Origin of the sequence: Bacillus sp. B1-WWTP-T-0.5-Post-4 (genome assembly GCF_009183795.1) — a bacterium.
In the GTDB taxonomy this organism is placed as follows: Bacteria; Bacillota; Bacilli; order Bacillales; family Bacillaceae_G; genus Bacillus_A; species Bacillus_A cereus.
The window spans coordinates 115,344-230,686 of sequence record NZ_WEIJ01000003.1 but is presented as its reverse complement, the minus strand read 5'-3'; the positions used below and the strand labels follow the sequence as shown (position 1 = coordinate 230,686).

Genomic DNA, 115,343 nt, shown 5'->3' with positions numbered 1-115,343 from the left:
TATTTATTGCCATGGTGGCTTATGCATCATACGAAACTTTTTGATCATGGTATTTTAATTAATAAAGGTTCAACAGATCGTTCCGTTGAGATTTGTAAAAAATTCGCACCGCATTGGGAGGTGCGAGATTCTGTAAATCCAGAGTTTGATGCATATGCGACAGATCATGAAGTGATGAGGATAGAACAAGAAGTACAAGGATGGAAAATGATTTTAAATACGACTGAGTTTCTTTGCGTGCAAGATAAAAATCAGTTTTGGAAATCGCTAAATGAATTGGGGGGGAGGATGTATTGGCTGGACGGGCTTATTATGGTTGATGATCCTAACTACAACTATCCGGACCTTAACTTTGGAATACCTTTAATGAAACAGCGATTTCATGGTTATTTACCAGAAGATTGGCCGTTATGGAGAAGAGGTAGATTTATTCATAATCATGAGCATGGAAGTTATACGGTTGGAAGACATTTATCTGCGCATGAATCGATGATTTATCCACCTCTTGCCTGTATATTATGGTTTGGGTTTAGTCCGTGGAACGATGCGATGAGAAAGAGAAAGTTACAAATTGGTCCGACTCTTTCTGAAGCTAGTAAGCATGGGGGAATGGGGACGCATCATATTATTACGTCGGAAAGATTAGGAGAATGGTATAAGGAATTAGCGAGAGGAACGAAGGATTTACGTTTTAATGATGCATATCGTTATGTTTTTGTATAAATGATTTCCACCATAAAATTGTTTCTTCAATTCCTGTATTTAGATCGTATGTTGGTTTCCAGTTTACTTCAGTTTTTAAACGTTCTACATTAACCCCGACAAATAAAGGTTCATCTTTAGAGAAAGGGATTGCACCTAGTTTAATTAAATGTTCTTTTCCTATCTTTTTAGCAATGATAGAAGCTAACTTTTTAATTTGTACAGATTGACCAGAAGCGATATTGATGGTGCCTGTAACGCTGTGTTCTAATATTGTTACGAGAGCGTCAGCGACGTCACTCACATGGAGGAAATCTCTCGATTGTTTTCCATGTGTACATAGTGCTTCCTCGTTTTTTAATAAGGAAGTGATAATGTTAGAAACGAGCCGATTACCTTGTTCGTGAGGTCCATACATATGAAAAATGCGGCCCCAACACATGCTGAGGCCTGTTTGTTGTGCATACGTTTCTAGCCAGGAGTGCAGTGCATTTTTACATAAAGAATACGGGGTTTTATAGGAAAGGAGCGGTGAATCTTCAAATAATACGCCGTTAAACCATTCGTACTCTGCGCCAGTACCTGCAACGACAACACGCTTTCCGCCGCATGTTGTGAAGTGTTGAATCAATGAAATACTAGACTTTAGCCAATAGTAATTATTAATAGATACATAGCATGCTGGTGGCACCGCTTCCCAAGCAAGGTGAATGAGATGGCTAGGCTGAACATCCGAAATGAATTGTTTTACTTCGTCATCGCGAAGCAAGTTTACTTTATGCCAATGGCAAGGGAGGTGAGAGGGGTTATTTTTATTATACGTGGCGTGCACTTCATATCCCTTTTGTATAAGTGAATGTACAACATATTTACCTATCCAGCCACTACCACCTGTTACAACAACTTTCTTCATGGCTCGATCACCTCAATTTCTGGAACCGTCACTAAAAATTTACCGCCCCATTCACGAATGAAAGAGCATTCTTTCATAATTTCGTCTTTCAAATTCCAAGGAAGTATAAGAATGTAATCCGGTTTTGTACGTTTAATTTCTGCTGGAGATTTTACTGGAATACGAGTTCCTGGTAAAAGGAGATTTTGTTTGTGAGGATTTTTATCTACTGTATAAGCTAGAAATTCTTTACCTATCCCGCAATAATTCAAAAGGGTGTTTCCTTTAGCTGGAGCACCGTAACCGATAATTTGTTTGTTTAAAACTTTCGCTTCAATAAAAAACTTTAAAATATTTATTTTCAATTGTTCGATGCGTTTAGAAAAAAGGAGATAGTAATCTAAAGTATCTAACCCATGATCGACTTCTTTTTGAATTAATTTTGTAACATTGGAATGGATAGTTGATTGGGCACTTAGATGGTTTACAAAAATCCGTAAGGAACCACCATGCGTTGAAAGTTCTTCTACATCAATAATTTTTAAATGATGATAACTTAAAACTTTTTGAAGGCTTATAAGTGAGAAGTAGGAGAAGTGTTCATGGTAGATGGTATCAAATTGGTTAAAGGATATAAGGTTTAATAAGTGTGGGAATTCAATTGTTATCGTGCCATCACGTTTTAATAGTGTTTTTAAACCAGCGACAAAATCATGCAAGTTCGGAACGTGTGCTAATACGTTATTTGCGACGATTAAATCAGCTTGTGGCAATTTTTTTGCTAAGTCATTACTGAAAAAATTTACATGAGTAGGAATTCCTTTTTTGATAGCAATTTCTGCTACGTTTTTCGCGGGTTCAATTCCCAATGTCTCGATATTTTCTTTTTTAAAGTATTGTAATAAGTACCCATCGTTACTTGCGATTTCAATCACTTTTGAATGTTTCGTTAAGTTGAAACGCTTAATCGCCATTTCTACGTATTGTTTAGCGTGTAGTAGCCAACTTGAGGAGTAAGAGCTGAAGTATAAATAGTTATGAAAAATATTTTGTGGGGATTCAAATTCATCTAGCTGTACGAGTAAACAAGAGTTACAAACAAATGTGTGCAGCGGATAAAAAGGTTCCATTTTATATGAGCTTTCAGGAGCTACAAATGAATTAGCAAGAGGGGAAACGCCCAAATCTAAAAAAGTGTTGGTTAGTAATGAGTGGCAAAAACGGCATTTTTTCTGTTCCATTTTATAGCCCCCTTATAAATTTTTGAATGCATCGATTTGTTGTCGTGTGAAAGATTCTATATTTTCACCAGATGCATATTTTTTGTACCAATCAACAGTCCAAGCGATAGCATCATCTGTTGATAACTTAGGAGTCCAGCCGAGTTTATTTACTGCTTTTGTACTGTCGAGTGTTAAAACAGGTGATTCATAAGGAGTATTTGTAGAGGAGGAAATGATTGTTAGTGGGTTATTCCATAATTTTATTACAGATTCAATGACATCATGAACGGTTCTGTTAGGTTCATTCATTGGGCCGAAATTCCACGCTTCTGCATATTTATCATCATTCCAAAGTTTCTCAGCTAAAAGGATATAGCCATGTAGAGGATCTAAAACATGTTGCCACGGACGGACGGCATATTTGTTTCGAATACACAAAGTATGATTGTGCAAATATGCCCGAATGATATCAGGGAATAATCGATCTTCTGCCCAATCACCACCACCAATAACGTTACCTGCTCTTACAGAGGCAAGCGAAGTAGTATTCGTGTGAAAAAAAGATTTGTGATAAGATGTTGCGACTAATTCAGCGCAAGCTTTACTAGCGCTATAAGGGTCGAAACCTCCTAGTCGGTCATTTTCCACGAACGCTCGGTCGCCACTACCGTCATTCTCATAACATTTATCGCTTGTCACATTAATAATGGCACGTACGCTTTCGACGGACTTTGCTGCTTCTAGCACGTGGACAGTACCTAAAACATTCGTTTTGAATGTATCGATAGGATTTTTGTATGAAGCGGTTACGATTGGCTGAGCTGCTAAATGGAATATTATGTCAGGTTTATGCTGCTTCATGGCATGAAATAAAGAATGGTAATCTGTAATATCGCCTTTCATTGTCGTGCACTCTTTTGCTACGTTACTTTGTTCAAAAATGTTAGGAATGGATGGGGGATGAGAAGAAAAGCCTACTACTTCTGCACCTAAAGAAGTTAAGAAAAGGGTGAGCCATGAGCCTTTAAATCCAGTATGTCCCGTAATAAATACTTTTTTCTTATTCCAAAAAGATGATGAAGCCATATTACCAAACCTTCCATGGAGCGTTATTACTTTCCCATAGCTCGACTAATTTATTTTTATCGCGCAATGTATCCATCGGATGCCAAAAACCAGAATGTTGATATGCGGCCAATTCATTTTTGTTTACTAACTGAATTAAAGTGTCTGTTTCAAAAACAGACTTATCTCCACTAATGTAATTGAAAACTTCAGGATTTAAAACGAAAAATCCACCGTTAACCCATCCGCCATCACCTAATGGTTTTTCTTGAAAAGATGTTACAGACTGTTTATCTAATATGAGAGAACCAAATCTACCAGGAGGTTGTATGGCAGTAACAGTAGCCATTTTTCCATGTTTTTTATGGAATGTAATAAGTTCTTTTATATTTACATTACTTAATCCATCACCATAAGTGAGGCAGAAAGGTTCGTCTCCGACATAATTTTGAATCTTTTTCACTCGGCCACCCGTTTCGGTATTTACACCAGTATCGATTAGTGTAACTTTCCATGGTTCTACACGATGAGAATGGCTAGTAATTGTATTATCGTTTAACTGTATTGTGAAATCAGACATGTGTAAGTTGTAATTTAGAAAGAACTCTTTAATTGCATATCCTTTATAGCCTAAGCAAATAATAAACTCAGTAATCCCGTAATGACTATACAAACTCATAATGTGCCATAGAATGGGCTTTGTTCCAATTTCAATCATAGGTTTCGGTTTTAAATGTGTTTCTTCCCCAATTCTTGTACCGTACCCACCAGCAAGAATAACAGCTTTCATTTTTTCCTCCTAAAATAAAAATTTATTATTTATACAGTATTCATGTTTTATGCAAATGAGATTGTTTTTGATTAAGTGAATGAAAATGTTTGAGGTGATGACGATGCAGAAAATATTACGGTTTGAATTTGGGAAATAATTCTTGATATTCAGGGTTATGACGGAGGTCTTGTGTTAGGTTACTAAGCTCTAAAAAACGTATGTCCAGTACTTCAGGAGATTGACCGTAATGTGTTTGAAGTCCCATTTGAACACCCCTTTTTGAAAGGGTAGGTGTAATTTGTAATTTTCTTGCCTTTGATTGTTCATTCCAAGGGCTAAAATAAAATTTTAAAATAAATGAAGGATAGTCATAAATTATATATCCGTGCCGCGAATGATGTCTACCAGGTAAATATGCACCGTCTAGATGATTGTGAATAAATCTCCAAGCACATCCGAGATTTGGGTTATAAGGGAAGACACCGTGGTATCGCTGTTCTACTAAGGGGATAGAATATCTAGGCTTTGAATAATTATAATTATGATTATCTATCATTAAAATCATTCTAATCGCATACATGTTTTGGCCTAGTGTATGAAGAGATGAAAAAAATTCTTCAGTATTATTACAACAAAAGAATTCAGTAGTATTTAAAACGATTTTCCAACCTGAAACTTCTCTTTCAATTTCCATCACTTCAATATCAGTATTAGTTGGATCAAACTCAAGAAATCTTGAATTTCGTACTTCCCAGTGGGGTGCTAATAGTTTACAAATCTCTACGGAACGATCTGTAGACCCTCTATTAATTAAAATGCCGTGATCGAATATTTTCGTGTGATGCATAAGCCACCATGGAAGTAGGTATTCTTCATTATAAAAATGAGAAATGATTGTCTTTTTCATATTAATTCCCTCCTATACAAGCAATCATTATTAGTAGGATATGCTTTTAAATAAGAAAGGTTAAAAGTGGCAGACAATGTAGTGATTAGGTAGTAGTTTAGTAATTTTATTGTATAAGTGTAGATTAATCGTATTGAATCATCATAGGAGGAGATTGGAATTTTGTATAAATTGTGAATAATAAACCGTCACGTTTGACTGTACAGTTTATGTGTTGTATGATGTAAGTAATATAAACAAGGGGGGAAGATCGTTGGGAAGGTGTATCGAATCGGACAGTTGGCTCTCATGGCTCACGTGTCGAAACGAACGATTGATTATTATACGAATCTAGGTATCTTAAAAGCGGAGCGATCTCAATCTAATTATCGCTATTACGACGAAACAGCATTTGAGACATTACAATTTATTGAGAAGTGCAAAGAAATGCATATGCCGCTTTGTGAGATTAAAGAGAAAATCGAGGAGAAGAAGAAGCTGCTCGGTATCAATGAACACGTTTCGAAACAAGTGAATGAAGTGACAGACCATATTCATCAATTAGAAGTGGAGCTTACTGAGTTAAAGCCGCTTTTAGATGGATTGACTGATTCACAACGTGAAAAAATATCGAAATCTTTATCTGGTCAAACGACAGCTTTAATACAGACACTTGCTCTATTATTATAGAATAAGTGAAATCCGACCTCTTTAATTTTTGTATCGGGCTATGTTTTCTAACAAACAAATAAGAAAACATTATAGTATACAGGAGGTGGACACCTTAGTTTTTTAACTAAGGGGATTCATTGGAAATATTTAATTTAGTCATGGTTGCGATTTTAATCGCATTTACTGGATTTTTCGTAGCAGCAGAGTTTGCGATTGTAAAGATACGTTCAAGCCGTATCGATCAGCTTGTTGCGGAAGGAAAACGCGGTGCTTTAGCAGCGAAAAAGGTAACAACAAATTTAGATGAATATTTATCTGCTTGTCAATTAGGTATTACAGTTACAGCTATGGGATTAGGTTGGTTAGGTGAACCGACAATTGAAAAGTTATTACACCCGTTATTTGAGAAATGGAACTTAAATCCTTCTATTTCATCAGTATTAACATTTGGTCTTGCTTTTATGATTATGACGTATTTACACGTTGTAGTAGGGGAATTAGCTCCGAAAACGATGGCAATTCAAAAGGCTGAAAGGGTAACGTTATTATTGGCAGGTCCATTAATGATGTTCTATAAAGTAATGTATCCATTTATTTGGGTATTGAACGGTTCAGCTCGTGTGATAACTGGTTTATTCGGTTTAAAGCCAGCTTCAGAACATGAAGTAGCTCATACAGAAGAAGAATTACGTCTTATCCTTTCAGATAGCTATGAAAGTGGCGAAATTAATCAAGCTGAATACAAGTATGTAAATAACATTTTTGAATTTGATAATCGTATTGCAAAAGAGATTATGGTACCGCGAACAGAAATCGTTGGTTTCTACCTGGAAGATTCAGTAGAAGAACACATGAAAGTGATCCAAAATGAGCGATACACACGTTATCCGATTTTTGGAGAAGATAAAGATGATATTATCGGTATGGTCAACGTAAAAGATTTCTTTATTCGATATATGACCGAGGATCAAAAAGATTTATCATCTATTCGCTCGTATATGCGTCCGATTATTGAAGTGATGGAAACGACTCCAATTCACGATTTATTACTTCAAATGCAGAAGAAGCGAATTCCGATGGCTGTTTTATATGATGAGTACGGAGGAACAGCCGGAATTGTAACGCTTGAAGATATCTTGGAGGAAATCGTCGGCGAAATTCGTGACGAATATGATGAAGATGAAGCACCGCCAATTCAACATGTGAACGAGCAACATATCATTGTTGATGGAAAAGTGCTTATCTCAGAAGTGAAAGATTTATTTGGATTACACATCGAAGAAGATGATGTGGATACAATCGGTGGATGGATTATGATGCAAAATCATGAAATCGAAGAAGGACAACACGTTGAGGCGGAAGGTTATGAATTTAAAGTGTTAGAAAAAGACGCTTACCAAATTAAACGTGTTGAAATTCGTAAGATGGAACAAGAACAAGAAGAAGAGAAAGCAGCAACTGTGTAAGTTGCTGCTTTTCTTCTAAAGTACAAAAAATGAGAACTTAGGAGCGGATATTTTGATTCAAGAAGCCTTACGTGTATATCGATTACAATTGTATGTGATCTTTAGTGGTTTACTACTTATGTGGACGATTACTCCGTTTGGAAAACAAGTGACAGGGTTCGGTATTGGATTAGCAGTAAGCGCCTATTGTCTTTGGTTATTAGCTCGCAGAGTGGAGAAACTCGGAAAAAGTATCGTAATGAAGGAAAAGGCTCCTGGATTAGGAGTTTTAAACCGATTTGCAGCTGCTATTTTAGGAGCTATCATCATGTATGAAATTGAGCATGAAATGGAAATGTGGGCATTCGGTACAGGTATTTTAGGTGGTCACTTTTTAATGATTGCAAATTTAGCGTATGCAAATATGCAGTTAGTGAAAGAAGAAGAGAAGCAAAGAGAACATGCTTCGAAAAACATAGAGCTATGATGAAAGGGACCTAATCAGGTTCCTTTTTTAGTTTAGCGATATGATACAAGTAATCAAATTAACGACAAATATAATACGCTTCTTTTTTGTGTTTTTCAATAGTATGAAAAATAATAAAAAAATTTTAAAAAACCCATCGATTTCTAAAGGTTATGTATGTTATTATGACAAAAGACTTTTTGAAAGAGGTGGATACCAATGTTACAAGCGCTACTTATTTTTGTGCTTCAAATTATTTACGTTCCAATATTAACAATCCGTACGATTTTGCTTGTAAAGAATCAAACAAGATCCGCTGCTGGTGTTGGATTGTTAGAAGGAGCTATTTACATTGTCAGTTTAGGTATTGTGTTTCAAGATTTATCAAATTGGATGAACATCGTTGCCTATGTCATTGGCTTTAGTGCGGGACTGTTATTAGGCGGTTATATAGAGAATAAATTAGCAATTGGTTATATTACGTATCAAGTTAGTTTACTAGACCGTTGTAATGAATTAGTAGATGAATTACGTCACTCTGGATTTGGCGTTACAGTATTTGAGGGCGAAGGTATTAATTCTATACGTTATCGCTTAGATATCGTCGCAAAGCGTTCTAGGGAGAAAGAGCTTTTAGAAATCATTAATGAAATTGCACCGAAAGCGTTTATGTCTTCGTATGAAATTCGCTCGTTTAAGGGTGGATATTTAACGAAGGCGATGAAGAAAAGAGCGTTAATGAAAAAGAAAGATGAACATGCATCGTAAAAAAGAGGAGTAGTGCTGCATTAAAAGTGCAGTATAAGTCCAAATGTAAAAGGGAGGAATCTATTTTGATGTAGATTCCTCTCTTTTTATTGTTAATTGAAAAACTAAATCGTATAATTATTTTTTCTACTCATCCTCAAATTAATGATTAGCCATATAACTTGAAAAAATACCGGTATGATAAACGCGATTAATATAACGATAAGTGATATGGATTTAATTTCAGGTGTTTGAATAACACCAGCACCATCAACCTCTCGTAACCAAATAATAGCGGCCCATATTCCAAAAACGATAATCCAAAATAGGTTACCAATCCACCAAGAAATCCATCGTTGTTTCATGTTAGCACCCCTTACATTTATCTACTGTTAAAAGTATATTTTCGTTCGTTACATTTATAATGAAACAACTTTAAAATTAGTTTTTAACTGTATATCTAACTTGTTTGAAGGTTACTATTTCTCCATCATCATTATCATCTTTCGTTTGCAAAAGTTGAACTTTTGGTTTGTAGTCTGTCCGATGAGCGTGTTCGATATCTTTAATGTTAAGCTTGTAGGATTCACCATTCTTTAGCTTTTGTTCTAACACTTTTTTATTAGCAACATAAATAAAAGTTACTTTATTTTCATCAATTCCCTCGGTCTTAATTTCTAACTCATTATCTTTTGCTGTGATCGTTGGTGTTAATAATTCCATACTGCCTTTCCCGCTTTCTAAAGAATTCTCTGCTATAGTTGAACATCCTGATAATATGATTCCAGTGAATAGAAGAACAGCTAATTTCTGTTTCATAACATCCCCTCCGATTCTATGTGATTTTTGATTTTGGCATTGTTAGACTGCTAGTGTGGAGCGTAAATGTTTAGCTAGTACTCTTTTTATTGTACCATAATATGTAAAATAAAAAAGGCTGTATATCCAATGTAAGAGAGACTGAAAAATTTACTTATTGTTGTAAATTCGTGTGTTTTAGCTTCTAGTTCAATCGAAATGTAGACAGGAGAAAGAAATTTTTTGTGGGAATTACAATTTTTACATTTTACAATAATGATAGGGAATAGATGAATTCATTCACTTCGGAGGTAGTTATTTGAACATTAACGAGAGGGCAATTGAAATGTTTGAACAAAATAAATATGAGGAAGCAATGGAACTGTTTCAACAAGCAGTACATAAATCTAGAGGTGTACAATCTCTCAATAATCTTGCTTGGATGTACTTTTATGAGGAAGAGAATGATGATAAAGCTCTTGAATTAATAAGAGAAGTTGTTAAGTTGAATCCTTCTTCATACTTTCCTTATAACATCTTAGGGGACATTTACATGAAACAAGAAAAATGGACAGAAGCGAAAGAAGCATTACAAAAGTCTATTTCGATTCAACCATCAGATGAAGCATATCATAATGTAGCTGTAGCGCATTATAACCTTGGAGAGCTGGAAAAAGCTTCAGAATTTTTCTTGCGAGTTGCAGGGGATTCGGACTATATCATGTATAGCTATGTAAAATGTTTAATTGATTTAGAACGAATGACAGAAGCAAAAGAGAAGTTAGATACTTTTAACAGGGAATCTGATAATTTTTTAGGGGAAATTAATGTAGCAGATTTATATGTTGAGTTGAATTGCTATAAAGAAGCAATTGAATGGTTCGAAAAGGGATATAAAGAATGCTGGAAAAGTCCTAATTGGATTGGTAGATTTGTGTATGCTCTATATAAAACGAATAATTTCTCCCGTATAAATGAAGTTATACGGGAATCTATCGAAGCGAAAACAGCAGAAATAGAAGATGTTCAGAATGAAGAAGTAGAAGAAAACTGGACAGAAAATGATAAGAAAGAGTTAATTGAGGAATATACAGAAGAGAATAATTGTTATAAAACAATGGTAGAACGTATCAAATCTGGATACGTTCCAGGATTAGAGTTTGAAACTGATTATATAGGGGCTTGCTATTTATTTGGTTGTAAAAGACATAATCACCTTGAATATGAAAAATAAAAAGATTCGACTGTCACATATGATGGTCGAATCTTTTTCGTTATAGGTCGCTTGTATTACATAGGTGTATATCCTCTTTAGAGGCCACTTTTTTTATATTTAAAATATGTAGTGATATAAAACCAATAAGTCCTATTCCGCCAAAAATAAGCCATGGTGTATACATTCCGCTTAAGTTGGATGTAAAAGATGTACCGGTATAATTACCAATGATAAAACCAAATGCGAGTGATAGTTGATAAAATCCGAAGAAAGTGGCTGTATATGATTCATTACTGTAATTTGCAATAGCGATATCAGCGTTAGGTAATACGAGTGTTTCACCGATTGTAAATAAAATTATACAAATAAAGAGCCAATATGGATGTTCGAATAATGGTATGAGTAAAAAGGAAATACCCATGAATAAAACACCGTATTTAATAAATGAAAGTGTGTTGTATTTATGAAAGAGTTTTTGGAATAACACCATAAATATGACGCCAGTTATTGCATTTATCGTAATAACTAATGTAGCAAGCTGATTGCTATTACTAATGTTTTTCATATGAAGTGGAAGGGCGACAGTAAGCTGAGTAAACATAATATAGAAGAAAATCATGATAAAGGAAAACAGAAGGAAAAACTTGTTTTGTAAGATGGCCTGTATTCCTAATGTAATAGACGTGTTTTCAGTAGTGACTTGGAAGTGATTTTTAAGTAAGTAAAAGATAAAAGCAAATAACAGCATAAGAGATCCTGTTAGAGAGAAGGCATAGATTGGATCAAGTAAGAGTAAGAACCCTCCTGCAATTGGTCCGATTATTGCACCGCAATTAAAGCTAAGGTTTAAATATGTAAATAAATTTTTTCTCAAATGAGCTGGTTGTGAGCCAAATATAGCGCGAGCGGCAGGTTCGTAAAATGCAGTTCCGAAGCCAATAAGTGCAGAAGAAATAGAAATTGTATAGAAATCAGAGCATATTCCTAAAGCGATAAATCCGATTCCTCTCAAAAATAAACCGGCTATCATCATAATGATATAGCCTATTTTGTCAGCAATTAACCCTGAGAATAATGGGATAACTCGTGATGTAATTGTCATAACCGTCAACACTGTTCCTACTTGGACAGCAGAAAAATGAAGAAAGGTTAATAGATAAATAGCTAAAAATGCGTATACTGCAAAATACCCAAAAGACATAAAAAATGAAGAAATAAGCATGAAACGTATCGGTGTTGAGAAACTTTTCATAGAAATCCTCCTAATTATGTAACCAGTAAAATTATTTGATGGTTAACTATTTTATACTATAATTATACATAAAGTCAGAAAAAAGTAAATTTTAAGAAGAAGGTGGATCGAATTGAATCAAAACGCTCCAAATGAACTAGAATATATTCGGGAATTTTTAAATACATGGAGAATACCAAACGATACGAGAGAGCCAATTGATTTGCTGCAAACAAAAGAAGATATAAAGCTCTTTATGAAAGAATATTTTGATGAAGAGTTTCCATTTCATACGATAGAGGAATTAAGAGGTTTTCGAGAAGATATTCGGATGACAATTGAAGGCAAAGGATCATTGCAAAAATGGTTAGAGAAATACCCATTTCATGTACATATAAAGGATGATATGAAAGGTATTACATATGAACCAGTATATGAAGAGAATGTGTATACAAAAGTGTTAAGCATTGTATTAATGTCAATTCAAGAAAATGTGTGGGGAAGGTTAAAAGCATGTCCAGATTGTCGCTGGGTATTTTATGATCATTCGCGAAATGGAAGTAAAAGATGGTGCGGTATGTATGCTGGAGAAGAAGGAGGAAGAGCATGCGGTACGATTGCGAAAGTGAAAAACTACCGGGCGAAGAGAAAAGGGCGATCTGGTTATGATATGTAATTAATATTAGAGAAAGAAAAATGGATGGGGGGAATGTAAAATATGAAAGGTACGCAAATGTTAGCTTTAAATAAAAAGTGTTGGGATACAGTTGCACCTTATTTTTTCAAGTGGATTGTTTACCGAAATACGGACCGTATACGGCATCTGAAGATGAGATTCATTTGTTCGATTCAATTAAAGATAAAAAGGTACTTGATATTGGGTGTGGAAGTGGACATTCGTTGCAGTATATGGCGGAACATGGCGCAGAAAAATTGTGGGGACTTGATCTTTCGAGAACACAAATTGAAACGGCACATGAAACGTTACAGTCGTGGAATCCAAAGTTAATATGTGGAGCAATGGAAGAGGAAGGAGATATTCCGAAAGGGTATTTTGATATTGTATATTCCATTTATGCATTAGGTTGGACTTCAGATTTAAGAAAAACGTTGGAACTGATTTATTCATATGTAAAGCCAGGAGGAAGTTTTATTTTTAGTTGGGAGCACCCAGTATGTTCAAGTTTACAGTATGGTACAGAAGAAGTTGTTATAAAGTCTTCTTATCATGAGGAAACGCCCATTACGTTTGAAACATTTAAAGGAGAAAATGTACAAGCGACATTATATAAGAGAAAAATAAGTACATACATAAATGAGTTAAATAGAGCGGGATTTAAAATTGAGAGAATAGAAGAGCCTGAACCATCAAGCTCGTTTGATGGAGAACTAACTGAGCCGTCTACGAAGTATTATTCTTTATATAAAGCTAGAATGGTGCCGACTACTTTTATTATTAAAGATAGAAAATAAACTGTTTTTATAAAAGAAGCCTATCATTTCAAACAAATGATAGGCTTCTTTATTTTAATAAAATTCAGGTTAAATGTGTACTTTTGTTATAAAAATGCATTTCATATAAAAGGTGTAATTATTTTGGGGAAGGGGGATTGTTGTGCGTCATCATAGAAAGTGCAAAAAATTTGGAGTGGCACTGCCTCTTCCGCTTATAGGAGCAACGGGTCCGACAGGTAATAGTGGTCCAATCGGTCCAACTGGAGGGCATGAAGGTCCTGTTGGTCCTACAGGGGTGACTGGACCGACGGGAGCAACTGGGCCCCAAGGTCCTCAAGGTATCAGGGGAATACAAGGTCCCCGAGGGACAACAGGAGCACAAGGAATACAAGGGGTTATTGGTGATACAGGAGAGCAAGGTATAACTGGCCCGACTGGTCTCCAAGGTGCTCAAGGATTAATCGGTAACCAAGGTCTAATTGGTGATATTGGAGTACAAGGATTAGAAGGAATACAAGGAGCTACGGGTCCTGCTGGTAGTCAAGGTATACAAGGCACACAAGGAATACAAGGGGAAATAGGCGAGCGAGGACAAACAGGGGCACAAGGAATGCAAGGAGAGAGAGGCATAACTGGAGTCTCGGGTGTAACTGGTCCACAAGGCCCTCAAGGTGTTCAAGGAATACAAGGAGAGCAAGGGGCTATTGGTATACAAGGAGAAGACGGCTTCCAAGGTATACAAGGAATTACTGGAGAGGAAGGCCCGCAAGGAGCTCAAGGAATACAAGGGGAAGTGGGTCCAACTGGTTCTACTGGAATGCAAGGTGCCCAAGGTATAAGTGGAATAAAGGGGATAACAGGTGCAATAGGTTTACAAGGACCACAAGGTGTGCAAGGAATACAAGGTATAACGGGAGCAACAGGTTTTCAAGGGATAAAAGGAATAAGAGGTATAACGGGAGCGACAGGTAGCATTGGTATTCAAGGCTCAGAAGGACCACCGGGCGGTCCGACGGGAACAACTGGTCCAATTGGTCCATCTAGTGGGGTGACTGGACCAGCTGGACCACCCGGTCCACCAGGAGGTCCAACAGGTCCAACGGGTGCGACTGGTTCAACAGGTGTAAGCGGTGGGATAGGACCAATTGGAGCGCAAGGAGTGCAAGGTATAACCGGTCCAACAGGTCCTCAAGGTGTAAGAGGAGCGCAAGGTTCCCAAGGTGTAGTTGGAGCAGTTGGAGTACAAGGGGCACAAGGTCCTCAAGGTAACCAAGGTATAACCGGTCCAACAGGTGCAGAAGGTTCTCAAGGAATACAAGGTCCGCTGGGAGTAATCGGTCCAACAGGTGCAGAAGGCCCTAAAGGTATTCAAGGTATTCAAGGTGTAATCGGTCCAACAGGTGCACAAGGAATGGTGGGAATACAAGGTGTAGCTGGTCCAGCTGGTGTTACAGGAGCGGAAGGAGCTCAAGGTGCACAAGGAATCCGAGGAATAACCGGTCCTGCTGGATCACAAGGTATACAAGGAGTTCAAGGGATACAAGGAGAAACAGGAGCAGCTGGAATACAAGGTCCTCAAGGTGTTCAAGGGATACAAGGGACTACCGGATTGACAGGCACACAAGGTGCACAAGGTCCTCAAGGAGTGCGAGGAATAATAGGACCGACTGGAGCTATTGGCTTGCAAGGTTCTCAAGGATTACAAGGAATAACGGGTCCAACAGGAGCGCAAGGAGTGCAAGGAATACAAGGAGTGCAAGGAATTATCGGTCCAACAGGTGCACAAGGAATTAGAGGTCCCCAAGGAAGTGCAGGGGAAGTCGGTATAACAGGCCCACAAGGAGTCCAAGGAGCGCAAGGTAGTCAAGGCCCACAAGGCCCACAAGGAAATGTTGGAATTACAGGTGCAACGGGTGAAACTGGGGCTACTGGAGCAACCGGGGCAACTGGACCACAAGGTGTGCAAGGAGTGCAAGGGATTACGGGAATACAAGGAATAACGGGAACGACAGGTAATACAGGTGCAACGGGTCCACAAGGAATACAAGGTATACAAGGGATTCAAGGGTTGCAAGGCCCAATTGGAGCAAGTGGGGTGACAGGTGCTAGTGGTAGTATAGGCCCAGTTGGAGCACAAGGTAGTCAGGGCCCAAGTGGTGTGGTGGGACCGACAGGAGCAACTGGTAGTGCAGGTTCAATAGGTTTCTTGGGAATAGCGGGAGCGACAGGAGCGACTGGCTTACCTAGCGGGGGTGGTTATTTCTTTTCTACTTCAACGAGTACAATTGCAGCGAATGCGTTAATACCAATTAATTCTGGATCTACAGTTTTTGGTTCTGATGTCAGTTTAACAAATGCAACAACTGTAACGTTAAGTACGCCGGGAATTTATTTAGTAAGCTATTATTTTCAAGGCGATCCAACTGCCGGAAATGAAACAATTTCAGTGAGGCTTACTTTAAATGGAACACAAGTCGCAGGGAGTTTTATTTTTTATGTTACAGGAGGTACTTTTATATTAGAACCAGCAGTTTCGAATACGATGGTCATTGAAGTTACTTCTTCAAATGCAACTTTGTCTTTACAAAATGGTCCGTTAGCTATCGGGCATGTAACGACATTATCTGGTGTGATAACAGCTAGTTTAAATGTATTAAAAATAGTTTGATACGTTAGTTATAACGGGGGAGATGCTTGTGAAGAATCAAGATAAGTGTAGTAAGTTTCAAGCACCTATTCCTTTTCCACCGCCAGGTATTACGGGGCCCACTGGTCCAACCGGTCCAACTGGTGCTTTAGGTGGACCAACTGGACCGCAAGGAATACAAGGCGTACAAGGTCCAATCGGTCCAACCGGCCCACAAGGAATACAAGGAGTGCAAGGGGTGCAAGGAGAAAATGGTCCAACCGGCCCAACTGGTTTAACTGGACCACAAGGTTCTCAAGGTAATCAAGGACCTATGGGAGAACGAGGCCCACAGGGAATACAAGGTGTTCAAGGAATACAAGGAGAAAGAGGTCCGACTGGTCCAACTGGTATTCAAGGGATACAAGGAATTCCTGGCCCAATCGGTCCGACCGGTCCAACAGGAATACAAGGCATACAAGGAATGCAAGGAGAAATCGGTCCAACCGGCCCAACAGGAATACAAGGAATACAAGGAGTGCAAGGGGAAATTGGTCCGACTGGACCAACTGGAAATACTGGTATACAAGGTGTGCAAGGTAATTTAGGAGGTAGTGGTTTACAAGGTGTAACCGGAATACAAGGAATACAGGGTCCGATTGGTCCAACAGGGCCAACTGGTTCTCAAGGAATTCAAGGGGAGCAAGGACCAATGGGTCCACAAGGGGAAACTGGTGTTCAAGGTTTACAAGGTCCCCAGGGAGAAATGGGGCAGGTAGGTCCAACAGGAATACAAGGAATACAAGGAGTGCAAGGTGTAATCGGTCCGACTGGTCCAACCGGTTTACAAGGTGATCCAGGTCCAACCGGCCCAACAGGAGCCACTGGGATAACTGGTCCGACAGGTTCTGCAACTGGCCCGACTGGAGCAACCGGTCCAACTGGTCCACCAGGAGGTCCAACTGGTCCAACCGGTCCAGCAGGATCACCAGGGGGTCCAACTGGTCCGACTGGAGCAACAGGGGCAACAGGAGCGACCGGAGCAACAGGAGCGACTGGAATTCAAGGGGTACAAGGAATCCAGGGACCGACCGGAGCAACTGGTGTAACAGGTTTGCAAGGAGTACAGGGACCAATGGGGGCAACGGGTCCAACGGGTGATCAAGGCATTCAAGGTCCACAAGGGATACAAGGAGTAACCGGTCCGACTGGTCCGCAAGGTCTACAAGGAATCCAGGGACCGGTAGGAGCAACCGGTCCGACTGGTCCACAAGGAGTGCAAGGGGCACAGGGGCCAATCGGTCCAACCGGCCCTCAAGGTCTACAAGGCATACAAGGTGAGCAAGGAGTAAGGGGAGCGACCGGTCCAACTGGTTTACAGGGGCTACAAGGAATCCAAGGTCCGAGTGGTCCAACCGGTCCTCAAGGAGTGCAAGGCGTACAAGGTCCGAGTGGCATAACCGGTCCAACTGGTCCTCAAGGAATACAAGGTATTCAGGGACCACAAGGAAGTATAGGCCCAACCGGTCCTCAAGGAATACAAGGAGTGCAAGGTCCACAAGGCCCAACCGGCCAGACGGGAGCAACGGGTCCTCAAGGAATTCAGGGAATACAAGGTCCAATTGGTCCAACCGGCCCCCAAGGAATTCAGGGGATACAAGGCGTGCAAGGTCCACAAGGCCCAACTGGTCAGGCAGGCCCTCAAGGTCTACAAGGAATAACTGGCCAGGCGGGCCCAACTGGTCCAACAGGAGCAACCGGACCTACTGGAGCAACGGGTCCCCAAGGTCCTCAAGGAATTCAAGGTCCACAAGGAGAAACTGGTCCAACAGGAGCAACCGGACCTACTGGAGCAACGGGTCCTCAAGGTCCACAAGGAATCCAAGGTCCACAAGGGGTAACGGGGCAGGCGGGAGCGACCGGCCCTACGGGAGCAACAGGTCCACAAGGAATCCAAGGAATCCAAGGGCCACAAGGTGTGACGGGAGCAACCGGAGCAACCGGAGCGACTGGAGTGACTGGTGCAACAGGACCGACCGGAATACAAGGAATACAAGGAATAACTGGAGCAACAGGGGTAACGGGGATAACGGGCCCAACAGGTGCCACGGGTCCAACAGGCTTAACTGGAGCAACAGGATCATCTGCTATATCGACAGGTGGCGGATATTTCTTTTCTACATCAACAAGCACAATTGCAGCAAATGCCAACATCCCAATTAATTCTGGATCCACTGTATATGGAACTGGTGTATCTTTAACTAGTGCTACGACAGTCACAGTAGCGACGCCAGGAATATATTTAGTAAGCTACTATTTTCAAGGGGATGCGACTGGTGGGAATGAGACAGTATCTGTTAGATTGCTATTAAATGGAACGCAACTAACAGGGAGTTTTATACAAAACGTAACGACATCAACTGTAGTAATCGAACCAGCCATTTCAAATACACTTCTTGTGAATGTGACGAGTGCCAATTCAACATTAATATTACAAAATGGCCCGTTAGGTGTAGGGCATGTGACTACTATAGCAGGTGCGATTACAGCAAGCTTAAATGTAGTGAGAATTTTATAAAGAATATAAAAAACACAAGGAATGTCTTTGTAAGACACACCTTGTGTTTTTTAATATTAAATAAACATTTTCTTCATCTTTTCGGTTGAAAAATATGCTGAAAGAAGTATTTGTGATGTAAGTTATCTACAACCTTATTTGCTTGATATGTGCGTTGTTTTTCAATTCGAAGTCTTTGCTCCATCATTTTTATTGCGTGATCAGATAAACGTAACATAATACATTCTCCTTTTCTATAAATATAGGTGACTATTTGATATCGATCCCATATTTATAATTAAGGAGGCAAAATGTGTAACATAGGCAAAAAGCACCTTCCTCTCCCATTACGCTTACGAGGTTAGCTGTCGGACTCGGGAAGTGAGAGTTTCCCTACTTAAAAAAGATTCGCCCCAAGTAGCATAGCTACAAAAATGGTTCCCCCGCTCCAAAATTTGGACTCAGCAAAAGGTTTTATAAAGTAAAAAATAACATAAAGGAGCGAACAAGTCAAATTATTTTGTGTATTCTGTCTTTTTTAATTGCGTAAGAATCATACCGTCAGGAAGTATTGTATCTGATACTGTAATGAATCCGTGTTTTTTATATAAAGTAATAGCAGGGGTATTCGCTTTACCTGTTTGTACAATGTATGTCATTGAAGAGGGAAACATGTTAAATATATAAATTAGGAGTTTCGTTGCGATTCCTTTTTGAAAAAAATCGGGCGATACAACTAGCCTATGGATATCGATTAGTTTTTCTTCTTGTACAAAAGAAATAAAACCGACAAGTTTATTTTCAGAAAAATATCCATAGAATGTTTCAACGCAATTTTGAATATCGTTTACAGTATCATATAAACGAGGTATGGCAGTACTATTTAAGTAGTCTGCTTCAACTTTATAAGCTGGAATTTGAACCTGTAAAATGGATGTTGCTACTTCAAAAGAAGTGGAATTTAACTTAAGAATCATAGATAATGAAGCCTCCTTTAAATATGGTATATGAATATAATTGCTTTATGGGTGAGTTTGACAATATTTTTCTTTTTTGCATATAATATATGTATCTCCATATGTAAAATAGTAGTAAATATATTTCTATAGTGAAATATGATTAGCAATGATAAATACATATGTTTGTATTAAATCATACAAACTATAATAGAAATGGAGGACTAAAAATGGGATGGATTATCACATTAATAGTTGGTGCTATTATAGGTGCAATTGCTAGTTCTATAACAGGTAAAAATTTCCCAGGTGGTATGTTCGGAAATATTATCGCAGGTTTATTAGGTGCTTCGTTAGGCGGTAGATTATTTGGATCCTTTGGTCCATCATTTGGTGGGATTCATGTCGTGCCAGCATTATTAGGTGCAATCGTGTTAATTTTTATTGTATCATTTGTAGTGAAAGCTACAAAGAAATAGATATATAGATTATGATGAAGAGCCCTGAATAAGGGCTTTTCATCATTCGAAGAGGTGGTTTCGTTGGAGAAAATAAATATAAGAAAAAGAGATAAGTTAAGAAAGTTTTTTAGAGAACAAAATTATTTGGCGGTATTACTTGGATTTGCGTTATTGTTCATTAATATTTTATTGCTAACAAAAATATCATTTGTTTTTACACCGTTTATCGTATTTTTAAAAACAATTTTCTTCCCAGTACTATTAGCAGGCGTGCTATTTTATATTTTACATCCATTCGTTTCGCTTTTAGAAAAGAAAGGTGTTTCAAGAATCGTATCGATAGCTTCCATATATTTAATCGTACTAGGATTATTTGTATTTTTAGTTGTAACGGTTATCCCTATTATTAAAGATCAAATTGATGCATTAATTGATAACTTACCGTATTTTGGCCATGAGATTGAACAAGCAGCACGTAGATTCGGGGAAAGTAATTTACTCGGTAAAATTCAGGAGAATTTAAATATTAATGTTGCGAATATGGTAAAAGAATACACAGTTGATTTTACAAAGTCATTATCATCAGTAACGGGGAATGTAACTGGATTTTTGAGTACTGTTACAGAGGTTGTTTTGACATTTGTAATGGTTCCATTTATATTGTTCTATCTTTTAAAAGATGGTGAGCAATTGCCGAATCACTTTTTAAAGTTTATTTCAGAGCAAAGACAACCAGCAGCAATGAGAATACTAGATGATATGCATTATGCGATTAGCTCGTATATTAGAGGTCAAATTATCGTCAGCTTATTTATCGGTATTATGCTATTAATTGGTTATCTTATTATTGGTATTAAATATGCGGTATTACTTGCGATTTTAGCGATGATTGTAAATATCGTTCCGTACGTAGGACCAATTATCGCGATTACACCAGCGTTAATTATCGCATTTATCGACTCGCCAGCAATGGTGTTAAAAGTAATTATCGTTATGATGGTTGTACAATTAGCAGAAGGTAAATTTATTTCTCCGCAAGTTATGGGTAAAAAGTTAGATATTCATCCGATTACTATCATTTTTATCATTTTAACTGCCGGAAACTTATTCGGGATTATGGGCATTATTTTAGCCATTCCAGGATATGCGATATTAAAAGTGTTAGTTACACACGGTTATAGATTTGTTAAGTTGAATACATGAAAAAAAGAGCTAAAACAGTGGGAACTGTTTTAGCGCTTTTTTATTAACAATTCATTTGCATATTGGCGCGCCCATTGATCCGCTTCTAATATAGCATCTAGTGAAGGATCTTTTACGTTATGATGAGCTTCAATTGTTTTGTAAATTGTTTTTTCAATATCGAAAAAGGCAATTTCATTTTTTAAGAATAGCGCATTCGCAATTTCATTTGCTGCATTTAATACAGCGGGAGTAGTACCACCGATTTTGCCACATTCATATGCGTATTGTAGACAAGGGAACTTCTCTAAATCTGGTTTTTCAAAATGTAAACTACCGATTTCTAATAAATTTAATTTTTCATAGGAAGAAGGTAGCCGAGTAGGATAGTGAAACGCATATTGAATCGGCATTCTCATATCAGGAGCACCGAGCTGTGCCATAACTGATCCATCAATAAATTCTACTAAAGAATGAATGATACTTTCTTTATGAATCATTACATTAATTTTTTCATATGGAATATCAAATAGCCATCTCGCTTCCATTACTTCGAACCCTTTATTCATTAATGTGGCAGAATCAATCGTTAGTTTTGCGCCCATTAACCAGTTTGGGTGCTTTAAAGCATCTTTTGCTTGTAATGTTTGCATTTCATCACGTGTTTTATCACGGAATGCACCACCGGAAGCTGTTACAATTAACTTCTCAATCTCTTTATTATTTTCTCCGTTTAAACATTGGAAAATAGCTGAATGCTCACTATCTACTGGAATTAAGCGACATCCGTTTTGTTTCGCTAGTTCAGTTACGATATGTCCAGCTGCAACCAAAGTTTCTTTATTAGCAATAGCGATATCTTTCTTCGCTTTTAATGCTTCAATTGTTGGAAGTAATCCTGAAACACCTACAACAGAGCTTAATACAAGATTTGAATCAGGGTGAGTAGCTACTGCAATGAAGCCATCAGTCCCGTGTGTGATTTTTGTATTTGCTGAAATACGCGTACGAAGCTTGTCTGCTAAGTCTTTTGTCGCAACGCTTACAATACGAGGTTGAAACGTTTTGATTTGTTGCTCAAGAAGATCGATATTATAATTTGCGGTTAAACCGACGATTTTAAAATGTTCAGGATGAGCTGAAACGACATCTAATGCAGATGTGCCGATGGATCCTGTGGAACCTAAAATGGATATATATTTTACCATGAAAAAACCTCCAAAGTTGTTTCGAATATTTCTGCAAACCTATATAATATTAGACAATTGAAGTGGAAATTCCTTCTATATAAAATAGAAAATTTTGGTTTGTTTGGAAGTGAAATGTGATAAACTGTAAAAAATAACGAAAAAGCAATGAAAGAGAAGAGTACATATTCGAAACTTTTCAGAGAGCTGATATGTGGTGAGAATCAGTAAGGGATGAATATGGAATGGACTCTGGAGCTTCTAACTGAAATGAGTAGGTAAAGACGGTTACTTCACGTTATTGAAGTATGAAGTGAGCTAATGGTAGCTAATTAAGGTGGTACCGCGGGAGTCTCTCGTCCTTTTTTAGGATGAGGGGCTCTTTTTATTTTGAGAAAGGAGGAGTTAGTGTGAGTGAAAAAATAATGTTAACAGGAATTAAGCCGACAGGTTATCCGCATTTAGGGAATTATATTGGTGCGATTAAACCTGCATTACAAATGTCAAAGAATAATGAAGGAAAAGCATTGTACTTTATAGCTGATTATCATGCATTAAATGCTGTGCATGATTCAGAAAAGTTCAGCAGTTATACGAAAGAGGTAGCAGCTACTTGGTTATCGCTTGGACTTGGAGAAGATGTTGTTTTTTATCGGCAAACAGAAGTACCGGAAATTCTAGAATTAGCTTGGATTTTAGCTTGCCTCACTCCGAAAGGTCTTATGAACCGTGCTCATGCGTATAAAGCGAAGGTGGAGCAAAATAAAGAAGCAGGGTTAGAGGTCGATGCGGGAGTGAACATGGGGTTATATACGTACCCGATCTTAATGGCAGCTGACATATTATTATTTCAAGCTACACATGTACCTGTCGGAAAAGACCAAATTCAACATATTGAAATCGCGCGTGATATTGCGACGTATTTTAATCATACATTTGGCACGACATTTACACTTCCAGAGTATGTCATACAAGAAGAAGGAGCTATTTTACCTGGTCTTGACGGAAGGAAGATGAGTAAAAGTTACGGAAATGTGATCCCATTATTTGCAGAGCAAGAAAAACTACGAAAGTTAATATTTAAAATCAAAACAGATTCTTCACTTCCAAATGAACCGAAAGAACTAGAAACCTTATTTACAATTTATAAAGAATTTGCGACAGAAGACGAAATACAGTCATTACGTGAAAAATATGAGACTGGAATCGGATGGGGCGATGTGAAAAAAGAGTTGTTTCGCGTTGTAGATCGAGAGTTAGCTGGACCTCGTGAAAAGTACGCAATGTATATGAATGAGCCGGATTTATTATATGAAGCATTAGAAAACGGTGCTGAGAAGGCACGCGCTATTGCAAAGGTAAATTTAGCGGAAATTAAAAAACGGATTGGATTTAAGAGGGAACGTTAAGCGTTCCCTTATTTTTTTGATAATCTGTAATAATCCTCTCAATAACAGGGGGAAGATTATTAGGTAATTCATCAAGTGAAAAGAAGCGTAGTTCTTTTGATTCACTTTGATCGCATACAAGTTCACCATGAAATTCTCGGCAAATATAAACAACGAGTACACCGTGTACTTGATCGCCGTTTGGATAGATTTGAAAGAAGTCTGGCCCTGAGTATGTACGGAATAGTTCTGGATTTTTAATAATAAGTCCAGTTTCTTCATATACTTCTCGCTTTAAAGCGTCTTCTAATGTTTCGTTATATTCTAAGGCACCGCCAATAATGCCCCAGCGGTTAAAATCTGTACGGAGTTGCAGCAATACTTCATCTTTTTCATTTAATATAATGGCGTGTGATCCTATTAGAATAAGTGGATGATTTCCTACTAGATTTCTCATATCTTCAATATAACCCATGTCATTGCTCCTTGTATTTAATAATAGTTAGGAAGTTCTTTTAACATTCTTTCTGTTTTACGTGCTGTAAAGGCTAAGTTATGGTCATCTTTCGTTCTGAAAAATAATGTGCGTAAAAAGGTTTTAATATTGGCACATAAAATACAATACTCATTAAGCGAAAGGCGTTTTCTAATTTGAGGAAGCCTTTTTATTTTTTTATGAATAATAGAAATTAAATCGTTCTGAGGAAAATCATGATACAGCATTGCTAGTAATGGAGTAACAATGCGTTCATCTTCGTTATTATGAAAAAGGTCAGATGGAATAAAGATTTTATTTAATAAACAATGAATTAATTCTTCGTACCATTCAAAAGTTGTATACGTATTATGAACAATTTCAGTAAAGGCATCAGATACATGAGCAAGACAATGAGCCCATCCTTTATTTTCGATATAGCCCCGAAAATCCGTTTCTAAGTTTGTGTATGTAATGAGTTTATTTTTTATTTCTTCGATATCCTCCTCTGTACAAAAGTAGTGCGAATTAGCGAATTGGAGTATTAACGCAATTAACGAAACAGTGTAAGAACGTGTGAAAACCCCATCTGTATGTGGGGAGTAAATGTCACAATATAAATACTCATCACTTAAACAAGTTTGCAGAAGTAATTTCAGTTGATCATCCATAAGGAATTCATGATGAATGAAATGTGCAAAACATTTATATATAAGTTGGTAACGAACGTAGCTATCAGTCGTTCCGATATACTGAAGCATGTTCAAAGTTAACTCATTTACGTCTATATGTTGCAGTTGCGTATAGTCATTTTGTTGTATAAGCTCTAACTGTTGTTGCAATGCTGTAATATCCACTGGAGAACCTCCTCCGCACTTTAAAGATGCGATCTTTTCTAGTATTCTATATATTCAAGGACAATCCTGCTCATGCAAGGAGAACGATTAGAAATTCGAGTATGATATAGATGAGGGAAGAATATGACGACGATAGAACAGTTAGAAAAACATTTTAAAATAAGAAGAAATGCTTCTTCTATTATGATAAAAGAAAATAATGCAGAGATTTTTACAGAAGAGCAATTAGAGGAAATGATGCAATATTGCGTTGCTGAAGCTAAAAAAGATGGATTAGAAAAACTACATTTTGAAATCTCTTCAAAAAGTCCAAATTATGATGTGTATAAAAGATGTTTTGAAACGTATTCATTTGAATATGTTACGGAAAACATGATTGTATTTAAAGATATATACGAAGTAGAAGATGTAGAAAGTGAAATTGATTTTAAGCTTATTGAAGAAGTTGGAGAAGAGGCTTTTTATTCACTGTGGAATGAAGCAACGGGAGAACCAGTCGCTCATGATCAATTTGTGCATATGATGCTACAAGAAATTGGTGAGCAATGGAAAGAACATTGCTTAACAGCGAGTGTCGATAAAAAGCCGATAGGAATTGTAATCCCGCATATTGAAAGAGGTACGTTAGAAGAAGGGAAACTTATGTACTTCGCAGTTACTCCAAATATGCGTAATAAGGGATATGAAGCTGCGTTATTTGCAGGTGCGATGTTTGTCTTAAAGGAAATAGGTGCATCTTATTATATTGGTGAGACAAATATGCAAAATGAGTGGATGAAGGATGTTTTTGAAAAGAACGGATGTCAGTTGTTTAGTTCAACTGAGAGATATGTGAGAAAGTTTTAGGAGTATGAATGATGTATACTCTCGAACTCGTATAGCGGGAGGGGACTATATATGTTAAAGCAATCCATGCATTCATTCGTGTTATTGTATCCAAATGTATTGTTAGAAGGCTGGAATGTTGAAAAAGTTTCAGAACGTTATGAAGGTGAAAAGTGGGGAACTTTTTGGTTTCAGGTTGTTACTCCAACTGGGATGTTTCGAGTAAAGGAATTTTTTCTCGATATAATGGAACCAGTATTTCCGGATAGCTGTATTTCTCAAGCAAAAGGAGATTGTTTTCAATATAAAGGGCTTGTGTATTGGAAAGGTATAAATTATAAAGGAAAAGAAAGTTACGTTACATCTATATGGAAAACACAAGTTGAAATTTCTGTTGATCATGGATATGTAAACCAAGACGAAATGGAACGATTTCTATTTGAATTACAACCAGTAAATATGGAGCTTGGGAAAACGATATTACATACATCATTTCACTTATTAAGCTTTCAAGCGAAGAGAAGTGAAATGGGTGAGATAGGAAGATGTAGAGAGTGGAATGCTCCAGATGACGTATCCTATGTAAATTTGTTAATTCATGAAAAACTAAATTGGAAACTTGAATCGGTCGGTTTCGGAAATGACGAAACGCAGTATGTATACTGGGACGAAGTTAATAAACTATATGCACTTTGGGTTTGTAGACATAAAAACAAAGCGTATTATCCTATTTCTTCATGGACAATGAACTATGGCCCAAAACAAATTATAAACGGGTTAGAGTTTTATTCGCACCCTAATCGCGGAACAGTTGTATACGAAGATTTAGGTAATGAACAAATCGCATACGTATTTCGCGGTAATCCATGTACAAATTTTGAACAAGTAAAAGAACTTTTCGCTTGTTTGTAAGATAAAAAGAAAAATGAGAACGACAAAATGGATATTCCCATAATACAATAGGGTAAGATTCAATTATAAGAGAAAGCGTTGGTGAAAGAATGGAGCAGCAAAGAAATTGGCTACAAGCAACTGTAGAAAGAATTGAAGATAATACGTTACAAATAAAGTGGGAAAATAATATAGAAGAAGTTCGTATTTATTGGAGTACTTCGCCAGATCATATTGAAGAAAATGGAGAATTACTTTCAACTGTAAATGGAGAATTATCATATACAATTGAAAACCCGAGCGACAATGAGCGTCCATATTTTAGACTAGTAGGTAGTAATGGACAAGCAGTGACAGTAGCTGAGCGTAGATTGCCATTACAAGGTGCGTTTAACTTCCGTGATATGGGTGGATATGAAACGACAGATGGACGTAAAGTGAAATGGGGCAAATTATACCGTTCTGAAGAATTAGCAGGACTAACAGAGTGGGATATCGACTATTTACAAAAGTCTGGTTTAAAGTTAATTTGTGACTATCGTACAGACTTTGAGGTAAAGCATAAGCCCAATCCTGAGATTACAGGTGCTCGTCAAGTGTGCTTACCAGTTATGCAAGACTTAGCGAAAGACTTAAATATAAATGAGTTTTTCCAAGTTGGTGACCTTTCTATGTTAGGAAAACCAGGTGAGTATCTTGTGAAAATAAATCAAGATTTCGTAAGTGGTAACGAGGCATTCGTGAGCTTCTTAAACTTAGCGCAAAACCCGGAAAACTTACCGTTAGTAAACCACTGTACAGCTGGAAAAGATCGTACTGGATTTGGTTCAGCATTATTACTACTTTTACTAGGTGTACCAGAAAAAACAGTAATGGAAGACTACTTACTAAGTAACGGATTCCGTGAAAAGCTAAATGAAAAAATGATGGCCTTTTTAGGTGCGAAATTACAAAACGATGAGAGCAGAGCGATATTAGGTGCAATGTTTGAAGCACGTGCTGAATACTTGCAAGCTGCGATTGGTGAAATTCAAAAGCAATACGGATCAGTTGAAGCATACGCTGAAAGGGCTCTTGGCTTTACGAAAGAGTCGTTAGAGAAAATGAAAGAGTTATTACTAGAAGACTAATAAGTAAAAGGAGGCTGAGCGGATTAGCCTCCTTTTACTATTGTTGCTATAATTTTGTTAATGAGGATGTTGTGCACCGAGGAGAAAATGGATGAAAAGAACTTAAGAATCGGGGGATAAAATGATTTATACACGTGTAAAAGCAGAGGGGTTAAGAGAAAAGCTGGCAACAATACTAAGTCAAGAGTATAAGGAACTAGCTATTCAAGATTTAAAGGTGATTGGAACGGGAGTGCAAAATATTGTTTTTCAAGGAGATTCAGAAAAGGGGTCTTTGGCATTTCGAGTACCGTGGGAAAGAGAAGTGGAAAATATAAATGAAGACTTATTTAACAGTCGGATTTCGTTGCAAAAGGAAGCGGAGCTGTCTAAGTATTGTCATTCAAAAGGTATTCCAGTACCAAGGATACACGGATTGCATCTTTCAACCGAACTTGATTTTTTAATTTCGGATTGTGTATATGCTGATCATATGCCAATTTCCGCATGCAAAATAGGGGAGTTAGTGAGCAATCTTCATAGTATGCCAATTGATGGTTTGTATTACAAACAAAATATTAGAGAGCCCATTAGTAAGTATATAGCAGAACGAATTGTAAAACGGATAGAAGGGTTTAATACAATCACGAACTGTAAAATTAATCTTCCGGATACAAAAACAATTGAATATATTCTTAGTACAGCAGATCATGTAAAATGTTTATTACATATGGACATTCGACCAGCCAATTTAATCGGGTATAATGGAGAAGTTAAAGCAATAGTTGATTGGGATAACGCTTTAATTGGTCATCCATTGCTGGAGCTTATGAGAATAGCTGAAACAAATGAGGTTAGTTGGGATGAATTTAAAGATGGATATAAGAATGATAGTATCTTTAATGTTACTCCTCATATTGTTAGTTTATTTTATAGACTAGATACAGCAGTCATGCTAGCAAACTTATTTATAGCACATTTGAAAATAAAAGATAAAGGTGTATTCTATAAAGAGCGGGTTAAAGCGCTTCATCACGAAATATATAAAAATTTATAAGCAATGAGAACGAAGCTTTTAAAATAGGAATTGAGGAGAACATCATGAAATACAAAGTTATATTATTCGACGTAGATGATACATTATTAGATTTCCCTGAAACGGAAAGACACGCATTACATAATGCGTTTGTACAGTTTGATATGCCTACAGGGTATAATGATTATCTTGCAAGCTATAAAGAGATTAGTAATGGATTATGGAGAGATTTAGAAAATAAAATGATTACGCTAAGTGAATTAGCAGTAGATCGATTTAGACAATTATTTGCACTTCATAATATAGACGTAGATGCACAGCAATTTAGTGATGTATACCTTGAAAATTTAGGGAAGGAAGTACATCTTATAGAAGGCGCAGTACAATTATGTGAAAATCTACAAGATTGCAAGTTAGGTATTATTACGAATGGATATACGAAGGTGCAACAATCAAGAATCGGAAATTCACCTTTATGTAATTTCTTTGATCACATTATTATTTCTGAAGAAGTTGGTCATCAAAAACCAGCACGTGAGATTTTTGATTATGCGTTTGAGAAGTTTGGGATTACTGATAAATCAAGCGTACTAATGGTTGGAGATTCGTTAACTTCTGATATGAAAGGCGGAGAAGATTACGGCATTGATACGTGTTGGTATAATCCGAGTTTGAAAGAAAACGGGACAGATGTTAACCCGACTTATGAAGTGGAGAGTCTGCTACAAATTTTAGAAATTGTAGAAGTGGCGGAAGAAAAGGTAGCTTCATTTTAATCATGCTGATATTTGTCGAAAAATCGATATATTGAAAAAATCGTTGATATATTGTAAGTTGTGATAGATATATTTGAAAAATCGTTGATATATTGTAAGTTGCGATAGATATATTTGAAAAATCGTTGATATATTGTAAGTTGCGATAGATATATTTGAAAAATTGCTCATGTAAATTCATATACTAAGATATAGAACAAAAAAATAGAGCTACTATACAAGGTCATTCACGTGTTATAATGCGTGAATTAAATATGCGTATATAAATAGTTTCCTAGCGTGATGCGATGTCATGTATGATTAGTGTAACAACTAGAGGTGAATAAAGGATGTTAAAGTTTTTATTTGAGTTAGACAAGAATCTCCCGCAGAAGGATGAGCCACGGTATGATGCTTATTCAAAGGGCTTTATCGAAGGAGATGTAACGATTTGCGCGAGTGACAGCGTATTTTTTCAAAAATCATGTATGAAGGTTGCAGAGCTGGGGATTTATTTAGGTCAGTGGATGGAACAAGTTCAACATGGGCAGAACGTGCCTATGAAATATGAAACGGCTGACCGTGAAGAGGTAATTCTTGGTTTCTTCTATGAAGAGGATCATAATCAATGGAATGTTTTTTCCAGCTGGCAAGAATTTGAACTTCAAGAGCGTATAGCTACTACAACATTAATAGAGAGTGTTCAACGCTATTTGTATGAGTTAAATAAAGAACTGCGCATGATAGAATATCCTGTGACGTTTGATCAGTACTTAAGAGGAGAGCGAATGATGCAGCTCTCTTACAAACGACCGTGTGATAGTAAAGCAGATACGACACCGATAGAGGTTTATAATGGAAGTGAGCAAGTAGGTGTAGTAAGGGGCTATTATAAAAATACGCTGATGAGAGTGCTGGATTTTATTCCGAAAATTGGTAGTAATATTATTTATGAAATAAAGGATAGTAAGGACAATATTCGCGTCATTGCAAAGGATGTAAGTAGGCAGCGCCAAAGAAGGATTTTAGTAATGTACAAAGATAATCATGATGCAGAGCATGAAATACTTGTATGTGACGGAAAGTTATTGGATGCAAATTTCTTATTTACCTTTACATATAAGGCAGAAGAATATGTTGTTCATAAAACTTTATTTGGAATGGGAAAGTTATTACGAAAGGGCTATGTAATTGCAGATTGGAATATTCGTCTTGAGGAAGATATGTATTACATTGAGATAAATGTATATGATGAAGATTACATGCAGGATCAATACTTGCTATTAGGCGTATTTCATGCGGTTTTATATGGATAATCAATGAGAAATACCGTCATTCTTCTTGGAAAGAATGACGGTATTTTTTTTGTGATTCTTGTGACTGGACGTCTTTAATCAATCCTCAAAAATAAAAATCTCATCAATCGTACTATGTAATGCCTTCGCTATATCGTGAGCAAGTTGTAAGGAAGGATTGTATTTACCTTTTTCGAGATGACTAATTGTTTCACGTCGCACACCAACGCTCTTCGCTAAATCTTCTTGTGTCATGTTCAATTTGGCACGGTATTCTTTTATTCTCGTTACGAATGCCATGGTGCATCTTCCATTTCATCCATTGGTTTATCGAAAAAGAACATAGAAAAGCCGAATGTAAGAATGAGTGTGCCGAAAATAAGAGCGATATCAATCTCTTGTAGCGTAGGGTTTGGAAATAACATTTCAATAAACATAATGATTGTGGTAGTTAGTAACGTAACGATAAATGCATTGCGACACGATTTATTGACAATTTGTTCAAACAGTTCATCGTGTTGAACTGTTCTATACGATGTGAAAAAGGAGAAGAAACAGAACATAGTAAACAATCCTTTTTCATAAAAAAATCCGAGGAAACCGAAGAAACCGAGAAATCCTAAATATTTTATCCAAGTTGTTTTCATGATAGTTCCTCCTTATAGTGTTAGAAATAAATCACGTTATGTTATAAATATATCACATATGGATAGGAATGGTAATAATAGTTTTCCAGTTTGGTTCATAATAATAGTAAAAAGAGGAAATATGCTGCGAAATAAAGAGGATAATATTGTAAAATGGTTGTAAGGAGGGGGAGGAAGAAATGCTAACTTGGATCATGATCGTTGTATTACTTGTAGTGATTACTGTCATTGCGACGGTGTTAATTGGGCGGAATGGTGATGCAAATTATAGCAAAGCGACAAAGGGGAATATTAAACGCTTAACAATGATTTATATTATACTAGCTGTCGTTTTAGTTGTTGGATTAGGGGTGTATATTTATTTTAAAGGTTAAATATACTGAAAAATGTAAAAATCTTAAAATAGAACTATGCTATAATATCAATATAGTTATTTGGTAATTAAGGAAAGGATTGGATGAAATGATTGAAATTACGAATGTGTCAAAAAGTTATAATGGGTCTACCTATGCAGTAAAAGACTTAAGTTTATCTGTACCTAGCGGCGAAATCTTTGGATTTTTAGGACCGAATGGTGCGGGTAAATCAACGACAATTAAGATGATTACTGGTATTCACGGGGTGGACAAAGGGACTATTACGATTAACGGAAAAAATATTATGGAAGAGCCGATGGAAGCGAAGAAGACGTTTGGTTATGTACCAGATAGTCCAGATATGTTTTTACGATTAAAAGGAATTGAATATTTAAACTTTATGGCCGATATGTATGAAGTGCCGAAAGAAGTACGACAAGAACGAATAGAGTCTTTAGCGAAGAAGTTTGATCTTTATAATGCTTTATCTGATCAAATTCAAAGTTATTCGCACGGTATGAGACAAAAAATCGTTATTATTGGTGTGCTCGTACATGAGCCAGATGTATGGATTTTAGATGAACCATTAACTGGGCTTGATCCGAAATCTGCATATATTTTAAAAGAAATGATGAGAGAGCATGCGGATAAAGGAAAGATTGTATTTTTCTCTACACACGTATTAGAAGTGGCAGAAAAATTATGTGACCGCGTCGCGATTATTAATAAGGGAAACCTTCAGTTTAAAGGGAATTTAGATGAAATGAGAGATCATTTTAAATCCAATGAATCACTTGAAAAAATGTTCTTGGAGATGACGGGCAATGAGTAAAATTTGGACGTTAACGAAAGTATTATTGAAATTAAATTATGCAGATTTTATAACAGATAAGAAGAAGCGATGGGCGTATGTATTTTCATTTGCAGCTATTTTATTTGTCGGCTTTTTACTGTTTGGTTCTATCACGCATGCAATGTATGAGGGAATGATACATTTAGGGCAAGATCCAGGAATGATTATCGCAATGGGACTTGCGATTGCGAGTATATGGGTATTTTTAATGAGTATTACGAACATTTTAACTGTATTTTACTACAGCAATGACATTGAAATGTTATTACCATTACCATTAAAACCAGCGCAAATTATTTCAGCCAAATTTTTAACAGTATTAATTACACAATACGTAATGAGTTCATTTATTTTATTACCGATCTTTATTACGTACGGTTTAAAAAGTGGCGCATTTATTACATATTACATATATATGATTTTCATTTACTTACTCTTCCCAATTGTGCCGTTAGTACTAGCTTCGTTACTGATGACAGTTATTATGAGGTATACAAATATAGCGAAAAATAAAGACCGAGGAAATATATTTATTGGAATCGTAAGTATACTATTTATTGTAGGAATTAACGTATTTTTGCAGTGGAAAAATAAAAGTTCGTTTTCTGAAGATGCAATTGCGGATTACCTTGCAAACAACCAGTCTTCTCTTTTAGTACAAATGACAAACTATTTTCCAACTACATATTTTGGAGCAGTAGCATTAGTAGAAAATGCAAATTGGAAGGGACCTTTATATGTAATAATCTTTGCAGTTATTTCATTTGTCTTCTTTGTGTTGTTTTATTACATAGCAGAGCGTACATATTTAAAAGGGGTTATTGGACTTTCAACGAGTACAGCAAAGAAACAAGTTATTTCGGCGGAAGGTTTACAGAAATCAACAGTACAAAGTTCGCATTTAAAAGCGTATGTGAAAAAAGAATTTAAAACGTTATTCCGTACACCACAATTTTTCTTAAATTGCATTGTACAAACTTTCGTTATGCCAATTATGTTGTTCTTTATTTTATTTGTGCAAGATGGAAATTTAAAGTTTATTACAGAGTATATTAACAATTCAGAGACAACGGGATTTGCAATTGGTGTTGGCCTTTGTGCATCGTTATTTTTAATGGGTAGTAACGTCATTGCAACAACGTCATTTTCGCGAGATGGAAGCTCTTGGTTTGTGAATCGTTATTTACCAGTAAAGGCTTCGGATATCTTTTTTGCGAAAGCAATCACTGCTTGGTTAATTAATGTGATCATTTTAGCAGTATTCGGTATTACGATGGCAGTTGTAGCTGGGATTTCTCCAGTCTTTATGATACTGTGGTTTTTACTAAGTGCGAACGGGTTGTTATTAATTAATTTAATCGGAACACGCTGGGACGCGCAAACTGCAGATATTCATTGGGATACAGAGCAGAAATTATTTAAGAGCCGCTATACAACTTTGTGGAATTTTTTAGCTAATATTTTAATAGCTTTAATTATTGTGGGTGGAGTAAGTGTATTATACTTCTTCCTTCAAGTAGGACTTTGGGTTATGTTTATCGTTTTATTTGTAATGTTTACGATTGTAAATTATATCTTTATTAAAATGTTAAAATTAGGTGCTGAACGTATACTGTCAAATATTCAATAAGAAGATAGATCCTCTGTATTCATGCAGGGGATCTGTGTATAGATGGAGGAGAAAAAGGTGAAGAAAATAGCAATTGTAACAGGGGCAACTCGTCTGAATGGAATTGGTGCAGCTGTATGCAAGGTGCTTGCTCAAAAGGGGATAGACATTTTTTTCACGTACTGGCCAAAGTATGATAAAGCGATGCCATGGGGAATGAGTGATCAAGAACCCTTTTTGCTGAAAAAGGAAATTGAAAGTTACGATGTTCGATGTGAAATGGCAGAAATTAATTTATCGCAGTCTTATTCGCCAAATCGTTTGTTTTATATGGTATCAGAACGGTTAGGTGATCCATCTATTCTAGTTAATAATGCAGTATATTCTACTCATACGAGGATTGAGGAATTAGATGTAGAGCAGTTGGATAAACATTATACAGTTAATGTTCGAGCTACTATGCTATTAAGTTCATTGTTTATAAAACATTATTCACTTAAAACGGGCGGGAGTATTATTAATCTTACTTCAGGACAGTCAGTAGGTCCAATGCCAGATGAACTAGCATATGCAGCAACGAAAGGGGCAATTGAAGCATTTACAAAGTCAGTAGCACCAGTTGCGATGGAGAAGGGGATTACAGTGAATGCTGTAGATCCAGGACCGACGAATACAGGATGGATTACAGAGGAGCTGAAGCATCATTTAGTATGGAAGTTCCCGCAAGGTAAAGTAGGAGAACCGGTGGATGCTGCGCGCTTAATTTCTTTTTTAGTAAGTGAAGAAGCGAAATGGGTTACTGGGCAAGTCATTCACTCGAATGGTGGTTACTCATAAAAATATTATGTTAACAAATGTTGAGAAACAAAAAACGAAAGAAAATTTTATTTTTTTGTATAAATAAAATGTCAAGAAAGATAAAAATTTGATAGAAGAGTATATCGTCATATGAAGATCGTAATTCTTAATGTGACAATATACTCTTTTTCTTTTACTTGCGAGTAGAAAAATGAAGTAGAAGAAACTCGAATATTAAAATGAGTTTATCAGTTTTTGTACGTATTATTATGAAGATTACTGTCGGAAAGATGATAATTCCTATGAAAAGGGATTTTTTAAGGGGGAATCGAATCGTAAAGGGGAGGATAAATTATGTAAAACATAGGGGGATTTATATGAAAATGAAAAAGGTCGCTATCGCATCGATAACAATTGGTACAATGCTTACTATGGCAGCTTGTAGTCCTTCAGCAGATAAAGAAACGGAAAAGAAAGAGCAAGTAACTGCGCAAAATGATGGAGAAGCAAAAACGACAAGTGCAGATGAAGCGTCAAAAACAACGAAAGATACTGAAAAAGAAACAAATACTTCTTCAAATGAAAAAACAGATAAGGATGCAAAAAATACGAAAGAATCATCAGGGACAGAAAGTAACGGCAAAACGTCAACTCAAAACGAAAATGTAAAAACAAAAGAAAAAGAGACGACAGGAAAAACGAATGATCAAACGACTAGCGGGAAAACAACAGATCAAAGCACAAGTACAAGCACAAACAATAACGGAAAGACAACGAAAGATCCGAAGAAAAGTGTTGCTGTGAAAACGAATGTTAAAGAAGTTGTAGCATTAATTGATAGCTTGGACAAGCAGTTAGCTGCTAATCCAAAATTGGAAACAGTGAATAAGCTTGGTAAACAAATTAATGAAAAGTGGGATGTAATTGAGAAAGAGCTAGAAGCATCACATCCGACGGATTCTAAAACAATCGGTCAAAGTATGTATCCGTTAATTGTAGGAGCGGAGAAAGAAAAAATTGATATTAATAAAATGAAATCTTTAACGACGAAAACGAAAAAAGATTTAAATCAGTTATTGACGAAACTTTCGTAGTTTCAAAAGCCTACTCGTGTGAGTAGGCCTTTTTTAGTTTGTTGTAATGTGCACAGTATAACTTATTTATTTTCATTTTCAATTACGATGCGAAAGGAACTGAATGCTTGTTGACTGATATAATCTTCTTCGCTAACTTTATAAGGAAATGGAAAAGCGACGAGTTGCAAATTACTTTCCTGATCCACTGAAGGCAATGTGAAATTAAAGATTTGCCTCGTTTCAGGTGCAACCTTAGTATAAACGACTTTTCTATTGTTAAATATTTCAACTTGTTTCCAATCTTTAAAAGCCACGATTGCGTAAGTCATTTCATCATTTGTTTCATTACCGTTTGATAAAATTAATTGCTTGCCTTCCTTTTCAAAGAAGACAGTTTGTAAGTTCTCTTCACGGTTCGTAACAAATAATGGTTCGTAAAGACCATCTTTTAAAATAGCATCTGGATCTATAAGGGAGAGTTTTATTTTTTCGTTTTCTTTTTGAAGAGGATGCATTGAATATCGCATACTTAGAATATCTTCTAAAATAGCTGCTTTATTTAAGTTATTATCTTTTAATTTGTATTCAGGTTTTTTAATTATTAAAAAGGTTAATTCACTTGCATTAGGAGAAGTGTGTAAAGAGATTTTCCTAGTCATTGGACTGTTTGGTTTCATATCAAAAAAATAGTGTGATATTTCATTAGTAGTATCTTCTATTTTAAAAGGTTTTTGTTCGTAATCTTCTAGAACAATTAATCCATATTTTCGGTTTTCATTAATAGTATGTACGAATGATAATGTTACATTAATTTTATTATCCTCACTAGTAATTGTACTACCATTGTTAATATGTTGGCCTTGATTATCTTTCAATCCGTAAGAAACAGTATTGGTTTGTTGCTCTCGTTTATTTTCTATGGAAGGTGGATGAGGTTGTATGAATGAAGTATTGAACAAAATATAAATTGTAAGTAATGAAATAAGTAAAACACCGCTAATAATATATATTTGTTTCATAAATAGCACCTCAATATATGTAAAATATTATAGAAAAAAGATATGCAAGATGCATATCTTTTTTCTCTTTCTTACCAGAAAGCTTTTGTTTCGTGATTCACATCATTATAACCACTTAATTTATAGGTATGATTACCGATAGCGTAATCATCTCCATAATAAATGCTTGTGTTGGTCGCTGTAGCACTTACAAAGGATGATTTTTTTGCACTATTACTTTTCGTATTTACTAATGAGCCATCGCCATTGAAAGTTCTTGCTTTTGCATAAACATAGTCTTCGGTCGTAGTTGATTTCGATTTAGCAACTGCATAGGGGTTACCAAAAAAGGGAGTATATACGCTAATGTTAGAGTCATTCTTAGGTGCAGCTGCAATAGTCAAACTAGGAACACTAGATGTTTTTGTTGATTGAATTGTATCAAAGTCAACTAAAACGGGCTGCTTGTCTACAGTATCGACCTCTGAAGCACTTGCGTTATTAGTAAAACCAAAACCTAAAACCGCTAACCCTAAAGTTGTCACCGATAAAGATTTTTTCATATTCACTAATTTTCCCACCTTTTTAAATTTTTGAGTTCGAACTCAATTCATACAATATATGAAAATTTCGAAACTCTCAATGGTTTATTCCATACTTAACTTTTCTTTTACTTTCGATTCAACATGTCTTCATTTGCAAAAAAGCGAATATATCTTCTAATGCTTAGCCAGCAAGGGATACAGGTTTAACTTTATGAAATTCGTGTAAATTTAAATCTATTCATGTCAGAATCTCTGTTATTTTTAAGTTCATATGGGAAACTTATTAAAAAAAGGATGGTGACAAAAATGACAATCGATCGAATTTGTACAATTGGACCCGCAAGTAATAATAAAGAAACGTTAGCACAGTTAATAAAGAATGGTATGAAAATTGTTCGACTGAATTTATCGCATGGCACGCATGAAAGTCATAAAGACATCATTCGTTTAGTGAAATCATTAGATGACTCTATTAAATTTTTGGGTGATGTACAAGGACCTAAAATAAGATTAGGTGAAGTGAAGGGAGAGCAAATTACACTTCAGGCAGGAGATTCTTTTATTTTACATACACAATCAGTTACAGGGAGTAATACAGAAGCAAGTGTTGATTATGAAGGAATTGCGAATGATGTAAAAGTAGGCAGTAGAATTTTAATTAATGATGGAGAAGTTGAATTAATTGTTGAAAAGATAAGTACGGACAAAATAGAAACGAAGGTAAAAACAGGTGGCAATATCTCATCTCATAAAGGAGTTAATTTACCAGATACGGCTGTTCGTTTACCAGCTATTACAGAGAAAGATAAAAAAGATATTCAGTTTCTTTTAGAGGAGAATGTTGATTTTATCGCGTGTTCTTTCGTAAGAAAACCTAGTCATATAAAAGAAATACGAGATTTTATACAACAGTATAAAGAAACGTCACCTAATATAATTGCAAAAATAGAAACGATGGAAGCAATCGAGAATTTTCAAGATATATGTAAAGAAGCAGATGGAATTATGATTGCAAGGGGCGATTTAGGAGTAGAGTTACCGTATCAATGCATTCCGCTTTTACAGAAAATGATGATTCAGGAATGTAATCGAACGAATACATATGTCATTACAGCAACACAAATGCTTCAATCTATGGTAGATCATTCTATTCCAACAAGGGCAGAGGTGACTGATGTGTTTCAAGCTGTACTGGACGGGACGAATGCAGTTATGCTTTCAGCTGAAAGTGCATCAGGAGAACATCCAATCGAAAGTGTGAGAACATTACGTCTCGTTTCAGAATTTGCAGAGCATGTTAAAAAAGATGGACCTTTTGCGATGAAAGATGTACTGGAGTTACTGCATAAATCACTGAATGAGTGATGAATAAAAACACGAGGGCGGATATGCATCCGCCCTCGTGTTTTTCATTCATACTATTCTTGCTCTTGCTCATCCAAAATCTTTTCAAACGCAGCAGATACTTTATCAAACTCTTCATCATTTTCAATGTATGAAAACTCATTATCTTCTTCTACTTTTAAAAAGAAAATATCAATGTCTTCCTCAGTTTCTGTTTGGATATCTTCAACAAAGGCAACTGCAATATATTCTGCACCTTCGACATCCATCGCTCCAAGTACTTCTACTTCTTGCTCTTCGTTATTCTCATCACTAAGAGTAAACACTTCGCCAACTTCAATATCAGACATATTCATTCTCCTCCTGTTCGACTCTAAAAATAGAGCACTCAAACTGTATACATACTAACATATCTTTCCATGAAAAACCAAATTCATACGTAAGAAAACAATTCATTCTTCTTTAGTATGAGTATACAGCTATTAGGAGCATTATTTGTCTGTGCTATATTACTTAATCCATTCAACAATTGTATCCATAGTCTGTCTTGTTTTATCACGCTTTGGCTCTTCTTTACGGTAACCAAAGGCAACCATAACTGATACTTCAAAGTTATCGCCTTGTATAATGCCTTCTTGACGAAGTAAAGAATCTACTTCCTCTTTATCAAATCCTTCTATTGGACAAGAATCAATACCGATTTGAGCTGCGCTCGTCATCATATTACCTAAAGCAATATAAGTTTGTTTAGATGCCCAATCAAATACAGCACGATCGGATTGTAATAAGTTAAAATCTGATTCCTGGAACTTTTTGAAGAATTCATATCTAATTTTTTGAGTGTCTTCAGGCAATCCAATAATATCGTTCATCATATATTTAATATACTCTGCATCATAATGCATATCTTTAATGTTTCTTGAAAGAACAATAACAAAATGACTAGCTGTTGCAAGTTGCCCACCAGCGCCCCATGAATACGGTTGTAGTTTTTCTCTTAATTCTTTATTTTGTACGACAATAAATTTCCAAGGCTCATATCCAAAAGAAGAAGGAGATAATCTGCCTGTTTCTAAAATGAATTTGAAATCCTCTTCTGAAATTTTGTGCATAGGATCGAATTCTTTACATGCATGTCTGAAATGAAAAGCCTCCATAATCTTTTCTTTTGTAATTTCATTTGTATTTGTCATAAAAGTTCCTCTTTTCATGAATTTATTTTTGTAAGTAAATTATATTTTTAAAGTAACACAGATACAAGTACGCACATTTATGTGGTATAGTATCAAAAAAGATACTATTGATAAGGGAAGGGATTTATTATGGATTGTTCAAATGAAAATAATATAAATTACCCATTTTTAAATAAATATTCTTGTCCAGTTGAAGCTATGGTTGAGGTGATTGGAGGGAAATGGAAAGGGGTAATTTTGTATCATTTATTAGATGGTACAAAGCGGTTTAATGAATTAAAAAGATTAAAACCAAATATCACACAAAGGATGTTAACACTGCAGCTGAGAGAACTTGAAGCTGATGGGATTATACATCGTGAAGTATACCGTGAAGTACCACCTAAAGTTGAATATTCGTTAACTGAGCTTGGTGAATCACTACGTCCAGTGATTCTATTAATGATGGAATGGGCAACTCATAATATGGAGAAGGTTTTGGAGAATAGGAATACGAAAAATAATAGTTAAGAGTTGAAATTGATATAGACGAGTTATGTGAAATAGTTGTAGAAATAAAAGGTGTTTCCATACGTGAAAACACCTTTTATTTCTATATTTTTTACTTTTTAACTTCAACTGCTGAAGTTGGAAAGTTATTTAAGTTTGCAGTTTGACCATACCAATCAGCATGTTTAAAAACAACACCTTTTCCATATCCGTCAGTTGAAGTACGTTCCCATAGTGTTGTTGAGTAGCTAGCAGTAGGAGCTGCTGTACGTACAGAAACAATTTGATTTTGCCAACTAGCAGACAAGTTTTTATAACCGCTACTTAGAGAAAAATACTCGCTACCTTGATTTGTAAGTTTATAGAAGTCTGTACTACCAGGTCCGCTTCCTCCAACACCAAGGGGAGTGATTGAATGATTCAACCTTTGTTTATCTTTTTCAATAAAAGACTCTAAACTTTCTTTGCTCGAAAATCCATAAGATAACCAGTCTCCATTTTGATTTTGTTTCGGTAGAACTAACGTTATTTTTACGTCTTCCTTTGATGGAGCACTCAATTTGTTAAACGAATCAACAGTCTTTTCATCTACAGTTACATATTCGAAAGAGGAAATCGTATAATCTTTTTCGGTACTAGCTGATACTGATCCCAGTCCTCCAGTTAACGACGAGACAGTTAATAATGCACCTGCTACCAACTTTTTCAGCATGGATTCATCTCCTTAAAACTTAGATTTTTTACATAACTAAAATGTATGTTAATTTGAATGTTTTATAAATATTTAGAAATTTATAAAAATTAAACAGAATATTCTTTTATTATTCTGAAGTAAGGAAAGTAATTAAAAATGAAAAAAGGTTTACTTAAAAAGTAAACCCTTTTTGCTGACCTATTTCAAAACTCAATGGATGAAAGTTTCATTTTATCCATCTATGAATCATACACTTCTTTTGCATTCGTAGAAGCAGCATCTAATAAAAGGAAAATGGCTGCTATCATATGTAGAAAGATGTCTATATAAGGAAAGAAGGCAACTAGAGTAACGATAATACCGATATACTGAGGGTACGTATTCATGCCTTCTTTTTTAGCTAATAAAATAGTAGTGATATGAAAAACAATCAATAGTAGTAAAGGTAACCCATATAGGTTAACAAGACTTGGAAATACATAATAACAAGGAAGTAATAAAAGATGATAGATCCCTGTAGTCCACTTTAGTGCTTGAATGTAGGTTTTCAAAGTTAATCCTCCTAAAACAATTCATATCTATATATTACCAAAAATAATAGGTAATTGGATATTGTTTATTTGTATTTTTAATAGATTATAATAATTTTATGTAAACTAATTGTTAGGTATCTATAAAATAGAAAAACCACCCAAACGAGGGTGGTTCGTATTATAAATAACTACTTAAAGAAGAAATCGGAACCTTCACTTCACTACCTTCCTTCATATTCCGCAGCATAACGGTTTCTGTACTAAGTTCGTCTTCCCCAATAATAAGCACATAAGGTATATTCTCTTTATTGGCATAATTAAGGGCGCGTTTTAATTTGCGTCCTGCTAGTTCAAGTTCGACTTTTAAGGAAGTGGTGGAACGTAATTGCTGGGCAATTTGTAAGCATTGTAACTCTGTCCCAAGCGGGATGATAAATAGATCCGCTGTAGATGAGATTGTTTCTTTCTGCGATAGTGCTGTATAAATAACGTCTAAACCGAATGAAATACCGACTGTTGGATAGTTTATATTATCACCACGGAAAGCTCCGATAATGTTATCGTATCGACCACCGCTACCGATGCTAGATGTAATCGATCCATCTTTTAAAAAGATTTCATATACAGTACCTGTATACATTGTGAGTCCTCGCGCTAAAAACGGGTTGAATATCGTATTTTCATTTATTCCAAGGGCGATTAAATATTGCTGTAATTGTTGTAGTTCGTTTACTCCATCGGCAACGAGTGGATTATTGAAAGTTTCTTTAAAGTCAGCGATAGTAAGCTTTAGACAAGATAATACGGTATTACATATCGTATCAGCCATTTCTTCAGAAATTCCGCGCTCTAATACATCTTTTCGTACACCATCAATCCCAATCTTTTCGATTTTATCTAATGATAAAATGACGTCACTTGTTAACTCAGTAGGGATGTTAATGGCCTGAAGAATACCATTTAACAATTTTCGGTTATTATATTGGATCGTTATCTCTAAGTTTAACGTTCGGAACAGTTCAAACGCCATACCCATAAGTTCAGCTTCTGCCATGACAGACTCAACACCGACGATATCAACGTCGCATTGTATAAATTCACGAAATCTTCCTTGTTTAATTGGCCCATCTCGAAATACTTTCCCAATCTCATAACGTTTAAAAGGGAGGCGGAGGTTCGGATTCATTGCCACAACTTTTGCGAATGGAATAGTTAAATCGTATCGTAAGGCGAGCTCACGTTTCCCTTGATCCTGAAGTGTATATATTTCTTTTAATATTTCATCGCCACCGCCGTACTTGTAAGACATAAGCTCATACATATTTAACGTCGGCGTTTCTAAAGGTTTGCATCCGTATCGTTCAAACGTATCTTCACAAGCTCTTTTAATTTTATTTCGCAGCACTTGTTCTTCTGGTAAATAGTCTTTCGTTCCTTTTACATTTCTCATTTCCATCATAATCACTCCTTTTTTAAATTAAAAAAAGCTATGCAGGTATAAAAATACCCACATAGCTTTATGAACGCTTCGTGGGTCAACAGGAAAAGCCCTGTACCCACGAAGAAAAATTTTTCTTCGGATACACGGCGTTACGTATGATGATGAAGTTGGAAAGAAGTATTAAAATTTCGCATGACAAATCTCTCCTTAACGTAAGTTTTTCCAAATTATATCAGATGATTTTTGAATTATCAATATTTTTAGTTTTGAAAAATACGTGAAGTTATGTAGGAGAAATGGAAAAGGGTGTATAATAAAGGGAAACTTAATGATATGAAATAAAGTTTTAAGGAGAACGTTATGAAAAAAGATAAAACAAATGCGATGCGAATATTAGATAAAGAAAAAATTGAATATTCGATGATGTCATATGATCCAGACGATGGGAAAATTGATGGCGTATCAGTAGCCGAGAAAATTGGACGAGAAGTGAGAGAAGTATATAAAACGTTAATCGCTCAAGGGAATAGTAAAAATTATCATGTGTTTATTATTCCGGTAGATGAGGAACTAAATTTAAAAGCTGCCGCAAAAGCAGTAAGTGAAAAGAAAATTGAAATGATTCCTGTTAAAGATATTACGAAAGTGTCAGGATACATTCGCGGCGGTTGTTCACCAGTTGGAATGAAAAAGTTATTTTCTACATGTATCGATGAAAGCGCCCAATTACTTGATAAGATGATAGTGAGCGGCGGGAAAATTGGTATACAAATTGAGCTGAAAGTTGATGACTTGGCGAAAGTGACGAGAGCGCAGTTTGGAGAGGTAACGAAGTAAATATACATAGGAAAAGAAGTTCTGGTTTTATCCCGCTATTCGCCGGGCAGTAAGTAAGACCCTCACCTCAAAATTCAGCGGAAGCAAAGAAATTAGGTGGGGATTAATTGCCCGTAAAAGCACGATTGGTGAGGGCTGATAATCAGTGGGGATGAACAAAATCCCCACTGATTAAAGTTTCACTTTATTGAATTTAGATAATAATTTATAGGATAGTTAGTCCATTATGGGGCTGATTGTCCTTTTTTATTTACAAACTGGATAAAGATTGAATGTTTAGTTTGATATAGGCATGTAATCTGAATTGTTTGTTTGGCTTTGGGAGGAGGACAAAGGCTCGGTGCGAGGACTTTAAATAAGTTCCTCTTAAAGATAGACAAGTGACGGGAGAGTGTTTAATGAAGGTTCAAGAAATACCCTAAGAAAGCACGTATTGGGGGGCAGTGTTTTGGCCCCCATCGGCTAAAAGTATGAAAGATTTTATACAGTTTTTTTGCTAATCCAGTAACAAACAAGAACACTAAAACCGCGTTAGGATAGGAATGTATAAAAAATGTCTAGATTCATAGAACTAAAAAAGAAGTTTCACTTGTGAGAGCAGGGTTCTCCTTTTTCATTGCTACTGATAATGAGACGTTATGTTAACTAATTTTGAATATCGTATACAGACTAAAAACAGAGAAAACTTCCTGTTGTGTAGGGTATTTTTTCTGTTTTTTTGATGATAGTTGTTAACTGATTTCTCACATTTCAAAAAAACTACTTTTTTGTTTGCTTGTCCACACCATTTCACCTCTTTGTGAATTTTATAGTATTAAAGGAGGTGAAAAGAATGAATGAAGATATTATTTCAATTGGAGCAAATTGTATAGTGAGAATTAGAAACAGATTCTTTCTTCTAGTAGAAATTGAAGTGGAATTTGGAAATGTAGCCATAGAGGAATTTGTTTTTATTCGAATATCTGAGCAAGAAGCTAGAACATTGTTAGCAGGGGGTATTCAACGTTGTACTATTTCCAATTGTATTCCTAGGTCTCATGATGATTTAGAAGTAGAATTCATTTGTGTTTTAATCGTAGGTGGGGAAGCATTTGCGGTTTTTGATGTAGAAGACGATGTTGATGAAGCTGTACTTGTTCCAATTTCATTAAGAGAAGCCGAGCGTTTAATCTGTAGAGGAGCAAGACGATGTACAGTTATTAATAGATAAGAGTAAGCCTTTTGGGTACTAAAGAAGTTTCATTTTGTGTGGCTTCTTGTAAGAATGATTATGTAAATATGAATATCCTCCAGAGTACTTAACTGGAGGATATTTTTTAGACTTCTAGATGTATTAACTACTGATAATGAGACGTTATATTAATTAGGTTTGGATATTGTATACATCGTCTTTTCTTCAACTAAGAGTGCAGATTCATACAGTAAAAATTACTTTTTTAACTATAAAATAAGAAGAAATGAACCTATATTACTACTGATAGAGCTATGTTATAATGAAAATAAGGGTTTTATCCTTATTTTCATTATATAGGAGAGTGTTGAACATGATTATCAAGTTCATTCGTTTACGTTAATTTTAAACACAATTCGTTATGCCCGACTATTTTTTTCGAAATGTGTGGGTTTATTTGGTTGTGTCTTTTTTTATTAACTAAATACGAATGAAATGAGGAGTTAATCATGACTGAAAAGATTATTAAAATTAATAAAATTGATATATGTACAGAGAGCTTTGGCAATTCAGCAGATCCAGCAGTCTTACTAATTATGGGAGCCATGTGTTCAATGGTTTATTGGGATGAGGAATTTTGTCAACAATTAGCTGATACGGGCCGATATGTTATTCGTTATGATAATAGAGATGTCGGACGGTCAACTACTTATGAACCGGGGAGTTCCCACTATACTGTGGTAGATATGGCTGATGATGCGATTGGGGTACTCGATGCATATCATATTGACGAAGCACATATTGTTGGAATGTCATTGGGTGGAATGATTGCTCAAATTGTAGCCTTAAGGAACCCTGAGAGAGTTATAAGTATAACTTTGATTGCATCAGGTATTTTTGGTTCTGAAGATAACGACCGAAATTTGCCTCCGATCGATGAAAAGATACTCGCTTACCATACTAATGCGGCCAAACTAAATTGGTCGGATGAAGAATCTGTTGCAAATTACTTGGTTGCAGGATCAGCATTACTTTGTGGTTCAAAGCATAAATTCGATAAGAAGAGGGCTTATAAGCAGGTAGAAAACGAAATAAAACGGGCAAATAATCTACTCAGTATGTTTAATCATTCCCTTCTTAAAGGTGAGGATTCTTATGAGGGGAGATTAAAAGAAATCAATATACCTACTTTGGTTATCCATGGTACAGAAGATACAGTGCTTTCATACGAGCATGGTCTTGCTCTTGTTAATGAAATACCGCATGCTGTGTTACTACCCTTAGAAGGATCGGGTCACGAGATTCACTGTGACGATTGGAATCATATAATCAACGCTATTTTGAATCATACTTCAGTCCTGTAATTATTATAGAAATCGTATAAAACAAAAAATATTTGGAAAAAGGGTTACAATCGAATCTGTAACCCTTTTTTTCTATTAAAAATCAATTTTAGAACTGTTACTCATTTAAAGAATAGTAATACGCTTAGTTATTGGTATTTACTTCCAATGATGAAAATTATGTAAATAAGCTGTTCACTGGATTCCCATAGAAAACTGTGGTGAGATGAGATTTTTGATTTTGAAGTACTTCAAAATCTTAGCTAGATGGCTATGTAGCGGTACCCACATTAAAAATGCAGGAACATATCAAATATGTTCCTGCATTTAATTTTATTAAGTTTAATATCTATGACCTAAATATAATAGAATTTGGAGCTTCTTTTTATTTTAAATAAATTGGGTAATTAGACTATAACATTAATGTTTATCATTGAATATAATAATAATATAATGGAGGTGGTGTTATATGGCTCTTACTACAGGACCAATTGAAAACGTAGGAAATCAACCTGCTAATGCAAATAAAGTTAGGGTGAAGATCCTTAACCGTACTGCGGGCCCACTTACTGGAGTAGCTAGAGTTTTTAGACTTGACGGTTCATTAGTATTAATTGAACAGGTAAACTTCAATGTGAATTCTAATGCTTCTACTTTTGCAACTCTAAGTTTAGTTCATCCTGCTCTTGGACAAGCATTTGAATATGAAGTTCAAATTGTTCCTAATCAACCTGGTGGACTATATAGTGTTTATGGACTAACAGCTGAAAATGTTATTATTACTGCACAACGTGTTGTGAACTCAGAATTGACACAGTTTCTTTAATTAAAATAGATTGGTGCCTACATGGTATCCAATCTATTTTTGTACGTATTATTCAGAGAAAGAATGGTTTTACACAAAAATAAAGATAGTTATGGAAAAGGGAAAAGTCGAGCTATCATCTTAATTTTTATTATTTCTGTCTTAGACCGTATCTGTTTTGTGGCACGGTTTTCTTTGAATGCATTTTATTCAAACTGTTTTTTAAAGTATTTATCAAATATGCATTATTGCATAAATAAATTTAAATTTATAAGTTAATATTAAACTACTTTTTAGTTGTAAAGAATATGTTAATAATCTTTATAAGAAAAGGATATTCCTTGTAAAAAGTGAAATTGTTTGGAATGTGAATAAACAAAAAGTTTAGAAGTGATACAGACTGGATAGAGTCTTGTATTAAATAAACAGAAAAGGGGTATGGGTTTCTAAAAGGTTTCGGGGGTTAGAAAGCACTTTTTAGTTAATAGCTTTAAATTATATTTTAAAGGGGAATGGGTATATGAAGTTTCGAAATACAAAGATTGCTATGGTTACACTATCTTCATTTTTTATTTTAGGTTCTGCATCTCTATCATTCACAGATACTATACACGGTGAAGTGGTTCCTGCATCAGCACAGGAGATTATTGTAAAAAATTATGATGATACATATTATAATAACGCAATAGGAAAAACGGGGTTAGAATTAAAGAAGGAACTGCATAATATTATTGATAATCATACAAAACTATCATACAGTGCGGTTTGGGAAGCAATAAGAGATACTGATGAAGATCCAAATAATAAAAATAATGTGATACTCTTATATACTGGTCGTTCGCAAGGGAAACTTACGAATGGATCAGGAGTAAATAACTGGAACCGAGAGCATGTTTGGGCAAAATCTCACGGTGACTTTGGAACGACTGCAGGACCTGGAACAGATCTACATCATTTAAGAGCGACGGATGTATCTGTAAATAGTTCACGTGGAAATCTAGATTTTGATAATGGTGGTGTGAATCATTCTGAAGCGACAGAATGTAAATATGATAGTGATTCTTGGGAACCTCGTGATAGTGTAAAGGGAGATATTGCTAGAATGCTGTTTTATATGGCTGTTCGTTACGAGGGAGACAACGGCGAAATAGATTTAGAACTAAATGAAAAAGTGAATAACAATAAAGATCCATACATGGGGAAACTATCTGTCTTATTAAAATGGAATGAACAAGACCCGGTCGATGATTTAGAGCGAAAGCGTAATGAAGTGATTTTTACAAAATATCAACATAACCGCAATCCTTTTATTGATCATCCAGAATGGGTAAATAAAATCTGGAACTAAGATTTTTAAAGGTATTATATTTTGATAAAAGGGATTGATCATTATGATCAATCCCTTCTTATATTTTTACTAGAATAAATGATTTTTATAGGACTAGTGAGGGAAATAGAATAGATATTTATATGGAACGATAGTACTTATTTATCTAGTTAAGTATTTAGTAAGGTCCCCACTCAATATTCACCCCAACAATAAGAAAAACAAGTCCAATGATAAACCAAATGAGTGCAAGTGGAGCCATGAAACGAATCCATTTTCCATAAGAAATCCCGCTTGCTGCGAGAACGCCCATTAAAACACCAGAAGTTGGATTTAAGCAGTTTACTACACCTTCCCCAAGCATAACAGCTTGTACTGTAACTTGGCGTGTAATGTGCATAAAATCAGCTAATGGAGCTAATATCGGAATAAAAATAACCGATTCTCCTGTCCCGGATGAAATGAGGAAATGTAATGCGGCACTACTCACATACATGCCGATAACACCAAATACAGGGTTTTGTCCTTCGAGAGCTTGTGCGAGTTGGTTAACAATTGTATCAAGCAATTTTCCTTGTTCTAAAATGACTGAAATACAGCGAGCCATTCCGACAATTAAAGCACCGTAGATAAGGTTTTGGCAGCCAGTTAGAAAAGTAGAAGCGATATCGTTTGCTTTCATGCCACCTATTATTCCGGCTGTAATTGCTATGAAAATAAAAGTAGCGGTCATTTCTGCGTCCGTCCAATGTAGACGAAAAGCGCCTATTAAAAATGCAATTAATGATAAAGCTGAAACGAGTAAAATTAATTTATGACGTATCGTCCAAGGAACTTCCTTTTTCTCTGCTTCTTTTTCGCTTGAAAGAGCGTTACTTGGAAACCAGTTGTCGCCAAGGATGCTTCCTTTATTCGATTTTTTCAAGCGCTTTACATACCAATTTATATATAGAATGGTAGCAAGTAAAAAAGATATATAAATTGCTGTGCGTAAACCAATTCCCGAAAACATCGGAAGTTCTGCGATCTTTTGTGAAATGCCTAAAGGTGAGGGAGATAAAATAGTAGCATTAAAACCAGCATAAGTACCTAAATAAATAATTGCTACACCGACGATAGCGTCCCATTTTAACGTGCGTGCAACGATGATGCCGATGGGGATAAAACCGATAACTGAGTTAACGATAATACCAGTCGTTCCAAGAATAGAAAAAAGCGCAGCAACTATACAAATGAAAAGTAATTGCTGATTACGAAATTTGTTAATAACATGATAGATTAAACCGTCAAGAGCACCTGTTTTTTCAAGAATTGCAATGGCTCCACCTGTAAATAAAATTAGAAAGATAATAGGAGCAGCAAGTGTCATTCCTTTTTCAATAGCGGTAAAAAAAGAAACAAATCCTACGGGTGATTGCGGAACAGAATGGTAGCTACCTGGTATTGTCGTTGTAACGGTCCCGTTTGTAACCCTTTTAAATTCTCCAGCAGGAACGAAGTACGTAGCAATGGCGCAAAGTAAGGCAATAAAAAATAGTAGTACGTACGCATCAGGCATTTTAAACTTTGGTTTACTAGGTTGTTTTTTTGCCTCAGTTTGTATTTGCATAAAATCCCTCCTTCTTCACTTGGTTAATTTTTAATATTCTGAATTTAATCTGTGAAATAGATTATAATAAAGGTAGCTTCTTAAGGCAATAGTTTTTGTATCCTTTCCCGTACATACAAATTATTGCAATATTAGACAGGGAAACGATAATAAGCCAAGAATATGTTATGTAGAAAGAAAAAGGAAAAGAGGGAACAAGATGTGGAAAACTACTGATCTATGTGATGAATTTGAAAAGGAATTACAAATATGTCGCCAGTCTTTTCGGTCTTTTGGGAAGAAAGAACAATTCCACGGGAAAATTGCAACTGTAAAAGTGAAAGATGATAATGTACTAGTGAAGGAAGGATTGCAAACATTACCAGAAGGAACAGTATTAGTTGTTGATGGCGGAGCGTCTACGAATTGTGCGTTACTCGGTGATAATTTGGCAGCTATTGCGGAAGAAAGAAAGCTAGCAGGAATTATTGTGAATGGGTATGTTCGTGATTCTAGTGAACTAAAGAATATTAATATTGGTATTTTAGCGTTAGGAACGATGCCAAATAGAAGTGTGAAAGAAGGAAAAGGAGAACGAAATATTTCATTGCACTTTGGACAAGTAGAATGGAATCCAAATGAATATGTCTATGCGGATGAAGATGGCGTCATTATTAGTGAAAAGAGTTTACATCGTTAAGAGTTAATAAGTTATTATTCTTAGAAAATAAATCCGATAAAGCATGGACAAAATTCTTTGTCAATAGTAAAATAATACAGAAATTTAAAATTTACAGAATGTATAGGTTTATCGTTTTACGATAACTTAAATGGGAGTAAGTTGTGCCAAGAAAAGTGAATGTTATCACAATGATACGTTCATAAACAAAATTATTTTTCCTATACAAATATAGCCGCGAATGATGCGGGTAGGAGGTGTTGTACATTTTTGTTCGACACTTACAAAAAGAGAGTGTCAATCGCACGCCCTTGAAGGGCCTTTTTTTGTGTAAATGGTAGTAAGGGAGGAAATTTTGGGATGGCAATGTTGAAAAAATGGCTGCTTACGTCGTTAATGGCAGTGACACTTGTATTTGTTTCTTTTGCGAATACAGTACATATTACGTTTGCTGAAGGAAATACAGCAAAACTTGCAATTATTGGGGAATCACAAAAAGGCATTATGTTATGTCCGAAAGAAGAGCAAATTAAAGATGGGGAAACAGCTTTAAGTTTGCTGCAAAAGGTCATGGGGGACAAAGTAGAATCTGAAACGATGTCGTTTGGAACATATGTAAAAGGCATCGATGGTTTAATGGCCGGGGCTACAAGTGCTTGGCTGTATGATGTAAATGATCAGTCTGCAGAAGTCGGAGCAGATAGTTATAAATTAAAATCTGGAGACGTTGTTGTCTTTCGTTTTGTTTCAGACTGGAGCAATATAAGCCAGGAAACATTGAAAGAAACGTTAGATAAGTTCGGAACGTGTAAAACAGAAGAACCTGACGGCGGCAAACCAGAAGAACCAAAATCAGAAGGTCAAGATGATAAAACGCCAGATGGGAAAAACCAAGGTGACCAAGACGGTAAAACGCCAGATGGGAAAAACCAAGGTGACCAAGACGGTAAAACGCCAGATGGGAAAAACCAAGGTGATCAAGATGGTAAAACGCCAGATGGGAAAAACCAAGGTGACCAAGACGGTAAAACGCTAGATGGGGAAAACCAAGGTGACCAAGATAGTAAAAAACCAGAACAACCAAAGCAAGAGAATGTTCAAATTCCAGCGAAGCAATTAGAGGAAGCAATCTCAAAAACATCTGAAAAAATGTTACAAGATGGAATTGAAAGTGACTGGGTAGCTGTAGCGCTTTCTCGTTCTGGAAAGAATGTGCCAATTGAGGCAAAATTAAATTATGTTAAGTCAGTAACTGAAAAAGTAGAAAAGCGCATTAATCGTTTTTCAGCGACAGATTTAGCTAGAACAATTATTATGATGAATGCAATGAGTGCAGACCCTAAAAATGTAGGTGGACATAATTTAGTTCAAAAATTGTATGAGTCAGATAAAGTGAATTCTGTTACAGGTTATGCATTTGCTTTACTTGCATTTGATACGAAGAAGTATGAGATTCCAGTTGAATCAAAATGGAACAGAGTTGCTCTAGTGGAAGCACTGTTAAATAATCAGCATACAGACGGTGGATGGACTTATAATAGTTCAGGTAGTAAAGATAGTGCTAGTAGCGTTGATGTAACAGGTATGGTTTTATCAGCATTAGCTCCTTATCAAGAGCGATCAGATGTGAAACCAGCTATACAAAAAGCTGTTGCGTATTTATATAACGAACAGCTGCAAAATGGTGGTTTTTCAGCTGATGGACAAGAAAATTCAAATAGTACTGCGCAAGCAATTATTGGATTATCGCTTGTTAAAGATGTAGATCAAAATCGTCTTCATGAGGCAATGCAAAACCTATTATCATATCAACTTTCAAATGGTGAATTTAAATGGTTACCAAGTGATCAAAATGGTAACGGAATGGCTACAGAACAGGCTCTTTTAGCATTACTTCAATTTAAGGAAATGGGAAAATCTATTTATGATTGGTCTAATGTAGACGCTGGTAATGTAATTAAGCCAAAACCGATTGAAGATCCAGAAAAGGTCGTTGAACCAGAAAATAATGTAGTAGAAAAAGAAGTTACTGAAGAACCGAAAGAACAAAAACAAGTACAACAAGAAACAAAAGATGAAAATCTAAAAGTAGTTGTAGATAACGAACCGGTTAAGAATAAAAAAATCGGAAACGGTAACAGTCTACCAAAAACAGGAGCATCTTCTCATGGTGCAGCAACAGAAGTAGGTATGGGTGTATTATGTATTGCTTCTGCATATGTATTATGGAGACGTAAAGCAGCTTAACAAAAAATTAGGAGCAATTATTTGCTCCTAATTTTCGTATGAAAGGTGAGAGATAGGATGAGTAAGGTGAAATGGTTCATTTCTTTACTGCTTTCGCTCGGGCTACTTGCCGGATGTGAAGAGGCAGCTGTAAAGCCTGAGAAGAAGGTAGAACCGAAGCAAGAAGAGGTAGCGAAACAAGAAGAACAAAAAGATGAAGCGAAGCCGGAAGAAAAAACAGAAGAAAAGCAAGCTGAATCAGAGCAAAAGCAGCAAGAAGAGCAGAAAGAGAAACAAGAACAAAAAGTAGAAGAGAAGCCGAAAGAGGAAAAGCCACAGGCACAACCAGAGGTAAAGAAAGAAGAGAAACAACAGGAACAACCGAAAGAACAGCCGGCTGTAAATAAGCAACCAGAGCAGCAACAAGCACAAGAAGAGAAACAACAACCGAAAGCACCAGAAGTAAAAGAAGAAGCAAAGGTTGTGAATCAGCCGAAAGAAACACCGAAGCAGGAGCAAAAAGAAGATCCGAATAAAGCGGAGAAAACGATACCGACTCCGGCAGTACCAAAACCTGAACCACCAAAACCAGATCCAGTACCAGTACCGAAACCGCAAGCAAAACAAGTAACAATCTCGGTAAAAGGAAATAACGGATATATAATGGGTGCGAAAAAGATGGATGTACAAGATGGCGACACTGTGTATAAAGTATTACAACGTACAGGATTAGATGTTGATGCAAGCGGATCTAGAGATAGTATTTATGTAAAAGGTATTAATGATTTATATGAAAAAGATATTGCGGATACTAGTGGTTGGAAATATCGTGTGAACGGTGCTTTTCCAAACCATAGTGCTGGTGTAGCTACGGTAAAACCAGGAGATACAATTGAGTGGGTATACGTATTACAATAAGAAAGGCATTCGGTAAAGGGCTATGAAAATAAGTTTTTCTTCTTTACATCCTTTTGTGAATTTTTTCTATTATATCGGGGTGATGATACTATGTACGATGTGTCTTCATCCTCTTTTTTTAATTGGAGCAATAGTATTAATTATTATGTTAAATGTGATGCAAGGAAATAGCGAAAAGATAAGAAAGATGCTACCGAGCACAATTGTTTTCTTTTTTATGGTAATTTTATTTAATTCGTTATTAACGCATAGAGGTCGAACTACGTTATTTTGGTTAGGTGATAGCCGTATTAAGCTTGAGGCGATTATGTTTGGAATAGTAATGGGGTTATTACTAGTTGCAGTTATGTTTACGTTTGCGTCATACAATGATATTATTTCCAGTCATAAATTTTTATATTTGTTTTCAAGAATTTCACCGAAAGTTGCATTGTTAACGATGATTACAGTGAGATTTGTTCCTTTGTTTATAAGACGATTAAAGAAAATCACACTCGTCCAAAAAACGAAAGGTGTGCAGGTAGATTCAGGTTCGATAATTGAACGCGTCAAAAATGGTATGCAATTGCTGCAAGTATTATTAATTTGTTCATTAGAAGATGCACTGCAAACGGCAGATTCTATGCAGGCTCGTGGATTTGGTGTAACGAAGCGTACGACGTATATTCGCTATAGAATGGAAAGGCGCGATTGGTATACGCTCAATTATTTAATCATTTTATTTATAGCTGCTATTGTATGTAGTAATTATGGCGGGGGGAAATTGATTATTTATCCGAAAGTCGAATCGATTCTATTTCAGCAATACGATGGGATGATGTTTGTCGTATTTACGATGTTTATTAGTTTACCAATCATAATGGAAGGGAGAGAATGGATATGGTGGCGCATGCAGAAATAAACAATTTATCATTTGTATATGCTGATGAAAATAAAAAAGCGTTACAGCATATTTCTCTTTCTGTTCAAAAAGGTGAGTTTATTGCACTTGCTGGAGGATCGGGATCTGGGAAGACGACGTTATTAAAACATTTTAAAAAGGAGTTACTTCCAATTGGTACGCGTTCTGGAGAGATATTTTATGAGGGTGTTTTAATAGAGGAAGTAGCTGATTTGTTATCTGCCCAAGAAATTGGGATGGTATTTCAAAACCCAGAAAACCAGATTGTTATGGATACAGTGATTCAAGAATTAGCATTTTCTTTAGAAAATATCGGATTACCATCACATATTATTCAAAAAAGAATAGCAGAGCTTATTAGCTTTTTAGGATTTCAAGATTTATTGCATCAATCTGTTCATACGTTATCTGGTGGGCAGAAGCAGCTTGTCAATTTAGCTGCGGTATTAGTTATGCAGCCGAAATTGCTATTATTAGATGAACCGACAGCGCAGTTAGATCCAATCGCTGCAAAAGAATTTTTAGGATTATTAAAACGGATTAATGAAGAACTTGGAATTACGATTATTTTAAGTGAACATCGTTTAGATGAAGTTATCCCGCTTGCAACACGCGTTGTTTGTATGGATAATGGCCGTATTATGTATGATGGTAGTCCTAAAATTGTTATTACGGATATGTGGGGAGTAGAAACATTCCGTCCATTTATTCCGCAAATTCCAAGGCTGTTTTTAGAGTGGAATGTGAGAGATATTCCGTTTACAGTGCGAGAGGCGCAAATGAAAATGAATGATTTTGCAGCGATATCATATGTAAATGACCCAATAGCACAAAGTGAAAAGCAAGAGGTAATTTTAAGCGCAGAGCATATTTCGTTCCAATATGAAAAAAATAGTCCGCTTATTTTACGTGATTTATCAGTTTCGATTGAAAAAGGAAAATGGGTAGCGCTCGTTGGGAAGAACGGTACAGGTAAGTCTACACTGTTAACGATTTTAGCAGGATTACAAAAAGCGAGAAGAGGGAAAGTAAAGTGGAACGGAAAAGTGATACATAAAATCGATTCGAAAGAACGGTTTAAAAGTATTGGGTATGTATCGCAGCATCCGTATTATCATTTTACATTTGATACAGTATGGGACGAGGTTTATGAACGTGCACGTGAATTATACGGAGAACAAGGAAAAGAAATAGCAGAAGATACGCTAAAACAGTTTTGGTTGTATTCGCTTAAAGAACGCCATCCGCACGATTGTAGCGGAGGAGAGCAACAATTACTTGCGTTATGTACGACGTTATTATCAAAGCCGACTTTATTATTACTTGATGAACCGACAAAGGGATTGGATCCATGGAAGAAAGAAAGAGTAGGAGAGCTATTTAGGAAGCTACAAAAAGAAGGTACAACAATTGTAATGGCAACGCATGATATTGAGTTTGCAGCGAAATACGTGGATCAATGTATGATGTTGTTTGATGGAACAGTCATTATGAATGATGCACCGAAAGAATTTTTTAGCGGCAACTTCTTTTATACAACATCTATTAATCGATTCATTCGAAAAGAATTGCCATATGCATTAACGTGGGAGGATGTGTACGAAGCTTGTCCAAACGATATGTTGCATTCATAATATGTATCTTTGCAGTAATAATCGGCACATTGCTTTTTACGACACTTGTTATGGACGGTTATTACATGTTAAGTAGTTTGTTTCTATTAGCGGTTATTATGTTACCTTTCTATATCCGTTTTGAAAGAAAAGCGTTTGTTTCACGTGAAATTGTTCTCGTTGCTGTATTAGCGGCAATTGCAGCAGTAAGCCGGGTGCCATTTTCTATTTTACCAAGTGTACAACCAACTTCTTTTGTCATTATCGTTTCTGCAATTGTATTTGGAAGTGAAACTGGTTTTATGATTGGTGCTACAGCGGCAATCGTATCCAATATTTTTTTAGGACAAGGTCCATGGACACCGTGGCAAATGTTTTCGTGGGGCATGATTGGTTTTATAGCAGGTTTACTTCGTAATACATTTTTTATGAAAAAGCTATGGGGAAGACTTCTTTACGGAGTAATTGTTGGCTTTTTATTTGGCTGGATTATGAATTTCTGGGGCCTTCTCGGTTTTATACGAGAAGCAACATGGGAAACTGTCATTTCGTATTATATCGCAAGTTTTTACTTTGATTTGAGCCATGCGATTTCGAATGTTATTTTCTTATTACTATTTAGTACTTCATGGATTACGATTCTTACAAGATTTAAAAAGAAATATGGTATATTAGATGAGCATAACGTGACATAGAAAAGCATACTCATATAAGGTAGGGTCGCGACTTACATATTCGTTTGCCTCTTTCATGCTTCTTACATATTGTAAGGAGCATTTTTTTGTCAAAAAATCGATTTAATATGCATCCGCTATTATATAAAATTATTTGTATAATTGTAGGTGAGAACTTTTTTCAAAAGGGAGGTGTATAGTTAATGAAGTTAGTTATTCCGAAGCAACATGGTGCATGGGCCATGCTTGTTATTCCTTTTTTATTAAGTGTCATACTTGGGAAACCTACTATTTATCATATTCCATTGTTTTTAGCGTGGTTCTTTATCTATTTAGCCACGTATCCATTTCTTACGTACATAAAGCAAAGACGAAAAAAAGAGTTTTTACAAGCTACCATTGTTTATTTTATTATTGCGTTCCTATTTGGGACGATTTCTTTATTATATGAGTGGCGAATTCTTTTATTCGTAATAGTAATGATTCCATTATTTATAGTGAATATGTATTACGCTCGTCAAAAAAATGAAAGAGCACTATTAAATGATATTTGTGCGATTATTGTGTTTTGTATCGGTGGGTTAATTAGTTATTACTTTTCAATGAAGCAAATCGATCATACAGCTATATTCATTGCACTTATTTCATTTTTATACTTTTTAGGTAGTACGTTCTATGTGAAAACGATGATTCGTGAAAAAAATAATCCGAAGTATCGTCTTATATCTTGGGGATATCATATCGTATTAACGATAATTGTATTTGCGATTAATCCGTGGTGTTCTCTCATTTTTATACCAAGTGTCATTCGAGCAATTGTGTTGTATGGTAAAAAAATTTCTATTATAAAAGTAGGAATTTTAGAAATTGCTAATTCTGTATATTTTTTAATCATAACGGCAATAATTATGAAGTATGCCATTTGAAAAAACTTCCCATCAATTGATGGGGAGTTTTTAATCTTTTTCTAAAATGTGAACGGTGTACTCACAACGTTGAATAGCTTGTTCAACAGCATAAAGTGATTGTTCAATACGAGCGCGATTAAAATCTTTTTCAACTGTTTCGAGCGCTTCTTCTAAACAATTTTTAGCTTCTTGTAATGATTGAAAAGAATCTTGTACATATCCGCGAGCATTTTGATGCATTTCATAATCCTCCTTGCGTGTTCGTATATGGGTAGTATGAACAGTAAGGAAGAAAATATAATTTATTATATTTGTTTGACAATTAAAGTGGAATTACGTATAGTAAGAATTAAGTGAATATTTTCTTATCCAGAGAGGTGGAGGGACTGGCCCGATGAAACCCAGCAACCGCGATGCAGGTGCTAATTCCAGCAGAACATATTTGTTCTGGGAGATAAGACGAAGATATATACGTAACTTCTTCTTATCGGAGAGGTTTTTTTATTGCAAAAAAACCGATTACGAAAATTTATATTAAGAAGAAAGGGGTTGCGCATTACTGTGACACTCGAAAAATACGTAAAACTGCGTAGTACAGTTTATGAATATATGATAGAGCAAGATAAGCCGATATCATTGTTAGATATTCAAGAACATATCGTTTCGCATCATGAAGGAAAATTCACGAAAAAGATGTTGCATCAATTTTATTTATCAAGATTATTAGACGAACTAAAACTGGATGGGAAAATTACATTAGCTGATGAATATCTCTATGCTGAAAAAGGGGTATTGTATAAGGCGAGAAAAGGGAGCTAAGCTCTCTTTTTTTCTTAAAATAACGGAGTATGTAGAGTAAAAGACTGCTAAAGCAGCCTGATACAGGGAATGGTGTTGAGTGTGTAGTGTCAAAAATTGAATGTGCCTGAAAGAGGCAATTCATATCGGCTGCAAATGAAAAGAGACACCTTCGCCGAATAGGTGTCAGTCGTTTTGTCACGTAGACTTGCTACTTAACAGTAATTAGAATAACATGCAGGATTTTTGAAGTCAAAAGGGAATTAAAGGAAGGGGTACAATTATGTACGCTTACTTATTAAAAGATATAACGAAATGGATCCCAAAGTACATTGTAGATAAGGGATATGAATATTATGAAGATGGGCATGTAGAAGATGTTGAAATACAAGATAAAAAAGTGTTTGCTTTCGTTACTGGAAATGCAGGGAATTATGAAGTAGTTATCGATCTCGAAGATTTTTCAGAAAGTAACTGTGAGTGTCCCTATGAAAATTATTGTAAACATATGGCGGCAGTTGTTTATGATATGCAAGGTGCTGGTGAGAGTGCAGTTAAAGAGAAACTGAAAGATTTAGAAAAAGAAGAGTTACTTATATTATTAAATCGATTGTTGCAAAGTTCGAAAAACGTACAAATTGTAGAGAAGATGTTAAAGAAGGGGAAACTTTAACGTATAGAGGGAGTTGTTTTGTAGTGAACGTACTAATTATATATGCTCATCCTAGTCCTTCCAGTTTTAACGCGGCGATTTTCAATCATGTGCAAAAAGGACTACAGGAAACAAATCATTCAGTTACCGTACTTGATTTATACAAAGAACAATTTGATCCAGTCCTCGTATTCAATGAAGAGAAGAAAAGACGTGATTTAGTAAATGAAGAAGAAACAGCTCGGTACAGAATGTTAGTAGAAGAAGCAGATACACTTCTATTCATCTATCCAATATGGTGGTGGGGGATGCCAGCAATTTTAAAAGGTTTTATTGATCGTATTTTCGTAGCTGGATTTGCTTATAAATATGAAGGGGCTCTGCCGAAAGGATTATTGCAAGGGAAAAAAGCGTGGGTTATTAATACGTTAGACTCGCCTCTATGGTACGTCGCATTGTTATATCGATCAGCAGATTGGATTATAATGAAGAGAGGTGTTTTACGTTTTTGTGGCATTCGCGATATAAAACGGTCAGTGTTTCAATCTGTGAAAACGAGTAAAGTATCAAAGCGTGAGAAATGGTTATTACAAATAGAAGAAAAGGCTCGTGCATTATGAATGAAGTCGATCGTATTATAAACTGTGTTCAGTATGATGGCGAACTTTTTCGGAAGTATGTTACGTGTTTACTTCAATTGAAAAAATGTAGCGAAACATTTCAGCAAATTCAAATAGAGTTAAGAAATGATTATTTAATAAGAGGAATTTGTGAAAGAGAAGTTGATGAGGTAGTACGGGGAAGTAAAGAATATGAAATGCATTTTCTTCCTAAAGTATTACAGTGGAATTTTTTGAGGGGAAATCCACATCTAATTGAAAAAGTGTGCGAAGATTTTTTTGCATTTGAGTCATTACATCTTACGGAGTTAGAGTGGGAGAAGATTATAAATTGCGTGGGAAATAAGTGATTTATTATGTAAAAAAGCTAGTATAAAACTAGCTTTTCGTTTAAATAAATAAGAAACATAGACTAATGATAAAACCCGCATATAGTAAGTTCACAACACAAAATCCCATAATGTCACGAGCACCTAAACCAGCTATCGCTAATGCTGGTAATGCCCAGAAAGGTTGAATTAAATTCGTCCAAGCATCGCCCCATGCAATTGCCATTGCTGTTTTTGCAGCAGGTACACCAAGTTCAGCGCCAGCTGGAATCATAATTGGTGCTTGCACAGCCCATTGACCGCCGCCAGATGGAACGAAAATGTTAACAATGCCAGCACTTAAAAATGTAAAGAGCGGAAAAGTCGTTTCATTTGAAATGCTAATAAAGAAATTAGAAATAGCTCCTCCAAGTGAAAGTCCTTCACTATTTGCTCCAATCATCATGCCCATAATTCCTGCGTAAAACGGAAATTGAAGTAAAATGCCAGAAGCACTTTTCGTAGAGTCTGAAAAAGCACGAATATACTGAATCGGAGTACGGTGGAAAATAAGACCTGCAATTAATAACATAAAAATCACGATATCGAGAGTAAGGTTAAAACCTTTCGTATAAAAGTAATTGAAAATATAAATGAGACCTAACAATCCAACGCAAAGTGTAATAATAATGCTATTTTCCATCTTTTCAGCGAACGTATTTTTTTCTACTTCTTGAGCAGCAGCTTCTTCATGGAACACGCTAGGATCTACTGTAATCGTATGTTTTTCATCTGGATGCATCGCTTTATTAATGAGAGGCATCGTAATGAGAAAAATAATAACTGGAACGAGAGCGTATGGTGAGAATAACGTTTCTGTTATTGGAATCGCCTCTTTAATACTTCCAGCAGTCGTTTTAATTAACGTTTCACCGCCTGTTGCTAACGTAAGAGGGATAGAGGCAGAAAGACCGGCATGCCAAATGAGAAATCCAGAGTAAGAAGAGGCGATTGCTAGTCTATAATCTAATCCGTCCAGCTGCCTTGCCACTTCTTTTGCGTATAAAACAGATACAACAATTCCAAAGCCCCAGTTTATGTATGCACCGAGTAAACTTACAATTGAAATGGCAATAATGCCTTGTCCAGTTGTTTTTGGTAGTCTGGCAGCTTTCGTTAATCCTTTTTTAATAAGAGGAGCATTTGCTAAAGCAGATCCAGTCACGAGTACAAGTGCCATTTGCATAGAAAAGGCGAGGAGTCCCCAAATTCCATTACCCCAGTGATTAATCATTTCTACAGGTGTTTGGTGAGTCGCAAACATACCAAAGAAGATAACGAAAACAGTTAGTAAACATGATAAAATAAACGGTTCTGGCAAGAAGCGTTGCACTAAGGCGACGCAACCATTTGTAAAGGAACGAAACAAAATAGATCAACCTCCTTATGTATATGTATTACAATTATTCGAGGTTGTTTAGGAGATAACCTTCAATGTAAAGAAAATTCAGATATTTGCAGAGTGGTAATTTATTGATAGATTGATATAGAGCCTCGTATCAAATCCTGCTTTTAATATACTAGAAGAAAAACGGTTGGAAATGGGGTAGCACTTATAGGGATAGTATAGAGAAAGGTTACTAGCTGGCTTCAAAGCTACTGTTGCAAAGGGAGAGGAGATTCAATACAATAGTGTTGCATTACATGAGAAATATGTTTTAGCACAAATCTAGCTAAAAATGTTTATACAAATACATTTAAAATTGATGGGGGAATTATGATCAAAAGTTTTTATCTTTTAAAGCCTAAAATGTTTACGGCAGATATATATTATAAAGTTTTTATTACAGGTGACTGTATATATTTTATAAAGATTGGCGGACAGTTTCATAGCCGACATGCTTATAAAAAACAATTACCTGGTATTTCAGAGCTATTGTTTTTGTTTTGGTTCAAAAAAATTGAGAAAAAACAATTAAACTTAGAAACTGAAATAGATGTAAAAATACATACTGGCGATGTACATGAACTCTTGCAATTAAAGAATAACTTTTCAATTGAAATAAATATAATTGAAGAGGTACTATTAAATAAACGAGGAACGTTTCATACAGGTTTTAATGATAATGGAACGATTTCCTTCATGTTAAAAAATGGTCAAAAAATAAAGTTCATCATCCCGGAAGAAACTTTATTTTCATCTATAGAAGAAATTTTCGACCAATATGAACAGACAATCTTTGTAAGGGAAGTGTTTTAAAGGAAACGATTAATTTATTATCTTTTTAATAAAGTGATAGAAAGCTTCATTAAAAAGATGAAGCTTTTTACTTATAAAAGATAACAAAAGTAATACATTCATTACTACATTTGTGTGTGAATTCAAGAAAAATTAAACCACCTAGCCCCTAAAGAGAATATAGGAAGCAGATGGTTTAGGTGTTTTGAGAGGTATCCTGTTTTCAGGATTTAGTTCAAATTATTGATTTGCATTTTTATATCGAGTAAATTTAAGTTTCTGGAATAATTGTAATAGCGACAGTCCGAACCGGAGTCTCTATTTCGTCGCCTTTACTTTGGCTATTGTAGTATTTAATCATTAATTCGTTAAGTTCGTTTTGAAATTTTCCAAAGTGTTCTTCATCTAGCTTTAATTCTACTACAGAAAAAGTAGCAGTATCTTCTTGACTGTTTTGTTCCTCTAATTTCTTAAGGTAACTTTGATATTGTGTCATAAGTGATAACTGATAATAGGAAATGTAGTTTAACTTTTCATCATCAGATAATCCTTTCCATTCACTTCCTTCAATTTTTGCATCTTCTTCATTGATTGCGTAATATTTTTCAGAAACAGATTTTACCTTTTTTTCTTTAATTACATGAACGATACCTGAATCAACCATAGTTTGTAGCTGTCTATATAGTGTTGCTTGTGGTACATTTTTAATGATTTTTACCATTTCTAATGGTGTTAACCCATCTTCTTTATTTCTCATTAACACTTGGCAAATTTTCATTCTTACCGGATGCATTAAAATTTCAACTTTATTACTCATTATATCACCTTATGTATTGTTTTTTATTCTCATTATAAATAATGAGAATAATGATTGCAATCCATCCGCTTTTGTTTTATCATTATCAATAATGATAATGAGATTTAAAAGGAGTGATGACAATGAAAATACATTATGGATTGAATGATCTTAAAGACATTGATATTATGGCTTTTCTACCCATTATATTACCAGTTATTGCAGTGGGAGCACTTTTAGTTTTAATTGCATTCATTGATTTATATCGACATAGGAAAACAAGAAAAAATGTACTTGTATGGACGTTAATTATTCTTTTCGTTAATATATTGGGACCTATCTTGTACTTTGTTATAGGGAGAAAGGACAGTGAGAAATTATGAAATTAGAGATTAAAAATGTAACAAAATCATTTAAAGGAAAAATTGCTGTGAATAATTTCTCGATGGAACTGCAAGCAGGGGAATGCGTCGGATTAATTGGACCAAACGGAGCAGGGAAATCCACATTAATAAAAGTAATTTCGGATATTACTAATCCAACTGCTGGTGAAGTTTTATTGAATGGGATAAAAATATCAAAAATGAAAAGTGAAATTGGTTATTTACCTCAATATCCTAATTTTTTTCATTGGATGACAGCGAGAGAAACGCTTACGTTTATGGGCCAACTTTCGGGGTTGAAAAAAGAAGAATTGTCAAAGTCGATTCCAAAAATGTTGGAGAAAGTTGGACTAAAGGAAGAAGAAAATGCAAAGGTTAGTACATTTTCTGGTGGAATGAAACAACGACTTGGTATTGCACAAGCATTATTGCATAAACCTTCGCTTATTGTCATGGATGAACCAGTATCCGCATTAGATCCGATCGGCCGGCGGGAAGTATTGAATCTGATTAAAGAAATAAAAAAAGATACAACCATTTTATTATCAACCCACATCTTAAGCGATGCAGAAGAAATCTGTGAACGATTTGTCATTATAAAAGATGGAACAAAAATAGAAGACACAACGATTACGGAGCTTTTACAACGTAATCGTGAAAATAAATTAATGATTGAAATAACAACTAAAGATCAAAATTGGATTGAAGTTGTAAAGAAATTACCGTATGTGAAGAATGTAGAAGTGGTTGGGCTTAAAATCAAAGTGAAGGTTGAAAGTATCGAAATAAACAAAAATATGTTACTGCAAAATGCACTCGAACATAAAGTGGACATTGTTAAATTTAAAATGAGCAACGATACTTTAGAAGAAATTTTCTTGAAATTGGTGGTGTAAAAATGAATAACTCAATGGTATTGATAAAAAAAGAATATGTTCAAATGTTACGTGATTTTAAGATTATTTGGCTACCAATTGTTTTTATATTTTTAGGTGCAACACAGCCGATAGTAACTCATTATTTGCCATCAATTCTAGAAGCATTAGGTGGAGGCCAGGGAATTACAATTGATCTGAGTATGGCAGCGCAAAAAGGGGGCGAAGTATTAGCGAGTACTTTAGGATCCCAGTTTGATCAGCTTGGACTTATGATTCTAGTGATTTCTATGATGGGTGCAATTCAAACAGATAAAGCTAATGGTATGTTGGCCTTTATTTTAACAAGGCCCGTTACTGTTACTTCATATGTAGGTGGGAAAATAGTGTCAAACTATTTAATGGTAGCGTTTAGTGTAACAATTGGATACGTAGCTTCTTATCTATATGTAAATTTTCTTTTTACTGCCGTTCCATTTGCACACCTAATTACTGGATTACTATTTTATCTAATTTGGGTTCTTTTTATCGTATCTTTCACAACAATGATAAGTGCTATTTTTCACAGTCAAGGTATGATTGCATTAATTTCAATTGTTTTCCTTTTAGCCTGCAGAGTAATCGTCGGTTTGAATCCAATAATGGATCAGCTTAATCCAGCCGGTATGAGTAAGTATGCAATGGAAACGTTAGTCACGGGGGTAGTAAATTCAAACGCAATAATTACTGGATTACTAACTATAGTGTGGATTTTATTGACACTCTTCGTAACGTATTATTGGATTGCTAATAAAAAGTTTCATTATGAATAACCGTGATGAGGGTAGTGGTTTCAAATAAAACAACGCAATAAGAAGAAGCTTTCACTACCGTGGAAGCTTCTCCAAATGATGTGCAATATCAATATACATATTTGAGTAAACCGAATGTATTTCATTACTTGGCGTTGCGTTAGAAGAGAAGTGAGCGATTACCATATTTGCTTTCGGATCGATGTAAAGTGTTTGTCCGTAACTACCTAACACTTCGAAAGCACCTTGTTCATTGTGGGGAATCCACCATTGATTATGATAAGAAATGGAAGCTCCAGGGCCAATTGCAAGTTCACCTTCTTGGACATTTTTTACACTTTCTGTAATAGAAGAAGGGAGAATGTGTTTTCCGTTATATTCCCCGTTGTTTAATAGTAATTGCCCGAATCTCGCCATATCTCTAGCAGTTGCATTTAATCCAGCACTAGCTTGTTCTACTTTTGTTTCATCTGTAACGTAATACGCGTTTTCTTCCATACCAATTTGAGACCAAATTCGTTCGCTTACATTTTCAGCTAGTGATTTACCAGTAATAGTTCTAATAATCCAAGCGAGCGTTTCTGTTGATCCGTTATTGTAAGAAAAGGAAGAACCAGGCGGTGCCGTTTCTTCGGCTTCCCGTAACATATCATAAATTTTCATCGGACCGTCGTAATTTTTGCCGCGGGGTAAAATATTGCTAGCTAAATATAATTGTGCATCTTGATTTTCTAGCCCAGGTTGCTCATATCCATGAGTAGGATATTCAGCTGAAACTTGCATGTCCATTAATTGCTGAAGTGTGGCATTACCGAACGGTGTGTTTTTTAATTCTTTTATGTAAGTGTCAGCTGTTTTCTCTAAATCGATACGATTCTCTTCAGCGAGAGATTGTATAATTGCCCCGGTAAAGACTTTTGCTAATGATGCCATACCATGAGGTTCATTCTGTTTATACCCATTGAAATATCGTTCGTAAACAAGTTGTCCATTATGTAGAACGACAAAAGCATCTGTTTTGTTATCATCTAAAAGTTTTTTTAGAGGAGTTGTATTTCCGAATCTACGCTCCACAGCAAAATCGTCTAAGTTTTGCAATGCGGAAGGGAAGTGAGCAATTTGGTCAGGATTGTTTTTTACGTCATTAACTAAAGTGAATTCTTTCATGTGTGTGTACGACCAACGTAAGTAAGGGTCATTTAACCAGTTTTCTTTTGTCACATTATGTTTTGATGGGGTCGTTTTATTTTGTTTGAAGTAAGTAAACCCAAGCCCTGTAATTACAAATATGAATGTTAGTATAAGTAAGAGTAGGGGAGATTTTTTTAGTTTCATATATGGCCCTCCTTTTTATTTCTACTATAAGTATACGCTCGTCTTGAAAGAAATACAAAATAAGGAAAGTAAACGGGGAAGTTTACTTTCCTTATTAACGTTAAGCGGAAATTTTTCCGTCTGTAGGTTGTTTCTTGAATTTTTGTTTTCGTCCGTGTAATCCATAATATAAAAGTAAAGTGAACGCAACGATAATAGCTGCGATAAAATACATATTATGATAACTGGATTTCGCTGCGACAATACCTAAAATGAAAGAACCAAAACCAATACCACTATCAAAGAATGAGAAATACGTAGCTGTCGCAGAACCACGTCTATGGTTTGGAGCGGCAGAAATCGCAATCGTTTGGAAACTCGGAATTAATGTCCCGTAACCTAAACCGATTAGCATACCTGCGCCAAGGAACCAAAATGAAGTTTGTGCTTGGCTTAATATGAACATTCCGATTGTGAAAATAATGATAGCAGGGTAAACGAGTACATTTTCACCGAAGCGATCAAAAATCTTTCCTGTAAATGGACGAGAAATGACAACAACAAGTGCGTATAAAATAAAGAAGTAACTTGCAATTTCACTTAAACCGAGTTCTTTCGCATAAATAGGAATAAAGGATAAAATACCACTATAAGAAAAGGCTAAAACAAATCCTGTAAGTGCAATCGGAATAGAAGATGGTTCGATTAAGTCTTTCCATTTCATTTTTTCACGTTTTTGTTTGCTAACAGGTGCTTCGTGCGGAATATCTACAAGTAGTCCTAATAAAAATGCAAGTAATGAAAATACGGAACAAACGATAAATAATACAGTAAACGAAAAATGAGAAATAATTGTTAAACCTAAAAAAGGACCAATTACCATCGGCAGACTCATAAATACGCCGAAATATGCAAGCGCTTCGCCTCGTCGATGAGCTGGCGCAACATCAGTTACAATCGTACCAGTAGCTGTCGTTGCCATCCCGAACCCAATACCGTGCAAGAAGCGAAGGGCAAGTAATAAGAATAAACTTTGCGCACCGAAATACATAACAGTAGCGGCTAAAAATAATGAAAGTGAAATAAATAATATTTTCTTTCTTCCTAAATCATCGAGCCATTTTCCTGTGAATGGTCTACATAAAACAGAAGAAATAAGAAACACAGTTGCAACTAAACCAATTTCCTCAGGTTTTCCTTTTAGGCCGTCTATGACATAGACAGGCAGAGTAGTCATAAGCATGTAAAATGTTAAGAAGAGAAATAGACTACTAAAACAAGTTCCGAGGAAATCCTTCGTCCAAAGTTTCTCACTTTGCATCGTCATCCCTCCAATTTAATCTAAATTTTTAATAATTTGTTGTAACACTTGAAATGCTTGATGTAAATCATCTTCATTAATACCTTCTAGCGTTTTTTCTTCGAAAGTATCAACTTCTTCTTGCCATACTGGAATCATCTTTATCGCTGTTTCGGATAAAGAAATGAGCTTCTCGCGGCGATCTTTACCTTCTGTACGAATAATCCATCCCATCGTTTCCATACGTGTTAACGTACGAGTCATCGTTGGTGATTCAACATTTAAATACTGGCATAATTCTGTTTGGGTACAAGAACCAGTTTGATTAATGCGGAAAATAACAGCCCATTGCGCACTAAATAACCCTGTTGGAGATACACGTTCATTAAATTTCTTCGTAAACTTTCGAGAAGTCTGGCTGACGATGTGAAAAAAATGTTGTTTTTCGTCCATGTATTTTGATCCTTTCAAATTAGTTACCTAGCTAACTATATACTTTTTTATAATAATTGTCTAGTAATAGACATGTTGATTTATGTAAAAAATTCTTATAGGTTTTATGTTGCGAACGTATATTCTACGTGCTATTCTTTAATTAAGTAAAGAATTTTCTTTCTATTAAATAGAATGGGGGAACTTGTGATGATTAAGCCTGCAACAATGGAGTTTGTTTCACTATCGAACGGAGAAACGATTGCATATCAGGAAGTTGGAAGGCGAAATACAGATATTCTTGTACTCATTCACGGGAACATGACATCGTCACAACATTGGGATTTAGTTATTGAAAAGTTGCAAGATCAATACCATATTTACGCTCTTGATTTAAGAGGGTTTGGACAATCAACGTATAATCAGTCGATAGATTCATTACAAGACTTTGCAGAAGATGTAAAATTATTTATCGACGAGTTAAAGCTAGAGAAATTCTCATTAATGGGCTGGTCAATGGGTGGTGGCGTTGCGATGCAATTTACAGCGAATCACCCAAATTTTGTAGAAAAGTTAATTTTAGTAGAATCAGTAGGAATGAAAGGATACCCAATCTTTAAAAAAGATACGAATGGGCAGCCGATTGTATCAAGTTTAGTAAAGACGAAAGAAGAAATTGCGCAAGAGCCAGTACAAATCGCTCCAGTATTAGACGCGATAAAAAATATGAACAAACTATATTACCGTACAGTATGGAATCTATTAATATATACACATAATCAACCTGAACCGGACCGTTATGAAAAGTATTTAGATGATATGTTAACGCAACGTAATTTCGTAGATGTGAATTATGCGCTCATTACATTTAATATTTCAGATGAATATAATGGGGTTGTAGAGGGAAGTAAGCAAATTCATCGTATTAAAGCGCCAACACTCGTCATACAAGGCGATAGAGATTATGTCGTTCCGCAAGTAGTCGGTGAGGAATTAGCGAAATATTTGCCAAATGCAGAGTTGAAGGTATTAGAAGATTGCGGACACTCGCCGTTTATTGATTGTTTAGATGTATTTATAAAACATGTAGAGGATTGGTTAGAACAGAAATAATCCCCGAAATGAGAAGTGTTGCATATACTATAACATTTGTATGTATAAGGGGAGATTATCAATGCATAAACCATCCTTAATCGCTTATTCGCCATATAATCATCATATCTATACAAAAATAATGATAGATCCGATGTATATGCAAGTTTCACCAGCTGTAGTTCCTTTACAAATGCAGCAGCCACTAACAGCTCATATGCAACATTACTTATATGGACCTTCATTTTATGAAAATCCATATTTTAAACACTTTCATTACAATGTGAAAGCGCAAGTTTGGGAAGGATAAGATAACAAGCTAAAAGGTTCATTCTTTTAGCTTGTTTTTTATTGCGAATATTCGTACACGCATTTGAAGAAACAGTTTATAATGAAAAGTGGAAGCATGAGAAGGAGAGGGACAGAGGATGTCAATGCGTTTTACTTTTTGGATTATGGTTGGGATTGTAGCAATCTCGGGTTTGTCACAAGGAATGCTCTTACCGGCCATTGCAATGATTTTTGAACAAGAAGGGGTTAGTTCAAGTATTAATGGTATTCATGCGACGGCATTGTACATTGGGATATTAGTTATTTCGCCGTTTCTTGAAAAACCGATGCAAAGGTTTGGAATGAAGCCGATTATTGTTATAGGTGGGTTTCTCGTTATTATTTCATTATTCTTTTTTACACAAACATTTTCATTTTGGGTATGGTTTATCCTTAGATTTCTAGTTGGAGTTGGAGATCATATGCTTCATGTCGGAACACAAACATGGATCACGACAACATCAGACCCAAGTAAAATAGGGAGACAAGTATCGATATACGGTGTATTCTTCGGAATTGGTTTTGCCGTTGGTCCGTATTTAGCAAGCACTGTGCAGTACGGTCTTGCAACGCCATTTATTATATCTACTATACTTTGTTTAATAGGTTGGCTTTTACTACTTCCAACAAAAAATGCATTCCCAGCGCAAGATGAAAGAGAAGTGAAGAGTGAATCATCATTTTCTCGTTATAAACAAGTTGTTGGATTAGGATGGATTGCACTGCTAGGACCACTTGCATATGGCGTACTTGAAGCAATGCTAAACAGTAACTTACCAGTATACGCACTTCGTAAAGGGTGGTCTGTTTCAGATGTATCCTTCTTATTACCAGCATTTGCAGTTGGGGGTATTATTACACAAATTCCGCTCGGTATATTGAGTGATAAATACGGAAGGGACCGTATTTTAACGTGGACGTTTAGCATAAGTACGGGCATTTTTCTACTTGCCGCCGTATTTGATCAATATTACTGGATCGTCTTTGCCTGCATGCTTTTAGCGGGTATGGTTATTGGATCGTGCTTCTCTTTAGGGCTTGGATTTATGACTGATTTATTACCGAGACACTTACTACCAGCAGGTAATATATTATCCGGAATCGCTTTTAGTTTAGGAAGTATTATGGGACCTGTATTAGGCGGCGTATTTATAGAAAAAATACAGTATACAAGCTTTTTTATTGCGGTTATGATTATAATGGGAATTCTCGCAATGTTATATATGGTCTACATGAAAAATCAATTCGCATCAAGAAAAATAGAAAGTAGGTTAGGGCATGACAAAACAACCTAATAAAAAGAAATTTGAAGTACTTGAAAATGAAACAATTACAGACTGCTTAGCACGTATGGAACAAGAAGGCTACGCTCCGTCTCGTCGTATGGAAGAGCCAATCTTTCATGAAGTAAAGAAAGACGGCAAAACAGTAGTTGAGCCGTGCGGTAGGAAGATTGTTTTTGAAGGGAAATTGAAGTAATCCAATAACAAATTCTCTTTATAGTATAGAGCCATCCAATAGTTGGGTGGCTTGTTTTTTTATTAATCAATGAAGGAATTGAATAGAATGAATCTCTCGTTCATTTCTCCTAATTGGCTTCTTTATATGGGGCAAAAGATTGCTACTTTTTTCGTATATTGGTAAAATAAGTTCTTGGGTCTTACTTATTGTTATCGGTATAATGTTTGTCGCTTGAATGAAAGAAATTAGTTGCAAAAATTTCGCACTATGTAAAGGGGTACAGCAACGATCCCTTTTTTGGAGGCACCTTAAACATAAAGCGAGAGAAGAGGCTATATGAACGATTCTCCTATCTTGTTTAAATATTAAACGAGTTATTGCAATTGGAATAGGTATATCAAACTAGTCGACATCCTGATGGATTATGTTTTTCTAGTAATCTATTACTTCTGATGGAATCGATAGATTGCTAGAAAGCGGAAAACAATTATTAGTATATTCCGAAGCAGGTGTAACAGAGTGTCCTTCCATAATTAAGGGTAAAACCAAAATACGTTTTTTTAAAGAATGATTTGTTAGAACAGGTTATAAGGAATAAAACAGAAAAGAGGATCACATGTTAGATACTTTACAGAGAAGTAAAAAGTTTTTTTTAGTATGTCTTATTTTTTTAGTGCTTTTAACCGCTTGTGGTAATACTGATGTTAAGACATCTAAAGCTTCGTTACCACCGGCTGAATCCAATATAGATACATCATTAAAAGCACCGAATTGGGTAGATAAAAGTCCTATCCAACAGTCTCCTAATTTTACGGAAGATAAAAAAGTACAATCGGTTGTGAATTTAATAGCTACGGGTGATAATTTATATCATGACGCAGTAATTAAAGATGGCAAACAAAAAGACGGTTCATATGATTATAATTATATTTATGAAAATATCAAAAAGGCTGTTAAATCAAGTGATCTTGCTATAGTGAACCAGGAGACTCCGATTGCCGGAAATAATTTAAAAGTACAAGGATATCCGACTTTCAATACACCTGAAGAAGTAGGCCAATCTTTAGTGGACACTGGATTCAATATAGTGACGCAAGCGACAAATCACGCTATGGATATGGGTATTAAAGGTGTTGCGAATACAAGAGAATACTGGAAAAAATATCCGGATGTTATCCCGGTAGGTATTAATGAGAGTAAAAACGAGCGTAATGAAATAAAAACGATTACAAAAAATGGTATTCGTTTTGCGTTACTAAATTATACATATGGTACGAATGGAATTAAAATTCCAGCTGATAAGTCTTGGGCTTTAAATTTAATTGATAAAAAAGCGATACAAAATGATGTGGAAAAGGCAAAGAGTAGCTCTGATATGGTGATTGTTATGGTGCATTGGGGAGTAGAATATACCTCAACACCTTCAAAGCAACAAAAAGAAGTTGCTCAATATTTAACAGATTTAGGTGTAGATGTAGTAATTGGAAATCATCCACATGTAATTCAACCAATTGAGTGGAAACAAAATAAAGATGGACATGAAACGCTAATCTATTATTCTCTTGGAAATCTTATTTCTGCGCAAGAAAAATTAGAAACATTAGTTGGAGGATTATCTTATGTACAATTTGTTAAGTATGAAGATAAAACTTTTGGTATACGACAAGCGGCAATCGTACCGACAGTAACCGACTATGCCGATGGTAAGAAACAATTTAAAATTCAATTTTTAAAAGATTATTCGGATGAAAATTCTAAAAAACATGGAATTAAAAAATTTGTCGGCCCCGTTTCTTTGAAGGATTTCAAGGAGATTCCTAGAGACGTGTTGGGAAATTGGTATAAAGACTAATAAACAAAAAGGGAATGAGATACAATTAAAAAATTTATAATTTTAGCATTGGTATTAGCAATGGGATGGAGTCTTGCTGCTTGTAGTGGAAAGCAAACATCTCAGGCAACTACTAATAATAACGATAAAAATAAAAATGAAATACATGCGAAGAAAAAAGATGTTTTACCTATCTCTGATGTTAATGATTGGAGAATTATCCTTGTAAATAGAGAGCATATGTTATCAAAGGAACTAGGAATTGAATTAACAAGTATCACCCAAAATGCGAAGCCAAATATGAAAATAGATAGTAGAATTGCAACTTCCTATCAGGATATGGTAGCAGCTGCAAAAAAAGAGGGAATCAATCTTTATTTAAGATCAGGTTATCGAGCTATAAAATTACAACAAACTTATTATGATGCTTCAGTTAAAAGCTATAAATCTCAAGGTTTGTCGGATAAAGAGGCTAGTGCTAAGGCATTGGAATATCTTCAGTATCCTGGTGCAAGTGAACATCATACTGGATTAGCGTTAGACATTATTTCAGTTGAATGGCAGAATACTGTAGAAGATTTAAATGCAAAATTTGAAACTACCGATGCATTCAAATGGTTAGATAAGAATGCTGCAGAATATGGATTTACTCTCCGCTATCCAAAAGAGAAAGAGAATATTACTGGCATTAAGTATGAGCCATGGCACTATCGTTATGTAGGGAAAGAAGTTGCTGTTTATCTAAAAGAAAAAGGGTTAACTTTAGAAGAATATAACGAAAAAATTAAGTCTGGTAAGTAAAAATATGCTTTAATTTTATTAAACATTATGCACTGCTACAAGAAAAGGTGAATCTGAGGATGTGTTAACCTTCCACCTAGTATTGTAAAAACTGAGTATGATAATTTGAGCACGTACGAACCAGTTATCGTGTAAAAAGATGTATGTATTAAGAAATTAAAGTTAAGGATCTGATATTCATATCAGATCCTTTTTCTATCGTTCTTTTAAGAGCGACTGAGCCAAAATATTGGAATGAATATAGAAACAAAACAGCCCAAGGAATAGTAAAACGAGTCCGGGAGCCTACTCGTACGCTTCATTGGGATTATCCAGAAATAGTTGTTGATGAAATAAGAAAGAACTGGTCTTACTCTCAAGCAAGGATTTAATACGAATGAATTGGATAAAAGGTAGTAATAAAAAACACTGCGCCTGGCAGTGTTTTTTATTACTTCTGCACATAAATACATAGTCATATTGATTAAAGTTTCACTTTATTGAAGAAAAATGCGAAAGCCATTCATAAAATATGGAAATGTTAAAATCCCTTTGATAAAATAGCAATATGTAAAAATAATTATTTGTTAATTCTTAATGTAATGAATATTCATGTTTAAATATACGAATTTAACTACATAGTTATTGCGCTAAAGGGGGAGAAAGATGTTAGATGAATTGTACAATGCTTTTTTAAATGCGTCTGGTTTTACAGAAAGTGCGAGGAAACGAGATCGGTATGATGATTTACATGATTATTTAAAAGATAAAGAAAGAGAGTTAAAGCAATTCATTCAAGATGCTGAATCAGCGAAGAGAGAGTATGAGAGTAAAAGTAATGGTTTAGAAGCTAATAAAATTCCGGCAGTTGAATTTGAACAAAAACGTCATGAAAAGGATGAAGAATTACATACATTAGTATCCTATTTTAAAAGTGCATTAAGCGATGTTGGATCTGCAAAAAGTACAGCTTATGCAAAGTATTTGGAATATAAAGCGAAAGCAGAATCAGAGAAAGCGTCAGCATACGCTGCAGCGACCAAGGCTTTTGAAGAAAAGAAAAAGGAATTTGAAAAACTTATCCATTAAGCATACAAAGAATGGAGGGAACCAACATGAGTGGTAAAGAGGTTGAAATTATAGGAAGTAACACTGCAAGTGCCATTTCTTACGCACAAAACATTGAAAATGGTATGAAGGATTCTTTAAACCAAGCGAAAGACTTAAAAGCATATGTCACAGGTGCGAAATGGAATGGAAAAACGAGAGATGCATTTTTAAGTTATCTTGATTTGATCATTCAATATAATTCAGAAATGGTAGAGGCATTTGAAGGACATACGAAAGCTTTGAAAGAGTTAGATAAAAGCATTCAAACGTACGGAGATAAATCGGAAGTAAGGGCGATAAAACAACTGTGATGGAGAAACGAGGGATAAAAGAATGGGGAAAGAAATGAGTTTTGCACCTGCTGAATTATATGTTCTCGCAGGTGCAGCTGGGGTTACCGATATATTTGGATTGCCAAACCGTGACGCAATTATTTTACTTGATGCAGAATGTGTCACGAAAGCAACTACGAGTTTAAAAGAAAAAGGCCTACTTACAAGTGAAAATGGAATTACCCCTGCAGCTTTTCAAATAATTGAACTATTAAAGGAATATGAAAATTGTCATGAATACACGAGAATGAATAATGTATTAATTGGCTTTTTAAAAGAGGATAAAGACCGAGTGGCTGTATTAACGGAAATAGAGCCAAATAAAAAATACGAGATCGACTACATACCAAAACCGGACGTATATTTTTCATTATTAACACGCATTCCTTTCTTATTGAGAGAACCGAGGGAAATAGAAGATACATTTTTCTCAAAGAGAATGACAGAGGCAGAACAACAAACATTTGAGGAAAAAGATTTATCAAATAAAGACGTTATAGCGATAGAAACGTATACGAGGCCTCGAAGTAATAGAGGAGGAAAATGGGAATGTTTCTTATATTTCACTGAAGGAGAAGATTTCGTTCAAATAGATGTAGATCGTAATCGATATGACTGGGTGAGCCTCTATGCGGTTAATAAGAAATTGTATGACGTGTTAAAAATGCCATATAAAAAGTTAATTGACCCGAGACAATTCTCGTTAGGAGGTATTCAATAATGCAAGTATCAATGGGAGATAGTGGTTCTGGTGGTGGAGAAGAAGTATTAGTTAATTTTCAAGAACTACTTGATATAGTAATGAAGTTAGAAAATATATATAAAATCCATGTAGACGTCATTGGAACGAATATTGAGAGTTTATTAAGCTGTGATTTTTATCAAAAAGGTGAAGCGATGAGAGTAATTGAAAAATATCCTGATATATTACACAAAACACTAGAATTGGCTGAACACTATTCTAGGTCAGCGACAGTTGTAGGAAATGTATGTGTAGAAATGCTTGAAAAGGACGAACAATTACGTGAAATATTAAGTAAGTTGTAGAAATCACCATACGGCTGGGGGGATGAAAACGAGATGGATGTGAAATATAGACCTGAACCATGGCAAAACATGGGGGATGGTATGAATCGAATTACAAAAGATGCACTCATGAAATTACGGGAAGCAAATGAATCATTAAAAAGAATTGATGGAAGAATACGAGATTTAGACTCGGATGGTAGTATACATTTTAATCCTAAAGATCAATCGCAAAAAATCGGGGAATTACTTGATAGCTATTCGACATTACAAAAATATTGCGGAGAAGCAGGTCGATTAGTCTCTGAACATATAGATAAACCTTTTTTAGTAGAAATGGATAAATTCGCTCAAAAAATGAGAGATACATCTATTCTCAGTTTTGAAACAAATAACCGAATTGGCTCTACAACAACGACAGTATTACCAGGTGCGCATGCAGGCTACGGAAGTGTACCACAAACAATACAGAAGAAGAAAGATAAAATAACAGTAGAAGATATTTTTAGAGATTCTCCTGCATTTGATAACGTACTTAGGGCAGAATACAAAGAACTAAAAAAACAAAATCCAGATGCAAAATTAAATTATGAAGAATACAAGAAAGTAGTCCCATCCACACGAGGATTTGAATACAAATCGATAGAAGATGAACAGAAAAAACTAGAAATGGTGCGAGACATAGGAATAGGCGTAGGAATCATCATCACAACAATCCTTTGTCCACCACTTGGGGCCGCTGCCGCAGTAGTATACGGAGGTGTACAAATAAAAAGCGGTATCGACGGAGAAGACTGGGGAACACATAGGAAATTGAGCCAAGAAGAGCGGGTAGGAAACATCATTTTTGGCGGATTAGATGCAATCCCAGTTGTTGGAGCAGTAGGAAAAGGAGTAAAAGCATTCAAAGGGACGAGTGAATTAGCTGATTTAGCCAAATTATTAAAATTCAAAGAAGGAATGCCTGGTTTTAATCCAAATTTGGGTAAAAATGTGGTACAATCGCTTAAGGAAAATAAGACTTTAAAAAATGCACTAGATGCTATGAAAAATACTCCTATTCCAGTAGCAGTTAGGACGGTGGATACTGGAATAGGAATGAAGCTTCCTTATATGGAATCTTCAACTGTTGGAGAAGTAGCTGGAAAGTTTTCAAAGGCAAGTACGGCAGCTAAGGATGACGCTTATCAACTTGCTAAGGGTAGTGGAGGGGTTAAGGGTACGGGTAACACTGTTCATAGATCAGAAATTGACGAAGTAATTAAAAACGACTACGATATAGACGGGAATTTGGTTAATAGGTCAATTGTGCCTAAAGGTTATGATAGTGTTGAAGACTTTTTAACAAAAGTAGATGATACTACTATTAAAGAGTTTGGATATGATAGTGTTGAGGAATTTAAAGCGGTAGTAGGGTATGTTGATGCTCATTTAAATGCTTCACCAAAACATAATATAATTAATAAAGGGCTAGCAGGTGGCACACATATGAAAGGTATAGATTACGATGTTTTAGGTTTTCCGATTTTTAAAGGTGAGGATGTTAAGTTTACTCATAAGTTAGATGAAAGTTTATTTATAGCTAAGGATGATGCACAATTTGAAGAGTGTACAAGGCAATTGAAGGCAGCCATAAACAAAGGAGAGATACCGAGAGATATTTTTACACCTAAGCAATTAAAAATGATAGAGTTGGAATTGCCACGAATTGTAGATTTAACATGGCATCATCATCAGGTGCCTGGAAAAATGCAATTAGTTGTTTCAGCAAAGCACAGTGTAAATCATTTAGGTGGTAATAAATTATGGGGAGGCGGAATTAGATGAGAAAAGATTTAACATGGCCAGTACCAGATGAGCCGGTTTCAGCAGAATATATATATGAAGTGGGTAAGCAGATGGATTTTATATTTCCAAGTGATTATGTAGAGTGTGCTACTACTAATAATGGTTCAGCGGTATTACCATATAAGTTTGAGGTGGATGGAGTAACAAGAGTGTTTGGGACATTGCTCTCTTATGATACGGATAGTAGCGAATATATTGTTAAAGTATATCGTACTTATGCCCCTACTATACCTAAAGAGTTAGTTCCTTTTGCTTTTGACCCAGCAGGAAATTTAATATGTTTTGACTATAAAAATGACAAAAATAACCCTGTTGTGGTATTTTGGGAGCATGAGAATGCTGGCGAAAAAGAAATGTTAATGCGTCAAGAAGGTTTAACAGAAGCACAAGTAGAAGAACTGGCAAGAGAAAATGTATTTTATATTGCAGATACATTTACTGATTTTTTAAGTAAATTACACGATTAAAAAATATAATGATGAATGAAAAATAAAGTTTATGTGAAATGGATAGAAAAAATAATAGGGTGTTTGAAAATATATACTCCATGATGGTTGTACCATCATAGAGTAATATGTGCAATGATAGAATAGAAAACGAAGTACGAGCTTAGGCGATATGACATTTTACATGGCGATGAATATAAACACATGGAATGTATATTAAACTAACGAACTCGTACAAACTCGTAAGTTTTAACGTAGTAGTTGTCACAATATATAAAAGGTGTCAAACTGCACTACAAAAATTATAAAATTATCCATAATTAAAAACATATTAACTTAAAGTACTTGATTGCCGACTAAAGGCAACAAGTGCTTTTTTAATTGAAAGGTATACTATAAATTTATAAAAGTTATTTTTATGAATTAAAGCTAACAGAAACTATTAGTATTATATAATTGAAAATACATTAGCAAAAGGTGTGGACTCTGTAACTCCATTCGTTAAAGGTGCAGAAATACTGCCAGATGGAAGTGTCGCTAGAACTGGAACGAACTATAGCGGGAAATTCCAAGGAGCCCATGATACCTCAAAGGCGAGTATTCAGAGTAGAATCTCGAATTTGGAGAGTGGTGGGGTTAAGGGTACTGGTAGTAACGTAAACCCAAACAAAATTAAGCTAACTCAGGAAAGAGAAAAATACTATCGAAAGAAAATAGATGAAGCTAAAGCGCGAGGAGATTATAAAGCAGCAGCGGATATTAGATATGATCGTCATTGTGAAGAAACGAAACAACCTTTAGAGCGTAAAGATTGGGATGCTAGGACTGAAAATTTAAGAAAGAGTCAAGAGCGAGGAAGAGAAGAAGAAATAAAAGGGAGAAAAGCTTTGGGAGAACACCTAAATCGTACATTAGAGGACAATAACTCTGGCAAGGTTGTTACGTATACATCCAGTGAAGGGCATTTTACGCTAAGGATGAAATCGATTTAGTTCATGATCACAAACACAAAATAAGTGACAAAGAACACGTTATTCATAATGACAGTCAAATGCGAGCTGAAAGGGAAATGCTCGAAGATAAAAGTGGAAGTCATATTGTGACAATATCAAGTGATAAACCCGATTTGAATGGAATTCCTCCTCATCCAAGACCAAGTGGGCCTTTGGGTAAGGATAGTGATGTTTACTACACTGATCCAAATAGCGGTAAAGTGACTCATAAATGGGAGAACAATACACGTTTACCTGGTGGAGGTAGGTGGAAAAAGCTGTGAATAAAAATTATTATGTGACTATATTTTTTAATATTAAGGGGGATATACATGAAACCAGATTTTTTCACAATTACAATGTATCCTACAGTATCTTTTAACGAAGAAGAATTATTAGGTCGTCTTTTGGATGTGTTTGAGTCAAATGAAAAATTTGCTCCTACTCATTGGGGCAACTGTGAAACGGTACGGGTAGAATATAACCGTCAGGAAATTCTGGAAAAAGTAGTTTCAGAGCGTATAGTATCAGAAGTTTACCTGTATCGTGATAAATCTGTGAACTACACAGGACGTTTTCAAGTTAACTGGAGCCATCGTTCATTTTTAGAGTTTGAGTTTCATAACTCAATACCTAAAAAATTATGGTCTGCTTTTTTTGAGTTATCTGATCAAATCGCAGAAGCTGCGAAACCAAGTTACGGAGTAACTCAAATTTTTTGGCCTTTATCATATCCGTGGAATACCGACCGTGAACGTTTACAGATGTGGATGGAAATATCTTCCCAGCCAATACCGGTTAGGTTTCTTCCTAACGGTCCCTTAGGGATAGGCGCTAGAACATACTTTAGTGGTCATATTTTAGAAATGTTTGATAAGGAATTATTACAAAATAGTCCAGCTGTGGTATCTGAGCTAGATTGGGGTGGGCTTTGTATTGATATTTTAAATAATCCATTAGGGAGTGATAGTGATACATTACTTGATAATTGGCTACAAGTAATGAAGTATTTGGAACCAGCACAAGTAATGGCTATACCAAGTTTTGATGAAGATCAAATGGGTGTAACTTATTCTCCAAATATTGCTTGGAAGGACTATCTGAAAAGCTAAATGAAAGGAGATCGTAATAATGAATGAGAATGGTAATGATAGAATAAGAGTCATGGAAATATTAAATAGATCTCAATACAATGATGAGGTTATAGATGGACTAGATATGAGTGATTTAGATCTTACTTTTTCAGATTTGTCAGAGGTGATGGCAGAGGGTATCATGGCAAAACAAGTCCATTTAAGAGCTTCTTCACTAATGAGAGCATCTTTTTTTGATTGTGATTTTGAGTTTGCTGATTTCAGGAGCTGTAATTTAGAGGAAATACATATTGCAGATTGTAGATTTGGTGAAGCTAATTTCTCTAAAGCCAATATGAAATATGCAAAGGTAAATATAAGTAGTTGTTTTGAAACATGTTTTGATGAAGTTGATTTTTCATATGGAGAATTAGTTGGAACGATATTAAATCATGCTACTTTTCGCCATGCAAATTTGGCAGGAATCAATGCGGAACAGGCTGATTGTACAGGAACAAATTTCAGCAACGCGAATCTTACAGAAGGTAACTTTGAAAAAGCATATTTAGAAGATGCTAATTTATCAGAAGTAAACGCTAGAAATGCAGATTTTACTGACGCAGATTTAACGGGAGCGACCCTTTTAAATGGTGATTTTACGGGCGCGAATTTTACCGGTGCTAAACTTGACAATGTAGTTTGGACAGGAGCAAAGGTAGAAGGAGCCAAATTTGATGAAAATGTGAAGGAACAAATCTTAAAAATGATTTAAATATGATGGGGATTATATACATTTGAGCACTCGAAAACCTATGATTGGTAGCGGGTGCTTTTTTCTTAGAGATATTAGAGATTGATAAATAAGTGAAAATCAATATAGATTATTTTTAAGGATTGTTAGATAGATTAAGTCGTGAAAATTATATAATTGAAAATACATTAGCAAAAGGTGTGGACTCCGTAACCCCATTCGCTAAAGGTGTAGAAATACTGCCAGATGGAAGTGTCGCTAGAACTGGAACAAACTATAGCGGGAAATTCCAAGAAGCCCATGATGCCTCGAAGGCGAGTATTCAGAGTAGGATCTCGAATTTGGAGAGTGGTGGGGTTAAGGGTACGGGTAAAAATCCAGAAATAGTAAAGTTTACAGAGGAACAATTATCTACTAAACCCTTATATTCTAGGGATCCTGAAAAATGGCAGAAAAAAGGTGGGAAAATCGAAATTAGTGAGGAAGGAATATGGACTTATATTGATTGGTATATTCTTCCAAATCGAGTTTCTTATCCTGGAGGTTTTCCCGACTTTAAATCTGCTGGGTTGGTAAGACAAGAAGTTCCGATAGGTGAATTTAATAGATATGAAATTGATTTTGCTAAGGCTGATGAATTAGCTCCAAATGGACCAAAATTAGATGAAAACACATGGCACCATCATCAAGATTTAACAACAATGCAAGAAGTTAGTAAAGAGATGCACAGAAGATTTCGACATATGGGTGGAATGTCATTAGCTAAGAAGTTAAAAGATTAAATAGGAGTGAAATAAATGAATTTAAATGCTTTTGGTAAAGCAACTGAAGAATCAATTGAAGAATTAGAAGAGTTTTTAGGATTTTTACTTCCGGAAGATTATAAAAAATTTTTAAGTAAATATAACGGAGGTACTTCGAAAGTTAGGTATAGTAAATTTTTTGTTAAAGAATTAAATCAGGAAATCCCTTTAGATGTTTTGTATGGTATAGGTGTAAAAAAAACTTTTGATTTAAGTGAATGCTATGAAGAGTTTGAAGAAGATATGTTACCGACCAGTTTAATCATAGGAGATGATCCGAGTTCAGGGTTAATTGTACTTATTACAGATACTGAAAACCATGGTGTATATTATTGGGATCACTCTTTTTATTTTCCACAGTCTAGTGAAGAAGAAAATACGTATAAAATAACTGATAGCTTTAAGGATTTTATTAATGGATTGAAGAATCCTTAATTACCAACTTTTATATGTTGTAATTAATAATTTAAGATATTAAGAAAATATACGAAATGGATTACAGTAACTTTATAAATGCTAAAACTATACTTTATATATGAGAATGCTAAAAAATGTGGTGCTTGGTTAAAGATAACAATCATATATGTAGATGAATAGAAAATAAAGTGTATTTGCAGTGGAAAAAAAGAGTAGGCTATTAAAAAGTGCATACTTCAAAACACATGGAATGCATATTAAACTAACGAACTGATAGAAACTCGTAAGTTTTAACGTAGTAGTTGTCATGACATATAAAAGGTGTCGTACTGTTAATACCAAACTTACAGATCTTATAAATCTTACAAATTTATGCTACTTAAAAACATATGAACTTAAAGCACTTGATTGTCTACGAAAGGCAACGAGTGCTTTTTTAATAGATAAACATTCTGTAAATTTTTAGAAATTATTTTTTATGAATTCAGGCTAACAAAAATTACAAATATTATATAATTGAAATTAAACTAGCAAAAGGTGTGGACTCCGTATCCCCAATCTTTAAAGGTGTAGAAATAATGCTCGATGGAAGTGTCGCTAGAACTGGAACGAACTATAGCGGGAAATTCCAAGAAGCCCATGATGCCTCAAAGGCGAGTATTCAGAGTAGGATCTCGAATTTGGAGAGTGGTGGGGTTAAGGGTACGGGTGATATTGGAACACCGCCTCGATACGGGGAAAGAAGAATCTCAAAGGAATTATATGATGAATTAAGAGATGGAACGCCTGACCCTGCTTTACCTGGTAAGTATATTACAGATAGACTTCAAGCTGATCATATCGTATCAATGAAAAATATAGCAAAGATGAAAAATTTCGATAAATTAACGAAAGAACAACAACTTAAGGTTTTAAATAATGAAGAGAATTTTCTAGGATTAAGTGAAGAAGCCAATAAATCCAAGGGGTCTAAATCTTATTCTGATTGGACAATTTATAAGAAAGAAAAAATTGAAGTTGATCCTAAGTTTAGAGAAGAAATGATAAAGAAGGAAAAAGAATTAGAAATGAAATTACAAAAACAAATTGATGATTTTGTTGAAGAAAATAAAAAGGATATAGATAAATAAAGGAGATAGAATTATGGAACAAAAACTTGGTTTTTTAAGAAAATATAAAAGAAATGCACAACTTATATCATGCCATGAGATTAATAAACTTGATAGTGGGAAAATACCAAATTCATGGTATGAATTGTTTCAAGAAGAAAATGTAGACAAGAGAGTTGAGAGTATTTTATCGTTATGGAAAGAGCAAGTAGGAGTGGAATTAAGAAACACTATTACTTATTTGTCTAGGCACCTTGAAGAAGTAGAGCTTATGAACACAAATGGTAGATATTCAATTTTATACACTATTAAAACAGATAATGGGGAAATTCTATATTATGAAGGGGGAAATCCCAAAGATGAGTTTAATAATGAAGAATTAGAAAAATCTTGGGATAAGATTCCTTCAACAATACGAAATTTTTATCGAACTGTTCATAATGGTTTCTATTTTTATGCGAGTCAATCTATGGGTTTAGTTCCTTTAGAAAATGTAACTTTTTTTGATGATGATGAATGGGGTATTATTGAGGAGTTAGAAGAACCTTTACAAATTGATTTACAAACTACTTTTGGTTTCTTTAAAAGTGGTATGGGTGGTTATGTTGCAGTAGATTATAAGAATTCTAATAATGATAATGCGACTTTATGGTGGACGAATAAAGAGCCTAGATATAATATGAATTTTTGGGACATTGTTGATGAATGGATAGTAATTGGATTTGAAGTTTAGTTTAAAGGTTCTGTTGCAAAGTTTTTATATAAACAAAAAAATCCTAATTTAGTAGGTAGAGTTTATACAACTTTGAATAGATTCTCTAATTCATTGTACGTCGAAAAAACGAAGTACGAGCTTAGGTGAGATGACATTTTACTGGGTGATGAATATAATCACATGGAAAGTATATTAAACTAAGAACCCGTACAAACTCGTCAATTTTAACTTAGTAGTTGTCATGGCATGTAAAAGGTGTCGTAATGTTAATACAAAACTTACAGATCTTATAAATCTTACAAATTTATGCTACTTAAAAACATATGAAACTTAAAGCACTTGATTGTCTATTTGGGGCAACAAGTGCTTTTTTAATTGAAATGTATACCATAAATTTATAAAAGTTATTTTTATGAATTAAAGCTAACAGAAATTACTAGTATTATATAATTGAAAATACATTAGCAAAAGGTATGGACTCCGTAACCCCATTCGTTAAAGGTGTAGAAATGCTACTAGATGGAAGTGTCGCTAGAACTGGAACGAACTATGGCGGGAAATTCCAAGAAGCCCATGATGCCTCAAAGGCGAGTATTCAGAGTAGGATCTCGAATTTGGAGAGTGGTGGGGTTAAGGGTACGGGAGAATCCAGATTAGAATATTTGAGAGGGAAATATGGCGAATTAACTTCTGAACAGCTCCATGCTAATATTAATGAAAGGGCTGGTATTGCATTTCCGCAAAGGTCCACTAGGAGTCAACTTAAAAATGGAGGTTATATTGTTGAAGATGTTGACTTGTATAAAAAAATGAGTCCAAATAAGAATCGTGCTCTAGGTTTTCGGAATACCAAAAATGATGGATTGGTACAAGCGCATCATGCAATACAAGATGAATGGGCTAAGATATGGGATAAAACAAGCGGTAATAATTATAGCAGTCGACAAGCACCATCAATATTACTCAAATCTACCTCTGGTGAACCACATGCTATAATATCCGCTCTTCAAAGAGCTAGAAGAAGGAATGAAGGTTTTAGTACGGATATAATATACGAATTTAATATTAGCTATAAAGAAATGATTGAAGTGGGTGTAGATTTAAAAGTAGCAAAAAAAGTAATGCGAGAAGCATATAGATATTTTGATGGATTAGGAGGATTTAAATGATAAATGTTCAAAAATTGTCGACTTATGAATTATATTCTCCAGTTGATGAAAATGAAATTAAAAAAATTGAAGAGGAAATGGGATTAATACTCCCTAATGCTTATAAACAATTACTAAAGCATACAAATGGTTTTGTGTCCGATAATGGAGTCGTTATATTTGGAGTGGATATAATAGATGAAATGAATAAAACATATGAAGTCCATGAATATGCAAAGGGTTATGTTGCTGTAGGAAGTAATGGTGGAGGCAAAATACTGTTAATGACTGCAAATGAAAACGCAACAGAGTTAGTACAAGTTGATTCGGGGATTATGGATCCGAATTATGCAACCACAGTAAGTGAGAATTTAATACAGTGGATAAATGACGGAGCGATAGATATTGACTGTGTGGACGAAGAACAGGAAGTGTTTAAGGAAAAACTGTGTAATCTTATATTGGTAAGTCCACCAGTAGGAGGGGCTATGGATTTAAGGAAAATACAAGAGGTATTTATCATCAAAAAGGGATTGTTTGACTTATTAAAAGGATCAAAACAATTACCATTCGTGCTAATGAAAGACATACCTGTTGAGTTGGCTTTAAAAAACATAGAACTGTTAGGCGAATTAGGGGATATATTGAAAATATCTAGTACTGATTAACTGATTTTAGGGCTTAAAATAGAGGGTATTTGAATTAAGAACCGTTTAATACAATTATTAATTCAAAATAATATTGTTGAAAAATTGCTATTGGTTCCGTGTGTGTCTTATATAATCAATAAATTAAACTCTTAGAAAATATTATTTGAATTTAGAGTGCTTGATTGCCGACTAAAGGCAACGAGTGCTTTTTTATTAGATAGACATGGATCATCAAGTACCTGGTAAAATGCAGTTAGTAGTGTCTAAAACGCATAAAGTTAACCATTTAGGTGGAAATGCATTATGGGGGGATGGAATCAGATGAGTAAGGTACAATGGAGATCACCAGATGAACCTATTATACGAGAAGATGTAAAGAATGTTGAACAGGAATTGAACATTAATTTTCCTTTAGATTATATAGAATGTGTGATGAATAATAATGGAGCGCATGTTAGTCCAGAGGTGTTTGAAGTTGAAGGGAAAAGAAAGGTTTTTGGAACGTTATTAAGTTACGATATGGAAGATGATGAAAATATTATGGAAGTATTTGATGATTACAAGGATACACTACCAGCAGAATTAGTTCCTTTTGCTTTTGACCCAGCGGGAAATTTAATATGTTTTGACTATAAAAATGACAAAAATAACCCTGTTGTGGTATTTTGGGAACGTGAAAATGCTGGTGAAAAAGAAATGTTGCTGCGAGAAGAAGGATTAACAGAAGAACAAGTGGAAGAACGTGCAAGAGAGAATGTATTTTACATTGCAGATACATTTACTGATTTTTTAAATAAATTACATGATTAAAAAAATAAAGTTTATGTGAAGTGGATAGAAAAAATAATAGGGTGTTTGAAAATAGATACTCCATGATGGTTGTACCATCATGGAGTGTTACGTACAATGATAGAACAGAAAAAGAGGTGCGAGCTTAGGCGAGATGACATTTAAACGCATGGAAGAGACATAAAACTAACGAACTCGTACAAACTCGTAAGTTTTAACGTAGTAGTTGTCACGACATATAAAAGGTGTCAAACTGTTACAATAAAATTTAAAAATTTAATGTTACTTAAAAACATATGAACTTAAAGCACTTGATTGTCTACTTGAGGCAACAAGTGCTTCTTTTTTGCATAGAAATTTAACAGATCACTATAATTTTATTATGTAAACTTTTTGCATAGTTTTCTATATAACTAACGAGAAGAGAAATGTTTACTATTACTTTCATTTCTGTTATGAAAATTCTACAATAGAAGACAGAACGTATATTTGGTATAATCAAAACATACTATATGAAACGATGTACATGAGTTTGAGATTTATGAAAAAAGGTAAGTAATACATAATAATAAATACGCTATAGGATTCAGTTCATGTTATACAAATTAATCGTTAGAAAGGAAAAGATGTAATGAATCAAATTTCATTTGAAGATTTATTTGAAGAAGAAAAAGAAAAGGTGGAGGTAGCTGAGGTATGTAAGGTACCAGCCCCTTTATCACCATTACAAAAAGATATTTTAGAATTAATTGATTCTGAAGAAATAAGTGCGCTTGAGCTATGTGAACGATTAATACGATCTGGTAAAATACCCGATGAAAGATTCACTACGAATAAGCCTAAAGCATATGGACAAGTATGTTTACTATTAGAAGGTTTTGTTACAGAAGGAAAACTTATTTTTATCAAAGATGATGAGAAAAGAGATAGGGTATATAAGTTGAAAGAAGAAGGTTGAGATGTATAGCGGGAGATGAATGATTGGTTCCCTTTAACTTGCAGCTCCGTTAGTCTAGTAATGTCCACAAAAAAGGTGTCAATCTCTCCTAGATTGACACCTTCATATTTTTAACACCTTACATACTTACGCTTGAAACCAAGTCTTCCTCTATCAAGTTCTTTCTGAATACTTTCAGAAGCATTTAACAAACTGCTTTTTTTATTATCACGTTTGACTTCAACTATACCAACTTCTTTTGCAATCTCGACTGCTTTTTCGTGTAGTGGTACATATGAAATTGCCACGGTGTTTAGGAAATTATTCATAGCGGATTTTGTTCGTTCTGGAGAATGATGAATTGTATCTTTCATCATTTCAAGCATATCGGAAATTTTATTTTCGGAAAATTCATTGTCTTTGCGATTTCCTAATAGCCAACAGTAGCAACTCCAGCCGGCAGACATTTTAAGCTCGTCCCCACTTGCAATCCATTTATCAGCAACGTCTTGCGCAATATTTGACTCCGATAAAGTTACTGCCACTACATAATCAGATAGCATATAAAAATATGCCCCGTCTATCCAGCGATCAAAATCAGACTCACTCATAGCTTTTGGATCGGCAATAATACCTGCAAAGTACATAACATCGTAGTTACCTGTGGCATAAAGTTCTTCAGCTAACTCTTGATTTAATTTTATTTTTTTAGCGATTGGTTTCATAGCACCTGTAGCTACTCCGAAAACCGGTTCGTGCGCACCGTTAGATATGTATATTTTTTTCGTTCGTTCCTTACCTAGAGCTTCAAGTTCTTGCATAACTGTTTTAAAATCCATAGCTGTGCACTTCCTTCCTTCATGTAAGAGCCTTTTTAAGTCTTTCATATTTCTTATTTTAATACTAATTGTATTTAAGAGGTATGTCTACTTTCTAAAGGTATCGAAACTTGGTTTGAATTTTAGATGAAATAAAGAGCTAATTAAAAGGGTGGTATAATATAGAAAAAGTGAATGATGAACATCAAATAGGGGGTATTCAATTGGAAATAAAATTGAATCGATTATATAGAGAGATAGCGGAAACGGTTCATGCCATGATTCCAGAAGAATGGGAGAAATTTTATTTTTATGCACAAATATCAGAAGCTGGAGGGGGAACTTACTTTTTCTATAACAACTTCAGAAATAAAGAAAATTATAAGTATAGTGTAGAAATTCCTTTTAAATACGAAGTTGATGAAGAGGAGTTTGAAAGGAAAGAAGATTTTTTATATAAATTGAGTAAGGAATTAAGAAATGTTTTCAAAGATAATCAGCAAGAGCTTTGGTACTCTTTTACAATGTCTCTGGAACATAGTGGGGAATTTAACATGCATTTCGATTATACCAATTGGTTCGATACAGAATATAGTTTTAGTGATCAGATGATTATTTGGAAACATAAATACTTAGGTGAAGTACCAATTGATGAAAATGATAAAGCGCTAATTCATAAGTATGACAATGAATTTCCGAATAATCCTATTTGACTGAAAGGAAAGAAGAAATGGTTTTTATAAAAATCATGAATTTTAAAGCGTAAGTTGAATGAGAATATATATTCATAATGGAGGACGCTATTAATGGAAGTACACGGAATGGTTTCAATATGGTTCGGTAATATGCAAACGCAAGATCAGTTGGATACATATATAGATGTTACGTATGATGAAGAAGGAGACTCTATACCAGCAAGATTTTTTGTTGATTTTAATATTGATATGATTGATGTAGATGAAGATTTTATTGAAAAGGAAGTGTTAGAAGAAGCGAGTGATGACATTTCTATGTTATTAACGGGATGTTCATATGATGATAAAATACTTTCTCGAATTAAGGAAGTAGTTAAATTAAATAAATCCTATAATTCTATCGTTTTAATTTATAATTTTCAATATGACAATTCAGTAAGTAATTGTGAAGGTTTTAATTTTGTAACTGCTACAAGTTATCTATAGATACAAGAAAATTGCAGTAGAATAAAAAATACATTTGTATAGTTTTTCCAATGAATATTTGGTATGATGGTGAATGGGAAAAATATACAAGTTGTTAGTTTTTCAAAAAAGGGGGATTGAATTGAAAAGAACACCTGAATTTGTATTAGGTTTAATTGGTGGCATTTTGGGAATTATTATTTCCATAATATTAATAGTTGTAGCGTTTAATATTATGGAAGGTGTTGATTACGAACTTTTAGCTTATTACTCTATTATTTTAACGGTTCAAATAGGATTGTTCATTTTATCGTGTTTAGTAAACAAGGTTAATAATAAAGTTTATGGAGTTTGTATGATTGTGATTCCTATAGTTATGTTGTTTATGTCATTATTCTTTTTACTTATTCCGACAATTTTACAAATTATATCTGGTTCATTTGCATTTAGGACATTAAAGTTAGAATCGAATGTAAGCTAAATATAATTATCAACGTCTGAATATTCGGTTTTTTAAACATTTTCGTTTGCAGTTCAAATTAACATAAAGTACAAAGTTGTACGCTTTAGGGGGAGAAATAGATGATTATTTGGTCTGGTTGGGGTTTTTTGGTCGCAATTATTGTAATTATTAATACTCTTTTGGGTAAGGCTATCTTTGGATCTATAACGGGGGACGCTACATATTTTCAAGACCATAGTTGGCCAATGGCGGTAATGTTTATTATATCAGGGGTTATGTCTTGGTATTTAGGTAAATATATTAATAAGCCAGATGGGAAAGTTTATATAGATGCCGAAACTGGTGAAAAAGTTATGTTTAACAAAAAGCACTCATTATTTTTTATAAAAATGGAATATTGGGGACCGATTCTAGGAGTTATTGCGATTGTAACTTTAATTACAAGATAAAAAAAGAGGATGGGTATAGCAAGAGTAATCTATTCAAGTAGAAGGAGAAATCAGTCATGAATGCAAAGAAACTACTAGGGGTAGCAGTTCCGGTCATGTTGTTATTTGGTTGTGGAGTTTCTGAGAAAACGAACACTTCTAAACAGGAGAAAACGGAAGAGTCTAAAGTAAAAAAATCGAAGTCTAATAGTAAGAAAGAAAAAGTTTCAAAGGAAGACTATCCTAATAAAGTGTATAAATTAGGAGTAGAGTTTGATAAGTTGTTTGCGGAGCATAACAATATTACAAGAGAGGTTTTTGACGGTAAGAAAAAGAAATCAGATATAGTAGATAGTGTGAAAGAATTAAATAAAGTGTTAGATAAATTTGAGTCAATAGATCCCCCTACAGAGTATGTAAATCAACAAAAGGATTTTGAAAAAGCAATTGGTTATTTTAGAGAGTCTTTTTCTTTAATAAATGAAGTATTCACCCGAAAAGAAAAAAGAGAAAAAGGCGATAAGACTGATAAAGAGTTAATGGAGAAATCCGAAAAGTTAGTGAAAGAAGGAGATATTTACTGGCTTAAGGCATTCAAAGATCTTGAAGGGGATATTAAAATCGGTGACGGTACAGTATCTGTGAAAGATTTGAAAGAGTTAGATAAGAAAGCTGGAATTAATACGGATAACGTTATGAAGAATGTGAAAGATGGTACGGAATTAATCGGTAATTGGGGATTCAAAGGAACAGACGGTTTCATTATGTCACTTATTCTAAAAGGTGATAAGACATTTGAAACGTATGGTAAAGGTGAGTATCCAAATAAAAAGAATTATATTGAAGGCACTTGGGAATATGATAAGGAAGCTTTTACAATCTATTTACATCTCAATAAACGTTTAGTAGACGGTGTAGAAGATACAATTCAAAAAAAGAAAATAGCATATAAAGTTCAAGATTATGATGGGGAAAACTTGCAATTATTTAATGAGACGTCATTTCATACAATTAAGTATGTGAAGCAAAGTTAAAGTTATGAAGGACTAGGTTTAAATGGCCTAGTCCTTCATTAAAGTGCGAGTATGTAAAGAATATGTTATCTTTCGTTCTGTTTACTTAATATCATGTTATTCTTTAATAGAGTAATAAATGGAGTTTTGCATTAAATATATGAGGTTGGTTACAAATGATAAAGAAATTTACTAGATTCGTATTAATAGTGGTTATCCCAATCAGTCTTATTACAGGTTGTGGGACTGCTGAAAAAACTGAAGCACAAAAGCCGAAAGCGGTACAAACGGAGAAAAAGGACTATATGGATTACTCATATGGTAGCAAAGGTATATTAGTAAGTGGCAAAGCGAAAGAACGGCAACAATACGAGATTGGATATATGGATGATAATAAATTAATTGGGATTGATGAAAATATTGAAGACTGCATTATTTTAGATAATAAAGATGAAGCAGGTCTCATTTGGAAACAAATAGAGCGAGGATCTATTATTGAAGTGCAATACGGTAAGGATCGCAATGATATCGTAGGCGTGCAATTCGTAGGAGATCGTGAGTCATATGAAATTAGTGATAAGTTTGATCGGAATACGATAAATGAGATTGTTGAAAACGTTAAAGGGAATTTGTAATAGATGTATGTCGATAGTATAGGATCTCTTATTATGAAATTGTATGCCAGTTATTTGTCTAAGTTTAAATTGATTATTTTGACGGTATTTGTAATTAGTTGTAAAATAATGTTTGTTGATGAATTTTATAAAAAGTATGTTAGATGAAATTCATCTGTAGGGATGACATATAAATATTTTCTTAATGGGTATAAAATATGGTAATTTAAATATATAAATAAAAAGAAAATATATTAGGAGTACATAGTAGATTCATATTTTTAAAAATTAATGTGACAATAAAGGGAGGTTGAGATACATACACGGTGGGAGTGTGTATGTATTTATTATAATAATGAATAAGACAATCAAACAACAAGTAATCGCACTATCAACAAGTCTAGTGATTTTAGGGAGCGTACCTTTATCAGCATCAGCAGAAGAGATCAATAAATCTCAAACTGATCAACTTAATATTGCCCAAGGAGAACACGGAACGAGCGGATTAAATTATTCTAATTTCAAGTTGGAAGTTCCTAATCATGTACAAATTAACGAAGCAGAAGTATCTGAAAATGAAAAAATGCTTTTAGAAGAATATAAGCATAAACATGATGAAACAGAAGAATTAAACAAAATGCAAGATGCTAAGAAGGGACAAGTAGCAGAAAAGGAAGCTATTTCAAACATTGAAAAGGCATTTGAATCTGTAGATGGTCGAAATGATGGATCTGATCGTCAAATGAAACCTGTTGCAAAGCCAAGAGGTATTCAATATAGTGCACAGAGTACGAAGAAATATGGAACACTTGCAGGAGTTCCATTTGTGGAGTGGATTGTTCCAGCAGGAAATCCTGATATTCGTCCTGCGAATCCGATGAAAGCACGTTACATTACAATCCATGAGACCGCAAATACAGCCGCTGGTGCGAATGCTGAAAATCATGCAAAATATTTATACAAGCAAGCAACTGAAGGCACTTTCCGAACAGCTTCATGGCATTTTACTGTAGATGATAAACAAATTTATCAACACTTACCAACAAACGAAAATGGTTGGCATGCAGGAGATGGAGATGGTTCAGGAAACAGGGAGTCTATCGGTATCGAGATTGCGGTTAACCAAGACGGTGATTACAATAAAGCGTTAGAAAATGCAAAACGACTTGCAGGTTATTTAATGAACAAAGAAGGAATTGGTGCAGATCATATTTACAAGCATCAACAATGGAGCGGGAAAAAATGTCCTGACATTTTAATTTCACGTGGTAATTGGGCTGGTTTCGTACAAGGAATTCAGTGGTATGCAAATATAAATGCGCAGATTGATACGCCTTTACAAGATAAAAATGACTCATTTAATCCAAATGAAAATAATCCAGCTGAACCTAGCATGGAACTAGTGGTAAATGGTAGTGGCATCAATGTACGTAGTGATGCGGGTATTGAACATCGTGTTGTACGTAAAGCTTCAAACGGAGATCGTTACAAAGTATTAGCCGTTAAAAATGGTTGGTATAAAGTAGGTAATGGAGAATGGATTTTCTATGACCCAAGTTGGATTAAAATTAACTACAATGTACCAAAGGAAGAAGTACAAAAACCAAAAGATGATATTACAGGTGGCTGGTTTGAAGGGCATATTCGTAAATTAAACAGTCTAGGTATTATGCAAGGCGAAGGCAATGGTGTATTTGCTCCATATCGAAATGTAACGAGAGCGGAGTTTGCGAAATTAATCTCGAATGCTCTTAAACTACCAGAGGGAAATAAGTCATTTGTAGATATTAATGAGGCACATCCATCACTTCATGACGGTATTAAACGTTGTGCAAGTGCAGGAATTATTAATGGTCGTGGTGAAGGGATTTTTGATCCTAACTCACCAATTACTCGTGAAGAAGTATCTATTATGATTGACAAAGCATTACGATATAAAGGAATTACAGGTGAGTTAGTAGCATTACCATTTACAGATAAGCATTTAATAACATACAAAGAATCGGTTCAACGATTATACAGTCTAAAGGTAGTTAATGGTATTGGAAATAATGAGTTTGATCCTCGAGGCACAGCAACTCGTGGTCAGGCGGCTGCCTTTATTGTGAAGATGTTAGATTCAATGCAAAAATAAAAGGAAACTTTAATCAGTGAGGGCCACTCGCATTGCAATCAAGCAGTTTATTCACCAAATTTTGAAATGAGAGTTTTACTGCCCACAAATAGCAGAAGAAATTGTATGTAGAAGCTGACATTGGTAGAAGTAAAAAAATAAGAAGAATTTGAAAGGAGCTATCCAAAATAATAATTTGGAATAGCTCCTATTTAGTAGGAAGAACAAATTGTATTTGATAGATTGTAATGTAGAATGCCCTTCCAAGCCCCTTATAAGCCCCTACCAAGTAATAAATCACTAAGAAAAAACAAAAACAAAAACAACTACAAGAACAAAACAAGCGCGAAAAAATGAAACCGGCGTTGTAGTAGTAAAAAAATTGTAATTCGAATGCCAAAACCATTCCCGCATGCCTATCTTTATAATGAAGGATTAAAATTTTCCTATTTACTAGCAAAGAGTGGAGGGAAACATATGGCAGTATACCGTAGTGTGCAGGTGAACTTTTGGCAAGATGAATTCATATTAGATTTAACGCCAGAGGAGCGTTATTTTTATATATATTTGTTAACTGGTACGAAAACGAAGCAATGTGGTATTTACATATTACCGAAGCGTGTGGCAGAGCTTGAAACAGGTTATAGTATGGAGACTGTTGAGAAGTTGCTAAACAGGTTTGTTGAGTATGGAAAGATTCTATATGATACGGAAACGAAAGAGGTATTCATAATAAACTGGTTACACTATAACCCTATTTCAAATACGAATGTGGAGAAGTGCGTATTACGTGAGTTAAAGACTATAAAAAGTAATGAGTTCATACATATATTTTTACGTAAATGCCTTGAAGAAGAATACAAGATTCCATTATTATTGCAGCATTTTGGTATGCCAAAAGAAGAGGATAATAGTAGTTCACAAGTAGTTATTGAAGAGAAAGAAGAAGCGGAAGAGATAGAGGTGGAAACCATAGAAGAGGACGTTCCAAATAGTGAAGTTTATAAGTTTTATGAACAAAATATTAGTAGTTTATCCCCATATATTGTGAAGGAATTGAAGAATTGGATACAAAGACTTTCTGGAGAGAAAGTGTTAGAGGCACTTAAAATTGCGTTTGAAAATAATAAGAAAACGTTAGCTTATGTGAAGGGGATTTTGAGGAATTGGTGTAAGAAAGGACGAGTAGATTTTAGTGAAGAAATGCATAGGAGAGAAGTATTTGGTTCGTATGATCCATAGTTTGGATAAGGATTTTTTCTAGTCTAAAAGGTTCTTTTACTATAGAAGCGAATAGTGTGAGAAAGGGGTGGTTATATGGAAGTCGTTATAAAGAAGAAACGAAAAAGGGGAAAAAGAATTTTTATTTGGGCTAGTAGTATCGTTCTTTTGTTAGTTATTTCCGCTGCGATTTTTTTGAACATATATACGCTGAAATCTATGCCAAAGATAGATGGAACGATAAAGCTAGAGGATTTACAACAAGCTGTTACGGTGAAGCGTGATAGTAAAGGTATACCGCATATTAAATCGGAAAATGCACATGATTTATATTTTTCACAAGGATATGTGCAAGCGCAAGATCGTTTGTTTCAAATGGATTTAAGTAGAAGACAAGCGTCTGGTATGTTAAGTGAAGTTGTTGGGGAAGCAGCTGTTGATCGAGATAAATTGTTTCGAACACTCGGTTTACGGCGAGCTGCCGAAGCTTCAGTTAGTCAATATGATGGAGAAGCGAAATATGCCCTGCAGTCATTTGCTGATGGGGTGAACGCTTTTATACGTGAGGCGAAAGAGGAAAAGAAATTACCAGTTGAGTTTACTATATTAGGTTATGAACCTGCTGAGTGGTCAATTGTTGATACTTTAACGATCGGGAAGTATATGGCGTTTGACTTAGGAGGACATTGGCACGGACAGGCATTTCGATATTGGGCGCTGAAAAATCTTCCGAAAGAGCAAGCGAATGAGCTATTTCCTGCATATCCGAAAGATGCCCCTAGATTGCTAGCTGAACTGAAAAATACAAATGTGGACGTAGCACAAAGTTTTTCAAAAACGATAATTCCGCCGGAGTTTAACGGTAGTAATAACTGGGTTGTGAGCGGTGAGAAGAGTGCGTCAGGTAAGCCAATTTTAGCAGATGATCCTCATTTATCTCTTGCGACGCCTTCTATTTGGTATCAAACGAGACTTGAAATGAAAGGTTTAAATGTGAGTGGCGTTATTTTCGCTGGAGTACCAGGTGTTATATTAGGACACAATGACAAAATAGCGTGGGGTGTTACGAATACAGGGCCTGATGTGCAAGATTTATATATTGAGAAGAGAAATCCTAATAATGAAAATGAATTTCTGTATAACGATAAATGGGAAAAAGCTACCGTTGTAGACGAGTCTATTAAAGTGAAAGGCGGGAAGACAATTCCTTATAACGCTACGATTACGAGGCATGGACCAGTAATTTCAGAGTTTGCGGATAAGGGGAAGGAGAAAACGAAAACAGTATTCTCTTTAAAGTGGACAGCTTTAGAACCGTCAGCTGAGTTAAAAGCTGTATTAAATATGAACAAAGCAAAAGACTGGAATGAGTTTGAAACCGCTCTTCAAGATTTTCATACACCAACCCAAAACTTTGTGTTTGCATCAAACGACGGCACAATTGCTTATAAAGCGAATGGAAATATACCAGCGCGTAAAAAAGGTGATGGTAGCTTGCCTGTTCCAGGATGGACAGATGAATATGAATGGGAAGGGTATATTCCATTTGATCAATTACCGAAAGTTGTAAATCCAAAAGAAGGGTTTATTTCAACTGCGAATAATAAAATTGTTGATGATGATTATCCGTATCATATTAGTAATACGTGGGCGCAGCCATATAGGCAAATGCGTATTCAAGAATTTTTGCAAGAGAAAGAAAAGTATACGGTGAAAGATTTAGAAGAGTTACAGATGGATCAAAAGAATTTATATGGGAAAGAGTTTACTCCTATATTTTTAAAAGAGTTAAATAAAGCATCTTTAAATGAGGTAGAGAAAGAAGGCGTAAACCAATTAAAAAAGTGGAATTTTTACGATAGTAAAGATGAAGCGGCACCACTAATTTTTCATTTATTAATGAAAGAGATTTCGAATACGTTATTTTCAAAAGAAATACCGAAAGATGTGATGGAGTTATTTAAAGGGAAGTCACAAGTTGTTGATGAATTAATTCGAAAAGAAGTAGCGGGAGAAAATAGCGCTTGGTTTACGAAGTATGGAGGTTTCACAAAAGTTGTGCATACATCGTACGAGAATGTAATGAAGAAATTGCAGAAAGAATATGGACCGGATGTTGCGGAGTGGAAGTGGGGCGATTATCATCAACTCGCTTTTACACATCCAATTTCGAAATCATCGAGTATGTTAGCATTACTAGCTTTTAATCGTGAGAAACCAGTTCCAATTGGCGGAAGTCAAGTTACCGTCCAAGCAGCAAGTTACGGCGAGAACGGCATTGTAAATCACGGAGCTTCTTGGCGATTCGTTATTGATACGAAAGATATGTCAAACGGTTATCATATCGTAGGACCAGGACAGTCGGGACATTTTAGAAGCGATTGGTATCATGATCAAATAGATGATTGGGTAAGTGGAACGTATCATACGACTACATTGAATACGGAGGGGATAGAGGGGAAGGTATTAACTTTGCAGCCGAAGTGATAGTAAGTTCTTATTTGCAGATGGCCCAGTTTTATGAAGTAATACTCCTTCGGCTAATGAAAGTTTTGCTTTAATAAAGAGACTCTTACGATTGTAAGAGTCTCTTTTATTATGAGAATGGATAAAATATCCTTTTTATAAAAAAGCGACAAGTTTTGACAAAATATTATACAGAGACTTGTTATAATATTTTTTGGAATATTATGTTTATTAAACGGAGGATGAAGTAGTGTGCAACAAGGAAAATTTCTTAATAGTTGCAGTGAAATCGAATAGGGGGATTTAATATGAGCGTTAAAGTAATAAGGGCAACAGGGATGATGGGCGGAGCAGCAAGAGTTGCTGTAAAGGTAGATAACGAAGTAGTAATGAAACTTGAGAATAACGAAGAATATACGCTTCCTTTTGAATTAGATGAAGCGAATATTAAAGTAAAACAATTCTTTTTTGGAAGTAAAGAAAAGAAAGTAAAAGATGGCGATGTAGTAGAAATTAAGATAAATAGTATTGCCATGCTATTACTGATGGTGTCAATGATGGCTGTTTTATTTGGTTCGTCAATTGGTATAAATATTGTTGTTTTTGGTGTAATAGGAGCTTTAGTTACGTTAGTATACGGATTGAATAACTGGTTTCGTTTAGAGGTTAAATAATTATTGTATATATGTTTATTTCAGTTGATTTACTATACATGGAATGAAAATATTTTTAAGTGGGAAATGGAGAGGATCAGTATGAAGAAAATGGTTGTAATATCTAGTTTGGCGCTAATAGTAGGTTTAACAACTGGTTGTAGCAGTGAAAAAACAAGTGGACCTAAAACAGTATCTGTAAAAAAAGAAAAAGAGTTAGTAGCGAAAGATATTTTTAAAAAAGCAGCTGACGGATTAAAACAAGAGGAATATCTTACATTGACATCTCTTATGTCAATGAAGGGGAGCGGCCAATCAGAAGAAATTAAAATGAAAATACAGATGGAGCCGAAACTGAAGAATTCTAGAGCTGAAATGAAAATAAGTGGTACAGATATTGTAACGTATGAAGTAAATGGAAAGGTCGCTGCTCAAGTGAAAAATCCTGATACAGGAGAGTTAGTTACGATACCTAATGATCAATTTAATGTAAATGATGTAATGGTCAGTAAAAATTTACTTAATGAGTTAGATTTACCGGAAGCTTTGGCTAAGAAAATGAAAGCAAAGAAAGATGGAGACACATATAAACTTACACTTGAATTAAAGGGAAAAGAAGCGGTAGATACGTTACAAAAAATTAATGGGGATATGAAAAAATTAACGGAAGGATTTAATATGGATGCGTTTAACATTGAATATATAATAACAAAAGATTATAAATTTGAAGAGATGCGAACAACTATAAAAGTGAGTGAAAGTAACTCGGATAAAAAAGCTAGTACAGATAAGGAAAAATTGGATGCAGTTGTGAGTATAAAGATTGATTCATATGAAAAGTTTGATTCAATTAAGTTACCAGAAGGAATTCAATAATTTCAATCGTAAAAGGATAAAAAGGAGCGGAAATCTGCTCCTTTTTTATTTTTCCTACTATTTTTAGAAGATTTATATGAATATAGTTGAACGGCACTTCATTTTTTTCTGGAATAAATGTGAAACGTTGTATAAAATAATCAAGAAAGCCAAAAATTATAGGGGGAAAGTTGTGAAGAAAAATAAGAGTTTAATAAGTTTTTTAGGAGTGTTTATTATGTTGTTTTCTTTTTGTTTTCAAGGAAATGTACAGGCAGATGTAAATACTGTTCAATCTGGAAAAATCAAATCAGGAAACGTAACAGTATGGGAAGTTGGAAATGTAGCGAAAGTATTAGCGGATGTGGAGCGCTTAAATTTAAATACAGTAAATGTACCAATTCAAGTGGATATCCCGAATGTGACTTCTACTAACATGGTAATTAATCAAGCGCAAAAGCAACAAGCTATTATTTTAATTCGAGAATTATTAAAGCGTAATATTCAAGTTATAGTGGAACCGTTCCCGTATATTCAGCAGGGGAATGTTGGAGAGACAGAATGGAACCCAAGTAACATTAATGATTTCTTCTGGAATTGGAAGACGGTTATTCTGCAAGATATTTTTAATTCCATTACAAGTAAATACAATGTGTATGGACTAAAGATTGCTTCTAATTTTGTGAATATGGAGTATGCAGAAGGATACTGGAGCGATACAATTGATTTTATTCGTAATCAGTATAAAGGAAATATTTTGTATCAAATGAACTGGTGGTTAACAGCAAGCTGGGACTCTTCTTATGAAGAGAAGTTTATAGAGAAAATAAACCGTCCGTATTTAAAGAAGGTAGATATTGTTAGTATCGATAGTTGGTTTGAAGTTTCAGGAAAAAGAAATCCAACATATGAAGAAGTGAAGCAAAGTTTATTTGCGACGACAGTATATAACCGTGGACAAAATGTTGTTCAGCAATTGGAACAATTACATAATGCAACAGGAAAGCCAGTTTACTTCGGTGGATTTAACGTTCCAGCACGTGAACTTGGATTACAAAATCCATGGAATCCAGATGTTTCAAATGTGTTTTCGAAAGGGATCCAATTAAATGGATGGCGTGCTTACCGCGATGTATTAGAACCGAAACCATATTTTAAAGGTTTTTCAATTTGGTTTATTGGCTCTAATGATAGTACACATCCGTATCAAATACATAGTAAAGAAGCGGAGGCAGTTATTAGCGGCTGGTACCGAAAATAATTTTTATAAAATAGGTAAGTTTTGAAGTTTACTACATATATTTCTAGTGAAAGGCCTTTCACCATCTTATCACCTAGGGGGCAATCATAATGAAATTTTTGTCTTACCTTACAGTAATTTTGGTGATTCTCGGCGGTTTGAATTGGTTGTTTGTAGCGTTAGATTACAATGTAGTTGAGAAATGGTTTGGTTCTATGCCGGCGCTTGTGGACACTATTTATTGGCTCATTGGTCTTTCTGCTATTTATCAAATTTTTGATCGGTTCTTCACGGACAATTAGCAATTATACTTTATTACTAGAGTGTTAAGTACGATTATGTACTTAACACTTTTTTGTATGTTTATAAAAAATAGTTTGCACATGCAAGCGATTCCATTGCGTCTTGCGCCGTAATAGTAGAAAACAAATTGACCACGTATTATATTTTAGGTTATAATTCAGAAAGTTTAAAAATTAATAAAAATGAGAAATAGGGAGGTTATGAGGGTAATGGAGAGAGTCTATAATTTTTCAGCAGGACCATCAATACTCCCTTTGCCAGTTTTAGAGAAAGTGCAAATGGAGCTATTAAATTATAACGGGACAGGCATGTCTATTATGGAAATGAGTCATCGATCTTCTTATTTTCAAAGTATTATAGAGGAAGCGAGTAACTTACTTCGTGAATTAATGAGCATCCCTGATGAGTATGAAGTTTTATTTTTACAAGGCGGTGCGTCATTACAATTCTCTATGATACCGTTGAACTTAATGAATACGTATAAAAAAGCTGGATACGTATTAACTGGCTCATGGTCTAAAAAGGCACTGCAAGAAGCCGAAAAAGTTGGGGAAGTACAAGTGATTGCTTCTTCCGAGCAAGAGAAGTTTACTACGATTCCTAAACTGGATGGTTTACTAAGCGATGAAAAACTAGATTATGTACATATTACAACGAATAATACAATTGAGGGGACAAAATATGTGGACATTCCACATGTAGAAAAAGTGCCGCTCGTTGCGGATATGTCCTCAAATATTTTATCAGAGCGATATGATGTTTCGAAGTTTGGTCTTATATATGCGGGGGCGCAAAAGAATTTAGGACCTGCGGGCTTAACGATTGCTATTATAAAAAGAGATTTAATTGGGGGAGCAGATCGCTCTTGTCCTACGATGTTAAACTATGAAACTTACAGCAAAAATAACTCCTTATATAATACACCGCCATCCTTTAGTATTTACGTAACGAAACTTGTACTAGAGTGGCTGAAAGAGCAAGGCGGGGTATCTGCGATTGAAGAACAAAATAGAATGAAATCTTCACTTCTTTATAATTTCTTAGATGAATCAAAATTGTTTACTTCACCAGTTGATCCTACGTATCGATCACTTATGAACATTCCGTTTACAACACCGTCAGAAGAGCTGAACAGTGAGTTTTTACAAAAAGCGAAAGAACGAGGACTTGTTACGTTAAAAGGACATCGATCAGTCGGTGGTATGCGCGCTAGTATTTACAATGCGATGCCAGTACAAGGCGTACAGCAATTAGTAAATTATATGAAGGAATTTGAGCTTGAGAATAGATAGGGAGATGGGGATATGTTTCGTGTTCAAACGTTAAATCAAATTGCAGAAAAAGGTTTGCAAGTTTTTACTGAAGAACGTTATGAAGTAGGAGATAGAATCAATCATCCAGATGGAATTTTGCTTCGTAGCTACTCTTTACATCAAGAAGAGTTTTCAAAAGACTTAAAGGCGATTGCAAGAGCTGGCGCTGGTGTAAATAATATTCCTGTCGAGCGATGTACAGAAAAAGGAATTGTAGTATTTAACACGCCGGGGGCAAATGCAAACGCTGTAAAGGAACTCATTATTGCCAGTCTTATTATGTCTTCACGTAACATTATTAATGGTGTAAGTTGGACGAAAAACTTAGAGGGTGAAGAAGTACCACAGCTTGTTGAATCAGGAAAAAAACAATTCGTTGGATCAGAAATTGCAGGGAAACGTCTAGGTGTTATCGGACTTGGCGCAATCGGTGCTTTAGTTGCGAACGATGCGTTAGCGTTAGGGATGGATGTTATCGGATATGATCCTTATATTTCAGTTGAAACAGCTTGGCGTCTTTCTACACATGTGCAAAGAGCATTTAGCCTTGATGAAATTTTTGCAACGTGTGATTATATTACACTGCATATTCCTCTTACGAATCAAACGAAGGGGATTATTGGGGAACACGCTGTAGAGAAGATGAAAAGAGGGATGCGTCTATTTAATTTCTCTAGAGGAGAACTTGTAGATGAAAAGGTTCTTCAAAAGGCATTAGAAGAAGATATTATTACACATTACGTAACGGACTTTCCAAATGAAAATGTAATAAAGATGAAAAATGTAACAGCGACACCTCACCTTGGTGCATCTACGTCTGAATCAGAAGAAAATTGTGCAGTAATGGCAGCACGTCAATTACGTGAATATTTAGAGACAGGAAATATTCGTAACTCAGTAAATTATCCAAACGTAGAATTGCCGTATATCGGAAAGAAACGAATTACAATTATGCATCAAAACGTCCCGAATATGGTAGGGCAAATTACAGGATGCTTAGCGGAACACCATATTAATATTGCCGATATGATTAATCGTAGTAAACATTCTTGGGCATACACAATGATTGATATCGATAACGGAATTGATGATATAATAAAAGAGAATATTGTAGAAAATATAAGCAAAATTACAGGTGTTGTAGCCGTTCGAATGATTGTGTAAAGGAGAGAGGAATGTGGCAAAAATACGACCGTTTCGGGCCATTCGTCCAGTAGAGGAAAAAGCGGCACAAGTGGCAGCTTTACCGTATGACGTATTAAATAGTGAAGAGGCAAGGGAAGTTGTAAAAGGGAATCCATATTCTTTCTTGCATGTTGATAAAGCAGAAATTGATTTAGATCCTGAACTGTCACCGTATGATGATCGCGTGTATGAAAAAGCGGGCGACAATTTAAAGCAATTTATACGAGAAGAAGTGTTCATACAAGATGAAGAGCCAGCGCTATATATTTATGAACTGACGATGCAAGGAAGAACGCAGTCAGGTCTTGTTGTTTGTACATCTATTGATGAGTATGAAGATGATACAATTAAAAAACATGAAAGAACACGTCATGAAAAAGAGCTAGATCGTATTCGCCACGTAGATGTGTGTGACGCCAATACAGGCCCAATCTTTTTAACGTACCGTACAAAAGATGAAGTAAAGCATTTAATTAGAAGCTGGAAAGAAGAACATGCGCCAATTTATACATTTACAGCAGAAGACGGTGTTAAGCATGTTGCGTGGAAGATTGCAGATGAAGATGTAATTACGACTTTAGTAAACGCATTTGAAGATATTCCTAATCTTTATATTGCAGATGGGCATCACCGTTCTGCATCAGCTGCAAAAGTAGGACTTATGCGAAGAGAACAATATCCAAATTACACAGGAGAAGAGGAATTTAATTTCTTCTTATCGGTTCTATTCCCTCATGATGAATTATCGATTTGGGACTATAACCGAGTTGTGAAAGATTTAAATGGCTTATCAGAGGAACAGTTTTTAAATCAAATTACGCAGTACTTTTATGTAGAAGAAGCACCTGTTTCTCCGTATAAACCAAATGAGCCAAAAACATTTGGTATGTATGTAAATGAGAAGTGGTATAAGCTTACTGTGAAAGAAGAAACATTTGATGCGAATGATCTTGTTAGAGGTTTAGATGTATCTATCCTGCAAGATCATTTATTAAGCCAAGTACTTGAAATACATGATCCGCGTTCTGATTCACGTATCGATTTTGTCGGAGGAATCCGCGGATTAGAAGAACTAGAACGCCTTGTGAACAGCGGCGAATACAAAGCAGCATTCGCATTATATCCGACATCTATGGAAGATTTATTAGCAATCGCAGATGCCGGAGAAGTCATGCCACCGAAATCAACGTGGTTTGAACCGAAACTGCGTAGTGGGTTGTTTGTCCATTCTTTAAAATAAATAGACTTCTTTAGTTAGAAAAACCGAAATGATTTTTAGTTTCGGTTTTTCTTATTTTGGCTCAGTAAACGTTTAATGTTGATTTTAATGTTAAGATTGAAATATGTAACAACAGGTCGCTACAAAAAAATGGAGGAAATACGATGAAAATGCAGCTGCAAAAAAGTTTTTATGTTGAATTGAAAAATGCAATTCGTTGTCATTATAACGAACTTTTAACAAGATGCGGTGTTGACACAATATACGGGTACTCCATATTAACAGACGATTGTGTCAATAGCATTGGACCAGTGGCAAATAAAGAAAGACTAATCAAAGTTAATAAATCGGACCCTTTATACAATTATTATAGATACGGAGCTGTTGAGTGGAGCGAATGGGACGATTTTGGAATGTTTGATGAAGTGAACAAAATTATTAAGAAATATCATAATATCGTCGAAGATGACTTTAACATACGAGTACATACACTGTTGAAAGAAACGTTAAATGTGTTAATGGAACTTGAATCAGAAGGGTTGTTTGGAGATAGAGATGATAATCGATTTATTGTCATTTGTGTAACTGATTCATCGAACGAAATCATGATTGAATCAGCTCGATTGCTTAATACATTAAAGACATACGAAGAATATGCTTCAGAATTTGCATAAGAATGAACATAAGTAAAACTGCGCTCTATAAGAGGCGATTTTCATTTAATAGAAAGTCACCAATTAATAGTAACCATTCGTTGTGACGTTGAACAATTAGAACCTGATGAAAAAACGTCCAAAGATAATTACGATGTTTATATGTATGAATCAACTTGGAAAAGAAGTAATGCAGGGGAGCTTTTCAGGCATTATTCTTTGATTGGTAGGAAAAGTAATGAATAAGTGGGGCCCCCGCTACCTCTCAGGCTTAGAGTTTTAATTCCCCTCATAACGAAAATTTGATGTATCGTTGAATACTGATAATAAGACGTTATGTAATATACTCTGTTCTTTTCTTAACTATTAGAAAATAGGTGAATAAGCTCGTCAACAAAAAGGACATTCCTAGTATTACAAGAAATGTCCTTTTCACTAAATTATAGGATATTTTGCTAAATTTCAAAATCTAAAATCAGTTTACTAGTTTGACCTGTAAACTGATAATTATAGGATCCTCTCAGGTTTTCTAAGTTACCGGTAGCTTTAATAATTGTTCCTGGGGAATCTAAATTTCCTTTATCAAATATTCCTTGCTCTATAGCTGTAAATGTCCCTTGTTGCCCCTTATAAATTCCTTCGAAGTGTAAAAAACCAGAAATTTTAGCAGTAGCCAAGTGACCATCATTTATATTTGAGTCCAAATAATATAATAAGTATTCAACAAAAGCTTTTCCTTGTAATTCCCCATCGATATCATATTCAACATGAGCAATATTAATAGGAAAATCTTTTCTAGTATCATCAATTGGTTTTTCATCCCATTTACTTACTGTAAATGTTACTTCCATACACGTAAATCCCCCTTTATCATTAGATAAGTAATCTCCATATCATTTAAAAATTACTAATTCACAGTCATATCTTATAGGAGTGTTTTTATTTATTTAAGCCCTGTCATATCGTTATCTTATCTCAGAATCACCTGCGCCTCTCCATGAAGAACTTACTGTCGCCACGATATCTCCTGCTTGTAACCTCTTTGGTTTTATTAACATATGAATCCCGCTCCTACATAATTTAATGAACTACGGCTATACAAACCGTAGAGTTGAAGAACATTGTACATGACATTAGTTTCTCCGCCTCCAATAAGTTCACCTGCTGTAATTTGAGAATTTAGTATTAGTGCTGAATATAGGAATAATCTACAAACATTTTTGGTTAAAATTTATATTTGAAAATCACAGTATGCAACATTGCATGAGGAAAACGGTTGTTATTTTTATAACCTGTAACTATAATGATTACAGGTTGGTCGATACCAATCAAAAATAAAATCATCATGAATGGAGATGTTACATATGGGGATGAAAAAAATAATTTTAGCAGGTGCTTTAGGGATCGCAGCATTATCAGGAACAAATTTACCAGGACTAGAAGTAACAAAAGCGAGTGCAGCTTCTATTGAATCGAATTTCTCGACGTTAGAAGGACGAGTAGTAGAAGTAGATAACGGTGTAATTGTTGTTAAATCTAAGCAATATGAGGAACCTGTTAGTGTGTATATTGATTCACTTTCAAACGTGAAAGTAGGAGATGAAGTAAAAGCTACTGGATCTATGATGCGTAATTTTACAGAATATATGGTTGCAACTGCAATTGAAAATACAACAAACAAGTTAGGTATGCATATGAAAGAAGATGGCTCACCTGATTATGTAATTGGAGAAGTAGCAAAAGTAGGAACGATGGAAGATGAGGGAGACGGTGCTACTAAATATGTCGTAGTTGAATATCCATCACTAAATGGGAAGAAAGTTATTATTGATGTTTTCTTAACAAAGGGACAAGTATTTAATACGGGTGAGAAAGTAAAAATTGATATGAAGTATGTAGGCTGGGGCGGAAGTTCTATTAACTGGAACACAGTTGATCATATCGAAAGAGTTCATGAAGCAAAGACGAACACTGAAAATAATGATGATGTATGGATTTGGTCTTAATAAGGCGAGTATAGGTCGTTATTTGCAATTTTCTCCAAACAATACATGTGAAAACTAAATGTATCATGCAGTACCCATCTAATTATCATTGCGTATGACAATTAGATGGGTACTTTTTTATTTGAAATTTGTGCAAGTCAATGTTTAGCATTTCTTTTTAAGAGTAAATTACGGTTGAAATCAAAACTTTATTTGCAGTACATAATAAATAATGTTGATTTTTTATCTTATATTAAAATAAAAACAAACCACTGTTCGATTTGAATATTCCACGATATAATAGTGAGAGTTTATGGCAGAATAAATATTTACATAAGAAGTGAGGTACTGTATGAAAAAAAGAACGACAGACATTATTTTTATTATTATCGGTGCATTTCTTTTTGCGTTAGGTGTCAATTTATTTGTTATTCCGAACGAGTTTGGTGAGGGCGGGGTAACAGGTATCACGATTATTACGTACTATTTATTTGAGTGGTCACCAGGTTTAGTTAACTTAATTTTAAATGCGATTTTGTTAATAGTCGGTTATAAATTTTTAAATAAGATTACAACGATTTATACGATTATCGCTGTAGTGACCAACTCGCTATTTCTTCATTTAACAGAAGGCTGGACGATTGCTTCTGATGAAATGCTCGTAAATGCCATTTTCGGTGGAATATTTATTGGGTGTGGTATTGGTCTAATCATTCGTGTTGGCGGAACAACTGCAGGTACTACGATTTTAGCAAGAATGACGCATAAGTATTTAGGCTGGAGTATTAGCTACGGTCTACTGTTCTTCGATTTAATCGTTGCGTTTTCATCTTATTTCATCATTGGTGCAGAAAAACTGATGCTGACAATTATTATGTTATATGTAGGAACGAAAGTAATGGAATTTGTAATTGAAGGTTTAAATCCGAAAAAGGCCATTACGATTATTTCTGATAAACCAGATGAAATTGCTGGGAAGGTGACGACTTTAATGGGCAGAGGGGTTACTGTGTATTCAGGTCATGGCTATTACACGAAAACGCCGAAGGAAATTCTTTATGTTGTTATTAATAAGCAAGAAGTAGTGAAGCTAAAGCGGATTGTTCAAACTACGGATCCGGCGGCGTTCATCGCTATACACGATGTTCGTGACGTGTTCGGAGAAGGATTTGTTGATATTTCGAAGGCTTAGAAATTGTTTTTGATTAAAATAATCTTAATACTAAAACGTGAGAATCTATTTTGAATAATCTTTTTTCAAAATAGATTCTTTTTCTTTTTCTTGCAAAAAATCTAATTGTTTCTTAATGTAGTGATGTAGAAGGATGAACGAGAGAGGGTTTAATGAAGATGATACATATTTTATTAGCTGATGACGATAAACATATTAGAGAGTTATTGCATTATCATTTACAAAAAGAGGGGTTTAAAGTTTTTGAAGCAGAAGATGGAAAGGTAGCGCAAGACGTATTAGAGAAGGAAAATATTCATCTTGCGATTGTAGACATTATGATGCCGTTTGTTGATGGTTATACGTTATGTGAAGAAATTCGGAAGTATCATGATATTCCTGTTATTTTATTAACTGCGAAAGACCAGTTAGTGGATAAAGAAAAAGGATTCATTTCTGGTACAGATGATTATATCGTAAAACCATTTGAACCAGCTGAAGTGATTTTCCGTATGAAAGCTTTATTACGTCGTTATCAAATGCTGAGTGCAGATATTATTACGTTGCACGGAACGACAATTGATCGAAAAGGTGTAGAAGTAAAGTGTAACGGTCAAACAATTTTGCTTCCTTTAAAGGAATTTGAGTTATTATCACAACTTGCTAGTTATCCTGGAAGAACATTTTCAAGAGAAGAATTAATTGAATTAGTATGGGGAATGGATTTTGAAGGAGATGAACGAACAGTTGATGTTCATGTGAAAAGGCTCCGAGATCGTTTCTCAAAACGAACGGATGATTTTCAAATTACGACAGTGCGCGGCCTCGGGTATAAGTTGGAGTTGAAATAAGATGAAATCACTATATTCTAGATTTGTATTTATGACGGTCGGCATTATGCTACTTAGTAGTATTATCGGCTTTTTATTAACGAACGTATATTATCAAGTGAAGTTAAAACCGTATAATAGTGAAAAGATTTTAAAGTATGCGGAAGAAGTTAAGTCATTATATGAAAAGCAAAGTGAAGAAAATCAAGAGGCGTACTTACAATCTATTGCGAAGTTAGGGTATGAAATTTATATTGTAGATGATCAAAAGAATGGAAAGCGTATCGGCAATGCGTTTCGTAAGACGTCTATTAGCGATGCTACTGTTCATAAAGTATTGCAAGGGGAAACGTTTAATGGTGTTTCTACGTATCCAACGCGTCTCTTTATTACCGGTTTTTTCGATAATGAATTAATAAATAGTGTCGGTGTACCAGTGCAACACGGTGATAAGCAGTACGCTTTATTTATTCGTCCCGACATTCAGAACCAATTTGGCGAGATGCGAATTTTCTTAGCGGTATTACTTGGGTTTATCGTACTATTAAGCATTATCTTTATAGTGATTGCAGCAGGTTACATCGTTCGCCCAATTCGTAAATTTACGAAGGCTACGCAAAAAATTGCGAGTGGGGAATATGAAATTGAATTAGACGTAAAACGAAAAGATGAAATAGGCACATTATCTACAAGCTTCCAAAAGATGACGAAAAGTATAAAAGAACTAGATGAAATGAGACAAGAATTTGTTTCGAACGTTTCACATGAATTCCAGTCGCCGCTTTCTTCTATACAAGGTTTTTCGAAAACATTGCAAACAGAAAAGATGAGTGAGGAAGAAAGAAACCATTACTTACAAATTATTGAGGGGGAAAGTAAGCGAATGTCTAGTTTATGTAAACAGTTACTGACGCTCGCTTCATTAGATAAAGAAGAGAAAGTTTTACAAATAAAAGAATTCAATTTGCAGAAGCAAATTAAAGACGTCATTTTTATGCTCGAATGGAAATGGCGTGAGAAAGATATCGCTGTTGAGTTTGATGTGCCGGACATTACAATTAAAGGTGATGAAAACTTGCTTCATCAAGTGTGGAGTAATATTTTTACGAATAGTATTAAGTTTTCAAACGATGCTGGGACGATTGAGTTTTTCGTGGAAGAGTTAGAGTCTAGTGTCATTATCTCTATATCCGATAACGGAATCGGAATGGAAAAAGAAGAGATGGAACGTATTTTTGATCGTTTTTACAAAGTAGATACAGCAAGGGCAAGAAACGTAGAAGGTAGCGGTTTAGGATTATCGATTGTACAGAAGATTGTTGAACTGCATAAGGGAACTGTTTCAGTTTATAGCACGAAAGGGGAAGGGACGACTGTACGGGTGGAGCTTCCTAAATAGATGGAAAGAAAGAGGCTGTTTCGGAACGGCCTCTTTTTTGTCGTTTTATGTCGGTAAGTCGATATAATCGGAAAATCGCTGATATAAATTTCACGTACTCCCATTTCCGCTATAAAGCCGCACCTTTCCCGCGCTCAAAAAGTATCCGCTGTAATTTAATTTCCCCTCTGTAATCTTCTGTTCATATTCCGTTCATATTTCTTTTTTATGATAAGTGCATAGAAAGAAAGAGGAAGGAGCGAGCGAAATGTTTTTAGCTCTGCGTGAATTAAAACAATCAAAATTACGATACGGATTAATCGGATTGATTATGGTGTTATTATCATTTTTAGTCCTTGTTATTTCAGGATTAGCAAATGGATTATCATATGATAATGCTTCATCGATTCAAAATATGGAGGCAAATAAGTTCGTTTTAGCAGATGATGCGGAAAATAAATTACTTCGTTCACAAATTAAGAAAGACGATGTAGATAACGTAGTAAATCAAGTAGGTGACAAAGAGGCAGTTCCGTTTCGTGTGAAAGTTTCAACATATGAAAAGAAAGATAGTTCGAAAAAGGTTGATATCGCTATTTTCTCAAGCGAACGAGATTCATTTTTAGAACCGAACATTGTAAAAGGTGAGAAATTAGGTACAGCAAATAATGAAATGGTTGCTGATGAATCCATTAAAGAAAAAGGAATCGATATTGGAGATACAATTATTGATCCTGTTTCAAAGAAAGAATTTACAATCGTTGGATTTACGAAAGATCAAATGTTTAGCCATACACCAGTTGTATATGTAAATGAAGATGTATGGGGATCTATTTCACAACCAAACCAAAAAGATTATAGTGCAATTGCGCTGAATACAGATAAAGAAATTAAAAATGCACATGTTATCGACAAAAAAGAAGTACTGCAAAGTATTCCAGGATTTAAAGAAGAGCAAGGAACATTAACGATGATCATTGCATTCTTACTTGTTATCGCAGCGTTATTAATCGGTGTATTCTTCTACGTTATTACACTGCAAAAAACACAGCAATTAGGCGTATTAAAAGCAATTGGTACGAAGAACTCGTATTTAGCAAATAGTTTAGTCGTACAGGCGTTATTCTTATCAGTCGTTGCGATGGTAATTAGTATTGTTCTTGTACAAGGGTTAGAACAAATTTTACCAGCAGGTATGCCATTCTTACTAACAACACCGATGATTGCACAATACGCAGCAATCTTTATCGTAATTAGTATTTTAGGAACACTTATTTCGTTATACCAAGTATTAAAAGTTGATGCATTAGAAGCAATTGGAGGCGGGATGTAATGACTTCATTATTGAAATTAGACAAAGTAAGTAAAGTGTACGGAGAAGGGAATACGGAAGTAACAGCCCTTCATCCGATGTCGCTTGATGTGAAAGCTGGAGAGTTTATCGGAATCGTCGGTCCTTCTGGATCAGGGAAAAGTACATTATTATCAATCGCGGGTGCACTATTATCACCGTCAAAAGGGGATATTTACATTCGTGAGCAAAATATTACGAAGCTATCAGAAAAGGAAATGACAGACATTCGTTTGAAAAAAATCGGCTTCATTTTCCAGTTCGCAAATCTTGTTCCATATTTAAATGTGAAAGAACAATTACTTTACATTGCTAAGTTAAAAAAAGAAAGTAAACAAGAATCAGAAAAGCGTGCGGATCATTTATTAGCGGCATTTGGATTAGGAGAAAGAAAAAATCATTATCCAAATCAACTATCTGGTGGGGAAAAACAAAGGGTAGCAATTGCTCGTGCGTTCATGAACAACCCAGATTTAATATTAGCGGATGAGCCAACGGCAAGCTTAGACTCAAAACGCGCACGTGAAGTTGTTGAAATGATGAAACGTGAAGTGAAAGAGAGCCAAAAAGCAGCAATTATGATTACACATGATGAAAGAATGCTTGATGTATGTGATCGTATATTGACGCTTCGAGATGGACAGTTAATATAAAGAAAAAGGCCAACCGTATATGCGGTTGGCCTTTGTATCATTGTTTTTAATAAGTATAATGGCTTTATTTTGAGAATAACGTTTTAATTTTATTGCGTGTTATTAATAAAATCCCGCCTAATACAGATAGCATTCCTAGAGCCATATTGTTTGATTGCTCGCTACCAGCGTTAGGAAGTTCTTTAGCGTTATTGTTTTTAGTACTATTATCTGCTTGCGTTTGTTTAGACTGTGACACTTCATTAATCTTGTTATCAACATTTTGCTTCGTTGTATGTAACTCAGCTAATTTGTCGTCAATTTTTTTCTCAGTATGCTTAAAGTCGTTGATTTTAATATCTAAGTCTTGTTTTTTCTTTGTTAAATCGTCTGAAACAGTTTGTTTCGATTGTTTAATTTCGTTAATTTTATTTAGTAAATCTTCTCTAGCCTTTTGTAATTCAGCTAGTTTGTTTTTTACATCTTGTTTAGCTAGTTCTAAGTTAGCGGAAAGACTGTCTAAATTGCCTTTAATTTTCTTAAGTTCCTCTAACGTATTACCAGTATTCGGCTTGTTTTCTTTTAGTTCAGCGAGTTTGTCCTCAGCAGTTTGTTTCGCTTTTTTTAACTCAGCTAATTTTTCATCTACTTGTTTTTTAACTTCCTTAAGTTCATTAACCTTTTGATCAATGTTCTCTTTATGTTGCTTCATTTCATTCACTTTTTCATCGACAGTTTGTTTATGTTCTTTAATCTCATTCACTTTGTTATCGATATTTTGCTTATGCTCTTTTACTTCAGCAACTTTATCTTCTACTTGTTTTTTATGCTCTTTAATTTCAGCGATTTTATCTTCGGCGATTTGTTTGTCTTGCTGAAGTTTTGCATCTAACTCTTGTTTATGTTGTTTAATCTCGTTAATTTTTTCATCAGCAACTTGTTTACGTTCATGTAGTTCATTCACCTTCGTATCAACATTTTCCTTAACCTTGTTAAGTTCATTCAATGTTTGATCCACGTTTTCTTTGTGTTGCTGCAATTTCGCATCTAACTCTTGTTTATGTTGCTTAATTTCAGCTAATCGATCTCCCGTACTTTGCTGAGGAGTAGCATCATTTACTTCCGCATGAGCAGGGTTCGCGCCAGCAATCATTGCTAAAGCTAGTGTAGACGCAGCGATTGTTTGTTTTGTTTTCATATTTTTGTACCTCTTTTCTTTCATATGCATGAACTGTTTTGTGTAAAAATGAGCATATAGAAGTAGATTATCTTATTATTATATACTATGTTAGGCGCTTAGAGGAAGGATTTGCATAATAATCTATGATTATGTAATTTTTATAATCTCTTATTTGGGGTAGGGGATAAACCTTTAGCTAGATGAACAATTTCTTC

Annotated in this window: 122 protein-coding genes, 6 pseudogenes, 2 riboswitches and 1 other annotated feature (2 of these 131 cut by a window edge); of the genes and pseudogenes, 95 read left to right on the top strand and 33 right to left on the bottom strand. The window is 35.1% G+C overall.

Features of this window, described 5'->3' with window-relative positions; genetic code table 11:
• Positions 1–723 carry the 3' portion of a glycosyltransferase family 2 protein gene (locus GBN91_RS11920; protein ID WP_076774856.1) on the top strand. Its footprint begins 78 nt before the window's first position, so only the last 723 of its 801 coding nucleotides appear in the window; its start codon lies beyond the left edge, outside the window; it ends in the stop codon at positions 721–723.
• Here the strand turns inward: GBN91_RS11920 and GBN91_RS11915 are convergent.
• The 5 genes from GBN91_RS11915 to GBN91_RS11895 all read right to left on the bottom strand — a co-directional run bounded on the left by GBN91_RS11915 (position 692) and on the right by GBN91_RS11895 (position 5,561).
• Positions 692–1,615, bottom strand: a complete 924-nt coding sequence (locus GBN91_RS11915) for an NAD-dependent epimerase/dehydratase family protein (RefSeq protein ID WP_000758375.1) — start codon at positions 1,613–1,615, stop codon at positions 692–694. The two genes, GBN91_RS11920 and GBN91_RS11915, sit on opposite strands and share 32 nt — an antisense overlap.
• Positions 1,612–2,835 (bottom strand): class I SAM-dependent methyltransferase, encoded by a 1,224-nt coding sequence (locus GBN91_RS11910; protein ID WP_152121545.1) that lies wholly within the window; start codon positions 2,833–2,835, stop codon positions 1,612–1,614. Before GBN91_RS11910 ends, GBN91_RS11915 begins: the two co-directional genes overlap by 4 nt.
• Before the next feature lie 12 nt (positions 2,836–2,847).
• Positions 2,848–3,903 carry a CDP-glucose 4,6-dehydratase gene (rfbG, locus tag GBN91_RS11905; RefSeq protein ID WP_000168672.1) on the bottom strand — a complete coding sequence of 352 codons (1,056 nt, stop codon included), beginning with the start codon at positions 3,901–3,903 and terminating at the stop codon, positions 2,848–2,850.
• Between the two features lies 1 nt (position 3,904).
• On the bottom strand, positions 3,905–4,672 hold the full coding sequence (gene rfbF, locus GBN91_RS11900) for a glucose-1-phosphate cytidylyltransferase (protein ID WP_152121544.1): 768 nt from the start codon (positions 4,670–4,672) through the stop codon (positions 3,905–3,907).
• A gap of 115 nt (positions 4,673–4,787) precedes the next feature.
• Positions 4,788–5,561 carry a glycosyltransferase family 2 protein gene (locus GBN91_RS11895; protein WP_000750973.1) on the bottom strand — a complete coding sequence of 258 codons (774 nt, stop codon included), beginning with the start codon at positions 5,559–5,561 and terminating at the stop codon, positions 4,788–4,790.
• 261 nt (positions 5,562–5,822) lie between these two features.
• Between GBN91_RS11895 and GBN91_RS11890 the strand changes: the two genes are divergently transcribed.
• The 4 genes from GBN91_RS11890 (at position 5,823) to GBN91_RS11875 (ending at position 8,891) form a co-directional block, all read left to right on the top strand.
• Positions 5,823–6,230: a MerR family transcriptional regulator gene (locus tag GBN91_RS11890; protein WP_000285635.1), complete on the top strand. Its 408-nt coding sequence runs from the start codon at positions 5,823–5,825 to the stop codon at positions 6,228–6,230.
• A gap of 119 nt (positions 6,231–6,349) precedes the next feature.
• Complete coding sequence (locus GBN91_RS11885) at positions 6,350–7,678, top strand: hemolysin family protein (RefSeq protein ID WP_000402258.1); 1,329 nt, start codon at positions 6,350–6,352, stop codon at positions 7,676–7,678.
• A gap of 52 nt (positions 7,679–7,730) precedes the next feature.
• On the top strand, positions 7,731–8,144 hold the full coding sequence (locus GBN91_RS11880; RefSeq protein WP_000613876.1) for an ATP synthase subunit I: 414 nt from the start codon (positions 7,731–7,733) through the stop codon (positions 8,142–8,144).
• 198 nt (positions 8,145–8,342) lie between these two features.
• A complete protein-coding gene (locus GBN91_RS11875) occupies positions 8,343–8,891 on the top strand; it encodes a DUF2179 domain-containing protein (protein ID WP_000938438.1) in 549 nt (182 codons plus the stop codon).
• 104 nt (positions 8,892–8,995) lie between these two features.
• On the opposite strand, the gene GBN91_RS11870 is transcribed toward GBN91_RS11875, so the two are convergent.
• Together GBN91_RS11870 and GBN91_RS11865 are read right to left on the bottom strand one after the other, a co-directional pair.
• Positions 8,996–9,235, bottom strand: coding sequence for a DUF3923 family protein (locus tag GBN91_RS11870; protein ID WP_152121543.1), 240 nt, complete (start codon positions 9,233–9,235; stop codon positions 8,996–8,998).
• A 76-nt stretch (positions 9,236–9,311) separates the two neighbouring features.
• Entirely contained in the window at positions 9,312–9,689 is a 378-nt protein-coding gene (locus GBN91_RS11865; RefSeq protein WP_086388690.1) for a hypothetical protein, read from the bottom strand.
• A 298-nt stretch (positions 9,690–9,987) separates the two neighbouring features.
• Here GBN91_RS11865 and GBN91_RS11860 point away from each other — a divergent pair, with 298 nt between their 5' ends.
• Positions 9,988–10,902: a tetratricopeptide repeat protein gene (locus GBN91_RS11860; RefSeq protein WP_152121542.1), complete on the top strand. Its 915-nt coding sequence runs from the start codon at positions 9,988–9,990 to the stop codon at positions 10,900–10,902.
• 40 nt (positions 10,903–10,942) lie between these two features.
• Here GBN91_RS11860 and GBN91_RS11855 read toward each other — a convergent pair whose 3' ends face one another.
• Complete coding sequence (locus tag GBN91_RS11855) at positions 10,943–12,136, bottom strand: MDR family MFS transporter (RefSeq protein WP_152121541.1); 1,194 nt, start codon at positions 12,134–12,136, stop codon at positions 10,943–10,945.
• A 112-nt stretch (positions 12,137–12,248) separates the two neighbouring features.
• Here GBN91_RS11855 and GBN91_RS11850 point away from each other — a divergent pair, with 112 nt between their 5' ends.
• From GBN91_RS11850 to GBN91_RS11835, 4 genes and pseudogenes are all read left to right on the top strand, one after another.
• Positions 12,249–12,791, top strand: a complete 543-nt coding sequence (locus GBN91_RS11850; protein ID WP_049108501.1) for a CGNR zinc finger domain-containing protein — start codon at positions 12,249–12,251, stop codon at positions 12,789–12,791.
• Between the two features lie 42 nt (positions 12,792–12,833).
• Positions 12,834–13,588, top strand: a pseudogene (locus GBN91_RS11845) (class I SAM-dependent methyltransferase).
• Positions 13,589–13,730: 142 nt separating this feature from the next.
• Complete coding sequence (locus GBN91_RS11840) at positions 13,731–16,238, top strand: collagen-like protein (RefSeq protein WP_152121540.1); 2,508 nt, start codon at positions 13,731–13,733, stop codon at positions 16,236–16,238.
• Positions 16,239–16,260: 22 nt separating this feature from the next.
• Complete coding sequence (locus tag GBN91_RS11835) at positions 16,261–18,774, top strand: BC_3345 family exosporium-associated protein (RefSeq protein WP_152121539.1); 2,514 nt, start codon at positions 16,261–16,263, stop codon at positions 18,772–18,774.
• A gap of 73 nt (positions 18,775–18,847) precedes the next feature.
• On the opposite strand, the gene GBN91_RS28860 is transcribed toward GBN91_RS11835, so the two are convergent.
• Both GBN91_RS28860 and GBN91_RS11830 read right to left on the bottom strand, forming a co-directional pair.
• Positions 18,848–18,991, bottom strand: coding sequence for a hypothetical protein (locus GBN91_RS28860; RefSeq protein ID WP_000945243.1), 144 nt, complete (start codon positions 18,989–18,991; stop codon positions 18,848–18,850).
• 96 nt (positions 18,992–19,087) lie between these two features.
• Positions 19,088–19,230, bottom strand: a riboswitch (cyclic di-AMP (ydaO/yuaA leader).
• A gap of 38 nt (positions 19,231–19,268) precedes the next feature.
• Positions 19,269–19,730: a GNAT family N-acetyltransferase gene (locus GBN91_RS11830; protein ID WP_000601229.1), complete on the bottom strand. Its 462-nt coding sequence runs from the start codon at positions 19,728–19,730 to the stop codon at positions 19,269–19,271.
• A 209-nt stretch (positions 19,731–19,939) separates the two neighbouring features.
• On the opposite strand from GBN91_RS11830, the gene GBN91_RS11825 reads away from it, so the two are divergent.
• Together GBN91_RS11825 and GBN91_RS11820 are read left to right on the top strand one after the other, a co-directional pair.
• Entirely contained in the window at positions 19,940–20,188 is a 249-nt protein-coding gene (locus tag GBN91_RS11825; RefSeq protein ID WP_000539731.1) for a GlsB/YeaQ/YmgE family stress response membrane protein, read from the top strand.
• Positions 20,189–20,251: 63 nt separating this feature from the next.
• Positions 20,252–21,373 carry an AI-2E family transporter gene (locus GBN91_RS11820; RefSeq protein ID WP_000411484.1) on the top strand — a complete coding sequence of 374 codons (1,122 nt, stop codon included), beginning with the start codon at positions 20,252–20,254 and terminating at the stop codon, positions 21,371–21,373.
• Positions 21,374–21,402: 29 nt separating this feature from the next.
• Here the strand turns inward: GBN91_RS11820 and GBN91_RS11815 are convergent, their stop codons facing one another.
• Positions 21,403–22,560, bottom strand: coding sequence for a 1-deoxy-D-xylulose-5-phosphate reductoisomerase (locus GBN91_RS11815; RefSeq protein ID WP_152121538.1), 1,158 nt, complete (start codon positions 22,558–22,560; stop codon positions 21,403–21,405).
• Between the two features lie 138 nt (positions 22,561–22,698).
• Positions 22,699–22,906 (top strand) — a binding site (T-box leader).
• A gap of 43 nt (positions 22,907–22,949) precedes the next feature.
• Between GBN91_RS11815 and GBN91_RS11810 the strand changes: the two genes are divergently transcribed.
• On the top strand, positions 22,950–23,948 hold the full coding sequence (locus GBN91_RS11810; RefSeq protein ID WP_152121537.1) for a tryptophan--tRNA ligase: 999 nt from the start codon (positions 22,950–22,952) through the stop codon (positions 23,946–23,948).
• On the opposite strand, the gene GBN91_RS11805 is transcribed toward GBN91_RS11810, so the two are convergent.
• Both GBN91_RS11805 and GBN91_RS11800 read right to left on the bottom strand, forming a co-directional pair.
• On the bottom strand, positions 23,932–24,402 hold the full coding sequence (locus tag GBN91_RS11805; RefSeq protein ID WP_152121536.1) for an NUDIX hydrolase: 471 nt from the start codon (positions 24,400–24,402) through the stop codon (positions 23,932–23,934). The genes GBN91_RS11810 and GBN91_RS11805 overlap by 17 nt on opposite strands.
• A gap of 17 nt (positions 24,403–24,419) precedes the next feature.
• Complete coding sequence (locus tag GBN91_RS11800) at positions 24,420–25,259, bottom strand: DUF2785 domain-containing protein (protein ID WP_000355451.1); 840 nt, start codon at positions 25,257–25,259, stop codon at positions 24,420–24,422.
• Between the two features lie 123 nt (positions 25,260–25,382).
• Here GBN91_RS11800 and GBN91_RS11795 point away from each other — a divergent pair, with 123 nt between their 5' ends.
• The 6 genes from GBN91_RS11795 to GBN91_RS11770 all read left to right on the top strand — a co-directional run bounded on the left by GBN91_RS11795 (position 25,383) and on the right by GBN91_RS11770 (position 31,191).
• A complete protein-coding gene (locus GBN91_RS11795; RefSeq protein ID WP_152121535.1) occupies positions 25,383–26,105 on the top strand; it encodes a GNAT family N-acetyltransferase in 723 nt (240 codons plus the stop codon).
• A gap of 51 nt (positions 26,106–26,156) precedes the next feature.
• The gene (locus GBN91_RS11790) at positions 26,157–26,996 is read left to right on the top strand and encodes a hypothetical protein (protein WP_011110255.1); all 840 of its coding nucleotides are present in this window, start codon (positions 26,157–26,159) and stop codon (positions 26,994–26,996) included.
• An 89-nt stretch (positions 26,997–27,085) separates the two neighbouring features.
• Positions 27,086–28,105, top strand: coding sequence for a tyrosine-protein phosphatase (locus tag GBN91_RS11785; RefSeq protein WP_152121534.1), 1,020 nt, complete (start codon positions 27,086–27,088; stop codon positions 28,103–28,105).
• Between the two features lie 121 nt (positions 28,106–28,226).
• Positions 28,227–29,141, top strand: a complete 915-nt coding sequence (locus tag GBN91_RS11780) for a phosphotransferase family protein (protein WP_152121533.1) — start codon at positions 28,227–28,229, stop codon at positions 29,139–29,141.
• Positions 29,142–29,185: 44 nt separating this feature from the next.
• The gene (locus GBN91_RS11775; protein WP_000875906.1) at positions 29,186–29,896 is read left to right on the top strand and encodes a YjjG family noncanonical pyrimidine nucleotidase; all 711 of its coding nucleotides are present in this window, start codon (positions 29,186–29,188) and stop codon (positions 29,894–29,896) included.
• Between the two features lie 329 nt (positions 29,897–30,225).
• Positions 30,226–31,191, top strand: coding sequence for a tubby C-terminal domain-like protein (locus GBN91_RS11770; protein ID WP_152121532.1), 966 nt, complete (start codon positions 30,226–30,228; stop codon positions 31,189–31,191).
• A gap of 78 nt (positions 31,192–31,269) precedes the next feature.
• On the opposite strand, the gene GBN91_RS11765 is transcribed toward GBN91_RS11770, so the two are convergent.
• Complete coding sequence (locus tag GBN91_RS11765; protein WP_000896323.1) at positions 31,270–31,470, bottom strand: helix-turn-helix transcriptional regulator; 201 nt, start codon at positions 31,468–31,470, stop codon at positions 31,270–31,272.
• On the bottom strand, positions 31,458–31,817 hold the full coding sequence (locus GBN91_RS11760; RefSeq protein ID WP_000859226.1) for a DUF3796 domain-containing protein: 360 nt from the start codon (positions 31,815–31,817) through the stop codon (positions 31,458–31,460). Before GBN91_RS11760 ends, GBN91_RS11765 begins: the two co-directional genes overlap by 13 nt.
• A gap of 179 nt (positions 31,818–31,996) precedes the next feature.
• On the opposite strand from GBN91_RS11760, the gene GBN91_RS11755 reads away from it, so the two are divergent.
• From GBN91_RS11755 to GBN91_RS11735, 5 genes are all read left to right on the top strand, one after another.
• Positions 31,997–32,191, top strand: coding sequence for a hypothetical protein (locus GBN91_RS11755; RefSeq protein ID WP_000958863.1), 195 nt, complete (start codon positions 31,997–31,999; stop codon positions 32,189–32,191).
• A gap of 88 nt (positions 32,192–32,279) precedes the next feature.
• Positions 32,280–33,005, top strand: a complete 726-nt coding sequence (locus tag GBN91_RS11750; protein ID WP_000570206.1) for an ABC transporter ATP-binding protein — start codon at positions 32,280–32,282, stop codon at positions 33,003–33,005.
• Entirely contained in the window at positions 32,998–34,656 is a 1,659-nt protein-coding gene (locus GBN91_RS11745) for a putative ABC transporter permease subunit (RefSeq protein ID WP_152121531.1), read from the top strand. Before GBN91_RS11750 ends, GBN91_RS11745 begins: the two co-directional genes overlap by 8 nt.
• Positions 34,657–34,713: 57 nt before the next feature.
• Positions 34,714–35,472 carry an SDR family oxidoreductase gene (locus tag GBN91_RS11740; RefSeq protein ID WP_000716965.1) on the top strand — a complete coding sequence of 253 codons (759 nt, stop codon included), beginning with the start codon at positions 34,714–34,716 and terminating at the stop codon, positions 35,470–35,472.
• 338 nt (positions 35,473–35,810) lie between these two features.
• On the top strand, positions 35,811–36,527 hold the full coding sequence (locus tag GBN91_RS11735; RefSeq protein ID WP_000782545.1) for a hypothetical protein: 717 nt from the start codon (positions 35,811–35,813) through the stop codon (positions 36,525–36,527).
• Between the two features lie 62 nt (positions 36,528–36,589).
• Here GBN91_RS11735 and GBN91_RS11730 read toward each other — a convergent pair whose 3' ends face one another.
• Positions 36,590–37,528, bottom strand: coding sequence for a hypothetical protein (locus tag GBN91_RS11730; RefSeq protein WP_152121530.1), 939 nt, complete (start codon positions 37,526–37,528; stop codon positions 36,590–36,592).
• A gap of 71 nt (positions 37,529–37,599) precedes the next feature.
• Entirely contained in the window at positions 37,600–38,076 is a 477-nt protein-coding gene (locus tag GBN91_RS11725; protein WP_001056353.1) for a hypothetical protein, read from the bottom strand.
• 282 nt (positions 38,077–38,358) lie between these two features.
• Between GBN91_RS11725 and GBN91_RS11720 the strand changes: the two genes are divergently transcribed.
• Positions 38,359–39,417, top strand: coding sequence for a pyruvate kinase (locus GBN91_RS11720; RefSeq protein ID WP_060851895.1), 1,059 nt, complete (start codon positions 38,359–38,361; stop codon positions 39,415–39,417).
• A gap of 53 nt (positions 39,418–39,470) precedes the next feature.
• Here the strand turns inward: GBN91_RS11720 and GBN91_RS11715 are convergent, their stop codons facing one another.
• Together GBN91_RS11715 and GBN91_RS11710 are read right to left on the bottom strand one after the other, a co-directional pair.
• Positions 39,471–39,752, bottom strand: a complete 282-nt coding sequence (locus GBN91_RS11715; protein ID WP_002005464.1) for a DUF1292 domain-containing protein — start codon at positions 39,750–39,752, stop codon at positions 39,471–39,473.
• Between the two features lie 153 nt (positions 39,753–39,905).
• Positions 39,906–40,589, bottom strand: coding sequence for an NAD(P)H-dependent oxidoreductase (locus GBN91_RS11710; RefSeq protein WP_060851896.1), 684 nt, complete (start codon positions 40,587–40,589; stop codon positions 39,906–39,908).
• A gap of 129 nt (positions 40,590–40,718) precedes the next feature.
• Between GBN91_RS11710 and GBN91_RS11705 the strand changes: the two genes are divergently transcribed.
• Positions 40,719–41,099 carry a winged helix-turn-helix transcriptional regulator gene (locus GBN91_RS11705; protein WP_000340659.1) on the top strand — a complete coding sequence of 127 codons (381 nt, stop codon included), beginning with the start codon at positions 40,719–40,721 and terminating at the stop codon, positions 41,097–41,099.
• 91 nt (positions 41,100–41,190) lie between these two features.
• On the opposite strand, the gene GBN91_RS11700 is transcribed toward GBN91_RS11705, so the two are convergent.
• The 3 genes from GBN91_RS11700 to GBN91_RS11690 form a co-directional block, all read right to left on the bottom strand.
• Entirely contained in the window at positions 41,191–41,790 is a 600-nt protein-coding gene (locus GBN91_RS11700; RefSeq protein ID WP_000914421.1) for a hypothetical protein, read from the bottom strand.
• A gap of 221 nt (positions 41,791–42,011) precedes the next feature.
• Entirely contained in the window at positions 42,012–42,323 is a 312-nt protein-coding gene (locus tag GBN91_RS11695; RefSeq protein ID WP_000860724.1) for a hypothetical protein, read from the bottom strand.
• A gap of 160 nt (positions 42,324–42,483) precedes the next feature.
• Positions 42,484–43,761, bottom strand: a complete 1,278-nt coding sequence (locus GBN91_RS11690; protein ID WP_000425991.1) for a histidine--tRNA ligase — start codon at positions 43,759–43,761, stop codon at positions 42,484–42,486.
• 345 nt (positions 43,762–44,106) lie between these two features.
• On the opposite strand from GBN91_RS11690, the gene ybaK reads away from it, so the two are divergent.
• From ybaK to GBN91_RS11665, 5 genes are all read left to right on the top strand, one after another.
• Complete coding sequence (ybaK, locus tag GBN91_RS11685; protein WP_000710857.1) at positions 44,107–44,583, top strand: Cys-tRNA(Pro) deacylase; 477 nt, start codon at positions 44,107–44,109, stop codon at positions 44,581–44,583.
• 832 nt (positions 44,584–45,415) lie between these two features.
• Positions 45,416–45,793, top strand: coding sequence for a hypothetical protein (locus GBN91_RS11680; protein WP_001001282.1), 378 nt, complete (start codon positions 45,416–45,418; stop codon positions 45,791–45,793).
• Between the two features lie 470 nt (positions 45,794–46,263).
• Entirely contained in the window at positions 46,264–47,118 is an 855-nt protein-coding gene (gene mle / locus GBN91_RS11675) for an alpha/beta fold macrolide esterase (RefSeq protein WP_025708764.1), read from the top strand.
• A 448-nt stretch (positions 47,119–47,566) separates the two neighbouring features.
• Positions 47,567–47,923 (top strand): hypothetical protein, encoded by a 357-nt coding sequence (locus tag GBN91_RS11670; protein WP_001229415.1) that lies wholly within the window; start codon positions 47,567–47,569, stop codon positions 47,921–47,923.
• Positions 47,924–48,422: 499 nt separating this feature from the next.
• Positions 48,423–49,250: an endonuclease I family protein gene (locus tag GBN91_RS11665; protein WP_152121529.1), complete on the top strand. Its 828-nt coding sequence runs from the start codon at positions 48,423–48,425 to the stop codon at positions 49,248–49,250.
• Positions 49,251–49,407: 157 nt separating this feature from the next.
• Here the strand turns inward: GBN91_RS11665 and GBN91_RS11660 are convergent, their stop codons facing one another.
• Positions 49,408–50,838, bottom strand: coding sequence for a YfcC family protein (locus tag GBN91_RS11660; RefSeq protein ID WP_001166965.1), 1,431 nt, complete (start codon positions 50,836–50,838; stop codon positions 49,408–49,410).
• 199 nt (positions 50,839–51,037) lie between these two features.
• On the opposite strand from GBN91_RS11660, the gene rraA reads away from it, so the two are divergent.
• The 7 genes from rraA (at position 51,038) to GBN91_RS11625 (ending at position 58,754) form a co-directional block, all read left to right on the top strand.
• Positions 51,038–51,517, top strand: coding sequence for a ribonuclease E activity regulator RraA (rraA, locus tag GBN91_RS11655; RefSeq protein ID WP_000266039.1), 480 nt, complete (start codon positions 51,038–51,040; stop codon positions 51,515–51,517).
• Between the two features lie 339 nt (positions 51,518–51,856).
• Complete coding sequence (locus GBN91_RS11650; protein WP_152121528.1) at positions 51,857–53,743, top strand: DUF4430 domain-containing protein; 1,887 nt, start codon at positions 51,857–51,859, stop codon at positions 53,741–53,743.
• 57 nt (positions 53,744–53,800) lie between these two features.
• Positions 53,801–54,640 carry a DUF4430 domain-containing protein gene (locus GBN91_RS11645; protein WP_152121527.1) on the top strand — a complete coding sequence of 280 codons (840 nt, stop codon included), beginning with the start codon at positions 53,801–53,803 and terminating at the stop codon, positions 54,638–54,640.
• A 22-nt stretch (positions 54,641–54,662) separates the two neighbouring features.
• A complete protein-coding gene (locus GBN91_RS11640; protein WP_041183995.1) occupies positions 54,663–55,541 on the top strand; it encodes an energy-coupling factor transporter transmembrane component T in 879 nt (292 codons plus the stop codon).
• Positions 55,514–57,175 (top strand): ABC transporter ATP-binding protein, encoded by a 1,662-nt coding sequence (locus GBN91_RS11635; protein ID WP_142408764.1) that lies wholly within the window; start codon positions 55,514–55,516, stop codon positions 57,173–57,175. Before GBN91_RS11640 ends, GBN91_RS11635 begins: the two co-directional genes overlap by 28 nt.
• The gene (locus GBN91_RS11630) at positions 57,148–57,849 is read left to right on the top strand and encodes an ECF transporter S component (RefSeq protein ID WP_000044904.1); all 702 of its coding nucleotides are present in this window, start codon (positions 57,148–57,150) and stop codon (positions 57,847–57,849) included. Before GBN91_RS11635 ends, GBN91_RS11630 begins: the two co-directional genes overlap by 28 nt.
• A 182-nt stretch (positions 57,850–58,031) precedes the next feature.
• Entirely contained in the window at positions 58,032–58,754 is a 723-nt protein-coding gene (locus GBN91_RS11625) for a YwiC-like family protein (RefSeq protein WP_152121526.1), read from the top strand.
• Between the two features lie 30 nt (positions 58,755–58,784).
• Here the strand turns inward: GBN91_RS11625 and GBN91_RS11620 are convergent, their stop codons facing one another.
• Positions 58,785–58,976 (bottom strand): hypothetical protein, encoded by a 192-nt coding sequence (locus GBN91_RS11620; protein WP_000554032.1) that lies wholly within the window; start codon positions 58,974–58,976, stop codon positions 58,785–58,787.
• A 122-nt stretch (positions 58,977–59,098) separates the two neighbouring features.
• Positions 59,099–59,197: riboswitch (SAM riboswitch) on the top strand.
• Between the two features lie 100 nt (positions 59,198–59,297).
• Between GBN91_RS11620 and GBN91_RS11615 the strand changes: the two genes are divergently transcribed.
• The 4 genes from GBN91_RS11615 (at position 59,298) to GBN91_RS11600 (ending at position 61,156) form a co-directional block, all read left to right on the top strand.
• On the top strand, positions 59,298–59,555 hold the full coding sequence (locus GBN91_RS11615; protein WP_000171476.1) for a hypothetical protein: 258 nt from the start codon (positions 59,298–59,300) through the stop codon (positions 59,553–59,555).
• A gap of 262 nt (positions 59,556–59,817) precedes the next feature.
• Positions 59,818–60,207, top strand: a complete 390-nt coding sequence (locus GBN91_RS11610) for an SWIM zinc finger family protein (RefSeq protein ID WP_000271528.1) — start codon at positions 59,818–59,820, stop codon at positions 60,205–60,207.
• A 23-nt stretch (positions 60,208–60,230) separates the two neighbouring features.
• Complete coding sequence (locus GBN91_RS11605; RefSeq protein WP_001101580.1) at positions 60,231–60,806, top strand: NAD(P)H-dependent oxidoreductase; 576 nt, start codon at positions 60,231–60,233, stop codon at positions 60,804–60,806.
• Positions 60,803–61,156, top strand: a complete 354-nt coding sequence (locus tag GBN91_RS11600; protein ID WP_152121525.1) for a group-specific protein — start codon at positions 60,803–60,805, stop codon at positions 61,154–61,156. Before GBN91_RS11605 ends, GBN91_RS11600 begins: the two co-directional genes overlap by 4 nt.
• 40 nt (positions 61,157–61,196) lie before the next feature.
• Here the strand turns inward: GBN91_RS11600 and GBN91_RS11595 are convergent, their stop codons facing one another.
• Positions 61,197–62,543 carry a short-chain fatty acid transporter gene (locus GBN91_RS11595; RefSeq protein WP_000490030.1) on the bottom strand — a complete coding sequence of 449 codons (1,347 nt, stop codon included), beginning with the start codon at positions 62,541–62,543 and terminating at the stop codon, positions 61,197–61,199.
• Between the two features lie 348 nt (positions 62,544–62,891).
• On the opposite strand from GBN91_RS11595, the gene GBN91_RS11590 reads away from it, so the two are divergent.
• Complete coding sequence (locus tag GBN91_RS11590) at positions 62,892–63,374, top strand: hypothetical protein (RefSeq protein ID WP_000597308.1); 483 nt, start codon at positions 62,892–62,894, stop codon at positions 63,372–63,374.
• Positions 63,375–63,624: 250 nt separating this feature from the next.
• Here GBN91_RS11590 and GBN91_RS11585 read toward each other — a convergent pair whose 3' ends face one another.
• The gene (locus tag GBN91_RS11585; RefSeq protein WP_049108471.1) at positions 63,625–64,170 is read right to left on the bottom strand and encodes a transcriptional regulator; all 546 of its coding nucleotides are present in this window, start codon (positions 64,168–64,170) and stop codon (positions 63,625–63,627) included.
• 122 nt (positions 64,171–64,292) lie between these two features.
• On the opposite strand from GBN91_RS11585, the gene GBN91_RS11580 reads away from it, so the two are divergent.
• Genes GBN91_RS11580 through GBN91_RS11570 form a run of 3 tightly spaced genes read left to right on the top strand, consistent with a single transcriptional unit; the run spans position 64,293 to position 66,219 of the window.
• The gene (locus tag GBN91_RS11580; protein WP_000690914.1) at positions 64,293–64,532 is read left to right on the top strand and encodes a PLD nuclease N-terminal domain-containing protein; all 240 of its coding nucleotides are present in this window, start codon (positions 64,293–64,295) and stop codon (positions 64,530–64,532) included.
• A complete protein-coding gene (locus GBN91_RS11575) occupies positions 64,529–65,428 on the top strand; it encodes an ABC transporter ATP-binding protein (protein ID WP_016122861.1) in 900 nt (299 codons plus the stop codon). The genes GBN91_RS11580 and GBN91_RS11575 overlap by 4 nt, the downstream gene beginning before the upstream one ends.
• Positions 65,429–65,430: 2 nt before the next feature.
• On the top strand, positions 65,431–66,219 hold the full coding sequence (locus tag GBN91_RS11570) for an ABC transporter permease subunit (protein ID WP_016122860.1): 789 nt from the start codon (positions 65,431–65,433) through the stop codon (positions 66,217–66,219).
• Between the two features lie 54 nt (positions 66,220–66,273).
• Here the strand turns inward: GBN91_RS11570 and GBN91_RS11565 are convergent, their stop codons facing one another.
• From GBN91_RS11565 to GBN91_RS11555, 3 genes are all read right to left on the bottom strand, one after another.
• Entirely contained in the window at positions 66,274–67,533 is a 1,260-nt protein-coding gene (locus GBN91_RS11565; protein ID WP_152121524.1) for a serine hydrolase domain-containing protein, read from the bottom strand.
• Positions 67,534–67,633: 100 nt separating this feature from the next.
• Complete coding sequence (locus tag GBN91_RS11560) at positions 67,634–68,833, bottom strand: MFS transporter (RefSeq protein ID WP_001190318.1); 1,200 nt, start codon at positions 68,831–68,833, stop codon at positions 67,634–67,636.
• Between the two features lie 15 nt (positions 68,834–68,848).
• The gene (locus tag GBN91_RS11555; RefSeq protein WP_000343680.1) at positions 68,849–69,265 is read right to left on the bottom strand and encodes a MarR family winged helix-turn-helix transcriptional regulator; all 417 of its coding nucleotides are present in this window, start codon (positions 69,263–69,265) and stop codon (positions 68,849–68,851) included.
• 189 nt (positions 69,266–69,454) lie between these two features.
• On the opposite strand from GBN91_RS11555, the gene phaZ reads away from it, so the two are divergent.
• The 26 genes and pseudogenes from phaZ (at position 69,455) to GBN91_RS11430 (ending at position 88,905) form a co-directional block, all read left to right on the top strand.
• Positions 69,455–70,357, top strand: coding sequence for an intracellular short-chain-length polyhydroxyalkanoate depolymerase (phaZ, locus tag GBN91_RS11550; RefSeq protein WP_152121523.1), 903 nt, complete (start codon positions 69,455–69,457; stop codon positions 70,355–70,357).
• 61 nt (positions 70,358–70,418) lie between these two features.
• Positions 70,419–70,646, top strand: coding sequence for a hypothetical protein (locus GBN91_RS11545; protein WP_000549500.1), 228 nt, complete (start codon positions 70,419–70,421; stop codon positions 70,644–70,646).
• 118 nt (positions 70,647–70,764) lie between these two features.
• Positions 70,765–71,961, top strand: coding sequence for an MFS transporter (locus tag GBN91_RS11540; protein WP_000062798.1), 1,197 nt, complete (start codon positions 70,765–70,767; stop codon positions 71,959–71,961).
• Entirely contained in the window at positions 71,945–72,145 is a 201-nt protein-coding gene (locus tag GBN91_RS11535; RefSeq protein WP_000166303.1) for an NETI motif-containing protein, read from the top strand. The genes GBN91_RS11540 and GBN91_RS11535 overlap by 17 nt, the downstream gene beginning before the upstream one ends.
• 598 nt (positions 72,146–72,743) lie before the next feature.
• Positions 72,744–73,979, top strand: coding sequence for a CapA family protein (locus GBN91_RS11530; RefSeq protein WP_000887599.1), 1,236 nt, complete (start codon positions 72,744–72,746; stop codon positions 73,977–73,979).
• Between the two features lie 48 nt (positions 73,980–74,027).
• Complete coding sequence (locus GBN91_RS11525; RefSeq protein ID WP_000241987.1) at positions 74,028–74,759, top strand: M15 family metallopeptidase; 732 nt, start codon at positions 74,028–74,030, stop codon at positions 74,757–74,759.
• A gap of 645 nt (positions 74,760–75,404) precedes the next feature.
• The gene (locus GBN91_RS11520) at positions 75,405–75,827 is read left to right on the top strand and encodes a hypothetical protein (RefSeq protein ID WP_097813919.1); all 423 of its coding nucleotides are present in this window, start codon (positions 75,405–75,407) and stop codon (positions 75,825–75,827) included.
• Between the two features lie 26 nt (positions 75,828–75,853).
• Complete coding sequence (locus tag GBN91_RS11515) at positions 75,854–76,159, top strand: WXG100 family type VII secretion target (protein WP_000014535.1); 306 nt, start codon at positions 75,854–75,856, stop codon at positions 76,157–76,159.
• Between the two features lie 22 nt (positions 76,160–76,181).
• Positions 76,182–76,901: a DUF5081 family protein gene (locus GBN91_RS11510; RefSeq protein ID WP_000514121.1), complete on the top strand. Its 720-nt coding sequence runs from the start codon at positions 76,182–76,184 to the stop codon at positions 76,899–76,901.
• Positions 76,901–77,227 (top strand): hypothetical protein, encoded by a 327-nt coding sequence (locus GBN91_RS11505; protein WP_001198201.1) that lies wholly within the window; start codon positions 76,901–76,903, stop codon positions 77,225–77,227. The genes GBN91_RS11510 and GBN91_RS11505 overlap by 1 nt, the downstream gene beginning before the upstream one ends.
• Before the next feature lie 33 nt (positions 77,228–77,260).
• Positions 77,261–79,033, top strand: a complete 1,773-nt coding sequence (locus GBN91_RS11500; RefSeq protein ID WP_152121522.1) for an HNH endonuclease — start codon at positions 77,261–77,263, stop codon at positions 79,031–79,033.
• The gene (locus GBN91_RS11495) at positions 79,030–79,521 is read left to right on the top strand and encodes an SMI1/KNR4 family protein (RefSeq protein ID WP_001224283.1); all 492 of its coding nucleotides are present in this window, start codon (positions 79,030–79,032) and stop codon (positions 79,519–79,521) included. The genes GBN91_RS11500 and GBN91_RS11495 overlap by 4 nt, the downstream gene beginning before the upstream one ends.
• A 458-nt stretch (positions 79,522–79,979) precedes the next feature.
• Positions 79,980–80,776, top strand: a pseudogene (locus GBN91_RS11490) (ADP-ribosyltransferase).
• Between the two features lie 48 nt (positions 80,777–80,824).
• Positions 80,825–81,604 (top strand): hypothetical protein, encoded by a 780-nt coding sequence (locus GBN91_RS11485; protein ID WP_152121521.1) that lies wholly within the window; start codon positions 80,825–80,827, stop codon positions 81,602–81,604.
• 19 nt (positions 81,605–81,623) lie between these two features.
• A complete protein-coding gene (locus GBN91_RS11480) occupies positions 81,624–82,337 on the top strand; it encodes a pentapeptide repeat-containing protein (RefSeq protein WP_001004769.1) in 714 nt (237 codons plus the stop codon).
• 122 nt (positions 82,338–82,459) lie between these two features.
• The gene (locus GBN91_RS11475) at positions 82,460–83,098 is read left to right on the top strand and encodes an HNH endonuclease (protein WP_152121520.1); all 639 of its coding nucleotides are present in this window, start codon (positions 82,460–82,462) and stop codon (positions 83,096–83,098) included.
• A 15-nt stretch (positions 83,099–83,113) separates the two neighbouring features.
• Entirely contained in the window at positions 83,114–83,554 is a 441-nt protein-coding gene (locus GBN91_RS11470) for an SMI1/KNR4 family protein (protein ID WP_149214934.1), read from the top strand.
• Positions 83,555–84,075: 521 nt separating this feature from the next.
• A pseudogene (locus GBN91_RS29570) lies at positions 84,076–84,237 on the top strand (hypothetical protein); the annotation flags it as partial.
• Positions 84,238–84,384: 147 nt separating this feature from the next.
• A complete protein-coding gene (locus GBN91_RS29565) occupies positions 84,385–84,666 on the top strand; it encodes a hypothetical protein (RefSeq protein ID WP_065212284.1) in 282 nt (93 codons plus the stop codon).
• A gap of 13 nt (positions 84,667–84,679) precedes the next feature.
• Entirely contained in the window at positions 84,680–85,378 is a 699-nt protein-coding gene (locus tag GBN91_RS11460) for an SMI1/KNR4 family protein (RefSeq protein ID WP_152121519.1), read from the top strand.
• A gap of 455 nt (positions 85,379–85,833) precedes the next feature.
• The gene (locus tag GBN91_RS11455; protein ID WP_124749671.1) at positions 85,834–86,529 is read left to right on the top strand and encodes a hypothetical protein; all 696 of its coding nucleotides are present in this window, start codon (positions 85,834–85,836) and stop codon (positions 86,527–86,529) included.
• Complete coding sequence (locus GBN91_RS11450; protein ID WP_113303744.1) at positions 86,526–87,176, top strand: SMI1/KNR4 family protein; 651 nt, start codon at positions 86,526–86,528, stop codon at positions 87,174–87,176. The genes GBN91_RS11455 and GBN91_RS11450 overlap by 4 nt, the downstream gene beginning before the upstream one ends.
• A 211-nt stretch (positions 87,177–87,387) precedes the next feature.
• A pseudogene (locus GBN91_RS11445) lies at positions 87,388–87,483 on the top strand (HNH endonuclease); the annotation flags it as partial.
• Positions 87,480–87,968, top strand: coding sequence for an SMI1/KNR4 family protein (locus GBN91_RS11440; RefSeq protein ID WP_113304802.1), 489 nt, complete (start codon positions 87,480–87,482; stop codon positions 87,966–87,968). The pseudogene GBN91_RS11445 and the gene GBN91_RS11440, both read left to right, overlap by 4 nt.
• Positions 87,969–88,127: 159 nt before the next feature.
• Positions 88,128–88,335 (top strand): annotated as a pseudogene (locus GBN91_RS29680) (hypothetical protein).
• A 243-nt stretch (positions 88,336–88,578) separates the two neighbouring features.
• Positions 88,579–88,905: a DUF3895 domain-containing protein gene (locus GBN91_RS11430; protein WP_001071908.1), complete on the top strand. Its 327-nt coding sequence runs from the start codon at positions 88,579–88,581 to the stop codon at positions 88,903–88,905.
• 110 nt (positions 88,906–89,015) lie between these two features.
• Here the strand turns inward: GBN91_RS11430 and GBN91_RS11425 are convergent, their stop codons facing one another.
• Positions 89,016–89,723, bottom strand: a complete 708-nt coding sequence (locus GBN91_RS11425) for a DNA alkylation repair protein (RefSeq protein WP_113302792.1) — start codon at positions 89,721–89,723, stop codon at positions 89,016–89,018.
• Between the two features lie 203 nt (positions 89,724–89,926).
• Here GBN91_RS11425 and GBN91_RS11420 point away from each other — a divergent pair, with 203 nt between their 5' ends.
• From GBN91_RS11420 to GBN91_RS11335, 17 genes are all read left to right on the top strand, one after another.
• Positions 89,927–90,415 (top strand): antitoxin YezG family protein, encoded by a 489-nt coding sequence (locus GBN91_RS11420; protein WP_074047351.1) that lies wholly within the window; start codon positions 89,927–89,929, stop codon positions 90,413–90,415.
• A gap of 93 nt (positions 90,416–90,508) precedes the next feature.
• Entirely contained in the window at positions 90,509–90,883 is a 375-nt protein-coding gene (locus tag GBN91_RS11415; RefSeq protein WP_000451794.1) for an immunity 22 family protein, read from the top strand.
• A 121-nt stretch (positions 90,884–91,004) separates the two neighbouring features.
• Positions 91,005–91,343: a DUF4064 domain-containing protein gene (locus tag GBN91_RS11410; RefSeq protein WP_000831724.1), complete on the top strand. Its 339-nt coding sequence runs from the start codon at positions 91,005–91,007 to the stop codon at positions 91,341–91,343.
• Between the two features lie 101 nt (positions 91,344–91,444).
• Complete coding sequence (locus GBN91_RS11405) at positions 91,445–91,774, top strand: hypothetical protein (RefSeq protein ID WP_000587853.1); 330 nt, start codon at positions 91,445–91,447, stop codon at positions 91,772–91,774.
• Positions 91,775–91,830: 56 nt separating this feature from the next.
• Positions 91,831–92,787 (top strand): DUF3994 domain-containing protein, encoded by a 957-nt coding sequence (locus GBN91_RS11400; protein ID WP_152121518.1) that lies wholly within the window; start codon positions 91,831–91,833, stop codon positions 92,785–92,787.
• A 155-nt stretch (positions 92,788–92,942) separates the two neighbouring features.
• Complete coding sequence (locus GBN91_RS11395; RefSeq protein ID WP_061113010.1) at positions 92,943–93,401, top strand: hypothetical protein; 459 nt, start codon at positions 92,943–92,945, stop codon at positions 93,399–93,401.
• Positions 93,402–93,735: 334 nt separating this feature from the next.
• Positions 93,736–95,514, top strand: a complete 1,779-nt coding sequence (locus GBN91_RS11390) for an S-layer homology domain-containing protein (RefSeq protein ID WP_152121636.1) — start codon at positions 93,736–93,738, stop codon at positions 95,512–95,514.
• 372 nt (positions 95,515–95,886) lie between these two features.
• Positions 95,887–96,735, top strand: a complete 849-nt coding sequence (locus GBN91_RS11380; RefSeq protein WP_152121517.1) for a DnaD domain-containing protein — start codon at positions 95,887–95,889, stop codon at positions 96,733–96,735.
• 75 nt (positions 96,736–96,810) lie between these two features.
• On the top strand, positions 96,811–99,201 hold the full coding sequence (locus GBN91_RS11375; RefSeq protein WP_152121516.1) for a penicillin acylase family protein: 2,391 nt from the start codon (positions 96,811–96,813) through the stop codon (positions 99,199–99,201).
• A 287-nt stretch (positions 99,202–99,488) separates the two neighbouring features.
• Positions 99,489–99,854 carry a hypothetical protein gene (locus GBN91_RS11370; protein WP_000114231.1) on the top strand — a complete coding sequence of 122 codons (366 nt, stop codon included), beginning with the start codon at positions 99,489–99,491 and terminating at the stop codon, positions 99,852–99,854.
• Positions 99,855–99,935: 81 nt separating this feature from the next.
• Positions 99,936–100,709 (top strand): DUF6612 family protein, encoded by a 774-nt coding sequence (locus tag GBN91_RS11365; protein WP_098284157.1) that lies wholly within the window; start codon positions 99,936–99,938, stop codon positions 100,707–100,709.
• A gap of 172 nt (positions 100,710–100,881) precedes the next feature.
• The gene (locus tag GBN91_RS11360; RefSeq protein ID WP_152121515.1) at positions 100,882–101,949 is read left to right on the top strand and encodes a glycoside hydrolase family 113; all 1,068 of its coding nucleotides are present in this window, start codon (positions 100,882–100,884) and stop codon (positions 101,947–101,949) included.
• Between the two features lie 89 nt (positions 101,950–102,038).
• Positions 102,039–102,230 (top strand): DUF378 domain-containing protein, encoded by a 192-nt coding sequence (locus GBN91_RS11355; RefSeq protein WP_000670803.1) that lies wholly within the window; start codon positions 102,039–102,041, stop codon positions 102,228–102,230.
• A gap of 210 nt (positions 102,231–102,440) precedes the next feature.
• Complete coding sequence (gene serC / locus GBN91_RS11350; protein ID WP_152121514.1) at positions 102,441–103,523, top strand: 3-phosphoserine/phosphohydroxythreonine transaminase; 1,083 nt, start codon at positions 102,441–102,443, stop codon at positions 103,521–103,523.
• Positions 103,524–103,535: 12 nt separating this feature from the next.
• Positions 103,536–104,708: a 3-phosphoglycerate dehydrogenase family protein gene (locus GBN91_RS11345; RefSeq protein WP_000490228.1), complete on the top strand. Its 1,173-nt coding sequence runs from the start codon at positions 103,536–103,538 to the stop codon at positions 104,706–104,708.
• A gap of 13 nt (positions 104,709–104,721) precedes the next feature.
• On the top strand, positions 104,722–105,969 hold the full coding sequence (locus tag GBN91_RS11340; protein ID WP_001063071.1) for a DUF1015 domain-containing protein: 1,248 nt from the start codon (positions 104,722–104,724) through the stop codon (positions 105,967–105,969).
• 143 nt (positions 105,970–106,112) lie between these two features.
• A complete protein-coding gene (locus GBN91_RS11335; RefSeq protein WP_000783832.1) occupies positions 106,113–106,622 on the top strand; it encodes a DUF4303 domain-containing protein in 510 nt (169 codons plus the stop codon).
• 434 nt (positions 106,623–107,056) lie between these two features.
• Here the strand turns inward: GBN91_RS11335 and GBN91_RS11330 are convergent, their stop codons facing one another.
• Positions 107,057–107,452, bottom strand: coding sequence for a DUF3224 domain-containing protein (locus GBN91_RS11330; protein WP_113303477.1), 396 nt, complete (start codon positions 107,450–107,452; stop codon positions 107,057–107,059).
• Positions 107,453–107,965: 513 nt separating this feature from the next.
• Between GBN91_RS11330 and GBN91_RS11325 the strand changes: the two genes are divergently transcribed.
• From GBN91_RS11325 to GBN91_RS11300, 6 genes are all read left to right on the top strand, one after another.
• Complete coding sequence (locus tag GBN91_RS11325; protein ID WP_149215817.1) at positions 107,966–108,607, top strand: hypothetical protein; 642 nt, start codon at positions 107,966–107,968, stop codon at positions 108,605–108,607.
• A gap of 331 nt (positions 108,608–108,938) precedes the next feature.
• Positions 108,939–109,778 (top strand): YitT family protein, encoded by an 840-nt coding sequence (locus tag GBN91_RS11320; protein ID WP_000747497.1) that lies wholly within the window; start codon positions 108,939–108,941, stop codon positions 109,776–109,778.
• Positions 109,779–109,930: 152 nt separating this feature from the next.
• Complete coding sequence (locus tag GBN91_RS11315) at positions 109,931–110,608, top strand: response regulator transcription factor (RefSeq protein ID WP_000781961.1); 678 nt, start codon at positions 109,931–109,933, stop codon at positions 110,606–110,608.
• A gap of 1 nt (position 110,609) precedes the next feature.
• Positions 110,610–111,986 (top strand): sensor histidine kinase, encoded by a 1,377-nt coding sequence (locus GBN91_RS11310; protein WP_152121513.1) that lies wholly within the window; start codon positions 110,610–110,612, stop codon positions 111,984–111,986.
• Between the two features lie 247 nt (positions 111,987–112,233).
• Positions 112,234–113,298: an ABC transporter permease gene (locus tag GBN91_RS11305; protein ID WP_006922800.1), complete on the top strand. Its 1,065-nt coding sequence runs from the start codon at positions 112,234–112,236 to the stop codon at positions 113,296–113,298.
• Positions 113,298–113,969, top strand: a complete 672-nt coding sequence (locus tag GBN91_RS11300; protein WP_000202606.1) for an ABC transporter ATP-binding protein — start codon at positions 113,298–113,300, stop codon at positions 113,967–113,969. The genes GBN91_RS11305 and GBN91_RS11300 overlap by 1 nt, the downstream gene beginning before the upstream one ends.
• 64 nt (positions 113,970–114,033) lie before the next feature.
• Here GBN91_RS11300 and GBN91_RS11295 read toward each other — a convergent pair whose 3' ends face one another.
• Complete coding sequence (locus GBN91_RS11295; protein ID WP_000851000.1) at positions 114,034–115,146, bottom strand: LPXTG cell wall anchor domain-containing protein; 1,113 nt, start codon at positions 115,144–115,146, stop codon at positions 114,034–114,036.
• 140 nt (positions 115,147–115,286) lie between these two features.
• Positions 115,287–115,343: pseudogene (locus tag GBN91_RS11290) on the bottom strand (ATP-binding protein) (it continues 534 nt past the right edge of the window).

Bases quoted from the DNA above. Each gene is read 5' to 3' on its own strand.
- GBN91_RS11580 (WP_000690914.1), top strand. From the start codon at position 64,293: ATGAAAATACATTATGGATTGAATGATCTTAAAGACATTGATATTATG.
- GBN91_RS11485 (WP_152121521.1), top strand. From the start codon at position 80,825: ATGAAACCAGATTTTTTCACAATTACAATGTATCCTACAGTATCTTTT.
- GBN91_RS11625 (WP_152121526.1), top strand. From the start codon at position 58,032: ATGAAGTTAGTTATTCCGAAGCAACATGGTGCATGGGCCATGCTTGTT.
- GBN91_RS11430 (WP_001071908.1), top strand. From the start codon at position 88,579: ATGAATCAAATTTCATTTGAAGATTTATTTGAAGAAGAAAAAGAAAAG.
- GBN91_RS11570 (WP_016122860.1), top strand. From the start codon at position 65,431: ATGAATAACTCAATGGTATTGATAAAAAAAGAATATGTTCAAATGTTA.
- GBN91_RS11855 (WP_152121541.1), bottom strand. From the start codon at position 12,136: ATGAAAAGTTTCTCAACACCGATACGTTTCATGCTTATTTCTTCATTT.
- GBN91_RS28860 (WP_000945243.1), bottom strand. From the start codon at position 18,991: ATGTTACGTTTATCTGATCACGCAATAAAAATGATGGAGCAAAGACTT.
- GBN91_RS11745 (WP_152121531.1), top strand. From the start codon at position 32,998: ATGAGTAAAATTTGGACGTTAACGAAAGTATTATTGAAATTAAATTAT.
- rraA (WP_000266039.1), top strand. From the start codon at position 51,038: ATGTGGAAAACTACTGATCTATGTGATGAATTTGAAAAGGAATTACAA.
- GBN91_RS11460 (WP_152121519.1), top strand. From the start codon at position 84,680: ATGGAACAAAAACTTGGTTTTTTAAGAAAATATAAAAGAAATGCACAA.
- phaZ (WP_152121523.1), top strand. From the start codon at position 69,455: ATGATTAAGCCTGCAACAATGGAGTTTGTTTCACTATCGAACGGAGAA.
- GBN91_RS11640 (WP_041183995.1), top strand. From the start codon at position 54,663: ATGAAAATAAGTTTTTCTTCTTTACATCCTTTTGTGAATTTTTTCTAT.
- GBN91_RS11755 (WP_000958863.1), top strand. From the start codon at position 31,997: ATGCTAACTTGGATCATGATCGTTGTATTACTTGTAGTGATTACTGTC.
- GBN91_RS11635 (WP_142408764.1), top strand. From the start codon at position 55,514: ATGGATATGGTGGCGCATGCAGAAATAAACAATTTATCATTTGTATAT.
- GBN91_RS11875 (WP_000938438.1), top strand. From the start codon at position 8,343: ATGTTACAAGCGCTACTTATTTTTGTGCTTCAAATTATTTACGTTCCA.
- GBN91_RS11505 (WP_001198201.1), top strand. From the start codon at position 76,901: ATGCAAGTATCAATGGGAGATAGTGGTTCTGGTGGTGGAGAAGAAGTA.
- GBN91_RS11835 (WP_152121539.1), top strand. From the start codon at position 16,261: ATGCTTGTGAAGAATCAAGATAAGTGTAGTAAGTTTCAAGCACCTATT.
- GBN91_RS11585 (WP_049108471.1), bottom strand. From the start codon at position 64,170: ATGAGTAATAAAGTTGAAATTTTAATGCATCCGGTAAGAATGAAAATT.
- GBN91_RS11295 (WP_000851000.1), bottom strand. From the start codon at position 115,146: ATGAAAACAAAACAAACAATCGCTGCGTCTACACTAGCTTTAGCAATG.
- GBN91_RS11715 (WP_002005464.1), bottom strand. From the start codon at position 39,752: ATGAATATGTCTGATATTGAAGTTGGCGAAGTGTTTACTCTTAGTGAT.
- GBN91_RS11535 (WP_000166303.1), top strand. From the start codon at position 71,945: ATGACAAAACAACCTAATAAAAAGAAATTTGAAGTACTTGAAAATGAA.
- GBN91_RS11530 (WP_000887599.1), top strand. From the start codon at position 72,744: ATGTTAGATACTTTACAGAGAAGTAAAAAGTTTTTTTTAGTATGTCTT.
- GBN91_RS11470 (WP_149214934.1), top strand. From the start codon at position 83,114: ATGAATTTAAATGCTTTTGGTAAAGCAACTGAAGAATCAATTGAAGAA.
- GBN91_RS11545 (WP_000549500.1), top strand. From the start codon at position 70,419: ATGCATAAACCATCCTTAATCGCTTATTCGCCATATAATCATCATATC.
- GBN91_RS11390 (WP_152121636.1), top strand. From the start codon at position 93,736: ATGAATAAGACAATCAAACAACAAGTAATCGCACTATCAACAAGTCTA.
- rfbG (WP_000168672.1), bottom strand. From the start codon at position 3,903: ATGGCTTCATCATCTTTTTGGAATAAGAAAAAAGTATTTATTACGGGA.
- GBN91_RS11870 (WP_152121543.1), bottom strand. From the start codon at position 9,235: ATGAAACAACGATGGATTTCTTGGTGGATTGGTAACCTATTTTGGATT.
- GBN91_RS11760 (WP_000859226.1), bottom strand. From the start codon at position 31,817: ATGAAAACAACTTGGATAAAATATTTAGGATTTCTCGGTTTCTTCGGT.
- GBN91_RS11540 (WP_000062798.1), top strand. From the start codon at position 70,765: ATGTCAATGCGTTTTACTTTTTGGATTATGGTTGGGATTGTAGCAATC.
- GBN91_RS11370 (WP_000114231.1), top strand. From the start codon at position 99,489: ATGAGCGTTAAAGTAATAAGGGCAACAGGGATGATGGGCGGAGCAGCA.
- GBN91_RS11710 (WP_060851896.1), bottom strand. From the start codon at position 40,589: ATGACAAATACAAATGAAATTACAAAAGAAAAGATTATGGAGGCTTTT.
- GBN91_RS11865 (WP_086388690.1), bottom strand. From the start codon at position 9,689: ATGAAACAGAAATTAGCTGTTCTTCTATTCACTGGAATCATATTATCA.
- GBN91_RS11480 (WP_001004769.1), top strand. From the start codon at position 81,624: ATGAATGAGAATGGTAATGATAGAATAAGAGTCATGGAAATATTAAAT.
- GBN91_RS11915 (WP_000758375.1), bottom strand. From the start codon at position 1,615: ATGAAGAAAGTTGTTGTAACAGGTGGTAGTGGCTGGATAGGTAAATAT.
- ybaK (WP_000710857.1), top strand. From the start codon at position 44,107: ATGAAAAAAGATAAAACAAATGCGATGCGAATATTAGATAAAGAAAAA.
- GBN91_RS11325 (WP_149215817.1), top strand. From the start codon at position 107,966: ATGGGGATGAAAAAAATAATTTTAGCAGGTGCTTTAGGGATCGCAGCA.
- GBN91_RS11825 (WP_000539731.1), top strand. From the start codon at position 19,940: ATGGGATGGATTATCACATTAATAGTTGGTGCTATTATAGGTGCAATT.
- GBN91_RS11395 (WP_061113010.1), top strand. From the start codon at position 92,943: ATGATAAAGAAATTTACTAGATTCGTATTAATAGTGGTTATCCCAATC.
- GBN91_RS11440 (WP_113304802.1), top strand. From the start codon at position 87,480: ATGAGTAAGGTACAATGGAGATCACCAGATGAACCTATTATACGAGAA.
- GBN91_RS11355 (WP_000670803.1), top strand. From the start codon at position 102,039: ATGAAATTTTTGTCTTACCTTACAGTAATTTTGGTGATTCTCGGCGGT.
- GBN91_RS11345 (WP_000490228.1), top strand. From the start codon at position 103,536: ATGTTTCGTGTTCAAACGTTAAATCAAATTGCAGAAAAAGGTTTGCAA.
- GBN91_RS11620 (WP_000554032.1), bottom strand. From the start codon at position 58,976: ATGCATCAAAATGCTCGCGGATATGTACAAGATTCTTTTCAATCATTA.
- GBN91_RS11665 (WP_152121529.1), top strand. From the start codon at position 48,423: ATGAAGTTTCGAAATACAAAGATTGCTATGGTTACACTATCTTCATTT.
- GBN91_RS11720 (WP_060851895.1), top strand. From the start codon at position 38,359: ATGACAATCGATCGAATTTGTACAATTGGACCCGCAAGTAATAATAAA.
- GBN91_RS11730 (WP_152121530.1), bottom strand. From the start codon at position 37,528: ATGAAACAAATATATATTATTAGCGGTGTTTTACTTATTTCATTACTT.
- GBN91_RS11780 (WP_152121533.1), top strand. From the start codon at position 28,227: ATGATTTATACACGTGTAAAAGCAGAGGGGTTAAGAGAAAAGCTGGCA.
- GBN91_RS11735 (WP_000782545.1), top strand. From the start codon at position 35,811: ATGAAAATGAAAAAGGTCGCTATCGCATCGATAACAATTGGTACAATG.
- GBN91_RS11660 (WP_001166965.1), bottom strand. From the start codon at position 50,838: ATGCAAATACAAACTGAGGCAAAAAAACAACCTAGTAAACCAAAGTTT.
- GBN91_RS11705 (WP_000340659.1), top strand. From the start codon at position 40,719: ATGGATTGTTCAAATGAAAATAATATAAATTACCCATTTTTAAATAAA.
- GBN91_RS11770 (WP_152121532.1), top strand. From the start codon at position 30,226: ATGTTAAAGTTTTTATTTGAGTTAGACAAGAATCTCCCGCAGAAGGAT.
- GBN91_RS11750 (WP_000570206.1), top strand. From the start codon at position 32,280: ATGATTGAAATTACGAATGTGTCAAAAAGTTATAATGGGTCTACCTAT.
- GBN91_RS11895 (WP_000750973.1), bottom strand. From the start codon at position 5,561: ATGAAAAAGACAATCATTTCTCATTTTTATAATGAAGAATACCTACTT.
- GBN91_RS11380 (WP_152121517.1), top strand. From the start codon at position 95,887: ATGCCAAAACCATTCCCGCATGCCTATCTTTATAATGAAGGATTAAAA.
- GBN91_RS11785 (WP_152121534.1), top strand. From the start codon at position 27,086: ATGGAGCAGCAAAGAAATTGGCTACAAGCAACTGTAGAAAGAATTGAA.
- GBN91_RS11520 (WP_097813919.1), top strand. From the start codon at position 75,405: ATGTTAGATGAATTGTACAATGCTTTTTTAAATGCGTCTGGTTTTACA.
- GBN91_RS11910 (WP_152121545.1), bottom strand. From the start codon at position 2,835: ATGGAACAGAAAAAATGCCGTTTTTGCCACTCATTACTAACCAACACT.
- GBN91_RS11805 (WP_152121536.1), bottom strand. From the start codon at position 24,402: ATGGGTTATATTGAAGATATGAGAAATCTAGTAGGAAATCATCCACTT.
- GBN91_RS11830 (WP_000601229.1), bottom strand. From the start codon at position 19,730: ATGATTCTTAAGTTAAATTCCACTTCTTTTGAAGTAGCAACATCCATT.
- GBN91_RS11310 (WP_152121513.1), top strand. From the start codon at position 110,610: ATGAAATCACTATATTCTAGATTTGTATTTATGACGGTCGGCATTATG.
- GBN91_RS11590 (WP_000597308.1), top strand. From the start codon at position 62,892: ATGATCAAAAGTTTTTATCTTTTAAAGCCTAAAATGTTTACGGCAGAT.
- GBN91_RS11575 (WP_016122861.1), top strand. From the start codon at position 64,529: ATGAAATTAGAGATTAAAAATGTAACAAAATCATTTAAAGGAAAAATT.
- GBN91_RS11555 (WP_000343680.1), bottom strand. From the start codon at position 69,265: ATGGACGAAAAACAACATTTTTTTCACATCGTCAGCCAGACTTCTCGA.
- GBN91_RS11450 (WP_113303744.1), top strand. From the start codon at position 86,526: ATGATAAATGTTCAAAAATTGTCGACTTATGAATTATATTCTCCAGTT.
- GBN91_RS11600 (WP_152121525.1), top strand. From the start codon at position 60,803: ATGAATGAAGTCGATCGTATTATAAACTGTGTTCAGTATGATGGCGAA.
- GBN91_RS11415 (WP_000451794.1), top strand. From the start codon at position 90,509: ATGGAAGTACACGGAATGGTTTCAATATGGTTCGGTAATATGCAAACG.
- GBN91_RS11790 (WP_011110255.1), top strand. From the start codon at position 26,157: ATGTTAAAGCAATCCATGCATTCATTCGTGTTATTGTATCCAAATGTA.
- GBN91_RS11775 (WP_000875906.1), top strand. From the start codon at position 29,186: ATGAAATACAAAGTTATATTATTCGACGTAGATGATACATTATTAGAT.
- GBN91_RS29565 (WP_065212284.1), top strand. From the start codon at position 84,385: ATGAAAAATATAGCAAAGATGAAAAATTTCGATAAATTAACGAAAGAA.
- GBN91_RS11300 (WP_000202606.1), top strand. From the start codon at position 113,298: ATGACTTCATTATTGAAATTAGACAAAGTAAGTAAAGTGTACGGAGAA.
- GBN91_RS11365 (WP_098284157.1), top strand. From the start codon at position 99,936: ATGAAGAAAATGGTTGTAATATCTAGTTTGGCGCTAATAGTAGGTTTA.
- GBN91_RS11335 (WP_000783832.1), top strand. From the start codon at position 106,113: ATGAAAATGCAGCTGCAAAAAAGTTTTTATGTTGAATTGAAAAATGCA.
- GBN91_RS11510 (WP_000514121.1), top strand. From the start codon at position 76,182: ATGGGGAAAGAAATGAGTTTTGCACCTGCTGAATTATATGTTCTCGCA.
- GBN91_RS11455 (WP_124749671.1), top strand. From the start codon at position 85,834: ATGGACTCCGTAACCCCATTCGTTAAAGGTGTAGAAATGCTACTAGAT.
- GBN91_RS11670 (WP_001229415.1), top strand. From the start codon at position 47,567: ATGGCTCTTACTACAGGACCAATTGAAAACGTAGGAAATCAACCTGCT.
- GBN91_RS11320 (WP_000747497.1), top strand. From the start codon at position 108,939: ATGAAAAAAAGAACGACAGACATTATTTTTATTATTATCGGTGCATTT.
- GBN91_RS11405 (WP_000587853.1), top strand. From the start codon at position 91,445: ATGATTATTTGGTCTGGTTGGGGTTTTTTGGTCGCAATTATTGTAATT.
- GBN91_RS11330 (WP_113303477.1), bottom strand. From the start codon at position 107,452: ATGGAAGTAACATTTACAGTAAGTAAATGGGATGAAAAACCAATTGAT.
- GBN91_RS11795 (WP_152121535.1), top strand. From the start codon at position 25,383: ATGACGACGATAGAACAGTTAGAAAAACATTTTAAAATAAGAAGAAAT.
- GBN91_RS11680 (WP_001001282.1), top strand. From the start codon at position 45,416: ATGAATGAAGATATTATTTCAATTGGAGCAAATTGTATAGTGAGAATT.
- GBN91_RS11815 (WP_152121538.1), bottom strand. From the start codon at position 22,560: ATGGTAAAATATATATCCATTTTAGGTTCCACAGGATCCATCGGCACA.
- GBN91_RS11500 (WP_152121522.1), top strand. From the start codon at position 77,261: ATGGATGTGAAATATAGACCTGAACCATGGCAAAACATGGGGGATGGT.
- GBN91_RS11765 (WP_000896323.1), bottom strand. From the start codon at position 31,470: ATGGCATTCGTAACGAGAATAAAAGAATACCGTGCCAAATTGAACATG.
- GBN91_RS11400 (WP_152121518.1), top strand. From the start codon at position 91,831: ATGAATGCAAAGAAACTACTAGGGGTAGCAGTTCCGGTCATGTTGTTA.
- GBN91_RS11315 (WP_000781961.1), top strand. From the start codon at position 109,931: ATGAAGATGATACATATTTTATTAGCTGATGACGATAAACATATTAGA.
- GBN91_RS11495 (WP_001224283.1), top strand. From the start codon at position 79,030: ATGAGAAAAGATTTAACATGGCCAGTACCAGATGAGCCGGTTTCAGCA.
- GBN91_RS11375 (WP_152121516.1), top strand. From the start codon at position 96,811: ATGGAAGTCGTTATAAAGAAGAAACGAAAAAGGGGAAAAAGAATTTTT.
- serC (WP_152121514.1), top strand. From the start codon at position 102,441: ATGGAGAGAGTCTATAATTTTTCAGCAGGACCATCAATACTCCCTTTG.
- GBN91_RS11515 (WP_000014535.1), top strand. From the start codon at position 75,854: ATGAGTGGTAAAGAGGTTGAAATTATAGGAAGTAACACTGCAAGTGCC.
- GBN91_RS11425 (WP_113302792.1), bottom strand. From the start codon at position 89,723: ATGGATTTTAAAACAGTTATGCAAGAACTTGAAGCTCTAGGTAAGGAA.
- GBN91_RS11700 (WP_000914421.1), bottom strand. From the start codon at position 41,790: ATGCTGAAAAAGTTGGTAGCAGGTGCATTATTAACTGTCTCGTCGTTA.
- GBN91_RS11610 (WP_000271528.1), top strand. From the start codon at position 59,818: ATGTACGCTTACTTATTAAAAGATATAACGAAATGGATCCCAAAGTAC.
- rfbF (WP_152121544.1), bottom strand. From the start codon at position 4,672: ATGAAAGCTGTTATTCTTGCTGGTGGGTACGGTACAAGAATTGGGGAA.
- GBN91_RS11690 (WP_000425991.1), bottom strand. From the start codon at position 43,761: ATGGAAATGAGAAATGTAAAAGGAACGAAAGACTATTTACCAGAAGAA.
- mle (WP_025708764.1), top strand. From the start codon at position 46,264: ATGACTGAAAAGATTATTAAAATTAATAAAATTGATATATGTACAGAG.
- GBN91_RS11305 (WP_006922800.1), top strand. From the start codon at position 112,234: ATGTTTTTAGCTCTGCGTGAATTAAAACAATCAAAATTACGATACGGA.
- GBN91_RS11645 (WP_152121527.1), top strand. From the start codon at position 53,801: ATGAGTAAGGTGAAATGGTTCATTTCTTTACTGCTTTCGCTCGGGCTA.
- GBN91_RS11650 (WP_152121528.1), top strand. From the start codon at position 51,857: ATGGCAATGTTGAAAAAATGGCTGCTTACGTCGTTAATGGCAGTGACA.
- GBN91_RS11565 (WP_152121524.1), bottom strand. From the start codon at position 67,533: ATGAAACTAAAAAAATCTCCCCTACTCTTACTTATACTAACATTCATA.
- GBN91_RS11560 (WP_001190318.1), bottom strand. From the start codon at position 68,833: ATGCAAAGTGAGAAACTTTGGACGAAGGATTTCCTCGGAACTTGTTTT.